This is a genomic window from Anoxybacillus eryuanensis (assembly GCF_051200995.1).
GTDB classification, from domain to species: Bacteria; Bacillota; Bacilli; order Bacillales; family Anoxybacillaceae; genus Anoxybacillus; species Anoxybacillus tengchongensis.
In genome coordinates this window covers 1-85093 of sequence record NZ_JBPODS010000012.1, presented here as the reverse complement: position 1 = coordinate 85093, position 85093 = coordinate 1, and the positions used below count along the sequence as shown (strand labels likewise).

Below are 85093 nucleotides of genomic sequence, written 5' to 3'. Positions count from 1 at the left end.
CCAGCGGAGCAAGCAGAGAAAGTGGTGCGTGCACTTGAGCAGTCGAAGCAACTAGAGACGTCAGGACGCAACATGGAAGCTCGTCAACAGTTGATGCAGGCATTACGTGCGGTGGAGGAAGAAGTGGTTTCGGACGTCGTACGAACAGCAAAAGAAGCTATACGAGCAAATACTTCAGCGACAAAGGTAGAAACAAAAGAAGCCCAGCTGAGACAAGTAGTAGAGGTGCGGAAGCAAGCAGAAAGTGCGCCAAATGTGAAAGCAGTAGAGCCACAAGTGAGAGAGGTCGCTCGTGCATTACCAACAGAGCAAGCAGAGAAAGTCATGCGTACATTAAACCAAGCGAAGTTGTTTGAAACGGTTGGACGTGGTGAGGAAGCCCGACAGCAACTCGTGCAAACGTTAAGTTCAATTGAACAACAGCTTGCGCCTGAACATGTCAATCGCGCAAATATGATTGCTAATCACCTCGAGCGGCAAACAATGACGTTGACAGAAGCAGTTCGTCAGTTGCAAGCTGATGCTACACTTGCGAAACAACCAAATATGGCTCAAATGCTTCAGCAAGCCACACAAATGTTAGACAAACAACGACAACAGTTGTTAACTGCCCTTACGACAACAGAAAGTGAACAACGTGCAACAAATGATGTTCGTGCGACCATCGCTCAAGCGATGAAAACGATGCAAAAGGAGCCAAACGTCAAAGAGGCGCTGCAAATGGCGCGGATGCAACTTGCTCAACATATGGAACCGTCCCTTCATGAAGCGTTTGCTCGCGCGGAGCAGATGGCAGATGAAGGTCGAGAAATTGCCGCAAGACAGACGGTCGTCCAAGCGCTTCAACAACTTGAACAAACGTTGCCAACAAACGACGCTCCATCATCAGTTGATGTGGCATATGAATCTTTGGCTACGCTCGGTTTACAGTCAAAAGATATGATTGTTCAAACGGTGACGAAACGAATGGCAGAAGCGGCGCAGCAGTTTCAACAAACAAAGCGCGATATGATGCGAAATTTAGATGCAATTGATCGTCTCATCACTCAATACAAACAAGCGGCACGACCACAAGCAAAGCAGCTGTTAGAAACGACGATTAAACAGCTTGACCAAACAATTTTAAAAAGCGATGCGATGTTGTTTGCGGATATGACGATGGAGAAAAAATTGCTGCAAGCCAGTTCGCAATTGGCGGAAGCGAAAAAGCTGCTAGATAAAGGACAAATGGCAGAAGCACAAAAAATTGTGAAACAAGTAAAAGATACGCTTGCGCAAATGCAATTTAAGCCATCGGATGTGAAAGTGAAACATTTCGTTGAAGCGCAGTCACTAAAACAGCAAGCGCCAGAGCAGGCGTTACTGACGCAATGGAACGAGATCGTTCAACCCGAGCCGTCCGCACGCCATATGCTGCAAACCATTCGTCGCCTCGGTTTCATGCATGAAACGGATGTTGCCAATGCGCTCGTGTTTAACGGCGAAAGTGAACAGGCTGAAGAAACGATGAAAGGGCTGCTTATGAAATTAGCACAGGCGGGCGGCGAAGCAGCGAAACAAGCTGAACAAGCATTGACGAATATGACAGGGCAACAGCTGCTAAATAAAAACGATCAAGGAAGCGCGATGCAAACGCTCTTTTTCACGATTCCGTTGCTGCTGCAAAAGGAAGTGAAAGATGTAAAAGTATACGTCAATGCACGAAACGATGGGAAACGAGTTGACTGGGAAAACTGCAGCTTATACTTTTTATTCGAAACGAAAAAGCTCGGCGACGTCGGCGTATTATTAAGCGCAAACGAACGAACGATTTCCGTGACGTTTCGCAACGATCGCGAAGATTTCGCTGAACGTATGCGTCCGCTTATTGAGACTGCCACAGAGCGTCTTGAAGAAATCGGCTACCGCATCGGTAACGTGCAATTTACAACGTTTGCAAAACATGAAGAAAAGTCAAACGAGACAAAACGAGCGACATGGACGGAGAAAGGATATGATTTTACAATATGATGTACTTTAACCAAAAGCGAAAGCGAGAAATAAACGGTCCATCGGCGGCGGTCATTCGTTACGAAGAAGGGGATAAAGCGCCGACCGTCGTCGCCCACGGGCGCGGTTACGTCGCTGAAAAAATTATCGAACTCGCGAAACAAAACGGAGTGCCGATCGAACAAGATGCCGCGCTCGTCCAACATTTGCTTGACCTTGACCTTGGTGATACGATTCCGCCGCAATTGTATGCAGTTATCGCAGAAATTTTAATTTTAATTGAAAAAATGGAACGAAACTATTAAACAATAAAAAATCGTGACGATAAATAAAGTAGGTGAACGATGAAAGGGAGAGTGAGCGCGTGGAGTTTTTAACGGAAGAAGTGGTGTACAAAAAAACGCCGCAACAATTAACAGCGCTACTTTACGAAGGATTAATCGAAAGTGTAGAAGAAGCGATCGTAAGCACAAAAAAGGGCGACTATATTCATGCCAACAAAAGACTACAAAAAGCAAATGATATTTTACGCCGTCTTGGCGTTGGCTTGAAGTACGACGCTGGCATTATCGCCCATCAATTAGATGCGCTATACAACTATATGGCGGAGCGTCTTATCGATGCAAATATGAAAAAAGACGTAGAGATGATGCAAGAAGTGCTCACGATCACAAAAGAAATTGCAACTGCATGGAATGAGGCGTTGAAAAAACAACCGACAACGAATGTCGCAGCGAAAAAAGCAGCGGCATACGAACAATTTATTATGACGGAGTAAAGGAGAGAAAAACATGAGAATTAATCACAATATTCAAGCATTAAACGCTTATCGTAACTTGGCAGTAAACCAATCAAACACAGCGAAAAACTTAGAAAAACTTTCTTCCGGTTTACGTATTAACCGCGCGGCAGACGACGCCGCAGGTCTAGCGATTTCCGAAAAAATGCGCTCGCAAATTCGCGGTTTAGAAGTTGCAGAACGCAATGCGTTAGATGCGATTTCGCTAATTCAAACAGCGGAGGGGGCGCTAAGCTCTGTTCATAGCATGCTTCAGCGGATGCGCGAGTTAGCGGTGCAAGCTGCAAACGGTACGAACACAGATGATGATCGAAAAGCGCTTAACAGCGAGTTTGAACAGCTTAAAAATGAAATTAATCGGATTGCTGAAAAAACTGAATTCAATACGAAGAAACTGCTGAACGGGGAGTTGTCAGGCAACCAGCTCGGTGGAAAAGGAAGCCCGATCGGTACAGCTACTGCAGCATATGTTAAAGTGGATAACTTTGATCCAACTTCTAACATAACATCAAATATTTCGCAGAATGTACAAGTAAACGTTGATGGTGTAGTTTTTAACTTAACAGGCGTAACGGGTTCGGATCAGTTTCAATGGTTCCAAAGTCTCAAATCATCATTAGAGGCAGCTATCGATGCGTATAATACGGCAAATCCTAATGCTCAAGTTACTAAGCCAAAGTTTGAGATTACGGATGTACAAAGTACGACAAGTATGGATTTTGTCATTACTAGCGGCATAACGGGAACGAACTCAAAAATCGAAATTCGTCTTTTGGATGACGCAACTCATACAGCCAGCCCGGCAACCACCGACCTTGTTTCGAAATTAATAGATAATAATAATTGGAAATCTGGTTCTGATGGCAAATTGACGGCAGTGGCGGCAGCGGCGCTAAATAGCTTAGTAGTAGCTGATAAATTAACGCTTTCAGTAAATGGATATAATATTGATGTAGATCTTTCTACAATTGCTAGTGATACCTATGTAGCTGATGAGGAAATGAAGGGATCAGGTAATCTTGCTGATCAACTTCAAACGGCTATTAATGATGCTTTATCCGACTATAAGACACTAACAGGCATTGATTTCGGTACGGTATCTGTAGATGTTAAAAATGGATCTCTTGTTCTTAACAGTAGCAATCCTGATACGGTGAAGATTGAAGTTGCTAAAGGAAAAGCAGCAGATGCATTAGGTCTCTCAGGCGTCGGAACATACGCTACTGGTGGAATTGATTTTCATGTTGGTGCCAATGAAGGGCAAACTTTAAAGTTACAGATTAATAATATGAGTGCCGCAGCACTAAATATTGCTGATGTAGATGTTTCTACTCCTGTTGGTGCTAATAATGCCCTCGTGAAGCTAGATGAAGCAATTAAAAAAGTATCCGAAGAACGTGGTAAACTCGGTGCAATCCAAAACCGTCTTGAGCACACGATCAACAACTTAAAAACAGCGCATGAGAACTTAACGTCTGCGGAGTCACGTATTCGCGATACAGATATGGCGATGGAGATGACGAACTTTACGAAAAACAACATTTTAAACCAAGCAGCGCAGGCGATGCTCGCGCAGTCGAACCAGTTGCCGCAAGGAATTTTACAATTGTTAAAAAGCTAATGGGTAAAAAGGGTAGGTCGATGCGACCTCGCCCTTTTTTTGTAACTGTGGCATAATAAAAAGAAAAAGGTGTGAACGTTGATGGAAGTGCAAAAAGTGTCGCGGGCGTCGTTGAATCGTGTTGAGAAAAAAGATGATGCACCGATGGAATCGGTGTCGTTTACGGAAGTGATGCATAAGAAAAAAAACGATGTGTTATTTGAACGTTTTCAAACGATGGCGCAACAAATTGAAGCGCAAGGAAAAAAGTTAGCGGAGTCGCAAACGGTTGAAGATTTAAAAAAATATAAAAGGTTGGTAAAGCAATTTTTAGACGATGCGGTGAAAAATAGTTTGCAGCTTGAAGAACAGCGCGGATTTAGCCGGGGGGGACGGTCGAAAATTTATAAGCTTGTAAAAGAAGTCGATCAAAAGTTAGTGGAGCTCACAAACGCTGTATTAGAAAAAGAGAAAAAAGGGCTTGATTTGCTCGGGCTTGTTGGTGAAATTCAAGGGTTAATTATTAATATTTACACGTAAGGGGGAGCGACATGTTAGATAACTGCCCAAAATGCGGAAGTTTGTTTGTTCGCACGCAATTTCGCGACGTATGTGACGCATGTTATAAAGAAGAGGAAAAATTGTTTGAAAAAGTGTATGCATTTATTCGAAAACGAGAAAATCGCACGGCGACAATGTCCCAAGTTGTTGATGCGACAGGGGTAGAAGAAGCGTTAATTATTAAATGGATTAAAAAAGGGCGATTACAGCTCGTTCATTTTCCAAACCTCGGTTATCCGTGCGAAAAGTGTGGGGCAACGATTCGTGAAGGCAGGTTATGTGCTAAGTGTATCGGTGGCATTCAAAAAGAGATGACAAAAATTCAACAAGAAGAGGAGCGACAAAGACAAGCGAAACGCCAGACGACATACTTTACAGAACGCCGAAAAGATGACTAAACATTTTTTTCTTTTAGCCGATAATAAGCATAGGAGAAGAACGGAAAAAGTGAGGTGGGAACATGAAAATTAATCGCATTCAACCGATGAACGTCAATCCGTATGAGCGGACGTCACGTGTCGAAAAGCCGACAAAAGCAACGAAAAAGATGGATCAAGTTGAAATTTCTAGCGCGGCGAAAGAACTGCAAGAAGCTGCGAAATTTTCCTCGGAACGGTTAGAAAAAGTGGAACGGCTAAAATCAGAAGTTGAAGCAGGCACGTACACGATCGATGCACGAGCGATTGCGGAAAGCGTATTGCGCTATTATAAACGGTAATGGAGCGAGCGAACATGATTGATTTGATGCAAAAGTTGCTGACGTTTCATCGTGGCTTATTGCAGCTAGCAGAACAAAAAACAGAAGCGATTAAAAAAAGCGACATCGGTACGTTGCAACAAATGATGGTAAAAGAACAAAAATATGTGATGGCCATTCGGCAGCTAGAAAGCGAACGAATGAGCCTTCTTTCACATATGTCTGAAGAAGAACGAACGGTGAGTCGATATGCTGAACAGTTGGAAGAAAAAGAACGAACAAAGCTACTCCAACTAGCTAATGAACTAAGTCAAACGATTGCACGGCTAAAAGCGCAAAATGAACTGAATATGCAGCTGCTGCAACAGTCGCTCCAATTTATTCATTTTACATTAGATTTGATGATACCGAACGAACAAGATGTGACGTATGACCCGAAGCGAGCGGATGAATTGCCGCCAAGGTCGTCATTTGAAGCGAAAACGTAAGGGGGGCTTTTTGTGCTTTCAACATTTCATGGGTTAGAAACAGTACGGCGCGGGATGACTGCCCAGCAACAAGCATTATACGTCACCGGTCATAATATCGCAAACGCCAACACGCCAGGCTATTCGCGCCAGCGCGTCAACTTCGAACAAACGCCGCCGTATCCGTTTGCGTCGAAAAACCGTCCCGTCATGCCAGGACAAATGGGAACAGGTGTGGAAGGCGGCACGGTGCAACGCATGCGGGAAGAATTTTTAGATGTCCAATATCGCGGAGAAAACATGAAATACGGCTATTGGAATACGCGTGCGGAAGCACTGTATAAAATGGAAGAAATTATGAACGAACCATCAGATGAAGGACTAGCAAAAACACTAGATCGCTTCTGGCAAGCGCTGCAAGATTTAGCGGTAAATCCATCGAACGCCGGTGCTCGCTCGGTCGTCCGTCAGCGCGGCATTGCGGTCGCAGAGACGTTTCATTATTTATCTAGTTCACTCAAATCGATTCGCGATGATTTAAAAAATGAGTTGGATGTCACAGTAAAAGCAGTAAACTCTTTAGCTCGTCAGCTGAATGATATAAACAGACAAATTAGCGAAGTCGAAGTGCACGGATATTTGCCGAACGATTTATATGATGAGCGCAATCGGCTTTTAGATGAGTTGTCGCAATATGTAAATGTGAAAGTTACGCCTGTGTCCAGTGGTGGAAGCTCCTTAAAAATTGCGGAAGGACGTTTTACGGTAGAACTAGTGGATCGAACAGGGAGCACGGTGATTGGCACGCTTGTTGATGGACGATTAGGACAAGTAAATGAGCTCCAACTGAGCTATCAAGACAATGTGACAAAAACAGGACCAATTGTTAGTTTTTCACTCGGAAATACATCGTTTTCAACATTTGAACGTTTGAAAGAAAACGGAAAAGTAGGATCGCTTCTTTATTCGTATGGATATAGCGACGATGGGGGTACAACGACGAAAGGATTATATCCTGAAATGTTAAGTAATTTAAACGCCATGGCAAAAGCATTTGCGGATCAGTTTAATGCAGTTCATTCTAATGGATGGAGTGTAACGGAGATAAAAAATAAAACAAAGGATGGGAAAACATTTTTTACTTACGATCCAAGTGATCCGGCTGGAACGTTAGATGTCGCACAAATTATTAAAGATTCGCTCGATAACATTGCCGCGTCAGCAACAGGTCAAATCGGTGATGGAAGTAACGCCCAAGCGCTAGCTGAAGTGAAAAACGGAACGATGAATATTGCAGGAAACACAACAACGATTCAAAACTTTTACGAAAGTTTAATTGGACAAATGGCGGTCAACGCACAAGAAGCGAAACGGTTATCTGAAAATAGCGAGGTGCTTCGCCAATCGGTTGATGAACGTCGCCAGTCGGTCAGCTCCGTATCGCTTGATGAAGAGATGATGAACATGATGAAATTCCAGCATGCTTATAACGCCTCTGCGCGTATGATTACAATGATCGATCAAATGTTGGATAAAATTATTAATAATATGGGCATCGTCGGAAGGTAGGTGAGTAATCGATGCGCGTGACACAAATGATGTTAGCGAACAATACGCTTCGCAATGTGAGTAAAAGCTATGACAAACTCGGTACGTACCAACAACAACTAGCAACAGGGAAAAAAATTCATCGTCCGTCTGAAGATCCAGTCGTGGCGATGAAAGGGATGCATTACCGTACGAGTTTAACGGAAATCGAACAATTCCAGCGCAATTTGTCGGAGGCGTATACGTGGATGGAAAACTCGGAATCGGCGCTTAACCATACGACAAACGTGTTGCAGCGCGCCCGTGAGCTTGTCGTTCAGGCGAAAAACGGTACGCTCGGTCTAGAAGACCGCCAAGCGATCGCCCGCGAAATTGAACAGCTGAAAAAAGACTTAGTACAAGTCGCTAACACGAAAGTAGCAGGCAAATACATTTTCAACGGGACAAACATTGAACAAGCACCTGTGACGGACGGAACACCGCCAACTGTCAGCAATAACAACGATGATTTTATGGTCGAAGTAGCAAAAGGCGTTAAACTAAAAATTAATGTCACGCCAAATAATGTATTTAATCAAGGGTTGTTCGATACGTTACAGCAAATTGAAAACGAATTAGCCAATCCAACAAGTAGTTTAGACAACTTACTTTCCCAATTAGACACACATATAAACGACGTACTCGCAGAGCGTGCAGAGCTCGGTGCGCGCGTCAACCGTTTAGAGCTTGTTGAACAGCGTTTATTCGAGCAACAACTCATCGCGAAACGAATGATTTCTGATAACGAAGATGCGGACATTGAAAAAATTATTACCGAGCTGAAGTCGCAAGAAAGTGTACATCGCGCGGCACTCTCTGTCGGTGCGCGCATCATTCAACCGACGCTCGTTGATTTTTTACGTTAAGGGGATGAGTTGAAATGAAAATCCCACAACTGACGATGCAAGCGACGTTTCCACAACTGTCGATAACGATTGAGCGCGGGTCGATGCATATGCGCCAGCCGCAAGCGGACATGTCGATCGAACAGCCGCAGCCGCAAGTGGAGATGAAAACGACGCCTCCTCGCCTGACGATTGATCAAACGGAGGCTCGTGCGGATGTCGATTTAAAACATATTTTTCGTCGCATTGAAGAGGCGGCGCAAGAAGGGTATGCGAGCTGGCTATCGTATTTAGAAACGGCAGCGATGCAAGGCGATGAATTAATGCGCATCGAACAAGGTGGTGATGTGCTTGCGATGCAAGCGCAAGCAAATAGCGAGCGTCCACCTTTTGAGTATAACGTTGGGCTTATTCCACGCCCATTTAGTGTGAAAATTGGCTTTGAACCGGGACGCATCGATATGAATTGGCAAACGTCAGGCGCTCGCATTCATATCGAGCCACGCCCTGTGCAAATCGATTATAAACCAAACGTTGTGCATATTGACTTAGTGCGTCACAACAACTTGCGCATTGACGTGACTGTATAAATGAGGGATGAAAATGAACATTGAAACGAAATATCACGGAACGGTTCAACTTTCCGACATGGCGATCGTTTCGTTTGAAAACGGGCTACCGGGCTTTGAACATGAAAAACAATTTGCATTGTTGCCGATTCACGATTCGCCATTTACGATTTTACAATCGGTGCAAAATAAAGACGTAGCGTTTGTCATGATTGAGCCGTTTTCGTACTTCCCAACGTACGAAATCGAATTGGACGATACGACGTGTGACCAATTAAAAATAAAAAAAGAAAACGATGTGGCGCTATACGTCATTTTAACGGTCGCAGAACCGTTTACAAATACGACAGCGAACTTACAAGCGCCTGTCGTCATTAACGTTCACGAACGAATCGGCAAGCAAGTCATTTTAACAAATACACCGTATAAAACGAAACATCGACTTTTTCCAGAAACGGTTGAGGCGAAATAAGGAGGCGAGAACATGCTTGTATTAACGCGCAAATTAAAAGAAGCGATTCAAATTGGTGATGACATCGAAGTCGTCGTTCTCGCCATCGATGGCGATCAAGTAAAACTTGGCATTCGCGCACCGAAGCACGTGGATGTGCATCGAAAAGAAATATATCTCGCCATTCAACAAGAAAACAACGCAGCATCACTTGCCTCTGCCAATTCGCTTCAACAACTATCTGATCAATTAAAGAAAGGAGGGAAGAAACAATGAGCGTTAGCATCGGCGGTGTTCACGTCCCTGGCGTTATCGCACGCATCGTTCAAGACAATAAAGCGATCGCCGAACAAGCATTAAATGAAATTGTTAACAAACATAAAGACGATCCAGCTCGCATCGTTAAAGAAATTCAACAACCATCGCCGTTTTCACAATTTCTTGACATTAAAGTATAAAATTTTTTTCTCAACCTATTAAACTTTGAAAAAACGAGCCGATAATAAATGTGAGGGCAAGAAAGAAGGGCGGCCGACTTCCATCTTGCCAAATAAAATACCACAAGGACGTGGACAAACATTCAAGGAGGAATGAACGATGAGAATTAACCACAACATTGCGGCGTTAAATACGTACCGTCAATTGACAATTGGCAACTCAAATGCGGCGAAAAACATGGAAAAACTTTCTTCTGGTCTTCGCATTAATCGTGCAGGTGATGACGCAGCAGGTCTTGCTATTTCAGAAAAAATGCGTGGTCAAATTCGTGGATTAGAGCAAGCGTCACGAAATGCGCAGGATGGTATTTCTTTAATTCAAACAGCTGAAGGTGGATTAAACGAGGTTCATGCTATTCTGCAGCGTATGCGTGAGCTTACAGTTCAAGCTCAAAACGATACAAACACAGACGATGATCGAGCTGCGTTAAACAAAGAATATCAACAATTATCTACTGAAATCACTCGAATTGGTAATACAACGGAATTTAACACGCAGAAATTGCTCAATGGATCGTTAAGCTCAAGCATCGCTAACGTCGGTTCTAACTTGACAACAGCAAATGGTATCGTCAACATTAAATCAAACGGCGCAGAAGTGTTGAATGGTTATAGTATTACTGTTGATACGGGAGCAGGAACGATCACTGTAAACAACGGAGCAGGAAAATCCGAAACAATTAACTACGGTGGGGCACCTACGGGATTTGAAACAAAAGAAATTAACTTTGGCTCATTAGGTATCAGTGTAGAAATTAACAGTAGCATCACTGATATTAACGCAAATAATACTTTTGATGTAACTTCAACTGGGTCAATTGATTTGCAAATTGGTGCTAACAGCGGTCAAAAAATGAACATATCAATCTCTGACATGCGCGCAACAGCGCTTGGCGGTGCTACAAAAGTGAGCGCTACAAGCATTGATACAAAAGCGAATGCAAACGCAGCGCTTGATGTGCTTGATAATGCTATTAAACAAGTTTCAGACGAGCGTGCTCAATTAGGTTCTTACCAAAACCGCCTAGAGCACACAATCAATAACTTAGGTACAGCTGCAGAGAACTTAACAGCTGCAGAATCACGTATTCGCGACGTAGATATGGCGAAAGAAATGATGGAGTTTACGAAAAACAATATTCTTTCCCAAGCAGCACAAGCGATGTTGGCTCAATCCAATCAAATGCCACAAGGTGTATTGCAACTACTTCGGTAATTTGATTGGAAGGGCGTCTTAGCTGGAAACGGCTAAGAGAATGACTGGGTGAATTGCTGGGAAGCCCTAAAGCTTTCCTTGCCACAACGGAGCTGGAAACGGCAGACGTGACGGCGTGAAAAAAGGAAGATGCTACAATGGGCAATCAGCAGCCAAGCTCCTGTGAGGAAACTCTGGAGAAGGTTCAACGACTAGGACATACCACCTAAGGCGAGAGCTATGGTGATGAAGTCCGTAGGGGAAATACCCGAAGTGCCCAGCCCTTCGCTAGCTAATAGCTAGAAAGGTGAAGATATAGTCTACACAACGATCGAAAGACGTTGCGGCATGGCAAGCCAATCAACAACCACAAGGAGTATTACAATTACTCCGTTAATGAAACAACAAGAGGCCTTAGGTTTTCTAAGGTCTCTTGTTTATTTCTCTTCATATAGTTTTTTCCCCTTCAAATTTCCCTTCTCCATCCGATATAAATAGTAGGAACGTATATGTAAAGGAGCGAACGGTGATGATTGAACGTATTTCTTCTTCTCTTTCTTCCACGTATATGTATGAAAAAACGACAGAGCGTCCAGCAGAACAGCAAAAGCAAGAGCAAACCACTCTACAACAAACGATGACGGCAAAACAAGAAGAAGAGCGCATTTCAAAAGAAAAGCTTGAAGAAATCGTGAAAGGTATGAACGAGTTTTTACAGCCGAGCCATACGTCGTTAAAGTTTAACGTGCATGAAGATTTGAAAGAGTATTACGTCCAGCTCATTGATGAACGGACGAAAGAAGTTGTGCGTGAAATTCCGCCGAAAAAACTATTAGATATGTATGCGGCAATGATGAAGTTTGTCGGTTTAATTGTCGATCGAAAAATTTGAGAGGATGGTGAAGAAAGATGAGTTTAATGCGAATTGGTGGATTGGCGAGTGGAATGGATATTGATAAAATCGTCAGCGATTTAATGAAAGTCGAACGTGCGCCGATCGATAAATTAAAACAAAAAAAGCAATTGCTTGAGTGGCAGCGCGATGCGTATCGCGATATGAATCGTTTGTTAAATGATTTAGACCGCATGATTTTCGACGGCGTCATGCGCCAAAGCACGTTTTTACAGAAAAAAGTGACGAGCTCAAACGAAAATGTCGTCACCGCCACAAGCACGCCGAGCGCGTCGAATCAAACAGTTGAGATTAGCAACATTACGCAACTTGCAACTGCGGCAAGATGGACATCACAAAATACGATTAATATAAGTGCAAATGACCAGTTGAGCACATTATTTTCAGGTACAGAGGTAATGCCAACTTCTTTACAGTTTAAAGTGAAGAATCCAGATAGCAGTGTTGAAGAAACTGTTACTATCTCACTTGACCCGAGTAAGGACACATTGAGCACGTTGATTTCAAAATTGAATCAAGATACTAAATTAGGCGTTCGTGCGTTTTACGATGATTTTACACAGAAAATGGTTATTACTAAAAATCAAACGGGTAGCGGATCTTCTATTGAAGTTACAAGCGGTGCAGAACTTTTCACTAAATTAGGATTTAACCTAGATATACAGGTTGATTCAAGTGATCCATTAAATGTAATCACAAAAACGTTTTTAAAACAAGATGCGGGAACAGGGCAAAACGCTAAATTCACAATCAACGGTCTTGAAACAGAACGAACATCAAACACATTTACAATTAGCGGTATGACATACACATTGAAAAACACGCATGCAGGAACGGTGACGATTACATCAACGACAAACACCGATGCGATTTTTAACTCGATTAAATCGTTTGTCGATAAATACAACGAAACAATTGATGAAATTAATAAAAAGCTAAAAGAAACGCGCTACCGTGACTACCAACCGCTGACAGATGAGCAACGTGAACAGTTAACCGAAAAACAGGCAGAGAAGTGGGAGGAAAAAGCGAAAAGCGGTATTTTGCGCAGCGATTCGATTTTATCGAATGCGCTCTCTAACATGCGGCAAGCGCTTTATCGCAAAGTCGAAGCAGCGCCGGAAGGGTTTCAACAGCTTGCCCAAATCGGTATTACGACAACGCCAAACTACTTAGATGGCGGGAAGTTAATTATTGACGAAGCAAAATTGCGACAAAAAATTGAAGAAAATCCAGATGCGATTTATCGCCTGTTCAGTAACAATGGCTCTGGAAGCGATAAAGGTATCGTCCTCCAACTTCGCGATGAAATAAAAAAGACAATGAAAAGCATTGAAGACAAAGCAGGAAATACGTTAAAAGCTACGAATCAATATATCATTGGAAAAAGCTTACTTGATCTTGACACACGTATTAGCGCAGCGGAAGACCGATTAAAACGAGTGGAAGACCGCTATTGGAAGCAGTTTTCAGCGATGGAAAAGGCGGTACAACGTGCGAACTCGCAAAGCATGTATTTAATGAATGCTTTTGGTGGAGGAGCACAGTAATTTAGGAGGTTGAACGATGAACCCATATCAATCATACCAAACGAACGCGGTGCAAACGGCGTCGCCAGGGGAATTAACGCTTATGCTTTACAACGGTTGTTTAAAGTTTATTGCGCAAGCGAAAAAGGCGATCGAGGAGAAAGATATTGAAGCACGCAACACGAACTTATTAAAAGCACAAAAAATTATTCAAGAGCTTATGGTGACGCTCAATATGGAATATGAAGTGGCAAAATCGATGATGACGATGTATGACTATATATATCGGCGTCTTGTTGAAGCGAACATTAAAAGCGACATAACGATTTTAGAAGAAGTCGAAGGATATGTAAAAGAATTTCGTGATACGTGGAAGCAAGTTATTCAAATGAATCGTCAGCGTCAATATGCGCAAGGCGGTCACGTGTAATGAGCGTTGTTTCAGAGCTTTTTGAGGCGACGGTGGCGATTGTGACGTTGCTTCGTGAGCCGATCGAAAGAGAGAAGCGTGAAGCTGTCATCGAACAAATCGAACAACTGCTTGAAAAGCGTGAGCAGCTTCTTCAGCTACTTCCGACAATGTTAACCGACGAAGAAAAACAAATAGGAAAACAGCTGCTTGCGCTTGATCGGGAGGCGAACGCTCTTCTCCAACAATTCAAACAACAAATTCAGCAAGATTTAAAACAAACGAAGCAAACGAAAGTAGCTGTCGAACGGTATGATGACTTATACGATTCGTTATCGATTGACGGTATGTTTTATGATAAACGAAGGTAGGTAGAATATATGGTACATTTAACTCCAGAACAATTAACAGTCGTTCGTCAATATGCGGCGTTATTAGACACCATTGAAGAAGGTTTTCGCTACGTCATTGAAAGTTTTGCGAATTACGAGCGCACGCAAGGGGATGTCGTGCTCGCTGATATTTTTACAGCGTTCGGTCAAATTGATACGACAAATGAGCGATCGCTTGCGCATTTTTTTGCCGATGATATCGCGCTATTGAACGAGCTTCAACGTTTTTCTTCTGTCATAGAAGAGGCGTGGAAATTAGACGGAAAGCTGCATGATCCAAATGCGAAGCAACAAATTGTCGAAAAACATTTAGCGCCAGCGTTTGAGGCGTGGAAAGTAAGCGTGATGCAACATCTTCGTCCGTATGTTGAGCAATAATATAAAGGTGCGAGTGGATCGCACCTTTTGTTATTCAAAACGCTTCGACAATCGTGACGTTTACTTCTTTACGCAAGTCGATTTCAAACGGTGATTTGAGCATCTCGCCGCTTGGATTTTGTAAAATACGAACGACAGGACGAAGCGGATATTCAGGGAAAATGTTTGAGACGACGCCTCGGTATCCTGTGTTTAATACGACGTTTGTGCCGAGTGGGTAAATGGCGACATATTTTAAAAACGTTTTAATGAGTTCGTAGTCAAACAACGTATTACCGGCCGCGCATAAATATTCAGCTGCTTCGTGCGGTGAGTGTTGTTTCCGATGGTCACGCGGAGAAGTGAGCGCGTCGAACACGTCTGCGATGGCGATAATGCGCGCGAACTCATGAATGTATTTACCGGCTGCTTGATGTGGATAGCCGCTCCCATCAAACCGTTCGTGATGTTGGAGTGCACAGTAAGCGGATGACGGTGAGACGTTGTTTTGTTTTTTCAATAATTCAAACCCAAATTCAGTATGGTGGGAAACGATTCGACGTTCTTCAGGGCTAAGCGGCCCCTTTTTCCCCCAAAGGGCACTTGGAATTTGTGTCATGCCAATGTCAAATAAAAGTGCTCCGACGCCTAAATCAAGCAATTGTTGGGATGAATATCCTTTCGCTAATCCGATAACGCCTGCGATTGTTGCCACGTTAACCGAGTGGTGAAAGAAATACCCTTTTGAAATAACAAGGTCAGATAAGTTAATGAGCAAATTTTCTCGACTTAATAAATAGTCTAAAATCTCTTTGAATATTTTTTGATATTCTTGTCCGAGGTCAAGCGAGGACACGCGCTGGACAGCTTTTTGTTCCTCGATCAGTTCTGTCATCGTTTCGTACACTTTTTTTACCGCTTGTTGTCGCACAACGGGACTAATCATTGGCTTTTCTTCAATATCAAATGTAAAAATATCGTGAATATAAATATGACGAATGCCATTTTCACGCAATCCGCGAATGTATGAGTCGGTCAGTTTAACCCCCTTAGCGAGCAAAACTGCACCGTTTGGTCCGTAAATATCAACGGCGAGCACATCGCCACTTTTTGCTTCAAATATGTGCACTTTACGCATGCGATAACACCTCAGTAGAAAAATACGAACACTTTTCATCATCTATAAATTATAGCATAATTATCCATTGTTTTGTTCATCATTTTTTCACAAAAAATGTGACGATTGAGAAGGAGTTTTGTAGGGAATTGTAGAAATAAGTAAACAACCTTTCATAAAAGGAGGAACAGCGTATGAAATACAACATTCGCGGAGAAAACATCGAGGTTACACAAGCCATTCGAGAGTATGTCGAGAAAAAAATCGGAAAATTAGAACGCTATTTTGAATCGACGGAAGGAGTAACGGTTCACGTTAACTTAAAAGTATATAATGATAAACAGGCAAAAATTGAAGTGACAATCCCAATGCCACAAATTGTGTTGCGTGCGGAAGAGCGCCATGATGATATGTATGCGGCTATTGATTTGGTCGTCGATAAACTCGAACGCCAAATTCGTAAGCATAAAACGAAAGTGAATCGAAAAATGCGTGAAAAAGAAGCAAATGGTGTAACATTAACAGCAACTGCTCCTGTGGCAACAGAAGAGCATGAGGAAGAGGAATTCGAAGTTGTTCGTACGAAGCGATTTAGCTTAAAACCGATGGATAGCGAAGAAGCAATTTTACAAATGAATATGCTTGGTCATAACTTTTACGTCTTTATTAACGCAGAAACAAACCGTACAAACGTCGTTTACAAACGAAAAGACGGCAAATATGGCTTAATTGAAGCAAACTAATCCTACCACCCTCTGTCGAATGAAGACAGAGGGTGGTATACTGTGAAAGGAGGTGAAAAAGGATGGAAGCGATTTTACGCGAAATTTTAGCGAAGCTGACGAATATCGAAAGTAATTTTCTACAGTTTCAACAAGAAGTGCGTAATCAATTTGCCCGAATTGACGAGCGTTTTGCACAAATTGATGAACGGTTCGCACAAATTGATGAACGGTTCGCACAGATTGACGAACGGTTCGCACAGATTGACGAACGGTTCGCACAGATTGACGAACGGTTCGCACAGATTGACGAACGGTTCGCGCAAATTGACGAACGGTTCGCGCAAATTGACGAACGATTTGCGCAAATTGATGAGCGATTTGCACAAATCGAAGCGCGATTTGCTAACATGGAAGCTCGTTTAACCGCGCTTGAACAAGAGATGAAAGAGACAAACATGCGCATCAGTCGTCTCGAGGGAGAAATGTGCGATGTAAAGAAGCGTCTTGAACATGTCGAAATACAACTAAGCGACGTAAAAGAAACAGTGCACCGTTTAGAAATTCAACTAGCCAACGATGTACAAACATTATTGCAACATATTTATAAAAAGATTGATGAAAAAGGATTTGAAATCTATGCTCTCAACAAACGACTCCACCACGTCGAAGCAACGATCGAACAACTCCAATCGCCTCAACGATAACATCTCCCCAGCGTCTCCTGCGCTGGTTTTTTCTTTTCTTTCGTATGAGTTGTCACCTTTTCCTGTAAGTGATATGATGGTAATTAGCGACTATATAAGCAAGGAGCGTTTTTGTATGCTTGGAATGTTCAAAAAAGTGTTTGATCCGAATAAACGGCAAATTGCACGACTGGAAAAAATAGCGAATGAGATTGATGCGCTCGGTCCACAAATGGCGCAGCTTTCTGATGACGAGTTGCGTCAAAAAACGGAAGAGTTTAAGGCGCGTCTCGAAAAAGGCGAAACGCTTGATGATTTGCTTGTGGAAGCCTTTGCAGTCGTTCGCGAAGCAGCGAAGCGCGTGCTTGGCATGTATCCGTATAAAGTACAATTGATGGGAGGCATCGCACTTCATGAAGGCAATATTGCTGAAATGAAGACAGGGGAAGGAAAAACGTTAACTGCAACGATGCCGGTATATTTAAATGCGTTAACTGGAAAAGGTGTTCATGTCGTCACGGTAAACGAATATTTAGCGAGCCGTGACGCGACAGAAATGGGTAAGTTATATCAATTTTTAGGATTATCTGTCGGATTGAACTTAACGAATATGTCGCGTGAAGAAAAGCAAGCGGCTTACAATGCAGATATTACATACGGAACGAACAACGAATTTGGCTTCGACTATTTGCGCGATAACATGGTGCTATATAAAGAACATATGGTGCAACGCCCACTTCATTATGCAATCATTGACGAAGTCGACTCGATTTTAATTGACGAAGCGCGTACCCCGCTCATTATTTCAGGCACAGCACAAAAATCTACGAAGCTGTACATTCAAGCGAACGCGTTTGTTCGTACATTAAAGCGCGATGTCGATTATACGTATGATGAAAAAACGAAGAGCGTTCAGCTGACGGAAGAAGGAATGAACAAAGCGGAGCGCGCGTTTGGTATCGATAACTTATTTGATTTAAAACATGTGACGTTAAACCACCATATTAACCAAGCGTTGCGCGCACATGTTGTCATGCAGCGTGACGTTGATTACGTTGTGGAAGATGGGAAAATCGTTATCGTCGACCCGTTTACAGGTCGTCTTATGCGCGGACGTCGATATAGCGATGGACTCCATCAGGCGATTGAAGCAAAAGAAGGGCTTGAAATTCAAAATGAATCGATGACGCTTGCGACAATTACGTTCCAAAACTATTTCCGCATGTATGAAAAGCTTGCGGGAATGACGGGAACGGCGAAAACAGAAGAAGAAGAGTTTCGCAACATTTACAATATGCAAGTCGTTGTCATTCCGACAAATAAACCAGTCATTCGCGATGACCGTCCAGATTTAATTTATCGTACGATGGAAGGAAAGTTTCGCGCGGTTGTCGAAGACATTGCGGAACGTCATGCGAAAGGACAACCTGTCCTTGTCGGTACGGTATCCATTGAAACGTCTGAATTATTGTCGAGCATGTTAACGAAGCGCGGCATTCGCCATAACGTATTAAACGCGAAAAACCATGCGAAAGAAGCAGAAATTATTGCGCAAGCTGGTCAAAAAGGGGCAGTAACGATTGCGACAAACATGGCAGGACGCGGAACGGATATTAAACTCGGTGAAGGTGTGCGCGAGCTTGGTGGTTTAGCCGTTATCGGTACAGAGCGTCATGAAAGCCGCCGCATCGACAACCAATTGCGCGGTCGTTCTGGTCGTCAAGGAGACCCTGGGGTATCGCAATTTTACTTGTCGCTTGAAGATGAGCTCATGCGTCGCTTCGGTTCAGAAAATATGATGGCCATGATGGATCGTTTAGGCATGGACGATTCACAGCCAATTCAAAGTAAAATCGTATCGAAAGCGGTCGAATCTGCGCAAAAACGCGTGGAAGGAAACAACTTTGATGCACGGAAACAACTGTTGCAGTACGACGATGTATTGCGCGAACAACGTGAAATTATTTATCGTCAACGTTTCCAAGTGCTCGATTCTGAAAACTTACGCGACATCGTTGAAAAAATGATTCAATCCGTGATTGAGCGCGTTGTGCGTATGCATACGCCAGATGAAGAGATGCCGGAAGAATGGAATGTGCAAGCGATCGTTGATTATGTGCAGGCGAATCTTCTTCCTGAAGGAGACGTGACGATCAACGATTTGCGCGGCAAAGATCCAGAAGAAATGATTGAATTCATCTGGAACAAAGTGCGCACGCGTTACGATGAAAAAGAAAACCGCATTCCAGCGGAACAAATGCGCGAGTTTGAACGCGTCATCGTTTTACGTGCGGTCGATATGAAATGGATGGAACATATCGATGCGATGGAACAGCTTCGCCAAGGCATTCATTTACGAGCATACGGTCAAATTGATCCGTTGCGTGAATATCAAATGGAAGGGTATGCGATGTTTGAGGCAATGATCGCTTCTATTGAAGAAGAAGTCGCCCGCTATATCATGAAAGCGGAAATCGAAAGCAATCTTGAACGACAAGAAGTAGCCAAAGGAGAAGCGGTTCATCCGAAAGAAGGCGAGGAAGTGAAACGCAAGCCGGTGAAAAAAGCGGTGGAAGTCGGCCGAAATGATCCGTGCCCGTGCGGAAGCGGAAAAAAATATAAACATTGTTGCGGACGATAAGTGAGGGATGTTCCCTCGCTTTCGTTATGTTGCGTCCGCCGAGACGTTTGCATACAATAATGGTTGAGGTGAAGGACATGATTGATTTAGTAGAAATTAAGCAAGAGCTTGAAAAAATGGCTAAGCGATTAGCGGATATTAGGGGGTCTCTTTGACCTCGAAACGAAAGAAGCGCGCATTGAACAACTAGAAGCTCAAATGGCCGCGCCTCATTTTTGGGACGATCAAAAAGCAGCTCAAGCGGTAATTAGTGAGGCAAATGCGCTCAAAGATTTAGTCGGTGAGTTTCGCTCACTAGAAGAGCGGTTCGAAAATTTAGAAGTGACATACGAGCTCGTGAAAGAAGAACCAGACGAAGATTTACAAAAAGAGCTCGTAGCTGAAGCGAAAAAACTATCGAAAGACTTTAGCGAATTTGAACTGCAGCTTCTATTGAATGAGCCGTACGATAAAAATAATGCTATTTTAGAGCTTCATCCTGGCGCCGGTGGAACAGAGTCGCAAGATTGGGCGTCGATGTTGTTGCGTATGTACACGCGCTGGGCGGAGAAAAAAGGATACAAAGTGGAAACGCTCGATTATTTACCGGGTGAAGAAGCCGGAATTAAAAGCGTCACGTTGTTAATTAAAGGGCATAATGCATACGGATATTTAAAAGCGGAAAAAGGGGTTCACCGCCTCGTCCGTATTTCACCGTTCGACGCTTCCGGTCGCCGTCATACGTCGTTCGTTTCGTGCGAAGTTGTGCCTGAATTTGACGAAAACATCGAAGTCGACATCCGTCCGGACGAAATAAAAGTCGATACGTATCGCTCAAGCGGTGCCGGCGGTCAGCACGTCAATACGACAGATTCGGCTGTACGTATTACACATATCCCGACAGGTATTGTCGTCACATGCCAATCCGAACGTTCGCAAATTAAAAACCGCGAAAAAGCGATGAACATGTTAAAGGCGAAATTGTATCAAAAGAAATTGGAGGAACAACAAGCGGAACTTGCTGAAATTCGCGGTGAACAAAAAGAAATTGGCTGGGGAAGCCAAATTCGTTCTTATGTGTTTCATCCGTATTCGCTTGTAAAAGATCATCGAACAAACACGGAAGTTGGAAACGTACAAGCGGTGATGGACGGAGAAATTGATGTCTTTATTGACGCCTATTTACGCTCAAAATTAAAACAAGGGTGAGGTGTCCGGCACGGGCACCTTTTGTTGTATATTATTGACATCTAAAAAAAGAGCGTGATAATCTGGACATAACGAAAGGGGGGAATAACATGGCAGTAGACAAAAAAGTGCTCCATGAGATGATTGAACAGTTAAGCGAATCCGACCAAAAATCAGCCTACGAATTTTTATTGTATTTACTGCAAAGATCAAAAAAAGATCATAAATGGTGGGATGAAATGGAGGAAGTAAGTGAAGAAGAAGCGTTGTTAACAGAAGAGGAAAACCGCCAGTTACAAGGAGACGAAGGATACATGACCGGTGGTGATGCAAAACGTGAATTTGGCTTACAGGTTGATTTACCGTAAGGAAGCAGTAAAATTTCTTGCTAATCAAGAGAAAGAAGTACAAGAACGGATAGCTATAGCATTAAAAGGATTGCTTTACAGTCCCCCTCAAGGAGACATTAAAAAAATGAGAGGACAACAAAGTTTGTACCGTTTACGTGTTGGCACATACCGCATTCTTTTCCGCATTGATCACCACGAGCAAATGATTTACATCGAGGCGATTGGCAATCGAGGAGACTTATATTAACTTCACTATATTAAATCATTATTGCGTTAATTCGATGTCATTTACTTCCTATGTCGGGCATGCTATACTCACGAGGGAAGGTGAGAAGCATGCGTAAACGAAACAACATAACAAATCCAGTCGTTGAAAAAATATTGGAATACGTATACATTCTTGTTGGCTCGGCCGTTGTGGCTGTTGCATTCAATTTATTTTTACTTCCGAATCGCGTTGCCTCAGGTGGTGTGAGCGGTATTAGTACCATTTTGCATGCGACGCTCGGTTGGCAGCCTGCTTATGTACAATGGGCGCTTAACATTCCGCTATTTATTGCAGGCGTGTTGCTGCTTGGAAAACAGTTTGGCGTCAAAACATTGGTCGGTACTGCTTTTTTGCCGTTTGTCGTTTATTTGACGCATGACATGGCGCCAGCAACGAACGATCCATTGCTTGGGGCATTATTTGGCGGCATTGGCGTCGGTGTAGGATTAGGTATCGTTTTTCGTGGTCGCGCATCGACAGGGGGCACCGATTTAGCTGCTCAAATTATTCATAAATATACAGGGTTATCGTTAGGGACGTGCGTCATTTTAATTGACGGTTTAATTGTACTAACAGCAGCATTTGTGTTTGACTTAGAGCGGGCGTTATATGCATTAATTGCGTTATTCGTCACAAGTAAAACGATCGACTTTGTTCAAATCGGATTTGGTAACTCGAAAATGGCAATGATTATTACGAACAAAGAAGAAGAAGTGCGTGAAGCGATTTTGCATAAAATTGACCGCGGTGTGACAAAACTACATGCATACGGTGGATACACAGAACAAGAACGTACGATGCTTATGTGCGTTGTGGCACAAAGCGAGTTCACAAAATTGAAACAATTAGTGAAAACCATTGATCCATCTGCATTTGTCGTTGTTATGGATGCGGCAGAAGTGCTTGGGGAAGGATTTAAACGTGCCTAACGTAAAAACGATGCGATATAATAGAAATGTATGAAAATGTTTACAAGGGGGATTTGTGTATGAAGAAAAAACTACTTAGTTTATTTGCTGGTACAGCGATTGTGTTAGCAGCCTGTGGCGGAGGGGATAGCGCGGGCGAAAAAACAACAAATGGCGGCGGGGACACAACTTCAGCTGCAGAAGCCGTTTACAAAAAATCATGCGCAAGCTGTCACGGACAAAACTTAGAAGGTGGCGTTGGTCCAGCGCTTGATAAAGTGGGTGGAAAATATTCGCAAGAAGAAATTAAAAACATTATCGCAAACGGTCGTGGTGGTATGCCAGGTGGCTTACTCCAAGGAGACGATGTTGATAAAGTAGCTGAATGGCTAGCGACGAAAAAGTAAGAGGATGCACATTGACGCATCCTCTTTTCATTTGTAACAGTCCTGAAATATAACTGTAAATAAAATTCGCCCCTTTTCCGTCGGAAATGATGATATAATGAACAAGGTAAGAATTTTGCAGGAATATGTAGAAAAAGATCGAATAATTAGGTGGTTGCTTATGATCGAAATGCAAGATGTATATAAAACATACCCGAACGGGGTCATTGCGTTAAATGGAATTTCTATTCGTATTAAACAAGGCGAATTTGTGTATGTCGTCGGTCCGAGCGGTGCTGGGAAATCGACGTTTATTAAAATGATGTATCGCGAAGAAAAGCCGACAAGCGGAAAAATTATGATTAACGGCGTGAACTTAGCGAATATAAAAGATAGCAAAGTGCCTTTGCTTCGTCGAAATATCGGAATCGTCTTTCAAGACTTCAAGCTTCTTCCCAAGTTAACGGTATATGAAAACGTCGCGTTTGCTTTGGAAGTGATTGAAGAATCGCCAAAAAATATTCGTAAACGTGTTATGGAAGTGCTTGACTTAGTCAGATTAAAACATAAAGCGCGCTTTTATCCTGATGAATTGTCTGGTGGGGAACAACAACGCGTGTCAATTGCGCGTTCGATTGTCAATAACCCAACGATTGTCATTGCGGACGAGCCGACAGGAAATTTAGATCCGGATACATCGTGGGAAATAATGGATATTTTCGAGCGTATTAATGATCGTGGAACGACGATTGTTATGGCGACGCATAACCGCGAAATTGTCAATACGATTCGCAAGCGCGCTATTGCGATTGAGCGTGGAAAAATTGTACGCGATGAAGTGAAGGGGGAGTACGGTTATGAGGCTTAACACCCTTCGTCGTCATTTTCGTGAAAGTTTCAAAAGTCTCGGACGAAATGGTTGGATGACGTTTGCATCCATTAGTGCGGTGACGGTGACGCTCTTGCTTGTTGGCGTGTTTCTCGTCATTATGCTCAATATCCAACACATCACAAAACAAATTGAGCGTGACGTTGAAATTCGTGTACATGTTGATTTAAGTGCGACAGACGCAGACAAAGACGCGCTTCGAGCCAAGCTTGAAGCTCTTTCTGGCGTCGAAAAAGTAACGTATTCATCAAAAGACGAAGAATTGCAAAAGTTGATTGAAAGTTTCGGAGAAGACGGAAAGTCATTCCGCTTATTTGAACAAGATAACCCGTTAAGTGATGTATTTATCGTGAAAGCGAAAAATCCGCTTGATACAGAAAAAATCGCAAAACAAATTGAAACGTTGCCATCTGTCGGTAAAGTAAAATATGGAAAAGGGCAAATTGAAAAGCTATTTGCCGCTACGAAAACGATTCGTAATGTCGGATTAGCGCTTATTGTTGGGTTGTTATTTACAGCGATGTTTCTCATCTCGAATACGATTAAAATTACGATTTTTGCTCGTCGTCGCGAAATTGAGATTATGAGATTAGTAGGTGCGACAAACGGGTTTATTCGTTGGCCGTTTTTCCTCGAAGGGCTATGGCTTGGCGTTTTCGGAGCGATTGTTCCAATTGCGATCGTTCTTTCCGCTTACTCGTACGTATTTGACTTATTATATCCAAAGTTAAAAGACACGTTTTTTCAACTTCTTCCGTTTTATCCATTCGCATGGCAATTGGCGGCTGTGCTCGTCTTATTAGGTGCATGCATCGGCATGTGGGGAAGCATGATGTCCGTCAGACGATTTTTAAAAGTATAGAAAGAGAGAGGGGTTTATGGTGCGAAAAAGATGGGGAACGATTGTGGTAGCTTTGACGCTGCTTGTTTCAACTGTTGCTTCGCCCGCGTATGCGGTAACGAAACGCGATATTCAACAAAAGAAACAACAAATTCAAAATGTGCAACAAAAGCAGTCATCAATTGAAAGCAAACTAGAACAGTCACAACAAGAAATTGCTCGGTTAAAAGCTGAACAAGAAAAAGTGAATGCGGAAATCAAAAAACTTGATTTAGCTGTGGAAGAAACGAGCGCTAACATTCGTGCAAAACAACAAAATATTGAAGAAACAAAACAACAAATTGTTGCGCTTCGAAAAGAAATCGAGGAAGTGACAGCGCGCATTGAACAGCGTAACGAATTGTTGAAAGAGCGGGCGCGTTCTCTACAAGAAAGCGGCGGTGTCGTGAGTTATTTAGATGTATTGCTCGGAGCGAAAAGTTTTAGCGATTTTATTGATCGCATGAGTGCGGTGGCGACCATTTTTGAGGCGGATCGTCAAATTATTAAAGAACAAGAAGCGGATAAGACGTTAAAAGAAGCGAAAGAAAAGCAATTAAATGACAAATTAGTCAGCTTACAAGAACAGCTCAATGAGCTACAAAAATTAAAACAAACGTTAAACGAACAAATTGCAGCGAAAGAAAAATTAATGGCACAGTTAAAAGAAGAACAAAAACATGAAGAAGAAAAACAGCTCGCGTTAGAAGAAGAAAAAGAGTTGCTTGAAAAACAAGAAGCGGCGATGAAAAACCAATTACAAGAAATGATTCGTCGCCAGAAGGAACAAGAAGAAGCACGGAAGCGCGCGTTATCTAGCCGTGGTTCGTCTGAAAGCAGTGAGGGCAGTTTGCCACCTGTGTCAGATGGGGCGTTTATGCGTCCAGCAAACGGTCCAATTACATCGACATTTGGGCCACGTTGGGGTGAATTCCATTACGGTGTAGACATCGGCAAACGAGGCTCTAGCGTTCCTGTCGTTGCAGCAGCTGACGGTTATGTGTATCGTTCGTACTACTCATCAAGCTATGGCAACGTCATTTTTATCATGCATTATGTTAATGGACAAGTATATACGACGGTATATGCTCACCTAGAATCACGCCTCGTTGGTGAAGGACAAAACGTAAGCAAAGGACAAATGATTGGCTATATGGGCAATACAGGACGTTCATTCGGTGCACACTTGCATTTTGAATTGCATCGCGGACCTTGGAATGCGTCGAAATCAAATGCGGTAGACCCAATGCAATACGTTCCGTTTTAAAGCACAGCTTATTTGCTGTGCTTTTGCGCATTAGTTGAGAAAATCAGACGTTCGGTGTAAAATAAATACATCTTTATAAGTTATGAACGGTACAAGCTATTCATATAATGAAAGCAAACAGGCATCGCACACGGTGTGATGCCTTTCATGTATCGAAGGGTGAGGAGGCACAATATGAACAAAAAAACAATCGCAGCACTCATGGCTTTATCGATGTTGTTCGGCTCAGGCGTAACGTATGTTGGAATGCATTCGCTTTCTTCCGAAACATCGACCATTACGATCGATATGCCAACGACAACGGAGAAGCCGTCGAATGAGGAATTAAAAAAAATTGAACAAGCATACAGCATGATTAAACAAAAATACGTTCAAAACGTAGATGAAAAGCAACTCATTGATGGTGCGATTCAAGGAATGATTGCAACACTAAAAGACCCATATTCTGTTTATATGGATAAAGAAACAGCGGAGCGGTTTAACGAGTCGCTCGATTCCTCGTTTGAAGGCATCGGAGCGGAAGTCAGCATGGTTGACGGCAAAGTGACGATCGTTGCCCCATTTAAAGGGTCGCCAGCGGAAAAAGCAGGGCTTCGTCCAAACGATCAAATTATTAAAGTGAACGGCGAAAGTTTAGAAGGGCTTGATTTATATGAAGCGGTATTAAAAATTCGTGGAAAAAAAGGAACGGTCGCTCGTTTAGAAATCGTCCGTCCAGGAGTAAGTGGCGTATTAACGATTGAAGTCGTTCGCGATGAAATTCCGATTGAAACGGTATATGCGTCAATAAAAGAAGTAAACGGAAAACAAATTGGCTATATTGAAATTACATCATTTGCAGAAAAAACGGCTGAAGATTTTAAAAAGAAGTTATCTGAATTTGAGAAAAAAGGAATGGCTGGGCTCATCATCGACGTGCGTGGCAATCCGGGCGGCTACTTACAAAGTGTTGAAGACATTTTGAAAGAGCTTGTGCCAAAAGATAAACCGTACGTGCAAATTGAAGAACGCGACGGGGATAAACAACAGTTCTTTTCAAATATGACGGAGAAAAAAGATTATCCAATTGTCGTGCTTATTGACAACGGAAGTGCTTCAGCATCAGAAATTTTAGCGGCAGCGTTAAAAGAAGCAGGCGGCTATATGCTCATCGGTGAAAAAACATTCGGAAAAGGAACGGTTCAACAAGCGTTGCCAATGGATGACGGCAGCCATATTAAATTAACGTTATATAAATGGCTGACTCCAAATGGGAACTGGATTCATAAAAAAGGAATTGAGCCAGATGTCAAAGTAAAACAGCCGGACTTTTTCTATGCTCATCCGCTTCAAATCGATCAGCCTTTAGTATATGACATGAATAATGAACAAATTAAGAGTGCACAACAAATGTTAAAAGGTCTCGGCTTTGATCCGGGGCGTGAAGACGGATATTTTAGCAAACAAACCGAACAAGCTGTCCAATCGTTCCAAAAGGCAAACGGCTTACAAGTGACAGGAAAAATTGATAAACAAACGGCGGACGTATTGCAAACAAAAGTGATGGAAGCAGTTCGTGACGAACGATATGACGAGCAATTGAAAAAAGCATTACAGCTTATTGCGAAATAAAACATCCCCCTGTCCATTTGAAGACAGGGGGATACTTTTATAAGAAGAAGCTAATCATACCGCGTCTCTTTTGTTTTGGTTGCTCATGAACAATTGTCGTTTGTTGTTGATGTTCGAGGTGAGCAATTCGTTGCTCGAGCTGGTGAATATATTGAAGCATTTCCTCTATTTCGCGGCGATGTTGTAGCAATTGAAAAGAGACAACGTCATCTGCTTTTTGATCAATTTTTCGTTCCAGTTCGTTTAATCGTTGTTCAACTTCCTCCCATTCTGCATGTTCTTTTTCTTCTTCATCGATGCCAAGAAACTTATATTTTTCTAATTGCTCGATCGCTTCGTTCGTAAATACGTAATGCCCTGCTTCATTTTTTGTGCATGGAATGTTGTATTTTTTCACCCAGCGTTGCACCGTCTTTGTCGATACTCCAAGTCGTTTCGCGACCGCGCTTGTTTTTAACTCCATTGTTCCACGCTCCTTCCGAATGATATGTTGAAAAAAGTTAGACATTTTTTATGAAACTCCTTGCATGTTGACAAAACTAGTGCTTATTCGGCAAAGAAAGTGAATTTTCGTCAACCATAAACGCTTGAATTTTGTTACAATGAGAAATAGACGATCCGAAAAAATGGAGTTGATGGAAATGGAAGCATGGGGATTTGCGTGGTTGAAAGCGCTCGGAACGTTTTGGTTACAACCGTTGTTATATTATGCAATCATATTTGCGTGGTTTATTGGCTGGCTGCGCGTGCAACGTGAAAGACGAGATTTTCATACGCGCGTCTATCGAACATCGCGTGAATGGCGTGCGCTCATTCGTTCACGCAGCTGGTTCGCACTCATCTTTTCGATCGTAACCGTTGGGGCTGGGGTTGTGCTCCCGAACGACACGCTCGTCTTTTGGGCTTTGGTTACAGTCGTGTGCAGTTTTTTTATGCAGCTTCGGTTGTTATCACCTGCATATGTAGGAAGTATTATTATATTTATCGTTAGTTTTTTTGCGCAAATGGAATGGGCAAAGCCGTTTTTTGTGCGCTTTTTCCCGAACATCACAGAAACGAACGTGACTGCATTAGCGTTTCTTATGGGCTTGCTTTTATTTATAGAGACGTGGCTCGTTTACCGTGAAGGAGCAGAGCTCAGTTCCCCTCGCCTTGTGACAAGTAAGCGCGGGCTTATGATTGGTGAGCAAGTCGTTCAGCGGCTTTGGCTTGTTCCATTGATGATTCCTGTACCAGGAGATGACGTGCAATCGTTTGCGTCATGGTGGCCGATCATTCCAGGTGGTGAGACGTATTCGTTCGTTCTCGTCCCGTTTTTACTTGGATTTTCCCAACGCGTGCAAACAGGAATGCCTGTTCATTTAACGAAATGGACAGCGAAACGCATCGGTTGGTTGGCATCGGTTGTTAGCTTATTGGCTATCGGTAGCTATTGGTTGAAGCCGCTTGCGATCGTTGCTGCAGTAGTAGCTATTTTATGGAGAGAATGGATTGCTTTATCAGCAAAATTATATGAACAAAAGCGTCCGCCGTATTTTACGAAACGGGCGAATGGTCTTGTTATTTTAGGAGTGTTACCGAATACGCCAGCACATAAAATGGCGCTTTCAGTTGGAGAAGTGATTGCGAAGGTGAACGGAACGCCTGTTGTGACGGAAGACGAATTTTATGCAGCGTTGCAGCAAAATCGTGCGTTTTGTAAACTAGAAGTATTGAACGAGAACGGGGAAGTTCGCTTTGCGCAAACGGCTTTATTTGAAGGGGAACATCATGAACTCGGACTGTTATTCGTAAGAGATGAGGGATAAACATGTGGTTTGTGTTAGCGTTAATTGTACCAGCGTTGTTAGTTATTTTATTTACGAGAGTGACGTATAACCATTATGTCGGTACATTGCTTACTGTCGCATTGTTAGTGGCATCATATGTGAAAGGATATACCGACCAGTTGTATGAAATTGTCGCTGATTTAGCATCGCTTATTGTCGGATTTTTATATGCGAAACAAATGGTAGAGAAACAAAAACAATCGTAAACCTGTCCAAATGGGCAGGTTTTTTCATAGAATATTTGTTCGTATTTTTCGCTTTTCGCTTTCGTTATGTGGTACAATACGAGGTAGAAATGAAGTGGAGGGACGATTGTGGACACATTTCAATTAGTATCCGCTTATAAGCCGCAGGGCGATCAGCCGAAAGCGATCGCGAAGCTTGTCGAAGGTATTCAGCAAGGAAAAAAGCATCAAACGTTGCTTGGAGCAACAGGAACAGGAAAAACATTTACGATTTCAAACGTGATTCAACAAGTAAATAAACCGACGTTAGTCATCGCTCATAATAAAACGTTAGCGGGGCAGCTATATAGCGAGTTTAAACAATTTTTTCCGCATAACGCCGTCGAATATTTTGTTAGTTATTACGATTATTATCAGCCGGAAGCGTATGTGCCGCAAACAGATACGTACATTGAAAAAGATGCAAGCATCAACGACGAAATTGATAAATTGCGACATTCCGCAACGTCTGCGTTATTTGAGCGACGCGACGTCATTATTATTGCCAGCGTTTCGTGTATTTATGGTTTAGGTTCGCCTGAGGAATACCGCGAACTTGTCGTTTCGCTTCGCGTCGGCATGGAAATCGAGCGCGATCATTTGCTTCGTCGCCTTGTCGACATTCAATACGAACGAAACGATATTGACTTCCGCCGGGGAACGTTTCGGGTGCGCGGAGATGTTGTCGAAATCTTCCCCGCCTCACGGGATGAACATTGTATTCGCATTGAGTTTTTTGGTGATGAAATTGAGCGTATTCGCGAAGTAGATGCACTCACAGGACATGTGATGGCAGAGCGAGAACATGTGGCGATTTTCCCAGCCTCTCACTTCGTCACGCGTGAAGAGAAAATGAGGATCGCCATTGAAAATATTGAAAAGGAATTAGAAGAACGGCTTCGCGAGCTGCGTGAGCAAGGAAAATTACTTGAAGCGCAACGTTTAGAACAGCGGACGCGCTACGATATTGAAATGATGAAAGAAATGGGCTTTTGTTCAGGAATCGAAAACTATTCGCGCCATTTAACGTTGCGTCCACCAGGTTCAACGCCTTATACGTTGCTAGATTATTTTCCTGACGACTTTTTAATTGTCATCGACGAATCGCATGTGACATTGCCGCAAATTCGTGGCATGTATAACGGTGACAAGGCGAGAAAAGAAGTGCTTGTTGAACACGGCTTTCGTTTGCCGTCGGCACTTGATAACCGTCCACTCATGTTTGAAGAATTTGAACAAAAAGTGAATCAAGTCATTTACGTATCTGCGACACCGGGTCCGTATGAACTGGAACATTGTCCAGAAGTTGTCGAACAAATTATTCGTCCGACAGGATTGTTAGACCCGACGATTGATGTGCGACCAATTGCGGGACAAATTGACGATTTAGTTGATGAAATTCAAAAGCGCATAGAGCGCAAAGAACGAACCCTTGTGACGACGTTGACGAAAAAAATGGCGGAAGATCTAACCGATTATTTAAAAGATATCGGTATTCAAGTGGCGTATTTGCATTCGGAAATTAAGACGCTAGAACGCATTGAAATTATTCGCGATTTACGATTAGGCAAATACGATGTGCTCGTCGGCATTAACTTATTGCGAGAAGGGCTCGATATTCCAGAAGTGTCGCTTGTCGCGATTTTAGATGCCGATAAAGAAGGGTTTTTACGTTCTGAACGTTCACTCATTCAAACGATTGGGCGTGCAGCGCGCAATGCGAACGGTCACGTCATTATGTATGCTGATACGATCACGAAATCAATGGAAATTGCGATCAATGAAACGAAGCGACGACGCGCCATTCAAGAAGCGTATAACCGCGAGCATGGCATCGTGCCAAAAACGATTCAAAAAGACATTCCAGATGTCATTCGTGCCACATTTGCTGCGGAAGAAAAAGAAACGTACGAAACGAAAGATGTCCGTCATTTACCAAAAGAAGAACGCCTTGCGCTCATTGCCAAACTCGAACACGAAATGAAAGAAGCAGCAAAAGCGCTTCATTTTGAACGTGCTGCGGAACTGCGCGATCTCATTTTAGAATTGAAAGCTGAGGTGTAATCGATGGATCATATTGTCGTCAAAGGCGCACGAGCGCACAATTTAAAAAATATTGACGTCGTTATTCCGCGCAACAAACTCGTTGTGCTTACCGGTTTGTCTGGCTCAGGAAAATCATCGCTTGCATTTGACACGATTTATGCAGAAGGACAGCGTCGATATGTCGAATCGCTTTCGGCATACGCGCGTCAATTTTTAGGGCAAATGGATAAGCCTGATGTCGATTCGATTGAAGGGTTGTCGCCCGCCATTTCCATTGACCAAAAAACGACGAGCCGCAACCCGCGATCAACAGTCGGAACAGTGACGGAAATTTACGATTATTTGCGTTTACTGTTTGCACGCATTGGTCGACCTGTTTGCCCGACTCATGGTATTGAAATTACATCGCAAACGATTGAACAAATGGTTGACCACTTAATGCAATATCCCGAACGGACGAAAATGCAAATTTTAGCCCCGATCGTCTCTGGTCGGAAAGGGACGCATGTCAAAACGTTAGAGGAGATTAAAAAACAAGGGTACGTGCGTGTGCGAGTTGACGGGGAATTGCGTGATGTATCGGAAGACATCGTGCTTGAAAAAAATAAAAAACATTCCATTGAAGTCGTCATCGATCGCATCATGATGAAAGAAGGCATTCAATCGCGCCTTGCCGATTCCCTTGAAACAGCTTTAAAGCTCGCTGACGGCAAAGTACTCGTCGATGTCATCGGACAAGAAGAGCTGTTGTTTAGTGAACATCACGCTTGCCCACATTGTGGGTTTTCGATCGGTGAATTAGAGCCGCGTTTATTTTCATTTAACAGTCCGTACGGTGCGTGTCCATCGTGCGACGGATTAGGGGCGAAACTAGAAGTCGATCTTGATTTAGTCATTCCAAATAAAGAGTTGACGCTTCGTGAGCACGCGCTTGCGCCATGGGAGCCGCAAAGCTCGCAATATTATCCACAATTGCTAGAAACGGTATGCCGTCATTACGGTATTGATATGGATATACCTGTAAAACAATTGTCGAAACAGCAGCTCGATCTTTTATTGTACGGATCAAACGGGGAAAAAATATATTTTCGCTATGAAAACGATTTTGGGCATGTGCGTGAAACGTATGTGGAATTTGAAGGTGTCGTGCGCAATGTCGAACGTCGTTATCGCGAAACGACGTCCGATTACGTACGTGAACAAATGGAAAAATATATGACTGAACAGCCATGTCCAACGTGTCATGGCAATCGATTGAAAAAAGAAAGTTTAGCTGTTTTCGTTGGCGGCAAACATATCGGCGAAGTGACGGCGATGTCGGTCAACGAGGCGCTTACGTTTTTTGAAACGCTTCAGCTAACGGAAAAAGAACAAAAAATCGCCCATCTCATTTTACGTGAAATTGTCGAGAGACTCGGCTTTTTAAAAAACGTTGGGCTCGATTATTTAACGTTAAATCGCGCGGCAGGAACGCTTTCAGGTGGAGAGGCGCAACGCATTCGCCTAGCAACGCAAATCGGATCGCGCTTAACGGGTGTATTATACGTGTTAGACGAACCGTCTATTGGGCTTCATCAGCGCGATAATGATCGGTTAATTGCGACGTTGCAAAACATGCGCGACTTAGGCAATACGCTTATTGTTGTTGAGCACGATGAAGATACGATGCTTGCGGCAGATTATTTAATTGACATCGGACCGGGAGCAGGGGCGCACGGCGGACAAGTAGTATCCGCAGGAACACCTGAACAAGTGATGAACGATCCACATTCGTTAACCGGTCAATATTTATCGGGGAAAAAATTTATTCCGCTTCCTGTTGAACGAAGAACGCCAGACGGCCGTTGGCTTGAAGTCATTGGGGCGCGCGAAAACAACTTAAAAAACGTCGATGTAAGCATTCCGCTCGGATTGTTTGTTGCAGTAACAGGTGTATCCGGTTCAGGAAAAAGTACGCTTATTAATGAAATTTTGCATAAGGCGTTAGCACAAAAGCTACACAACGCAAAAGTAAAACCGGGAGAGCATACGGACATTCGTGGTATTCATTATTTAGATAAAGTCATTGACATCGACCAGTCGCCAATCGGTCGGACCCCGCGCTCGAATCCTGCGACATATACGGGCGTCTTTGACGATATTCGCGATTTATTTGCGACGACGAACGAAGCGAAAATGCGCGGATATCAAAAAGGACGGTTTAGTTTTAACGTCAAAGGCGGTCGTTGTGAAGCATGTCGCGGCGACGGCATTATTAAGATCGAAATGCACTTTTTGCCTGACGTATACGTCCCTTGTGAAGTGTGTCACGGTAAACGGTATAATCGCGAAACGTTGGAAGTGAAATATAAAGATAAAAATATCGCTGAAGTGCTCGATATGACAGTGGAAGAAGCGCTCGCGTTTTTTGAAAACATTCCAAAAATTAAGCGGAAATTGCAAACGTTATACGATGTCGGGCTCGGTTATATGCAGCTCGGACAGCCAGCTACGACGCTTTCCGGTGGCGAGGCGCAACGGGTGAAGTTAGCATCTGAATTGCATCGTCGCTCAACTGGAAGAACGTTATACATTTTAGACGAACCGACAACGGGCTTGCATGTTGATGATATTGCCCGTTTGTTACATGTTCTACAACGGCTTGTGGAACAAGGAGATACGGTGCTTGTCATTGAGCACAATTTAGATGTCATTAAAACGGCAGACTATATTATTGATCTTGGACCAGAAGGCGGCGATGGGGGCGGACAAATCGTTGCGACAGGTACGCCGGAGGAAGTCGCTCAAATCGAGCAGTCATATACAGGACGATATTTACAACCGATTTTAGCGCGCGATCGCGAACGCATGCGTCAGCGTATACCGAGCGTCTAGCACGCTCGGTTTTTTTTGTACGAAACTTTTCTTTCAAACAATCGTATGTATTAAGTAAAGGAAAAAGGAGTTGATTTCGATGGAAGGAAATAAGTTGCTTGCGGCGTTATGTTATTTCAGCGTATTTTTTGCCCCGTTTTTATTTCCAATCATCGTTTATTTTGTCACGAAACATGAACGAGTAAAGGAGCATGCGAAAAAATCATTTTTGTCCCATCTTATTCCTCTTGCCATTGTGGTTGCTACGGGTGGGTTATTTATGATTTTCGCCATCGCAGGTGTGGACGGATGGCTCGGTCTTCCATTCATCGGACTGGTGATCGGGGGCATCGTGCATGTCGTTGTTATTGTTTGGAATATTATTAAAGGGATTCAAGTGTTACAACAGCCGGGAGGGATGTATGAATGAAAAAGCTTGTACGGCTTCGCCACGATCGCATGCTTGCGGGCGTGTTAAGCGGATTATCAGCTTATATGAATATGGACGCCACTGTGGTACGTTTATTGTTTGTCGCGTTATTATTGATTACGGGCATCATGCCGTTTGCGATTTTATACGTGCTTGCGATATTTATTATTCCGAGTGAGGAGACCGTCATATGAGATGGCTAGTACGTATAGTCATCAACGCTGTTTTATTACTGGCGCTAGCTGGATATTTTGATTCCATTTATTTATCAAGCGTTTGGGCAGCGCTCGTTGCAAGTATTCTTTTGTCTTTTCTCAATACGTTCGTTCGACCGTTACTTATTTTATTGACGCTTCCTGTTACTGTATTGACATTCGGTTTGTTTTTATTTGTCATTAACGCAATCACACTTGCCATGACGGCATGGGTTATGGGAAGTTCGTTTCAAATCGGCGGCTTTACCACTGCATTATTTGCATCGCTTGCGATTTCGCTCTTTCACTTAATCATTGAGTCGGTCAAAAAAGAAAAGTAAAACGTTCCGCTTTTGTGCGTGAACGTTTTTATTTTGACATGAAAGTGTTACAATGAGAAAAGGAAGAAGGAGGGATTGATGTGCCAAAAGTACGGACAAAAGATTTAATTGACGAGTTTCAATTTGAGCTTGTAAGCGGGGCAGAGGGGATTCATCGCCCGATTACAACGAGCGACTTATCCCGTCCCGGCATTGAAATGGCCGGTTATTTTGCATATTATCCAGCTGAGCGCGTACAATTGCTCGGTATGACAGAGCTGTCTTTTTTTGAACGATTAACGCCTGTAGAAAAACGATTACGCATGGAAAAGTTATGTACGGATATTACACCTGCGATTATCGTCTCACGCGGATTAGAAGTGCCAAAAGAATTGATTGAAGCATCGGAAAAAAAAGAAGTACCTGTCATGCGTTCAACGATGAAAACGACGAGGCTGGCTAGCCGTTTAACGAACTATTTAGAAAGTAAACTCGCGCCGACGACCGCTGTACACGGTGTGCTCGTTGATGTGTACGGTGTCGGTGTGCTAATTACAGGAAAAAGTGGCGTTGGAAAAAGTGAAACAGCGCTTGAGCTTGTGAAGCGCGGACATCGTCTCGTTGCAGATGATTGTGTCGAAATTCGCCAAGAGGATGAAAATTTGCTTATTGGTAGCGCACCGGAGCTTATTGAACATTTGCTTGAAATTCGTGGACTCGGCATTATTAACGTCATGACGCTATTCGGTGCAGGAGCGGTGCGTCCGCATAAACGCATTTCGCTTATCATCGATTTAGAATTATGGGATCCAAATAAACAATACGATCGTCTCGGGCTTGAAGAGGAAAAAGTAAAAATTATTGATACCGAAGTGACAAAGCTAACGATTCCTGTTCGTCCAGGACGAAATTTAGCCGTCATCATTGAAGTGGCAGCGATGAATTTCCGTTTGAAGCGCATGGGTGTGAATGCAGCGGAAGAATTTTCTGCCCGATTGGCAGATGCGATTGGCGATGCAGAGCACGATTATGAATGAGAGGATGGGTATTCATGTTGTTACATATTGAACCGCTTGATCGCGTCTTTCTTCAACTCGGACCAATTACAATTTATTGGTACGGTGTCATTATTGCGACAGGCGTATTGCTCGGACTTTGGCTAGCTACGCGAGAAAGCGAACGGCTAGGGATAAGAAAAGAAACGTTTGTTGATCTTGTATTAATTGCTGTGCCCATTGCGATTGTATGTGCACGCGCGTATTACGTCATTTTTCAATGGGACTACTATTCACAGCACATAAGCGAAATTCCACAAATTTGGCATGGTGGATTGGCGATTCACGGCGGTTTAATTGGTGCCATTGTGACAGGTGTCATTTTTGCGAAAAAACGGCGATTGTCGTTTTGGAAACTCGCAGATATTGCAGCACCAAGCATTATTTTAGGTCAGGCGATTGGACGTTGGGGCAATTTTATGAATCAAGAAGCGCACGGAGGACCTGTATCACGAACATTTTTAGAAAGTTTGCATTTGCCAGATTGGATCATTAATCAAATGTACATACAAGGACAATATTATCACCCGACGTTTTTATATGAATCATTATGGAACATGCTCGGTTTTCTCGTTTTACTTGCGCTCCGGAGACGAAATTTACGACGAGGAGAATTATTTTTCACGTACATCATTTGGTATTCGATCGGGCGCTTTTTTATTGAAGGATTGCGGACAGACAGTTTAATGTTAACCGAGACGATTCGTATGGCTCAGTTCATTTCGCTTTTGCTTATTGTGTTTGCGGTCATGATGATCATTGTACGTCGCATGCGCGGTTTAGCGAATGAGCGGTACAACGATTAAATGAGAGGGGGAGGAAACGTGCTTCAAAGGGGTTTGTTTGTTGGATTGAAAACGACATGGACACTCGGAAAAGTCATTTTTCCGATTACGGTCATTGTAACACTTTTACAATACTCCCCCGTTTTGCCGTGGGTGACAAATGTTTTAACGCCGATGATGCGGTGGATCGGTTTGCCGGGAGATGCCGCGCTCGTTTTAGTGCTTGGCAATTTTTTAAATTTATATGCCGGCATTGGTGCGATGTTGACGATGGACTTGACGGTGAAAGAAGTGTTTATTTTAGCGGTGATGTTGTCGTTTTCACACAATATGCTTGTTGAGTCTGCGGTTGCTGCACAAGTAGGTGTTCGTGTTTGGTGGACGGTTGCCGTCCGCGTCGGTTTAGCGTTCGTTTCCGCATGGCTCATTCACGTCTTATGGGACGGCGGACAACAAATGGCGAAATATGGACTTGTACCGCAGGCTTCAACAGTGCCTCATACGTGGGGAGAAATCATCTGGAACGGCATGGAAAAGGCCATATACGGAATCGGGCAACTTGCACTAATCATCATTCCGCTTATGATTGCGATTCAAGTGTTAAAAGAATTGAAGTGGCTCGATACGTTTTCAAAGTGGCTATCGCCATTTGCACGGTTGCTTGGCATTCGTGAAAACGCCTCGCTTACGATGGCGGCTGGTTTATTGTTCGGACTCGCTTACGGTGCAGGCGTCATGATTCAGGCGGTGAAAGAAGACGGGGTGTCTAAAAAAGATTTAACGTTGACGTTTTTATTTTTAGTTGCATGTCATGCGGTAGTGGAAGATACGTTATTGTTCGTGCCACTCGGCATTCCGGTATGGCCGTTGCTTGTCATACGGCTTGTTACCGCTGTTTTATTGACTGTTGCATTAAGCTTTATTTGGAATCGAATGGAACATCGGAAAAGAAAGGAAGCAACGTATGAATATTAATACGATTTTATTTGACTTAGATGGTACGCTTATTAATACGAACGATTTAATTATTGAATCGTTTTTGCATACGCTCAATCATTACTACCCAAATCAATATACGCGCGAAGATGTGCTCGCCTTTATTGGTCCGCCGTTACGAGATACGTTTGAAGCGATCGATCCAAATCGGGTCGATGAAATGATTGAAACGTATCGAGCATTTAACCATGCTCATCATGATGCATTAGTGAAAGAATATGAAACGGTGTATGATACCGTACAAACGCTACATGAAAAAGGCTTTAAACTCGGTATTGTGACAACGAAAATTCGTCATACAGTAAACATGGGATTGAAGTTAACGAAGTTAGATTCGTTTTTCCAATGCATCATTACGCTCGATGATGTCGAACATGCGAAACCGCATCCTGAGCCAATTGAAAAAGCACTCGCGTGTTTACAGGCAAAGCCGGAAGAAACATTAATGGTTGGCGATAACCATCATGACATTTTAGCTGGGAAACACGCAGGGACAAAAACAGCAGGAGTCGCTTGGACGATTAAAGGACGAGAACATTTAGCGAAATACGAACCTGATTTTATGCTTGAAAAAATGAGCGATTTGTTAAGTATTTTAGGGGTGACGCCGCATTGAGAAAAACTGAACGTCATGTTGTCGAAGGAACGAACTCCTTATGGCAACTATATCGAACCGTTTCGTTTTGGAAAGTATTAAAAAATGTCATTGTCATTTTGATCGGGCGCTATACCCCGTTTTTCCCATTAAAAAACTGGTTATATCGCACGTTTTTGCGCATGGAAATCGGCAAACATACGGCGTTAGCGTTTATGGTCATGCCAGATATTTTGTTTCCAGAGAAAATTCATATCGGTCATAACACAATTATTGGTTACAATACGACGATTTTAGCGCATGAATATTTAGTAAATGAGTATCGGCTCGGAGACGTCATTATTGGCAACGATGTCATGATTGGAGCTAACACAACCATTTTGCCGGGTGTCACGATCGGGGATCGTGCTGTTGTTTCCGCAGGTACGCTCGTGCATCGCGATGTACCAGCTGGTGCATTCGTTGGCGGCAACCCGATGCAAATCATTCGTCTTAGCGAACGCTAAGGCGTTTTTTTATGAATAAAAAAGGAATTAAGTCGAAAAAAATCGAATGAGTTTGTAGTTGACGAAACGAAAAACGAGGAGTAAACTACAAATAACAAACTTTAATTTGCTAATATATTAGCGAACTAAAGTAAAAGAAGGACGGGAAGAAAATGAGAGTATTTATGTTTGAAAAACCGCTCGGCATGCGAGATACGTTGCCAGATGTATATAAAACAAAACGTGCATTACGGGAAGCAATGATGAAAGAAATTGAAACGTGGGGATATTCGTTTATTGAAACACCGACGTTAGAATATGATGAAACGGTTGGCGCTGCATCGGCCATTTTAGATCAGCAGTTGTTTAAGTTGCTCGATCGGGAAGGGCATACGCTCGTGTTGCGTCCAGATATGACTGCTCCCATTGCTCGCCTAGCAGCATCGAAATTATATAAGGAAGGGTGTCCACTCCGTTTAGCGTATGCGGCGAATGTGTTCCGTGCTCAGCAACGTGAAGGAGGAAGACCGGCAGAGTTTGAGCAAGTGGGAGTGGAATACATTGGCGACGGCACGATGTATGCTGATGCAGAAGTAATCAGTTTAATGATTTTTGCTTTAAAGCGGGCAGGGTTGCGCGATTTCACTGTGACGATCGGTCATATCGGCTATGTGGATGCGTTGTTTTTCGATATTTTGCGTCACGAACAACGTGTAGAAACGTTGCGTCGTTTTTTATATGAAAAAAATTATGTCGGCTATCGAGAGCACGTCAAATCGTTGCCGCTCTCCTCGATTGACCGTGATCGCCTTTTACGTCTTTTAACGTTGAGAGGAGGAGGGGAGGTCGTTGCGGAAGCAAAAACATTTGCGACAACAGGAGTGGAGCGACGGGCAGTTGATGAATTAGAACTACTATGGGCGCATATTGACCAATATGGCGTTACGGATATGGTGAAATTAGACATGAGTTTAGTGAGTCATATGAGCTACTATACTGGCGTCCTGTTTGAAGTGTATGCGAAAAACGTTGGGTTTTTACTTGGGAACGGCGGGCGATATGATGAATTACTAGCAAAATTTCACCGCCCCTCGCCTGCGACAGGATTTAGCGTCCGGTTAGATCGCTTAATGGAAGCGCTTGGCGAAGGGCGAAATGATGAAAAAACGACGTGCATGATTTTTAGTCAAGAACGTTTTGCGGAGGCGTATGCGAAAGCAGCAGAAATGAGGAGAAAAGGGGAAAAAGTCGTATTGCAACAAGTGGCAGGTATTCAAGATATGGATCAATTTACTGCATCATTTGACGATGTAGTGTACGTATTAGGGAAACGCGGAAAGGATGAACGATGATGCTAACGGTTGCGATGCCAAAAGGACGTATTTTTACGGAGGCGCTTGCATTGTTAAAACAAGCAGGTTATGAAATTCCTGATGATTTGGAACATTCCCGAAAACTAATGATTGACGTCCCAAATGAACAGCTACGCTTCATTTTAGCGAAGCCGATGGACGTTGTGACATATGTTGAACATGGGGTTGCTGATGTCGGTATTGCTGGTAAAGATGTGCTCCTTGAGGAAGAGCGAGATGTGTATGAAATGTTAGATTTGCGCATTAGCCCTTGTTATTTGGCGGTGGCAGGGCTCCCAAATACGCGCGTTCATCCGATTGCGCCTAGAGTGGCTACAAAATATCCAAATATTGCATCGACCTATTTTCGTGAACAAGGGGAGCAAGTAGAAATTATTAAATTAAACGGGTCTGTTGAATTAGCTCCGCTCATTGGCTTAGCTGAACGAATTGTTGATATTGTTTCGACAGGGCGAACGTTAAAAGAAAATGGGCTTGTTGAATTAGAACGGATTGTTGATGTAACATCGCGTTTTATTGTCAATCCAGTGAGTTATCGCATGCAAGATCGGGCGATTGAACAAATGGTTGACCGTTTAACATACGCGATTGAGAAAGCGGGGGAATGCAATGAAAATTGAGCGTGTAGAAGGGACAGTTTCGCTTCGACGGACGATCGAAAGCGGCACAGAAGAGCAAAGACGAGCAGTACAACAAATTATTGATGATGTGCGAAACAACGGAGATCGCGCATTAAAAAAATATACGGAGATGTTTGATGGCATTTCCTTTGATACGTTTGCTGTTACACAAGAAGAAATTGAGGAGGCGTATTGGCTCATTGATGAAGCCATGATACAAATCATTCGTGAAGCGGCGCAAAATATTCGCGAATATCATGAACGTCAACGTGCGACGTCATGGTTTATGACGCGTGACGATGGAACGATTCTCGGACAAAAAGTAACACCGCTTGATGCAGTCGGGTTATATGTGCCGGGTGGAACAGCCGCTTATCCATCATCGGTGCTTATGAATGTCATTCCCGCGCAAGTAGCTGGAGTGAAGCGTATTGTCATCGTTTCCCCGCCAAATGAACGTGGAACGTTGCCTGCGGCTGTTCTTGTTGCGGCATGTGAACTCGGTGTTCAAGAGATATATAAAGTTGGCGGCGCCCAAGCGATTGCAGCACTAGCATACGGTACGGAGACGATCGAGCCGGTCGATAAAATTTTTGGGCCTGGAAACATTTACGTCGCACTTGCTAAAAGGGAAGTGTTCGGTCAAGTCGACATTGATATGATTGCAGGGCCGAGTGAAATTGTCGTACTCGCTGATGAAACAGCAAAGCCGAACGAAATTGCAGCCGATTTATTATCGCAAGCAGAACATGATGAACGAGCGGTTAGTATATTGGTGACACCGTCTTTACAACTTGCTTTAAAAGTAGAAGAAGAGGTGGAAAAACAGCTTGCCACCCTTCCACGAAAAGAAATTGCCCAAAAAGCAATGAATGAATATGGTGTCATTTATGTGACCGATACGATGAAACAGGCGATTGATGTTGTAAATGAATTAGCACCAGAACATTTAGAAGTGATGACGGCTGAACCGTTTGAAATATTAAGTGACATTCGACACGCGGGTGCCATCTTTTTAGGTCCGTACAGTTCTGAACCTATAGGAGATTATTTTGCGGGGACGAATCATGTGTTGCCGACAAATGGGACCGCCCGTTTTTCGTCTGGGCTAACTGTTGAGGCATTTATGAAAAAATCAAGCATCATTTTTTATAGTCAACAAGCATGGCAGCAACATGCGGCAAAAATTGCGGCGTTTGCACGATTAGAAGGGCTTGAAGCACATGCACGAGCAGTAGAGGAACGATTAAAAAGGGGAGACAAATGATGCGGACAGCAACCATTCAACGAGCGACAAATGAAACACAAATTGAGCTTACGTTTACAATTGATGGGGAAGGAAAAGCGGAGTTAGAAACAGGTGTCCCATTTTTAACACATATGCTTGATTTATTTACAAAGCATGGCCATTTTAATTTATTTGTTCATGCAAAGGGAGACACACATATTGACGATCATCATACGACAGAAGATATTGGTATTTGTTTAGGGCAAGCGATTCGCCAAGCACTCGGTGATAAAAAAGGAATTAGACGATACGGAAATGCGTTCGTTCCGATGGACGATGCGCTTGCGCAAGTCGTTATTGATGTGAGCAATCGCCCGCATCTTGAGTTTCGTGGGGAGTTTCCAAGTCAAAAGGTCGGGGCGTTTGACGTCGAGCTAGTGCATGAATTTTTATGGAAACTAGCATTAGAAGCGAGAATGAACGTACATGTCATTGTTCATTATGGACGTAATACACATCATATGATTGAGGCGGTATTTAAAGCACTTGCACGCGCGCTAGATGAAGCCACGATGATTGATCCACGCGTTACGTCTGTACCGTCAACGAAAGGAATGTTGTAAATGATCGGCATTATTGATTATGGCATGGGCAATTTATATAGCGTCAGTAAAGCACTAGAGCGATTAAACGTGCCGTATATCGTTGCAGGTGATCCAAGCAAATTGCGTCAAGCAGATGGTTTCATTTTGCCTGGTGTTGGTTCATTTAAAGATGCGATGCATATTTTAACGGAAACGAAGCTTGACTCTTTCATTCGCGAACAAGTCGCGACAGGGAAACCGCTTCTTGGTATTTGTTTAGGCATGCAATTGTTGTTTGAAGAAAGCGAAGAAAATGGTTTGACGTCGGGATTGCAGTTACTCCCAGGCCGCGTCGTTCGCTTTGCGGGGATGACAAAAGAAGGAAAGCGATATAAAGTACCGCATATGGGATGGAACGAACTCGTTTTCCATCAGCCGTCACCGCTTTTTGATCACGTTGAGCGAGGACACGTATATTTCGTGCACTCGTATTATGTGCAAGCGGATGACCCAACCGTTGTGTTAGCAAGTGCCCAATATGATGTAGAAGTTCCTGCGGTCGTTGGACGTGGGACGATATTTGGCACGCAATTTCACCCAGAGAAAAGCGGAAAACTCGGGATGCGTCTATTGCAAAATTATGCGAGGGTTGTAGAAAGGAAGAGGGACTAATGTTTACGATTTATCCAGCGATCGACATGCGCGATGGGAAATGTGTTCGCCTCGTGCAAGGAGATTACAATCAAGAAACAGTATATGGACACTCGCCAGTAGAGATGGCTCGCTCGTTTGTTTCACAAGGAGCAACATGGATTCATATGGTCGATTTAGATGGGGCGAAAGAAGGAAGGCGTGTAAATGACGCATTTGTCGTTGAAGTGGCACAAACGCTTGCGGTGAACGTTCAAATTGGTGGTGGCATTCGTACAGAAGAAGATGTGGCGTATTATTTAGAACAAGGTGTGGCACGCGTCATTTTAGGGAGCGCTGCGATTTCGAATCCTTCGTTTGTGAAAGCGATGCTTCGCACGTATGGTGAGCGAATTGTGATCGGTATTGATGCAAAAAACGGGTTTGTTGCGACAGAAGGGTGGACGCATACATCGACGGTCGAAGCTGTTGAACTTGGCAAACAGCTCGCGGACGCTGGAGCAGAAACGTTTATTTTTACAGATATTGCGACAGATGGAATGTTATCAGGACCAAATATCGAGGCAGTCGTTCGGTTAGCCAAAGCGACGAATAAACGTGTCATCGCCTCAGGGGGGATTCGTTCGCTCGATGATTTACGTGCCTTAAAGCAATTCGAAACAGAAGGAGTGGCTGGAGCGATTGTCGGTAAAGCGCTATATACAGGAAAGTTTACAGTCGCTGAGGCGTTAAAGGCGGTGGGGCAATGATCACAAAGCGAATTATTCCTTGTTTAGACGTGAAAGATGGGCGCGTTGTCAAAGGTGTGCAATTTGTTTCGTTGCGCGATGCGGGTGATCCGGTAGAGCTTGCTCGCGTGTACGATGAACAAGGAGCTGACGAACTTGTTTTTTTAGATATTTCTGCGTCACACGAAGGTCGAAAAACGATGGTGGACGTCGTTCAACGTGTTGCTGCGCAGCTTGCCATTCCGTTTACTGTCGGCGGTGGCATTAGTACGTTAGAAGATATGAAAACGATTTTGCGTGCTGGAGCGGACAAGGTGTCGGTCAATACCGCGGCACTGTTGCGTCCAGAGTTGATTACAGAAGGAGCGAATTTTTTTGGTTCGCAATGTATCGTCGTGGCAATTGATGCGAAGTACGATCCAACGATGCAGTCGTGGCGCGTGTATACGCACGGTGGCCGCCGTCCGACAGATTGGGAAGTTGTCGCATGGGCGAAAGAGGCTGTCAAGCGCGGAGCAGGAGAAATTTTATTAACGAGCATGGATTGCGATGGTGGAAAAGATGGTTTTGATTTGGCGTTAACGAAACAAGTGAGTGAAGCGGTGTCTGTTCCTGTCATTGCATCAGGAGGGGCAGGATGCGCGCAACATTTTGTTGATGTGTTTCAAGTCGCTCAAGCGGATGCAGCGCTAGCGGCCTCCATTTTTCATTATAAAGAAACGTCTGTCCAACAAGTGAAACAGTACGTGCGTAAACAGGGGGTAAATGTTCGATGAATGTCAAAGCGGTGCGATTTAATGAACAAGGACTTGTTCCAGCGATTGTCCAAGATGCGCACAGTAAAGAAGTGCTGACGTTAGCATATATGAACGAGCAGTCGCTACAAAAAACGTTACAAACGAAAGAAACGTGGTTTTATAGTCGCTCCCGTCAAACGTTATGGCATAAAGGGGAAACATCAGGAAACGTGCAAAAAGTTGTTGATATTCGCTACGACTGCGATGCGGACGCACTCCTGATCCTTGTTGAACCAAAAGGGCCAGCTTGTCATACAGGGGAGTATTCTTGTTTTCATCATCGTTTAAGCGATGAAAAACCTATAGCGAAGCCAGATCGCTTTGCCATTTTAAACGTGTTAGAGTCGGTCATTGCGGAGCGTGAGGCCAAACGTCCTGAAGGATCGTATACGACATATTTATTTGATAAAGGAATTGATAAAATCGCTAAAAAAGTTGGAGAAGAAGCGGCTGAAGTCATTATTGCCGCTAAAAATCGCTCAAAAGAAGAACTGCGATGGGAAGCGGCGGATTTATTGTATCATTTGCTCGTTTTGCTGCGCGAACAGCGCGTGTCGCTCGATGATGTTCTTTCCGTATTAGCTGAGCGTCATCGGTGACGCTTTTTCACGTATGAGTAAAATGTTTGTGGGAGAAAAAAAGACAGGTTCCTGATTTGGTATAATCAGGAACCTGTCTGATATGTAAGCAAAATAGATGAAAAATGGGCTCTCCTCCTGTAAGGTAGTAAGTGCGAAAAAAACAACCAAAGAAAGGAGTGGAGCCCATGCAGGATTATATCACAGATGGAGTCACATGGAAAGACATTGAACAGTTATTGTTTCGGCATATGCAAAAAGAATATGGTCAACTGCTTCAACAGTTGTTGGAGGACATCGATCACACATTAGCGGAAAAACGAGATAAAAAACGATACGCGCTCAAAGATAAACGAGGGATACGGATGCAGACGATGTTTGGAGAAGTGGAAGTCAAGCGGAACTATTACTTCGATCGGGAAAAACAGAGGTATGTCTGTCTGTTGGATGCTTTTCTTCAGTTTGAGGGGGCACATGGAGTCAGTCCGTTGTTAGAAGAAACAGCGATTCATCTGGCAGTGACAGGTTCATCGTATCGACAAGCTGCCCAGTCCTTAGAAAAACTGGTGGGATATGCGTGCATGAGCCACGAAACGATTCGTCAGTTGATTGTCGAGGCAGAAGTCGATGGACACCGCAAGATGGAGAAAAAAGGTCGGGTGTTTTTCATTGAAGCGGACGGGTTGTACGTCAAACGGCAACGAAGCCGCATGAAAGGAAAAGAAGAGAAAATTGTGACGATTCACCAAGGATGGGAGAAAAACGGCAAACGAGTTTCTTTGGTGAACCGACGCTACTATGTTCATCAAACGAATGAGCCAATCTGGGAAGCCGTCGAGAGCTTCTTAGTGAAAGAATATAGGTATGATCCACTAGAAGATTGGGTCGTCATCAATGGAGATGGTGCCCCATGGATCACGGGTTGTCGTGAATATTTCGGAGATAGAGGGTACGTTCAGCTCGATCGGTTCCATGTAGCGAGAGAGATTCGGCAATTGTTCCGAGGTCATGCGAGATATCGGGCGATTCGAAAAACATTCGCGTCATGGGATGAAGAGGGGGTGTTACGAGAACTCACAAGTGCCATCGGTACGCTAGAACATGGGGAGAAGGAAAAGCAACTCGAGGCGCTTGTTCGTCGAATCGAGGAGATGCCAGGATGTTTGCGTGACTATCGCATATGGCTGAAGGAAAAAGGGATCGACACGACAAACATGAGGGCGATGGGGAGTGCGGAAGGAACGATGCAGGTGTTTGCGAAACGAAGTAAAAACGGTCGAAGTTGGAAGGACACAGGGATTGAGCGATGTTGCGAGCGATCGTCGCCATAAAAGATACGTTACTTATTCGGACACGCCGTGGGGTGATGTATGGCGTGGAAGAACGAGAAGAAACGAAACGAGAAACGATCGTGAAAAAGGCACTGAAGCGCGTGCAAACGCAAATGGCAGAAAAAGAAGTTATTCAACGTTTTTCTCACATTACACCTTTATATAATCTTGAAAGACCTGAATGGACGCCTAACCCTACCTTTCATGGTATTGTTACAATGCCGATCAAATACTAACTTCCTATACTGAGGGGGAGCGCGACACCCCCTCTATCTTTAATTATAAGGATAAGGAGTTTGTCATATCATGTTAAAACACTGTAATTATTCTGATGTTGCTGTCATCCTGATACATGAAATCTATGGGATTAACGATCATATGAAACACGTAGCTCAAATGATTGCCGCTAAAGGGTATGACGTATACTGCCCCAATTTATTAAATCGAGATCATTTTCATTATGATGATGAGGCAGATGCTTACCAATATTTCAAAAATGAAATTGGATTTGGAAAAGCGAAAAAACAAGTTTTAAATTTAGTAGATTCCTTAAAGTCTCGATACAAAACCATTGTGTTCTGGGGGTATAGCGTCGGTGCAACCGTAGCTTGGTTATGTTGCGAACATTATGGCATAGGAGATGCGGCCATAGGTTACTATGGATCACGGATTAGAGACTATCTCAATTTATTCCCAAAACTACCCGTACTATTACTGTTTTCTGAGCACGAAAAGTCATTTAATGTTAACTGGCTCGTCGAGCAATTATCCTGTAAATCAGGGATAAAAGTCGAGTTGTTTAAAGGACAGCACGGGTTCGCTAATCCCTTCTCCGATAACTATCATCCGGATTCAGAAAGAAAGGCTTTTGAACTGTCCCTACAACTTATTGAAACCATTCAGAAAACGAAAAAAAATGTATTGACATAAGGGGAAGTGTTATGAAACAAACATGGTTATCCACAAACTTTTTTGTATTTTTCTTCACCTGGGGGATTTTCTTACCGTACTGGACCGTTTGGCTGATTACAAAAGGGTTAACTGCTCAACAAGCAGGGATCGTGATATCCATCGGATTACTAGTAAGAGCTTTTTCAACTTCGTACATTTTTCCTGCCTTGTGCAAAAGGTATTGGTTATCACACGTTTCGCTTATAGTCGCTTTTTTATCTCTAATCATCCTAGTATGTTTTTTGCCTTTTAATAATTTGGCAGGGCTTATGTTAGTAATGGTCTTTTTCAGCCTCATCTATCCCATGTTGTTACCTATCAACGAGACAAAGGCCTCCATTCTATCAAAAGAAGAAAATGGGATTGACTATGGAAAATGCAGATTATGGGGATCGTTCGGTTTTATTCTCTCATCAGTGTTAACAGGATGGGTAGCCTCAAAAAATGCGAACAATATTATCTATTTGTTTTTACTCGGTAATCTATTCATTTTAATCCTATCATTAATTCGATCTCCATCAAGCTTAAGAGTTAAGCTTTCTCAACGGTCAGGAGGTTCCTTTGAATTACTGAAATCAAAATCATTTTTAATATGTTTACTCCTGAGTATGGTTTTACAAGGTACCCATGCTGCCTATTATAATTACGGAGTTATTTATCTTAAACACATAGGAATCAATAGTGTTTATATTGGTGGAATCCTTGTTTTGGCTGTCTTAGCTGAAATCGGGTTCTTTTACATTTCAAATCGAGTATTCACTAAGTTCGATGTAGCGACTATGTTTCTATTGGCCGGGATTGCATCAATTATCCGTTGGTCAAGTGTCTATTTTTTTGAGAATCCACTGGTTTTTGTGTTTTCTCAACCGTTGCACGCTTTAACATTTGGTCTCACGCACTTTGCATTCATGACTTTTGTTAATCAATATATTAGTAAGGACAAAATTCCTTCAGCTCATGGACTCTACGCATCACTTGCCATGAGTTTAACCACTGGGGTTTTAACACTTGTCAGTGGATACTTGTACTTGTATTCACCTGCATTCCCATTTATTGGAATGGCATTGGTCGTGGCACCTAGTTTATTCCTATGCCCGATGCTTAAAAAGCTTACCCGTCAATCCAGCACATTTCAGGTATGAGTAAAATGTTTGTGGGAGAAAAAAAGACAGGTTCCTGATTTGGTATAATCAGGAACCTGTCCGATATGTAAGCAAAATAGATGAAAAATGGGCTCTCCTCCTGTAAGGTAGTAAGTGCGAAAAAAACAACCAAAGAAAGGAGTGGAGCCCATGCAGGATTATATCACAGATGGAGTCACATGGAAAGACATTGAACAGTTATTGTTTCGGCATATGCAAAAAGAATATGGTCAACTGCTTCAACAGTTGTTGGAGGACATCGATCACACATTGGCGGAAAAACGAGATAAAAAACGATACGCGCTCAAAGATAAACGAGGGATACGGATGCAGACGATGTTTGGAGAAGTGGAAGTCAAGCGGAACTATTACTTCGATCGAGAAAAACGGAGGTATGTCTGTCTATTGGATGCTTTTCTTCAGTTTGAGGGGGCACATGGAGTCAGTCCGTTGTTAGAAGAAACAGCGATTCATCTGGCAGTGACAGGTTCATCGTATCGACAAGCTGCCCAGTCCTTAGCAAAACTGGTGGGATACGCATGTATGAGCCACGAAACGATTCGCCAATCCATCACCGAGGCAGAGGTGAAGGGGCACCGTACGATGGTGAAAAAAGGGCGTGTGTTTTTTATCGAAGCGGACGGGTTGTACGTGAAACGTCAACGAAGCCGCATCAAAGGAAAAGAAGAAAAGATCATCACGATTCACCAAGGATGGGAGAAAAACGGGAAGCGCGTATCCTTAGTGAATCGACGGTATATGGTTCATCAAACGAATGAACCGGTTTGGGAGGCTGTAGAGAATTTTCTGACGAAGGAATATGGCTATGATCCGCTTGATGATTGGGTGGTCATCAATGGAGATGGTGCCCCATGGATCACAGCGTGTCGAGAATATTTCGGGGACAGAGGGTACGTTCAACTCGATCGGTTCCATGTGGCGAGAGAGATTCGTCAATTGTTCCGAGGTCATGCAAGATATCGGGTGATTCGAAAGAAATTAGCATCATGGGATGAAGAAGGCGTGTTACGAGAACTCACAAGTGCCATCGGTACGCTAGAACATGAGGAGAAGGAAAAGCAACTCGAGGCGCTTGTTCGTCGAATCGAGGAGATGCCAGGATGTTTGCGTGACTATCGCATATGGCTGAAGGAAAAAGGGATCGACACGACAAACATGAGGGCGATGGGGAGTGCGGAAGGAACGATGCAGGTGTTTGCGAAACGAAGTAAAAACGGTCGAAGTTGGAAGGACACAGGGATTGAGCGATGTTGCGAGCGATCGTCGCGATAAAAGATACGTTACTCATTCGGACACGCCATGGAGTGATGTGTTGCGTGGAAGAACGAGAAGAAACGAAACGAGAAACGATCGTGAAAAAGGCACTGAAGCGCGTGCAAACGCAAATGGCAGAAGTGGTACGAGATAACATCCCATACCTTCGCCAATCTTCAGGGGCACCGATTTAAGAGGTATTGCAAGCATTGAAAGGTTTTTAAAAACACAGATATAGGCACATACCTACAGGATAAGAGTAGATAAAAGCGCTTACATGAAACAAGTCCATAAAACCATATATAACCAATAAAATCGGTCGAGAAAAAAATCTCCCACAAAGTCTTGACTCAAACCTTTTTCACCTATCCATGTTGTTCTAAAGCGAAAATGTGGTATACTTTCTTTCGGTGAAAGAAATCAACATGGAGGGTTCGATGGAAAAACATTTGCAAAAACGTGTCGGAAAAGTCATCCCGTTTATTCAAGACGGTACGTACTTTTTTAATAAAGGTGTCACATGTTATCGCCGCCGCGATTTACGTAAAGCGAAAGCGTATTTGCAACGTGCGGTGCAACTCGAGCCAGAACAAAGTACATTTGCTTGCCAACTGGCGATTGTATTGTCAGAATTGGGGGAATATGCGCAATCGAATGAATGGCTATTGCGCGTTATTGAACATAATGATGATTTAACGGAATGTTTTTATTTTTTGGCTAACAATTATGCCCATCTAGGATTATTTGGCGAGGCGACGAAATATGCCGAACAGTATATGGAGCGCGAGCCGGATGGGGAGTTTGCCGAGTATACGCTCGATCTATTAGACATTTTAACGATTGAGCAAGACGATGATGAGTGGCTGAATTACGATGATATGTTAATGAAGCAAGAACAAGCTCGTGCGTTGCTTGAAAAAGGTGAGTTTCAAGAAGCGATTACTTTGTTTGAAGAAATGATCAAACAACATCCAGAGCATTGGGCAGCTTACAACAATTTAGCACTAGCTTATTTTTATCAAGGAAACGTCGGGAAAGCGAGACAAACGATCGAATACATTTTGAAGCAAAATCCAGGCAATTTGCATGCTCTTTGCAACGATGCGGTGTTCTCGTATTATTTACAAGAACAAGAGCGGTTATTTTCACTTACTCAGTCGTTACAGCGCGTATATCCGATTTCATTTGAACATCGGTATAAGCTCGGGGTGACATTTGCAATTGTCGGGCGCTACGATTTAGCGTTCCAATGGTTGCGGCAATTACAACGCCGTGGTTTCGAAGGGGATGCCCCATTTTATTATTGGTACGCATATGCGGCATATCATATGGGATATCGCATGTTGGCGGAGTCGATGTGGAACAAATTCATTGCGCTTCATCCAGATAAAAAAGGGAGCGAACCGTGGCGTTATCGGGAACAGACGATCGAACACATTCAGTCGTTATTTGCAAAGCAAGATGTCGCTTCTTCCTTATATGCTTTATATTTAATCAGCAAATCGTTTATGACAAATGATTGTCCGTTTCCAAAACAGTCATGGTCTCATCCACTTCTACAGCAATGGAACGACTACGTATATGGCCATGACCAACAAGTGCCGACATATATTGTCGATGCCCATCGTATTGTGACGTTGCTTATTCAACATAATGGGTTTGAATATGAACCGTTATACATTGCTTGGTTTTCTTTTTTTGTCGAGGCGATGAAGGGGATCGATTCATTTTCTAATCATCAAGCGTGGGCGGCGGCGTTTGAATATATGTTTCGCAGACAGCGCGGTCAACGTGTGACACAGCGCATGCTTGCGGAGCGTTACGGTGTATCTGTTGCGACGGTTGGAAAGTATGTAAAAATCATCAAACAACAGTGGCACGAATGAGCAAGTTAATGGACGCCTTTTCTTTTGTTGTATTACGATAGAAATATGGAAACGATAAAATGGAGAGCTATGTATAAAGAAAGGGTGGAAGAAACGTGTCACAAGAAAAAATTTATGACGTCATTATTATTGGCGCAGGACCTGCAGGAATGACGGCGGCAGTATATACTTCTCGGGCGAATTTGTCGACACTCATGCTTGAACGCGGGGTTCCCGGCGGTCAAATGGCAAATACAGAAGAAGTAGAAAACTATCCAGGTTATGACCATATTCTTGGGCCTGAATTAGCAACAAAAATGTTTGAACATGCGAAAAAATTTGGTGCTGAATATGCATATGGTGATGTAAAAGAAGTAATTGATGGCGAGGAATATAAAACAGTCGTAACAAGTAATCAACAATATAAAGCTCGTGCCATTATTATTGCAACAGGAGCGGAGTATAAAAAGCTTGGCGTTCCTGGTGAGAAAGAATTAGGGGGACGTGGTGTTTCATATTGTGCGGTATGTGACGGAGCGTTTTTTAAAGGGAAAGAACTTGTCGTTGTAGGCGGTGGAGATTCTGCCGTTGAAGAAGGTGTATATTTAACGCGTTTTGCAAGTAAAGTGACGATCGTTCACCGTCGCGACCAGTTGCGTGCGCAAAAAATTTTACAGCAACGAGCGTTTGCGAATGAAAAAATCGATTTTATTTGGAACCATACAGTCAAGCAAATTAACGAAAAAGATGGTCGAGTCGGTAGTGTCACGCTCGTTCATACACAAACAGGGGAAGAGCGCGAGTTTCCGTGTGATGGTGTGTTCATTTATATCGGGATGGTGCCGTTGACAAAGCCGTTTGCTTCACTTGGCATTACGAATGAAAATGGCTACATTGAAACGAATGAACTAATGGAAACAAAAGTACCGGGCATTTTTGCTGCGGGGGATGTTCGTGAAAAGTCGCTTCGTCAAATTGTTACAGCAACAGGTGATGGTAGCATTGCGGCACAAAGCGCCCAACATTACGTGGAAGAACTAAAGGAAAAGCTTAACATTCAGTAACGAAAACGTAATGTTGCTTTAATTGAACTGTAACACGCTTGAAATAATAAAAGAGTATGATAAAAGTAAGTAATTGACCCCCTTTTTATATACACTTGTTGGCACGGGCTTTCGTCCCGTGCTTTCTTTTTTGCTCATGGTCATGAAAACGTTTCAAAATTTATACTTTGTGACCTTTTGTAAGAAATAGTATAATGGAAAAAACATATTCATTATTGAGGTGAACGGACGTTGCAACGAGTGACGAACTGTGTATTAGTAAAAGACGGACACGTTCTTTTGTTAAAAAAACCTCGGCGCGGTTGGTGGGTAGCGCCCGGTGGGAAGATGGAACAAGGAGAATCGATACGTGAAGCTTGTGTGCGAGAATATCGTGAAGAAACAGGCGTTTATTTGAAAAAACCTCAATTAAAAGGGGTATTTACGTTTGTGATGAAACGAGGGGAAGAAGTCGTTTCCGAATGGATGATGTTTACGTTTTTTGCGGAACATTTTGACGGCGAAAACGTATTACAATGTGAAGAAGGGGAGCTCGCTTGGCATCCAATTGAACAGATTCCAACGTTGCCGATGGCGCCAGGCGATTATCATATTATTGATTATGTCATTAAGGGAACAGGAATCATGTATGGCACGTTTACGTATACGGAGGAATTTGAGTTGTTGTCTTACCGGCTTGATCCGAGTTGAAGAAAGGAGAAAGGGCGATGAGCACAGGTTCAGCACATGTTCAAATGGTTATTATTACAGGGATGTCGGGGGCAGGAAAAACGGTCGCCATTCAAAGCTTTGAAGATTTAGGTTATTTTTGTGTCGACAATTTACCGCCGACGTTGTTACCGAAGTTTCTTGAATTAATTCGGGAATCAGGCAATAAAATGAATAAAATTGCGCTTGTCATGGATTTACGGAGCCGTGACTTTTTTGACCGTCTTTTTGCCGCACTTGATGATTTGGCAGAAACGTCATGGGTAACCCCACAAATTTTATTTTTAGATGCAAGTGATGCTACGCTTGTGAGTCGTTATAAAGAAACGCGTCGCTCACATCCCCTTGCGCCTAGCGGATTGCCACTTGAAGGCATTCGGCTAGAGCGCCAATTGCTTGAAGAATTAAAAGGGCGTGCTCAAATGATTATTGATACGTCCAACTTAAAGCCGCGTGAACTTCGTGAAAAAATTGTGCAAACATTTGCGACGCCTGCAACGACAACTTTTTCTGTCAATGTCGTTTCATTCGGTTTTAAATACGGTCTGCCGATTGATGCGGATCTCGTTTTTGATGTTCGCTTTTTACCGAATCCTCATTATATTGAGCATATGCGCCCGAAAACGGGTTTGGATGAAGAAGTATCATCTTACGTATTAAAGTGGACAGAAACGCAAAAATTTATTGAAAAAGTAACGGATTTGCTTTCGTTTATGCTCCCACATTATAAACGGGAAGGAAAAAGTCAAGTTGTCATTGCGATAGGATGCACAGGTGGACAGCATCGTTCCGTTACGTTAGCGGAGTATATTGGACGTTATTTTGCTGACGAGTATACAACGCACGTATCACATCGAGATATTGCAAAAAGAAAGGATACGCATCGATGAAAAAAATTGTTGTCATCGGTGGGGGGACGGGTCTTCCTGTATTACTTCGAGGGCTCAAACAATACGATGTCGATTTAACAGCCATTGTTACCGTTGCAGATGACGGTGGAAGCTCAGGAAGATTGCGCGATGAACTCGATATGCCCCCACCTGGAGATATTCGTAATGTGCTTGCAGCTCTTTCTGACGTAGAACCGCTTATTATCGAATTGTTTCAACATCGATTTGAAAACGGAAACGGGTTATCAGGTCATTCGCTTGGCAATTTAATTTTAGCAGCGATGACGTCGATTACTGGCGATTTTGTACGTGCCGTCCGTGAAATGGGGAAAGTGTTGAATGTACGTGGAAAAGTGTTACCAGCAGCCAATGAAAGTGTTGTTTTGCATGCTGAAATGGAAGACGGGACGATCGTATCAGGTGAGTCAAAAATTCCGTATTCCGGGAAACAAATTAAACGTGTATTTTTAACCCCGGAAAATATAGAACCGCTTGACGAAACGATTACAGAATTACGGACGGCAGACTTAATTGTTATTGGACCCGGCAGTTTATACACGAGCATTTTACCGAACTTACTTGTTCCTAAAATTGGCGAAGAGGTATGTAAATCGAAGGCGAAAAAAGTATATATATGCAACGTCATGACCCAAGCAGGGGAAACATTAAACTATACAGCAAGCGATCATGTGCAAGCGCTTTATGATCATATGGCGTGTGCATTTTTAGATGCAGTCATTGTTAATAATGCCCCGATTTTGCCAGAAACAAAAGAGCGATATGCGAAAGAATTTGCCGCACCGGTCGTTTGTGATATACGAGAGTTAGAGGCGCTCGGTTTACAAGTCATTTGTGATGCGCTCATTGATGAACGAGATGGAACGGTGCGTCATGATACGAAAAAAATAGCGGCGTTGCTCGTTTCGCTTCTTGCACCTCCTTCGCACGACACACATGTATAGGAGGTGGAATCGTTGTCGTTTGCATCAGAAACAAAGAAGGAATTAACGGGTATCGAAGTGAAGTCTTGTTGTTTAAAAGCAGAGTTATCTGCTTTAATTCGAATGAACGGTTCCATTTCATTTTCAAACCGACGTTTATTGTTAAATATTCAAACAGAAAATGCTGCAATCGCAAGGCGTATTTATACGTTATTAAAAAAAGGATACAACGTAGCAGTCGAGTTACTTGTGCGTAAAAAGATGCGCTTAAAGAAAAATAATGTATATATCGTACGTGTTGTCGAAGGAACATCTGAATTGTTATCGGATTTAAAAATTATGGAAGAAGGATTTTCGTTTGTCCATTCCATTTCACCGGAACTTGTCCAAAAAAAATGTTGCAAGCGTTCGTATTTGCGCGGGGCTTTTTTGGCAGGGGGATCTATCAACAATCCAGAAACATCGTCTTATCATTTAGAAATCTTCTCTCTATATCGTGAACATAACGAATCGCTTTGTGAACTGATGAACACGGCTTTTTATTTACATGCTCGCACGTTAGAAAGAAAAAAAGGGTTTATTACGTATTTAAAAGAAGCAGAGAAAATTGCCGAGTTTTTAAGCATTATCGGAGCGCATCAAGCGCTACTCCGCTTTGAAGATGTGCGCATCGTGCGGGATATGCGCAACTCCGTGAATCGGCTTGTTAATTGCGAAACGGCGAACTTAAACAAAACAATTGGAGCAGCTTTACGCCAAGTGGAAAATATTCGTTATATTGATGAGACGATTGGACTTGATCAACTCCCGGAAAAACTTCGTGAAATTGCAAAATTGCGCATTGAATATCAAGATGTGACGCTAAAAGAGCTTGGGGAGATGGTTTCTGGCGGGAAAATTAGCAAATCTGGCATTAACCATCGTCTGCGCAAACTAGATGAAATTGCCGAGCGACTTCGGGCCGGTCAGCCTATTGATTTTCATAAATCTTTATAAACTATGGGAGGAATGCATGATGGTAGAAAAACAAGTGGAAGTACGGTTAAAAACAGGATTGCAAGCGCGTCCAGCTGCGTTGTTTGTTCAAGAAGCAAACCGCTTTTCAGCTGATATTTATATTGAAAAAGACGGTAAAAAAGTGAATGCGAAAAGCATTATGGGATTGATGAGTTTAGCGATCCATTCAGGAGCCGTCATTACCATTTATGCAAACGGATCCGATGAGCAAGAAGCGTTAAATAAGCTTGTTCAATATGTTGAACAAGAATCATAATAAAACAAGGCGGGGGAACCGCCTTGTTTTATTTTTCATCAACGCGCGTTAATACGCGGTCAATTAAACCGTATTCTTTTGCTTTTTCTGCTGTCATAAAGTTATCGCGATCTGTATCGCGCTCGATCACTTCGATCGGTTGCCCTGTATTTTCAGATAAGATGCGGTTTAATTTGTCGCGCAAGAATAAAATACGTTTCGCTGCAATTTCAATTTCTGTTGCTTGACCTTGCACACCACCGAGCGGTTGGTGAATCATGATCTCACTATTTGGCAATGCGAAACGTTTTCCTTTAGCGCCAGCTGCAAGTAAAAATGCTCCCATAGAAGCTGCCATACCGATACAAATCGTTGATACGTCTGGCTTAATAAATTGCATTGTATCGTAAATCGCCATGCCTGCTGTAATCGAACCACCAGGGCTGTTAATGTAAAGGGAAATGTCTTTTTCAGGATCTTCGGCTGCTAAAAATAAAAGCTGAGATACGATTGAGTTTGCTACATGATCGTCAATTGGACTTCCTAAAATAATAATGCGGTCTTTTAATAAGCGAGAGTAAATGTCATATGCGCGTTCTCCACGGCTCGTTTGTTCAATGACTGTAGGAATTAAGTTCATGCTCTTCCTCCTCCGATAGATCGTTTTTTATGTACTTTTATCATACAAAAAAGGTCAATAAAGGTCAAATGAAATACCTTTTATTTATATGTATTCGCTTTTTTTCTTCTGCATCCCTTCTTTCATCGTTTCCGCTTTTTGAAATTTTAAACGTCACCGCTATTGCATTTTTTTTTCTTCTTCACTATAATGGTAAGTGCATTTATCATTATGCCCTCGTAGTGTAGTGGATAGCACGAGAGATTCCGGTTCTCTTAGCGTGGGTTCGAATCCTGCCGAGGGCGTCAGTCACCCCCTGCTTACATAGCAAGCAGGGGGTTTTTACTTTTTACATAAAAAAATAAAGTCCGGTGAGCCACACCGGACGAATGGATGAATTTTGCGAGGCTTGCTCGCTTGTTCTATAAGAATGATAACATGCCGTCGGTGCATATGCATAGTAGAAAAAACATCCAATATGTTTTTATCGTCTCTCCCTAAAAGAGATGATAAAATGAGGATGAAGGGAGATGGCATGAATGGAGATGCAATTAACGCAAAGGCAAGAGCTAAAAGTTGCGTTGACAAAAGAGCTTGTACAGGCGATTGAATTGTTGCAATATTCGACGCTAGAGTTACAATCGCTTTTACATGAGCAGGCGCTTGAAAATCCATTTATCGAGCTACGCGAACGAAAACGAACGGTTAATAAGCGACGAGAACGAACGGATCAGAAGCATTATATCGAAAATGTAAGCGCTTTTAATCGTTCACTCGCTTCTCATTTGCATGCTCAACTTGTCGGAATGTATATATGTGACAAAGAGAGAAGAGCACTTGATTATTTAATTGCGTCACTTGATGAATATGGTTATTTGCATACAACAATTGCAGAGGCGGCTTGCCATCTTCAAATAGAAGAAACGATTGTGTCGCGGGCACTTCATATTTTACGTTCACTTGATCCTGCGGGGGTAGGAGCGGAAAATTTGCCGCATTGTCTATATTTACAACTCATTCGTCTTCCTCAAAGGAATGAGCTAGCAGAGACGATTGTGACGGAGTATTTCGAGCCATTTGTTCATAAAAAATGGAAAGAAATGAAAGCAAAACTAGGTGTGGAGTTAGCAGACTTACAGCGAGTGTGGGAGCTTATTCGTACGCTTCATCCACGCCCAGGAAGTTTGTATAACGATGAACAAATGACGTACATTGTGCCCGATGTCATCGTGTCATATAGTAATGGGGCATGGAGTGTAACGATAAATGAAGACATCATTCCAACAATCGTATGGAATGAATCGTACGAACGAAAAGTACAGACGGATGATCCGCGTGTTCAAAAATATATTGAAGAAAAAAGACAACAGTTTCTTTGGATTCAACGTTGTTTAACTCAGCGAGCCACGACGATTGAGCAAATTGCATGTGAGCTCGTTTATCGACAACGCGATTATTTTGAGAAAGGTTCGCTCCATATGAAGCCACTTACGATGCGCGAAGTTGCAACGGCGCTAAACATTCATGAATCGACTGTCAGTCGCGCAGTGAAGAATAAATATATGCAAACCCCCCACGGTTTAATTGACATGCGTCGCTTTTTTACAAGCGGTGTGGATGAACATGCGTCTCAAGAAAAAGTAAAAAGCTTAATTGCGGAATTAATTAAGCAAGAAAATGGGCAAAAACCTCTTTCTGATCAAAACATTGCTGATTTACTCGAGCAACGCTACAATATTTGTGTAGCGCGGCGAACGGTTGCGAAATATCGTGAACAACTTCATATTCCGCCAGCTTCGAAACGAAAGCAATATGCATGAAGGGGACAAAACATGAAAGTCGTCGTATATTCGAAACAAAACTGCTGTCTTTGCGATGAAGCCAAATCTATCCTTCGCGAGTTACAAGTGGAGTGGGAAGAAGTCGATATTTATAAAGATGAGCGATTACTCGAACAGTACCATCTTATGATTCCTGTCATTGAAATCGATGGACATATCGTTGCGTACGGTCGCATTCACAAAGATGTCATAAGAAAGCGATTACAACAAATGCGAAGCAGTTGAATAACGTTTCACTTCCTGTTACAATAAAGTTGTAGCAGGGGTGAATTTTTTTGGACCAAGTGGGACACAATATGACGTAGTGGGACTTAAAACGTCCAGATAGAGAAAAAAGTGAGTAAAAAGGAAGAATAAGTCATGCGACAATGGATTGATGTTCAACGAAAATTGTTGCCTGATCTTCTCGCTATTATGCAAAAACGTTATGAAATTTTGCAGCACATTCGCTTAATGCAACCGATCGGACGGCGGACGCTTTCGCTAAACTTAGGAATTAGCGAGCGTGTCTTGCGGTCGGAAGTGCAGTTTTTAAAGGAACAAAACTTGCTTGATATAACAGCTGCAGGCATGAGCGTGACGTCGGAAGGAAATGATGTGCTCATGCAACTTGAAGACATGATGCGAGAAGTGTTAGGGCTAAAAGAGTTGGAAAGAAAAATAAAAAAGAAACTTCCTGTCGAAGATGTCATTGTCGTTGCTGGTGATAGTGATCAGTCTCCTTGGGTGAAAAGAGAGATGGGAAGAGCTTGTGTCTCACGTATAAAGCACTCACTAAAAGGAAATGACATTGTGGCAGTAACTGGTGGAACAACCCTTGCTGCGGTTGCTGAAATGATGACACCTGATGTCAAATACCGCGATGTACTATTTGTTCCAGCGCGCGGTGGACTTGGAGAAGATGTAACAAATCAAGCAAACACGATCTGTGCGCGCATGGCTGAAAAAGCAATGGGACATTATCGTTTGCTACATGTTCCTGATCAATTAAGTGCTGAAACGTATCAATCAATTATTGAAGAGCCTGCCATTAAAGAAGTGCTTGAATTAATTAAGTCATCAACGATCGTCATTCACGGTATAGGTGACGCGAAAACGATGGCGGAGCGAAGAAAAACCCCTCCAGAAGAGATGGCAAAAATTGAGCAAAATAAAGCGGTGGCGGAGGCGTTTGGATATTACTTTAATCAATATGGAGAAGTTGTTCATAAAGTAAATACAGTTGGTATTCAACTCGAAGATGTACGCCACGTTCCTTGTGTCATTGCAGTCGCAGGAGGCGCTTCGAAAGCAAAAGCAATTCAAGCGTATATGAAACAGGCAAATCGGTGCATCTTAATTACAGATGAAGGTGCAGCAAAACAGTTAGTACGGGATGATTCATCCCTCTAAAATATATTCCTACAATTCCAAAGGAGGACAAAAACGATGGCAGTAAAAATTGGTATTAACGGTTTTGGTCGTATCGGCCGTAACGTATTTCGCGCAGCATTAAAAAATCCTGAAATTGAAGTAGTTGCAGTTAACGACTTAACAGATGCAAAAACGTTAGCACATCTTTTGAAATATGACTCTGTTCACGGCACTTTAGATGCAGAAGTTACAGTAAATGGTAATAACATCGTTGTCAACGGCAAAGAAATTATTGTAAAAGCAGAGCGCGACCCAGCAAACTTAGGATGGGGCGAGCTTGGTGTCGATATCGTTGTTGAATCAACAGGACGTTTCACAAAACGCGAAGACGCAGCGAAACATTTAGAAGCAGGTGCGAAGAAAGTGATCATTTCTGCACCAGCGACAAATGAAGACATTACAATCGTCATGGGCGTAAACCAAGACAAATATGATCCAGCAAACCATCATGTCATTTCAAACGCATCTTGTACAACAAACTGCTTAGCGCCATTTGCAAAAGTATTACATGAAAAATTCGGCATCATCCGTGGTATGATGACAACTGTTCACGCGTATACAAACGACCAACAAATTCTTGACTTACCACACAAAGATTTACGTCGTGCACGCGCAGCAGCAGAATCGATCATCCCAACATCAACAGGTGCAGCAAAAGCGGTAGCACTTGTATTGCCTGAATTAAAAGGAAAATTAAATGGTATGGCGATGCGCGTACCAACACCAAACGTATCTGTTGTTGACCTTGTTGCTGAACTTGAAAAAGAAGTCACTGTTGAAGAAGTAAACGCAGCGTTAAAAGCAGCGGCAGAAGGTGAATTAAAAGGCATTCTTGCTTACAGCGAAGAGCCGCTTGTTTCTCGTGACTACAACGGTTCAACAGCTTCTTCGACAATCGATGCGCTTTCAACAATGGTCATGGAAGGTCGCATGGTGAAAGTTCTTTCTTGGTACGACAACGAAACAGGATATTCTCATCGTGTTGTTGACCTTGCTGCATACATTGCATCAAAAGGTTTATAATTTTTTGGATTGTTTGCCCAAAACGGTTTATAATAAATAGTTGGACATACCGAGAAGGGGAGCGGGGATCATCCCCACTCCCTTTCTATGTATCACACGAATAAGGAGGCCTTTCCATGAACAAAAAAACAGTTCGTGACATTGATGTGAAAGGAAAACGTGTATTTTGCCGCGTCGATTTCAACGTGCCAATGCAAAACGGTGTCGTAACTGACGATACGCGTATTCGCGCCGCGCTCCCAACGATTCAATATTTAATGGAGCAAGGAGCAAAAGTCATTTTAGCGAGCCATCTTGGTCGCCCGAAAGGAAAAGTCGTTGAAGAGATGCGCTTAAATGCTGTGGCAGAACGTCTGAGCGAACTGCTCGGCAAACGTGTTGTGAAAACAGATGAAGCGTATGGCGATGCGGTGAAAGCTGCGATTGCCGAAATGAATGAAGGCGATGTGTTGTTGCTTGAAAACGTACGCTTCTATCCTGGCGAAGAGAAAAACGATCCAGAGTTAGCAAAAGCATTTGCAGAACTTGCTGATATATACGTAAACGATGCGTTCGGTGCAGCACATCGCGCACATGCATCGACAGAAGGAATTGCCCATCACTTGCCTGCTGTCGCTGGATTTTTAATGGAAAAAGAAATCGAAGTGTTAGGAAAGGCGTTATCAAACCCGGACCGTCCGTTTACGGCAATTATTGGTGGCGCAAAAGTAAAAGATAAAATTGGTGTCATCGAAAACTTACTAGACAAAGTCGATAATTTAATTATTGGTGGCGGATTAGCGTACACATTTGTAAAAGCGCTCGGTCATGAAATTGGAAAATCGTTACTAGAAGAGGATAAAATTGAATTAGCGAAATCGTTCATGGAAAAAGCGAAAGAAAAAGGCGTAAACTTCTACATGCCTGTGGATGCAGTCGTAGCTGACGATTTTTCAAACGACGCGAACAAAAAAGTAGTCAATATCGACGAAATTCCAAGTGATTGGGAAGGACTTGACATCGGTCCGAAAACACGCGAATTGTATCGCGACGTCATTTTGAAATCGAAACTTGTTATTTGGAACGGTCCGATGGGTGTGTTCGAAATGGACGCGTTCGCTGAAGGAACAAAAGCTGTCGCACAAGCGCTTGCTGACGCGCAAGATACGTATACAGTCATCGGCGGCGGGGATTCAGCAGCGGCAGTTGAAAAATTTGGACTTGCAGACAAAATGGATCACATTTCAACAGGTGGCGGGGCGTCGCTTGAATTTATGGAAGGTAAACAACTTCCAGGTGTCGTAGCTTTAAATGATAAGTAAGAAAGGAGCTAAAAGCGATGCGGAAGCCGATTATTGCAGGAAACTGGAAAATGCATAAAACGTTAAACGAAGCGCTTCAATTTGTGGAAGAAGTAAAACATGCCGTTCCTTCAAACGAGCAAGTGGACACGGTCGTATGTGCCCCAGCGTTATTTTTAGCCCATTTAGTTGAGGCAACAAAGGGAACAAATGTGAAAATTGGTGCGCAAAACATGCATTTTGAAGAGCAAGGTGCTTTTACAGGGGAAATTAGTCCTGTTGCGTTAAAAGATCTCGGAGTTGAGTATGTCATCATTGGGCACTCCGAACGCCGTGAAATGTTTGCTGAAACAGATGAAACAGTCAACAAAAAAGTAGTTGCTGCGTTTAAACATGGACTTGTACCGATTGTTTGTTGCGGAGAGACGTTAGCAGAGCGCGAAAGCAACCGCACAAACGAAGTCGTTGGTGCACAAGTTGAAAAAGCGCTTGAAGGCTTAACAGAAGAACAAGTAAAGCAAGTCGTCATCGCCTATGAGCCAATTTGGGCGATTGGAACAGGAAAATCGTCCACAGCAGACGATGCCAACAACGTATGCGGCTACATTCGACAAGTCATTGCGAACAAATTTTCACAAGAAGCGGCTAATGCGGTACGCATTCAATACGGTGGTAGCGTAAAACCGGAAAATATCGGTGCGTTTTTAGCGGAAGAACATATTGACGGTGCGCTTGTTGGCGGTGCGAGCTTACAACCACAATCGTTTTTACAACTCGTGGAGGCAGGAAAATGAGCAAAAAACCAGTAGCATTAATTATTTTAGACGGCTTTGCTCTTCGTGAAGAAACGTTTGGCAACGCGGTCGCCCAAGCGAAAAAGCCAAACTTTGATCGCTATTGGAATGAATACCCACATGCAACGTTAACCGCATGCGGGGAAGCCGTTGGCTTACCTGAAGGGCAAATGGGAAACTCTGAAGTTGGTCATTTGAACATCGGTGCTGGGCGTATTGTATACCAAAGTTTAACGCGTGTGAATATCGCTATTCGCGAAGGGGAGTTTGAGCGCAACGAAACGTTTTTAGCAGCGATGGACCATGTGAAAAAACACGGAACAAATTTACACATCTTTGGTCTTCTTTCGGACGGTGGCGTGCATAGCCACATTAATCATTTGTTTGCCCTCTTGAAGCTCGCGGCAAAAGAAGGCGTAAAAAACGTGTATATTCACGGCTTTTTAGACGGACGTGACGTCGGTCCGCAAACAGCGAAAACGTACATTCAACAGTTAAATGAACAAATCGCACAAATCGGTGTCGGTGAAATCGCGACATTATCGGGTCGTTATTACTCGATGGACCGCGATAAACGTTGGGAGCGTGTCGAAAAAGCATATCGTGCGATGGTATACGGCGAAGGTCCATCATACCGTGATCCGCTTGCGTGCATCGATGATTCGTACGCAAACGGCATTTACGATGAGTTCGTCTTGCCGTCTGTGATCGTCCGTGAAGACGGAACGCCAGTCGCAACGATTCAAGATAATGATGCGGTCATTTTTTACAATTTCCGTCCTGACCGTGCGATTCAAATTTCAAACACGTTTACGAATGACGACTTCCGTTCATTCGATCGTGGACCGAAACATCCGAAAAACTTATTTTTCGTATGCTTAACGCACTTTAGTGAAACAGTAAAAGGGTACGTGGCATTTAAGCCGACGAACCTTGATAATACGCTCGGTGAAGTATTGTCACAAAATGGGTTAAAACAATTGCGTATTGCCGAAACAGAAAAATATCCGCACGTTACATTCTTTATGAGCGGCGGACGTGAAGAAAAGTTCCCTGGCGAAGAGCGTATTTTAATTGACTCGCCAAAAGTAGCAACATACGACTTAAAGCCAGAAATGAGCGCATACGAAGTAACAGAAGCGCTATTAAAAGAAATTGACGCAGATAAATTCGATGCGATTATTTTAAACTACGCCAATCCGGACATGGTCGGTCACTCTGGAAAATTAGAACCAACGATTAAAGCGGTCGAAGCAGTCGATGAATGTTTAGGAAAAGTTGTCGATGCGATTCTTGCAAAAGGCGGTATTGCGATTATTACTGCAGACCACGGAAATGCCGACGAAGTGTTAAATCCAGACGGCAGTCCGAATACGGCGCATACGACAAATCCGGTGCCTGTGATCGTGACGAAAAAAGGCATTACGCTTCGACAAGATGGCATTTTAGGCGATTTAGCGCCAACGATGCTTCATTTACTCGGGTTACAACAACCAAAAGAAATGACAGGAAAAACATTAATTCAAAACTAACATTGTAAAAGGAGAGATGAACGATGCCAACAATTATCGACATTTATGCTCGTGAAGTATTAGACTCTCGCGGCAATCCGACAGTAGAAGTAGAAGTATACACAGAATCCGGTGCGTTCGGACGTGCGCTCGTACCGAGCGGAGCTTCAACTGGTGAATACGAAGCGGTTGAATTGCGTGATGGTGACAAAGGCCGTTACCTTGGTAAAGGTGTATTACAAGCAGTGAAAAACGTAAATGAAGTCATTGCACCAGCATTAATTGGTAGCTACGATGTGACAGAGCAAGTTGCCATCGACCGTGCATTAATTGCACTAGACGGTACAGAAAATAAAGGGAAATTAGGTGCTAACGCTATTCTTGGCGTATCGATGGCTGTTGCACGCGCAGCTGCTGACTACTTAGGCATTCCTCTATATCAATATTTAGGCGGATTTAACGCAAAAACATTGCCAGTGCCAATGATGAACATTTTAAACGGCGGTGCGCATGCAGATAACAACGTTGACATTCAAGAATTTATGATTATGCCAGTGGGCGCACCAAACTTCCGTGAAGCGCTCCGTATGGGTGCGGAAATTTTCCATAGCTTAAAATCAGTGTTAAAAGCAAAAGGCTACAATACAGCTGTTGGTGATGAAGGCGGCTTTGCGCCAAACTTAAAATCAAACGAAGAAGCGCTTGAAACAATTATTGAAGCGATTGAAAAAGCAGGCTACAAACCAGGCACAGAAGTGATGCTTGCGATGGACGTGGCATCTTCTGAGCTATATAACAAAGAAACAGGCAAATACCATTTAGAAGGCGAAGGTGTTGTGAAAACGTCGGAAGAAATGGTTGCTTGGTATGAAGAGCTTGTCAACAAATATCCGATCATCTCGATCGAAGACGGCTTAGACGAAAACGACTGGGCTGGTCATAAATTATTAACAGAACGCCTTGGCAAAAAAGTACAACTTGTCGGTGACGATTTATTCGTAACAAATACGAAAAAATTAGCACAAGGCATCGAACAAGGTGTCGGCAACTCGATCTTAATTAAAGTAAACCAAATCGGTACGTTAACCGAAACATTTGAAGCGATTGAAATGGCAAAACGCGCAGGCTACACAGCTGTTATTTCTCACCGTTCTGGTGAAACAGAAGATAGCACCATCGCAGACATCGCCGTCGCAACAAACGCGGGTCAAATTAAAACAGGTGCGCCATCACGCACAGACCGCGTCGCGAAATACAACCAATTGCTTCGCATTGAAGATCAACTAGGTGAAACAGCAGTATACGATGGAATAAAAACATTCTACAACTTGAAGAAGTAAAAAATAAGGATGCCTTCGCATGAGGGCATCCTTTCTTTCAAGTTTTTCTTTTCTTTTGGATATATTGCACTACAATGAAAATAAATACAAGAAAGAGTAGCACATCAATAACCCAATCGAGGGAGTATGTTTTTAAAAAATCCTTTGCGGTACTTTTTATGACTAATAATAAAAGACTAACGATTAACCCTATGATAACGCCTGTCATGGTAGTAAATATAATTTTTGCTTTACTCATTTTTGTATCCCTCTGTTGAATTTATATCGTTTTATCAAATAAGGATGTCTTCGTATCAGGATTAATTTTGTTTTTGTGGTTTGTTGAAAGTTCAGACTAGACAAATGAGTGTTTCTCATGGTCAACAAGTTAAGAAAGTAGCAACATTCGTATAATATTAGAATTTATTCCGTGTATTGTCAATTGGCATTCTGTCAAATCAAGTACATCAAAATATGCGAAATTGGAGCCCAATCTAAAAGATTTGTCCTCGGCGGATTCATCAGTAGGCGCGGTTAATGTTTCATTGTACTTTTCTTGAATAAGTATAATCAAATCCTCCAAAAAAATCATTAATTGTTCATCTACTCCTCACATTCCTCATAGCGGGATGATCGTACAAAACAATTGAAAAAAACCGTTATCACTACTGTTTGAAAGGTTAAGTGATAAAATCGATTTCTGTCGAATAATGACGAAAGTTGTTTGTCGAAAAATATTGCGAGTATGTTTTTTATAGCATAAAATCTCCTCATGCAGTTCGAATTAGACAACTTAGGATTGATAGGGAGAGAAAACATGAGGCATCTAAGGACATGGTTTGTTTGGTGGTTAGTATTTTTATTAGTTTTTACGAGTATTCCTATGGAGGGATTGGCGGAGTTCATCTATTCTAAATCTGACAATGCGATGAAACAATCACCTCTTAAAGTACCAGAAGCGCCCAGCATCAACTTGAAGCCGGGAGAGCTGATAGGGGAACGAACAGAGAATACGAAAGTGTATTACAATGGTGATGGTACGTTTACCAGAAAAATTTTCTTTGAACCGATTCATATTAAGAAAAAGAACGAAAAACAATTTGAGGAAGTTTCCACTTTCTTCATCGACCATCCCAATCATGTTCAAGCAGAGAATACGATTTTGGAACCTCGTTTTTACAAGAAAATGGTGGATGGAGAATATGCAAAATTTCTGTATAATGAATATTCCATTTCTTATTCTATTTTAGAAGCATCAGGGAATGGACTGAAGCCGATTCAAGCGAAAGATGTTCCCGCTATTTATAAGAAAAAAGACAATAAGATTGTGCATAAAAATATTTTTCCAAATATAGACTTGCAAAATATCGTATTTAACGAATCAACGAAAGAAGATTTAGTTCTTCACTCTTTTACGGGCTATCACATTTTCAAATTTCGTTTGAAAACCGATTTGCATGCCAATATTCAAGACGATGGATCGATTTTATTTACAAACAAAGAAAATGAAAAAGTATTTGAACTCCCTAAACCATTTATGGTCGATTCGAATATCGACGAACACTCGGGAGAAGCACAGCGCTCGGAACATGTAACATACGAACTTCAACAGGATGATCAAGGGTATATTTTAACGGTTAAAGCTGATCCGCAGTGGTTGAAAGATCCGAAGCGCGTCTATCCGGTTTATATTGACCCTAGCACTTCTGTTGCTATTGCTGCTGATGCATTTGTAATGAGCGCCTATCCGACAACGAACTATAGTTCTGCATCAAGTAAATGGGATGCTGGGCAAGGGCAATATGTGTTAAAAGTCGGTTATTATGATGGAATGACAGGGACTTGTTATGGGTTTTTGAACCCTGACATATCCGACGTTGAAAACATGAACGTAACGAACGCTACTTTTAACGTGTACGTTACACACTCCTATTATGCAACAACCGCAACCGGCTTATGGTTGGATGCGGTCAACGGCTCATGGTCTGCGAGCACTTTAACATGGAATAATAAACCTTCCTCCACCAACATTGGCAAGGTTGATGTCGCAAGAGACCAATGGGCGCAATTTGATGTAACGAATACGGTAAAAGAATGGGCATCCGGGACAAAGCCAAATTACGGATTTAAACTTCATACGAATGGCAATGGACAAACGTATTGGAAAAAGGTTGTCTCCACCACGAATAGCAGTTATAAACCATATTTGTCTGTTACGTATACGATACCAGTTCCAAATACGCCGACAGGAACGGCCTTCAGTAATGGGGATGGCACAGGATATATCAATTTATCATGGGATCCGGTTCCTGGTGCTACGGGTTATAAAGTTTGGATTTATAACGGGAAATCATATGAAGCGTTTGATGTAGGCAATGTCACTTCCTGGAGTACAAAGGGGAAAAAAATCTGGCCGACCCCTTCTGAAATTAGCGCTGGAAGATACGACCTGCACCAAGATCAGTTAGGGACGGAGCTTGCTGTCGATCCTTCCCCGGTCTATCGAAATTCAGGAGGAAGTTATCCGAATAGCAAGAACTACTGGTTCCGAGTCAGTGCGATTTTTCCTCAAGGCGAAAGCGCCATGTCAGGCGCGTATATGCCGACCATTCCGAATTTGGCAAAACCATCTGCTCCGACGGGGGTAAGTTATACAAACGGAAATGGAACAGGATATATCGATTTCAAATGGAATCCTGTGAGTGGAGCGACGGGGTATAAAATTTGGATTTTTAACGGTTCCTACTATGAATCGTTAGATGTCGGGAACGTCACTTCTTGGACAACGAAAAACAAAAAGTATTGGCCAACCTCCACGGAAATTCATGCAGGTAGATATAAGTTGCATGTAAACGATGGTCTTGGCACAGAATTAGCTGTTGACCCGTCCCCGGTCTACGCTAATGCAGGAACAAAATACGCAACGGCTACCAACTACTGGATTCGAGTAAGTGCCTATAACTCTCAAGGGGAAACCGTCTTTTCGGATGCGTATATGCCGAAAATTTCGGAGTTGCTGATACCACCAGCGCCTTCAGGATTTTCCTACAGTAACCAGTTAGGCAGTCACTCTGGTTATGTCATGCTAGATTGGGATAAAATCGAGGGTGCTACGGGGTACAAGGTTTGGATTTTTAATGGGCTTTACTATGAAGCCTTTGATGTAGGAGATGTAGATCATTGGACGACACAAAATAAAGGAATTTGGCCGACCCCTGAAGAAATCGAACAAGGGAATTCTAGTACTTTAACGCTGCATCATGATGGAAAAGGATTAGAACTACCGAGAGATCCTTCGCCAATGTATGCGAAAATGGGAACAAAATACGCAACGAGCACGAGCTATTGGTTCCGTCTCAGTGCCTATGATGCGGACGGTGAGACCATCTTTTCGAGCAATGCATTCACGGTCAAAATTCCTGAGGCGGTTGAATATTTAGGGGAGGAAGATTACTGGTCGATCATTGATGTGCCGTATGGGAGCGTCAATGCCGCTACGGGTAATCTCATGATAGATGAACAAGATGTTTCGATTTCAGGTAGGGGGCTAGGACTTGGTCTATCCAGAACCTACAATAGCTTGTCTCCATGGACCGGTTTATTCGGAAAAGGCTGGCACAGCGATGCGGAAATGAATATCGTCGCGCAAGGAAATGAAGCGCGATTGACGGATGAAGACGGGACGCTTCACATATTTATGAAACGAGCCGACGGAACATACCAAGCGCCAACCGGTGTTTATTTGGAATTAAGTGAAACGACCACTGAGTGGATCGTGAAATCGAAAGATCAAACGAAAATGTATTTTAATAAAAGCGATGGCAAGTTAACCAAAATGGTCGACGGTCATGGGAACGCAACGACGTACGGTTATTTGAATGGAAAGCTTACGTCGATTACGGACGCATCGGGAAGAAAATTAGACATTCAGTATCGTCCAGACGGAAAGATCGAAAAAATCATAGGCCCGATGAATCGGACGGTGACATATGGCTACACGAATGATTTGTTAACGACGGTGACTCAGACGGGCGGAGAAGTGACAAGATATGAATACAATGAGATTGATCGTCTAGTAAAAGTATTCGAGCCGACACATACGGAGGATCAGCCAGTTGTCAATCAGTTCGTGTACGATGGTGACAGGCTCAGTCAAGTACGTGATTCTGAAGACCATGTATACACATTGACCTATGATCCAACGGAACGGCGATTGCTCATACAAAAGCCGAATGGCCGCAAAACTCAATATACTTTCAACGAGGCGGGTAACCCGATTGAGGTTGTGGATGACGTAGGCGGCTTAAATATTACAACGAAATATGTGTATGAAGGCAACAATTTAAAGGAATCATACGATCCGAATGATGTTGGGGCCACTACACCGACGGAATCATATACGTACGATGCGAATGGAAATGTGTTAACAGCGAAGGATAGCTATGGGACCGAAACATACCAGTATAATCCAAATAACGATGTTATCTCCATGACAGATACAGAAGGCGACAAGACAACGGTTGCGTATGATGGCTTAAATCCAGTATCCGAAACCGATCAATCGGGAAAAACGTCTTCTGTAGCGAAGTACGATTCCTATGGAAATGTGATTGAAGAAAGTGACGCATTGGGCAGTGCGACCAATTTACTCTCTAATCACGGCTTTGAACAGGGAACGACCGCTTGGACTGTGCTTCGTTCGTATGATTCCGGGCAGTTACAGGAAGATACGAATGTTTATAATGGGTTGAATGGACGAAAGAAGTTAAAAATCACAGTGAATTCCACGTCGCCTAGTACAGAAGGCGGTTATGTGGCCGCTACTCAAGAAATTGCGGTAAAACCGAATGCGACATACACATTAAGTGGAAAAATCAAAACAAATTTAACGAAAGCCAGTGCGTTCTTTAATGTTGAATTTTTAGATAGCCAAAATCGTCGAATTTCTTGGGCGGACAATCGTTATAGTCAATTGGTAGGCACAAGACCTTGGACAGAGCGGCAAGTGACGTTTACCACTCCTTCGAACGTGGCGAAAGTACGCGTCTATTTAGAGGTCGAGCATCAATCACCAACCGCATCAGGGGAAGCATGGTTTGATAATGTTCAATTAGAGGAAGCCCAAGTTTCTTCCAGCTATAATCCCGTGTTAAACAGCAGCTTCGAAGGAAGCGTGACGAATTGGAGCGGAACGGGCGGAAGCGTCGATCATACGGAATCGTTCGACGGGGCTTACTCTCTCAAAATATCGAGAACCAGCACCACACAATCAGCGAGTGAATATAAGCAGACGGTGATCGTAGGGCAAACTTCAAGTGATACGCCGCTTCGTCTGACACTCACAGGTCTTTCCAAAGCGCAGGATGTCAAAGCCAACGGTACCGTGAGTGCAAGCGATTATTCCATTACCGCGAACGTGTATTTTGTAGACGGAACGACTCAAACGTATACGGCTGATTTTCCGATCGGTACGCAAGATTGGAACCGTGCGGCCATTTCGATCAATCCGTCTAAGCCTATTGACAAAGTGGACGTATCCGCTATGTTCCGCGGAAACTACACAGGAACGGTCTGGTTTGACGCCATTCGCTTGATGGAAGGCAACGTCGTAACGAAAAACAAGTATGACGCCAATGGCAACTATGTAGAGGAAGAAACCGATGAAGCCGGGTATGTCACGAAAAAGAACTATGATGCCGTAGGAAATCTGTTGAGCGAATACGATGAGAAGGGAAATCAAAAACAGTACAAGTATGACCCATCCAATCGTTTAAAACAACTCTTATTGGCGAACGGAACTTCTGTCAACTATGACTATGACTTGAACGGTAACATGACTTCGAAAGTCATTCAAACGAGCAGCGGTCCGTCACAAGGATTTACCTATTCTTATGATAAGACGGGAAAACTTCTGAAAACGGTCGGTCCGCTTAACGATGTGACAACAAATGAATATGATGCGAACGGCAATAAAATTAAAACCGTCTTGCCGAAAGGAAATACAATTCAATGGACGTATGACGGGACGGAACGGGTCGACACGATTTCTTACAATGGAGTTCCGTATTACGAATTCAGTTACGACAAAAACGGAAACGAACTGTCTGTGCAATATGTAAAGGATGGCACGACGAAGACAAGAAAATTTGACTCGGCGAATCGGGTCATCGAACAGTCCGACCGCGGGGGATTGCAAAAATGGACGTATCCGATCACCTCGGATAAATTGCAACAGTTCCTGTTCTCGCATGGATCGTTTAGCCAAACCGTCACCTATCAATACAATGCCTTGGACCAAAATACCATCGTCCAAGACGGAACGTATACGTATCGCTTTGATTATGACGAAAGAGGACACGTTCGCACATTTACGACTGGAAACGGAGCGGGAGCCACCTTCACGTATGATGACCGCGGCTTGGTGAAAAGTCTGTCAGTGGGGACGGCAGATGGAACCGAGTTATTGGCGGAAACGTACCGTTATGACGAAAACGGCAATCGGACGCGAATCGAAACGTCGAACGGGGACGTCACGGTGTACAGCTATGATGAGCTCGATCAGTTGAAGACCGAACAATGGCCAGATGGTACAAAAGTCGAATATGCCTATGACGGATTCGGAAACCGGAAGCAAATCGTGAAAACCAAGGATGGGCAGTCGGCGACGACAACGGCTGATTATAATGCGGCGAATCAGTTGGTTCGTTTCGGTGACGAAACAATCACGTACGATGCGAACGGCAACCGATTGGAAGACGGCCAGTATCAATATGAATGGAACGCAGCCGACCAGCTCGTCTCCATCACAAGAAAAGGCGAAAGCACGCCGTTTGTGACGTACAAATACGATGAAGACGGCCGACGCATCCAAAAGAATGTGAATGGCGTCGTTACGAACTATCATTACCAAGGCGACAGCCTCAACGTTCTGTATGAAACTGATGCGGGTGGAAATGTGGTAAGATCGTATATATACGGAGAAAACGGTCAGCTCCTTGCCATGAAGAAAGGCACAGCAACGTATTTTTACCACTATAACGCCCATGGCGATGTCATCGCCCTAACGGATGCGCAAGGAAACATCGTGGCCCGTTACCAATACGATGCGTGGGGGAACATTCTTTCCCAATCCGGCGCCTTGGCGGACGAAAACCCATACCGATATGCGGGATACCAATATGACCAAGAAACGGGTCTCTATTACTTAATTGCCCGATACTATCATCCAACGCATGGCGTGTTCCTATCTTTAGACCCAGACCCAGGGGATGCGGACGATATCCTCACGCAGAATGGGTATGCGTATGCGAACAACAATCCAGTGATGTTGGTGGATCCAGATGGGCATTGGGTGTGGATGGCAGTAGGAGCGTTAATCGGAGGAGTATCGTCGTATAAGTCTGCAAAAAGTAGAGGTCTCAAAGGTTGGAAGTTGTGGGGTTCTGTTGCAATAGGAGCTGGTTTAGGTGCTATCGGTGGAATAGGCTCAGGTGCTTACCGTGCAGCTAAAGTTGCAAGAAATATTTACAATATTACTAAGGGTCCTGCATATGTTAGAGGGAGAGCCGCGCACCAAGCATGGACAAAAGCTATGAAAAGAGTTGTTCCTGGAGGCAAATATGATAAACCATTAAGAGGTACTAAAAAACGTCCAGACCTTCAATTTTTTAGAGGAAGGGTTGTCGTTGAATTAAAACCAAAAGGTTCTTGGAAAAGAAGCTATGTAAAAAGGCAACTCAAGAATTATAAGAAAGCCGGCGCATGGATTATAATTAAGGCAAGTTATTAAAGATATTTTGGGACACACACTTAGAGTGTGTCCCTCTTTGATAGTTTTAGGGGTGAAAAATATGAATCAATATGAGGAGACGGTTAGAAATTTAGTTAATAATTTTAATGAGCATAATATAGATATAGTTGCTCAAGATTTAGCTAAGATGGGAAGGGACATAATTACTATCTTACAAAAATACTTTTATAAAGTAGATCCTAATGGTAAGATTGGGATATTAGAAACATTGAAATTATTAAATGACAGTAGTGTAATCCCTTTTCTGAAAGCTATTCTTGAAGATGAGACAGAGATATTTTTTGTTAAAGCTTATGCAGAAAGTGTATTGGATTTTTTAGAGGGTAAAGAAACTCAATTAAAAAGAAAAATTCACAATTTATCTAAAAAAAGTGGCACGGATTTAATCGCAGATATAGCTATGATAGGAACAATTGGCGATTACAATGCTATAAGAGAATTAGACAAAATCAAGACGGATAACAAAGAGGTACTGGAACAAATCAAGGTAGCAAAATTACAAATAATGTGTGGAATAGAAGAAATAATCAAGGAGTACAGAAAACCAGATTCCCGTTATTCTCATAAAGCATTAGCAGAGGCTATTTATCATTCATTTGATCATCCAGAAGCATCAAAAGTTATAATAGAAGATCTCTTTAGTGAGGAATTTGAGCGTATTTTTAGTGCCGTTACTCTACTTGCTTTCGCGGAAAAATTTCCTAAGGACAAAGTTACCAGGGATGTAGTAAATAAGTTCTTTGAAATTTTAACGGGTGATTTTAATACAACACTAAAGAATCATGCCATACTTGCAATAGGTAGATATGGAAATACTGATGATGCATCAAGGCTTGAAAGAATTGTTGAGGAAAAAAAGTATTTAACAAAAAAGAAATTTTGGAAATGGCTAAGTGAAAGCGCACTATTAGACGATATCAAAATCACAATAAAGAAATTGAAACGAAAGAAATAGACGATTCACACTCTAAATGAGCAACAAGGAAACATTGTGTTCCGTTACCAATATGATTCGTGGGGGAACATTCTTTCCCAGTTTGGCGCCTTGGCGGATGAAAACCCATACCGATATGCGGGATACCAATATGACCAAGAAACGGGTCTGTATTATCTGATTGCCCGGTACTACCATCCGGTGCATGGCGTGTTCCTTTCTCTAGACCCAGACCCAGGGGATGCGGACGATATCCTCACGCAGAATGGGTATGCGTATGTGAACAACAATCATAAGTAAAAAGTGTGTTTAAAATAGTTTGACAAAAGCGTCTTCCCATTCAATTCTTGATGGAAGACGCTCATTGTCTTAACTTGCACCTATGTTTTAGGAGGGGGAAATTTGCTTATTCGATCATATTTATACACTCAAGATAAAAATGAATCTTTTTCAATTATAGAAAATGTAATAAGTGTATTTAAGGGAAATTTTACAAATTACACCATTTTAAAAAACGAACCATATTGGAAAGATCCCAATTTATTTGTGGTAGAAGTGAAACTAAGCACCTACACAAGTTTTTCGATAGAAGATATAGAAGAAGGGTTGAGAAGCATTGCTGATAAGTGGCTTTATTTTGGAAATCCCGTTGATGAAGCATTGGCTTCAGATACAATGGAAGGTTGTCGGTTTCTAATAACGGGGGTTAAGATGATCAACATTTTTATTTAACATATCCACTGAGAAGTCTCCCACCCCTTAACAGAATGTAGGTGGGAGAAGTACATTTACAATAGATGAGCAAATTAAATAACACAAAATTACATATTAGTAAAAAGAAGTAATTACCTGATTCCTTGGCTGGAACAGTGTAAATTAGTACATTATTAAGTGCCAGGCACATGTTGAACGGGGCGTCCAATAGCGGAACAATCCACTGATTGGACAGCCCCTTTTTTATTGGAGTCATCGACACCTAATCGAGCCGCTACCGTTGATTAACGAGTCATTTCACTTGCTACATGACGAGAGAGGACACGTTCGCACGTTTACGACTGGAAACGGAGCGGGCGCAACCTTCACGTATGATGACCGTGGCTTGGTGAAAAGTCTGTCAGTGGGGACGGCAGATGGAACCGAGTTATTGGCGGAAACGTACCGTTATGACGAAAACGGCAATCGGACCGAAGATGGTGAGTACCAATATGAATGGAACGAAGCCGATCAGCTTGTCGCTATCACTCGAAAAGGAGAAAGCGCGCCGTTTGTGACGTACAAATACGATGAAGACGGCCGACGCATCCAAAAGAATGTGAATGGCGTCGTGACGAACTACCACTACCAAGGCGACAGCCTCAACGTCTTGTATGAAACCAATGCGAGTGGAACTGTGGTACAATCGTATGTATACGGAGAAAACGGCCAGCTGTTGGCAATGAAAAAAGGCGGGGCGACGTATTTCTATCACTATAACGCGCATGGCGATGTCATCGCCCTAACGGATGCGCAAGGAAACATCGTGGCCCGTTATCAATACGATGCATGGGGGAACATTCTTTCCCAATCTGGCGACTTAGAGGACGAAAACCCATATCGATACGCAGGATACCAATATGACAACGAAACGGGTCTCTATTACCTGATTGCCCGGTACTACTATCCGGAGCATGGCGTATTCCTATCTCTAGACCCAGACCCAGGGGATGCGGACGATATTCTCACGGAGAATGGGTATGCGTATGCGAACAACAATCCGGTGATGTTAACCGACCCAGATGGAGAGAATCCTTATATAATTATCTTGGTCTCCGTTGGTGGAAGGATTGTTGCTAAAAAAGTAGCCAAATCCTTAATAAAAAAAGCAGTAAAACGAACCGTTAAGAAAGCTGCTAAACGATATACAAAGTCAAATTTAAAATTAGGACGACAAATGCATAAATCATATAAAGCTAATAAGGTACTTAAAGGGGTAAGAGAAAAGGAATTTCGTTTACCAAGTGGAAAAAGAATTGATTTTATTGATTTCGAGAAGAAAATTATATATGAACTTAAACCAAATAACCCACGAGCAATAAAAAAAGGCCTAAAACAATTAAAAGCTTATAAAAAAGAAGTTGAAAAAATTTATGGTAAAGGCTGGAGAACAGTATTAGAAGTTTATTGAGGAGGTAGAGGCGATGGAAAGGAAAGAGTTTAAAAAGATTGTTAATGACTGTTTATTAGCAAACGGTTTCTTGAAAAAAGGCAAATATTATTATAAGGAAAGTCCTGAGGTAATATGTTGCCTTGGATTGCAGAAATCAAATTACTCTAATTGTTATTATGTAAATGTAGGTATAGTGATTAAGGAAATAAATAAAGGGCTAGAGCTTCCACGAGATGTTGACGGTGATATTAGATGTAGGTTCTATTTCAAAGTTGAAGGTAAGGAAGTTGACTGTCTTGACCTTGATAGAATAAATGAAAGTAGTGTTATTGTTTCATCATTAGAAGCGAACATTTCAGAAATAATAAATCCATCGTTAGAACTCGAAGGTCTTAAAGAACTATTAAAGAAGAAACCCGTTCTCTTATACCAAACAACAATTAATGCGAAACAATATTTAGGTATAGATGAATAAGATTTAGCCATAGGGGAGATCTCCTCTATGGCTATTTTGGTTTGGGAGCGTAGTGCCGAATTGTTTAATGCAAAATAAAACTTTAGCAAAATGCAAGATAAAAATTAAGCACTAAATTGGAAACAAAACAGGTCAGTTTTTCTCAAAAAATATAATTTCACAGACACGGCTTTACATGGAGTGGCGTGCATGGTAGGCTGGTTGCCTCTGCGAATTCCTTTTGTGCTGCGGCCTTCGCAAAATAATCCATGCACGCAGAGGATCCATGTCAAGCCTTATAGGGTAAGATAATTTATATTGGTATATGGATTATATTTACTTTTATGGAACATAGAGTGCTGAACTTTTTCATTGCATTTCGCTTAAATTTTTAGTTGCAGAAAACAATCGTAGTAAACAGGAAAGATATTATCCTGATGAATGGAGGCCATGATAATGAACGACTATGAAATACTTTTTCAAAAATATGTAAAAGAATTAAAAGAGGCAATTGAAGAAGAAAAGGAATTTTTAGATCCGAATCTTGACAAAGAGAGATATGAATACGAATTAAGTATTAGCGGAAGAGTAATTGCTGTATTTAGGAAATATTGGTTTGAGTGTGACAAGTTAAACGATAATGAGGAAAATGAATACTATGTAAATCCAAAAGATTTTTGTGTTGATTGGTTGTCAGGTGAACATGAGGAGCTATTTAGAATTATTGAAAAAATGCCATATTATCCAATAGGAATAGACGAACATGGAAATTATGTTTAAAAAAACAGCTGTAATATGGGCTATCTCATGATTTATGAGATAGTCTTTTTATTTTTATGTGAAAAAAATGAATAGAAAACAAAGAAAAAATTTAGGTATATAGGTTGTAATAAAGAATTTCCGATCTCCATGTCCCGTCTTTATCACCTGACAAGCTGGCACGGTGACAAGAAGAGCGAACAATGCCATGTAAAACAAAATTGCAACTTATATAGTTTCTCATCACAAAAAGGTACTACCATGTATTTTTACCACTATAACGCCCATGGCGATGTCATCGCCCTAACGGATGCGCAAGGAAACATCGTGGCCCGTTACCAATACGATGCGTGGGGGAACATTCTTTCCCAATCCGGCGCCTTGGCGGACGAAAACCCATACCGATATGCGGGATACCAATATGACCAAGAAACGGGTCTCTATTACTTAATTGCCCGATACTATCATCCAACGCATGGTGTGTTCCTTTCTTTGGATCCAGACCCAGGGGATGCGGACGATATTCTCACGCAGAATGGGTATGCGTATGCGAACAATAATCCGGTGATGTTGGTCGATCCGGATGGGCATTATGTTCAGTTTATTATATGGGGTTATAGAGGATATAAGTTATATAAGGGTTATCAAAAATACAAAAAAATAAAAAATATTTCCAAGCTCAATAAAATCAAGAAAGGAACAGGTACTTATGTAATTAAATTCCGTAGTGGCTATAGGTATATTGGTAAAGGCAGTTATAAACGCGCAAAATATTCTGCAAGATCTAAAGCAAAGAAGTACGGAGATAAAGTAATATACAGAGCTTGGAGACCTGCTAGATCAGATGATGAAGCGTTTATCAGAGAGTATAAGCTGATGATGAAATACAAGTTTAAACAAGGGGGAAAGTTATATAATAAAATTCATAGTCCTGGAAGAAAGAAGTATTATAATTATTATGGAGAATATTGAAAAATAAGTAAAAAGTGTGTTTAAAAATAGTTTGACAAAAGCGTCTTCCCATTCAATTCTTGATGGAAGACGCTCATTGTCTTAACTTATACCTATGTTTTAGGAGGAGTTATGTATAAGATGATTGAAATAGACGGAATTAAAATCAAAGAAGAACCGACAGGGAATATAATTACAGTAAAATCTGAAAAATTAGATTTATGTATTGACATCATTAATCGTTATGATATCAAGAGAATAAATATAAGGGATGGCAGTTATCACTACCAAGATATTGATTTTCTAGAAAAATGCCCGAATGTTGAAGAGGTTTATATTCGCCATTATAATCTTCAAGACTACTCGGGGCTCTATTCAATCAAAAATTTAAAAATTTTAGCGTTAGATGAAACCAAGAGTAAGATTGATTTGAATTTTGAAAAACTTTCCACCCTGCAAACCTTATACGTTGATTGGCAGCCGAAAATGAAAGGGCTACGTTTTTTAAAAAACTTGAAGGAATTACAGCTGTTTAGGTTTAGTTCTAAAAATAAAGATCTTGGGGATTTAGCGGGTTTATCTCAATTAGAAACGCTTATTCTTACACATGGAAACATCGAAACTTTGAAAGGAATTGAAGAACTGAAGAGTTTAAAAAATCTTCAGCTAAATTATATCCGCGGATTAGCTGATATAGATAGTATTAAATTTCTTCGCGAGTTAGAGTACTTGGAAATACAGTCTTGTAAAAAAATTAGAAGCTTCGAGTGTATAAAAGAGTTAAGAAAATTAAAAAAGTTGATACTGGACAAAGTTGGCGATATTCCTTCACTCAGTTTTGTTAAAAATTTAAAACATTTAAAACATTTAGCTTTTGTCGAATGTAACGTAGTGGATGGTGATTTAAGTTACTGTCAAGGGATTGAATACGTATATTTTACACAAAAGAAACATTACTCGCATAAATTAAAAGATTTTAATTCAATCATTAGCGAATAACAAGGGAGGAGAGTTTTTGATGAGATTTCCTAAAGACGAAGACGGGCAAACGTTGGAACTATTATATAAAAATGGCGTTGATTTTAATAAAAAGCATCAATTAGATTTTTTTATTGTTTTAGAAAATGAAAAAGATGCTTTTGAGCTAGGTCGTGAGCTTGAAGAGCGAAATTTTATGTTTACCATTGAAGAGGATCCAGAAACTAAAGAATGGGTATGCTGTGTAACGAAAGAGATGTATTTAGATTATGATGAAATTGTAAGTTTTCAAAAGGAGCTCAATAAGTTAAGCAAGCCTTTTAATGGTTATTGTGATGGATGGGGGACATTAGTTGAATGAGTAGCCTTTTTCGAAGGGGATGAAAAAGCGCTATATACGTGCAAGGAAAATGATGTGGACCATTGCAGTGAGCTTCGATTGCTGGGAAGAAGCAAGGACGCTCATACGAGCAATGATTTTAGAATTGCATGCTAAGCTGATGTGCTGATCATAGTAAGCTGCGATGCGAAATGAGCGCCTTGCTATAAAGGACAATAGGATAAGGGCGGATCGCTCCGTACTGGCAGAGGACTGCAGGGGGAGTTGTTAGTAAACTACGAGGAATTAAACCCCGCTTGAAGTTGCTAAATGACGTATTATATAATGGGGATTCCATTTAGAGACATAGTGGATTTACAAATTGATTGAATAAAAGCCCTTCTCATTCGAGAGGGGCTTTAATCTTCCCGTACTTCGTTCATAAGCTCTTCAATTTCTTTTCTTCGTTTATCCGTTTCTTCTTTGTCCACACGAAAATGACCATTTTCCAATATGATGACATCGCCGACATTGACAAGAGTGCCTGTCACGTGTCGAGACGGAACGTATACGTATCGCTTTGATTATGACGAAAGAGGCCACGTTCGCACGTTTACGACTGGAAACGGAGCGGGCGCAACCTTCACGTATGATGACCGCGGCTTGGTGAACAGTCTGTCAGTGGGAACAGCGGACGGAACCGAGTTGTTGGCGGAAACGTACCGTTATGACGAAAACGGCAATCGGACGAAAATCGAGTCCCCAACAGGAGAAGCGATTGTTTACCGTTACGATGAGCTCGATCAACTAGTGGAAGAGCAATGGCCGGATGGAACGACGATCGCGTATACGTACGATGGATTCGGCAATCGCAAGCAAATCGTGAAAACGAAAGACGGACTATCCACGACGATCACGGCCGATTATAATGCAGCGAATCAATTGACTCGTTTCGGCGATGAAACGATCACGTACGATGCGAACGGCAACCGTGTCAAAGACGGACAGTATCGATATGAATGGAACGAAGCCGATCAGCTCGTCTCCATCACCCGAAAAGGCGAAAGCACGCCGTTTGTCACATACAAATATGACGAAGACGGCCGCCGCATTCAAAAGAACGTGAATGGCGTGGTGACGAACTACCATTACCAAGGCGACAGCCTCAACGTCTTGTATGAAACCAATGCGAACGGAATTGTGGTACAATCATATGTATACGGAGAAAACGGCCAGCTGTTGGCAATGAAAAAAGGCGGGGCGACGTACTTCTACCACTATAACGCCCATGGCGATGTCATCGCCCTGACGGATGCGCAAGGAAACATCGTGGCCCGTTACCAATACGATGCGTGGGGGAACATTCTTTCCCAATCCGGTGCCTTGGCGGAGGAAAACCCATACCGATATGCGGGATATCAATATGACAAAGAAACGGGTCTCTATTACTTAATTGCCCGGTACTACCACCCAGAACAAGGTGTGTTCCTATCCTTGGATCCAGACCCGGGGGATGCGGACGATATCCTCACACAAAACGGCTATACGTACGCGAACAACAACCCGGTGATGCTGGTCGATCCGGATGGGCATTTTGTGTGGATGGCGATCAATGCGGGATTCGCGGCGTATGATGGGTATAAAGCCTTTAAAAAAGGCGGTTGGAAAGCGGCGGCGGTTGCTGTAGGTGTAGGGCTTGTTGGTGGTGCTGCTTTTAAAGCGTATAGAATTTATAAAGCGAAAGAAACAGCCAAGATTATGAGGATTTTATTGGCGGCTAAGCACGGAAAAGGTAACACTACTATAGAAGTAGGTAGAGTAAGTAAGAGACTAGCAAAAAAGGCTGGGAAAGCATGGGTTGGATCAGGGGCTAAGCCACTTTACAAAAATGGTAAATGGATAGGATATAGAAGTAAAGATAAATCTAAAGTATTTAGAATGCAGTATAAGAAAACAAGAAGGGTATATCAAGCGAATTATGAGGAATTTTATAAGAGTCCTATCAACAAAAAGACATATAAGTTACGAAATGCACACCTGAATTTTTAGCATGGAGGGAACCATATATAATGATAATTCCTGAATTATTTTGTTTAACGATAATGGATGAAGACTGGGGAGAGGAGGTTGATGATTTTTGGATTGAAATTGAAGCGGATATTGGTATCAAGGGGAACTCAGATTCTGCTGAAGTATTTACTATTTATGTTACAAGTCCAAAAAGGTTAGGGAATATGGTGAAGAAGTCAGGATTGGAGATAGCTAGAGGATTGTTTATAATGAAGGACTTTAATATAAAAAGTGTAGAGGATCGTCTCAAAAAAATACTTGCCCATTGTTCAAGAAAAACATGGCACGAAACCGCTCTAGCCATTAGTCGGTATGCTATTTGGGAGTATGAAAACTAAATCGAAGTATAATTGGAAATTTTTTAGATACTGCAGATGAGCATTTTTTATTACAATAATTTCCATGTTCTAAGAGACAAACAGGGTACCGCTTAGGCGACATGGAGCTGTTTTTTGATCACATCAATGGGAATCTCTTGCTTCGCGGCGTTATAAATGAACTCGACGACGCTGTGGCCTTTCCGCGATCGAAGAAGCTCCAATCCGGCGGAGAGGTCTTGCTGGGATTCGGCGATGCTATACACGCAGGAGGAGAGCACCACCGCCCAATACCGTTTCACCGCCCGAATGTGGGGAACTCGGTATCCATCCAGCTTCAGTTGATCTTTCGCCTGGCGGAAAAAGCATTCAATCGTCCGACGCTGGGCGTAGTAACGCAAGATGTCTTTGTCCCCGAGTTCCCAGTCGGTGCTCAAGACGCAATGGAGATGTTCCGGCGCCATCGGCTGATCTGCTTTCCAAGCTAGCTGTAAATTATATACATGCAACATGAAAAGTTAACTTCTCAGTCATCTTGCACACCCTAAGCGCTGCAACACTTCCTCCGGACGTTCGTGGATGTAGTCCACAAACCCAGCAGTGGCCTTTATTAAGTGCCAGATACATGTCCGAACGGGGCGTCCAATAGCCGAACAATCCACTGATTGGACAGTCCCTTTTTTATTAGAGTCATCGACACCTAATGGAGCCGCTACCGTTGATTAACGAGTCATTTCACTTACTACATGACGAAAGAGGACACGTTCGCACATTTACGACTGGAAACGGAGCGGGCGCAACCTTCACGTATGATGACCGCGGCCTCGTGGAAAGCGTTTCGGTCGGTACGGCGGATGGAAAAGAAATTGTATCGGAAACGTACCGTTACGATGAAAATGGCAACCGGACGAAAGTGGAATCTGTAAATTATCATTTTATCCCCGAATAAAACGCCTTCTTTTTTGCAAATTCCTTCGGGATATACTTCTCCCTCTTTCTGAAATAGTATGCTAAAT

84 protein-coding genes, 1 tRNA gene and 7 pseudogenes are annotated in these 85093 nt (G+C 42.6%); 86 read left to right on the top strand and 6 right to left on the bottom strand.

What is annotated here, in order from left to right; genetic code table 11:
• The 20 genes and pseudogenes from HNQ84_RS11550 to HNQ84_RS11455 all read left to right on the top strand — a co-directional run.
• Positions 1 to 2010: pseudogene (locus HNQ84_RS11550) on the top strand (metal-dependent peptidase); the annotation flags it as partial.
• Positions 2007 to 2294, top strand: a complete 288-nt coding sequence (locus tag HNQ84_RS11545) for an EscU/YscU/HrcU family type III secretion system export apparatus switch protein (RefSeq protein ID WP_237811970.1) — start codon at positions 2007 to 2009, stop codon at positions 2292 to 2294. The pseudogene HNQ84_RS11550 and the gene HNQ84_RS11545, both read left to right, overlap by 4 nt.
• A 59-nt stretch (positions 2295 to 2353) precedes the next feature.
• Complete coding sequence (gene fliS, locus HNQ84_RS11540; RefSeq protein WP_183243733.1) at positions 2354 to 2767, top strand: flagellar export chaperone FliS; 414 nt, start codon at positions 2354 to 2356, stop codon at positions 2765 to 2767.
• Positions 2768 to 2780: 13 nt separating this feature from the next.
• A complete protein-coding gene (locus HNQ84_RS11535) occupies positions 2781 to 4409 on the top strand; it encodes a flagellin N-terminal helical domain-containing protein (RefSeq protein ID WP_435622210.1) in 1629 nt (542 codons plus the stop codon).
• 81 nt (positions 4410 to 4490) lie between these two features.
• Entirely contained in the window at positions 4491 to 4928 is a 438-nt protein-coding gene (locus HNQ84_RS11530; RefSeq protein WP_435622209.1) for a YaaR family protein, read from the top strand.
• An 11-nt stretch (positions 4929 to 4939) separates the two neighbouring features.
• Positions 4940 to 5347: a TIGR03826 family flagellar region protein gene (locus HNQ84_RS11525; RefSeq protein ID WP_435622208.1), complete on the top strand. Its 408-nt coding sequence runs from the start codon at positions 4940 to 4942 to the stop codon at positions 5345 to 5347.
• A gap of 62 nt (positions 5348 to 5409) precedes the next feature.
• Complete coding sequence (gene flgM / locus HNQ84_RS11520; RefSeq protein ID WP_094240435.1) at positions 5410 to 5667, top strand: flagellar biosynthesis anti-sigma factor FlgM; 258 nt, start codon at positions 5410 to 5412, stop codon at positions 5665 to 5667.
• Positions 5667 to 6134, top strand: a complete 468-nt coding sequence (locus HNQ84_RS11515) for a flagellar protein FlgN (protein ID WP_435622207.1) — start codon at positions 5667 to 5669, stop codon at positions 6132 to 6134. Before flgM ends, HNQ84_RS11515 begins: the two co-directional genes overlap by 1 nt.
• Before the next feature lie 12 nt (positions 6135 to 6146).
• The gene (gene flgK, locus HNQ84_RS11510; RefSeq protein ID WP_435622206.1) at positions 6147 to 7682 is read left to right on the top strand and encodes a flagellar hook-associated protein FlgK; all 1536 of its coding nucleotides are present in this window, start codon (positions 6147 to 6149) and stop codon (positions 7680 to 7682) included.
• 11 nt (positions 7683 to 7693) lie between these two features.
• Entirely contained in the window at positions 7694 to 8566 is an 873-nt protein-coding gene (gene flgL, locus HNQ84_RS11505) for a flagellar hook-associated protein FlgL (RefSeq protein ID WP_435622205.1), read from the top strand.
• A 14-nt stretch (positions 8567 to 8580) separates the two neighbouring features.
• Positions 8581 to 9135 (top strand): DUF6470 family protein, encoded by a 555-nt coding sequence (locus HNQ84_RS11500; protein WP_435622204.1) that lies wholly within the window; start codon positions 8581 to 8583, stop codon positions 9133 to 9135.
• 13 nt (positions 9136 to 9148) lie between these two features.
• Positions 9149 to 9586, top strand: a complete 438-nt coding sequence (gene fliW, locus HNQ84_RS11495; protein ID WP_435622203.1) for a flagellar assembly protein FliW — start codon at positions 9149 to 9151, stop codon at positions 9584 to 9586.
• A 12-nt stretch (positions 9587 to 9598) separates the two neighbouring features.
• Positions 9599 to 9841 carry a carbon storage regulator CsrA gene (gene csrA, locus HNQ84_RS11490; protein ID WP_183249916.1) on the top strand — a complete coding sequence of 81 codons (243 nt, stop codon included), beginning with the start codon at positions 9599 to 9601 and terminating at the stop codon, positions 9839 to 9841.
• Positions 9838 to 10023, top strand: a complete 186-nt coding sequence (locus HNQ84_RS11485) for a hypothetical protein (RefSeq protein WP_032101229.1) — start codon at positions 9838 to 9840, stop codon at positions 10021 to 10023. Before csrA ends, HNQ84_RS11485 begins: the two co-directional genes overlap by 4 nt.
• Before the next feature lie 139 nt (positions 10024 to 10162).
• Positions 10163 to 11278, top strand: a complete 1116-nt coding sequence (locus HNQ84_RS11480) for a flagellin N-terminal helical domain-containing protein (protein WP_435622202.1) — start codon at positions 10163 to 10165, stop codon at positions 11276 to 11278.
• A gap of 508 nt (positions 11279 to 11786) precedes the next feature.
• Positions 11787 to 12149: a flagellar protein FlaG gene (gene flaG, locus HNQ84_RS11475; RefSeq protein ID WP_435622201.1), complete on the top strand. Its 363-nt coding sequence runs from the start codon at positions 11787 to 11789 to the stop codon at positions 12147 to 12149.
• Positions 12150 to 12166: 17 nt separating this feature from the next.
• On the top strand, positions 12167 to 13720 hold the full coding sequence (locus tag HNQ84_RS11470; RefSeq protein ID WP_435622200.1) for a flagellar hook-associated protein 2: 1554 nt from the start codon (positions 12167 to 12169) through the stop codon (positions 13718 to 13720).
• A gap of 16 nt (positions 13721 to 13736) precedes the next feature.
• On the top strand, positions 13737 to 14129 hold the full coding sequence (fliS, locus tag HNQ84_RS11465) for a flagellar export chaperone FliS (protein ID WP_435622199.1): 393 nt from the start codon (positions 13737 to 13739) through the stop codon (positions 14127 to 14129).
• Positions 14129 to 14479 carry a flagellar protein FliT gene (gene fliT, locus HNQ84_RS11460; RefSeq protein WP_435622198.1) on the top strand — a complete coding sequence of 117 codons (351 nt, stop codon included), beginning with the start codon at positions 14129 to 14131 and terminating at the stop codon, positions 14477 to 14479. Before fliS (HNQ84_RS11465) ends, fliT begins: the two co-directional genes overlap by 1 nt.
• A 9-nt stretch (positions 14480 to 14488) precedes the next feature.
• Complete coding sequence (locus HNQ84_RS11455; protein ID WP_435622197.1) at positions 14489 to 14878, top strand: DUF8042 domain-containing protein; 390 nt, start codon at positions 14489 to 14491, stop codon at positions 14876 to 14878.
• A gap of 34 nt (positions 14879 to 14912) precedes the next feature.
• Here HNQ84_RS11455 and HNQ84_RS11450 read toward each other — a convergent pair whose 3' ends face one another.
• Positions 14913 to 15995, bottom strand: a complete 1083-nt coding sequence (locus HNQ84_RS11450) for an HD-GYP domain-containing protein (RefSeq protein ID WP_435622196.1) — start codon at positions 15993 to 15995, stop codon at positions 14913 to 14915.
• A gap of 173 nt (positions 15996 to 16168) precedes the next feature.
• Between HNQ84_RS11450 and hpf the strand changes: the two genes are divergently transcribed.
• The 12 genes from hpf (at position 16169) to HNQ84_RS11390 (ending at position 27749) form a co-directional block, all read left to right on the top strand.
• Positions 16169 to 16717, top strand: a complete 549-nt coding sequence (hpf, locus tag HNQ84_RS11445) for a ribosome hibernation-promoting factor, HPF/YfiA family (RefSeq protein ID WP_032101209.1) — start codon at positions 16169 to 16171, stop codon at positions 16715 to 16717.
• Positions 16718 to 16779: 62 nt separating this feature from the next.
• A complete protein-coding gene (locus HNQ84_RS11440; protein WP_435622195.1) occupies positions 16780 to 17403 on the top strand; it encodes a hypothetical protein in 624 nt (207 codons plus the stop codon).
• Between the two features lie 115 nt (positions 17404 to 17518).
• Entirely contained in the window at positions 17519 to 20023 is a 2505-nt protein-coding gene (secA, locus tag HNQ84_RS11435) for a preprotein translocase subunit SecA (protein ID WP_435622194.1), read from the top strand.
• 80 nt (positions 20024 to 20103) lie between these two features.
• A protein-coding gene (gene prfB / locus HNQ84_RS11430; RefSeq protein WP_435622212.1) for a peptide chain release factor 2 occupies positions 20104 to 21211 on the top strand; the annotation gives its coding sequence in 2 pieces (ribosomal slippage) (positions 20104 to 20175 and positions 20177 to 21211; 1107 coding nt in all).
• An 89-nt stretch (positions 21212 to 21300) separates the two neighbouring features.
• Positions 21301 to 21558, top strand: coding sequence for a hypothetical protein (locus HNQ84_RS11425; RefSeq protein ID WP_032101205.1), 258 nt, complete (start codon positions 21301 to 21303; stop codon positions 21556 to 21558).
• Positions 21527 to 21787 (top strand): type II toxin-antitoxin system RelE family toxin, encoded by a 261-nt coding sequence (locus tag HNQ84_RS11420; RefSeq protein ID WP_435622193.1) that lies wholly within the window; start codon positions 21527 to 21529, stop codon positions 21785 to 21787. Before HNQ84_RS11425 ends, HNQ84_RS11420 begins: the two co-directional genes overlap by 32 nt.
• Positions 21788 to 21876: 89 nt before the next feature.
• Positions 21877 to 22737, top strand: a complete 861-nt coding sequence (locus HNQ84_RS11415; protein ID WP_435622192.1) for a YitT family protein — start codon at positions 21877 to 21879, stop codon at positions 22735 to 22737.
• Between the two features lie 59 nt (positions 22738 to 22796).
• Positions 22797 to 23123, top strand: a complete 327-nt coding sequence (cccB, locus tag HNQ84_RS11410; RefSeq protein ID WP_435622191.1) for a cytochrome c551 — start codon at positions 22797 to 22799, stop codon at positions 23121 to 23123.
• Positions 23124 to 23283: 160 nt separating this feature from the next.
• Entirely contained in the window at positions 23284 to 23970 is a 687-nt protein-coding gene (ftsE, locus tag HNQ84_RS11405; protein WP_435622190.1) for a cell division ATP-binding protein FtsE, read from the top strand.
• A complete protein-coding gene (gene ftsX, locus HNQ84_RS11400) occupies positions 23960 to 24853 on the top strand; it encodes a permease-like cell division protein FtsX (protein ID WP_435622189.1) in 894 nt (297 codons plus the stop codon). The genes ftsE and ftsX overlap by 11 nt, the downstream gene beginning before the upstream one ends.
• Before the next feature lie 16 nt (positions 24854 to 24869).
• Positions 24870 to 26138 carry a murein hydrolase activator EnvC family protein gene (locus HNQ84_RS11395; protein WP_435622188.1) on the top strand — a complete coding sequence of 423 codons (1269 nt, stop codon included), beginning with the start codon at positions 24870 to 24872 and terminating at the stop codon, positions 26136 to 26138.
• Between the two features lie 174 nt (positions 26139 to 26312).
• Positions 26313 to 27749, top strand: a complete 1437-nt coding sequence (locus HNQ84_RS11390) for a S41 family peptidase (RefSeq protein ID WP_435622187.1) — start codon at positions 26313 to 26315, stop codon at positions 27747 to 27749.
• Positions 27750 to 27786: 37 nt separating this feature from the next.
• On the opposite strand, the gene HNQ84_RS11385 is transcribed toward HNQ84_RS11390, so the two are convergent.
• Positions 27787 to 28212, bottom strand: coding sequence for a MerR family transcriptional regulator (locus tag HNQ84_RS11385; protein WP_435622186.1), 426 nt, complete (start codon positions 28210 to 28212; stop codon positions 27787 to 27789).
• A gap of 178 nt (positions 28213 to 28390) precedes the next feature.
• Between HNQ84_RS11385 and HNQ84_RS11380 the strand changes: the two genes are divergently transcribed.
• The 32 genes and pseudogenes from HNQ84_RS11380 to HNQ84_RS11225 all read left to right on the top strand — a co-directional run bounded on the left by HNQ84_RS11380 (position 28391) and on the right by HNQ84_RS11225 (position 57560).
• Positions 28391 to 29557, top strand: coding sequence for a PDZ domain-containing protein (locus tag HNQ84_RS11380; RefSeq protein WP_435622185.1), 1167 nt, complete (start codon positions 28391 to 28393; stop codon positions 29555 to 29557).
• A gap of 2 nt (positions 29558 to 29559) precedes the next feature.
• The gene (locus HNQ84_RS11375; protein WP_021093720.1) at positions 29560 to 29784 is read left to right on the top strand and encodes a CsbA family protein; all 225 of its coding nucleotides are present in this window, start codon (positions 29560 to 29562) and stop codon (positions 29782 to 29784) included.
• A 108-nt stretch (positions 29785 to 29892) separates the two neighbouring features.
• Positions 29893 to 31866, top strand: coding sequence for an excinuclease ABC subunit UvrB (gene uvrB, locus HNQ84_RS11370; protein WP_435622184.1), 1974 nt, complete (start codon positions 29893 to 29895; stop codon positions 31864 to 31866).
• Between the two features lie 3 nt (positions 31867 to 31869).
• Positions 31870 to 34722, top strand: a complete 2853-nt coding sequence (gene uvrA, locus HNQ84_RS11365; protein WP_435622183.1) for an excinuclease ABC subunit UvrA — start codon at positions 31870 to 31872, stop codon at positions 34720 to 34722.
• 79 nt (positions 34723 to 34801) lie between these two features.
• Positions 34802 to 35131, top strand: coding sequence for a magnetosome magnetite crystal formation protein family (locus tag HNQ84_RS11360; RefSeq protein WP_435622182.1), 330 nt, complete (start codon positions 34802 to 34804; stop codon positions 35129 to 35131).
• On the top strand, positions 35128 to 35325 hold the full coding sequence (locus HNQ84_RS11355) for a PspC domain-containing protein (RefSeq protein WP_435622181.1): 198 nt from the start codon (positions 35128 to 35130) through the stop codon (positions 35323 to 35325). The genes HNQ84_RS11360 and HNQ84_RS11355 overlap by 4 nt, the downstream gene beginning before the upstream one ends.
• Positions 35322 to 35666: a phage holin family protein gene (locus HNQ84_RS11350; protein ID WP_435622180.1), complete on the top strand. Its 345-nt coding sequence runs from the start codon at positions 35322 to 35324 to the stop codon at positions 35664 to 35666. The genes HNQ84_RS11355 and HNQ84_RS11350 overlap by 4 nt, the downstream gene beginning before the upstream one ends.
• Positions 35667 to 35746: 80 nt before the next feature.
• A complete protein-coding gene (gene hprK, locus HNQ84_RS11345) occupies positions 35747 to 36682 on the top strand; it encodes an HPr(Ser) kinase/phosphatase (RefSeq protein WP_021093714.1) in 936 nt (311 codons plus the stop codon).
• Positions 36683 to 36696: 14 nt separating this feature from the next.
• Entirely contained in the window at positions 36697 to 37506 is an 810-nt protein-coding gene (gene lgt / locus HNQ84_RS11340) for a prolipoprotein diacylglyceryl transferase (RefSeq protein WP_435622179.1), read from the top strand.
• A gap of 18 nt (positions 37507 to 37524) precedes the next feature.
• Positions 37525 to 38460, top strand: a complete 936-nt coding sequence (locus HNQ84_RS11335; RefSeq protein ID WP_435622178.1) for a nucleoside recognition domain-containing protein — start codon at positions 37525 to 37527, stop codon at positions 38458 to 38460.
• Positions 38450 to 39097 (top strand): pyrophosphatase PpaX, encoded by a 648-nt coding sequence (gene ppaX / locus HNQ84_RS11330; protein WP_004892553.1) that lies wholly within the window; start codon positions 38450 to 38452, stop codon positions 39095 to 39097. The genes HNQ84_RS11335 and ppaX overlap by 11 nt, the downstream gene beginning before the upstream one ends.
• Complete coding sequence (locus HNQ84_RS11325) at positions 39094 to 39582, top strand: acyltransferase (protein WP_435622177.1); 489 nt, start codon at positions 39094 to 39096, stop codon at positions 39580 to 39582. The genes ppaX and HNQ84_RS11325 overlap by 4 nt, the downstream gene beginning before the upstream one ends.
• Before the next feature lie 152 nt (positions 39583 to 39734).
• Positions 39735 to 40913 (top strand): ATP phosphoribosyltransferase regulatory subunit, encoded by a 1179-nt coding sequence (locus tag HNQ84_RS11320; RefSeq protein WP_435622176.1) that lies wholly within the window; start codon positions 39735 to 39737, stop codon positions 40911 to 40913.
• A complete protein-coding gene (hisG, locus tag HNQ84_RS11315; protein ID WP_055441748.1) occupies positions 40913 to 41554 on the top strand; it encodes an ATP phosphoribosyltransferase in 642 nt (213 codons plus the stop codon). The genes HNQ84_RS11320 and hisG overlap by 1 nt, the downstream gene beginning before the upstream one ends.
• Entirely contained in the window at positions 41544 to 42821 is a 1278-nt protein-coding gene (gene hisD, locus HNQ84_RS11310; RefSeq protein ID WP_435622175.1) for a histidinol dehydrogenase, read from the top strand. Before hisG ends, hisD begins: the two co-directional genes overlap by 11 nt.
• Entirely contained in the window at positions 42818 to 43405 is a 588-nt protein-coding gene (gene hisB, locus HNQ84_RS11305; protein ID WP_032101185.1) for an imidazoleglycerol-phosphate dehydratase HisB, read from the top strand. The genes hisD and hisB overlap by 4 nt, the downstream gene beginning before the upstream one ends.
• The gene (gene hisH / locus HNQ84_RS11300; RefSeq protein ID WP_435622174.1) at positions 43406 to 44038 is read left to right on the top strand and encodes an imidazole glycerol phosphate synthase subunit HisH; all 633 of its coding nucleotides are present in this window, start codon (positions 43406 to 43408) and stop codon (positions 44036 to 44038) included. It begins immediately after the preceding gene.
• Entirely contained in the window at positions 44038 to 44766 is a 729-nt protein-coding gene (gene hisA, locus HNQ84_RS11295; RefSeq protein ID WP_435622173.1) for a 1-(5-phosphoribosyl)-5-[(5-phosphoribosylamino)methylideneamino]imidazole-4-carboxamide isomerase, read from the top strand. Before hisH ends, hisA begins: the two co-directional genes overlap by 1 nt.
• On the top strand, positions 44763 to 45521 hold the full coding sequence (gene hisF / locus HNQ84_RS11290) for an imidazole glycerol phosphate synthase subunit HisF (RefSeq protein WP_435622172.1): 759 nt from the start codon (positions 44763 to 44765) through the stop codon (positions 45519 to 45521). The genes hisA and hisF overlap by 4 nt, the downstream gene beginning before the upstream one ends.
• Complete coding sequence (gene hisIE, locus HNQ84_RS11285) at positions 45518 to 46141, top strand: bifunctional phosphoribosyl-AMP cyclohydrolase/phosphoribosyl-ATP diphosphatase HisIE (protein WP_032101181.1); 624 nt, start codon at positions 45518 to 45520, stop codon at positions 46139 to 46141. Before hisF ends, hisIE begins: the two co-directional genes overlap by 4 nt.
• Positions 46142 to 46308: 167 nt before the next feature.
• A complete protein-coding gene (locus tag HNQ84_RS11280) occupies positions 46309 to 47451 on the top strand; it encodes an ISLre2 family transposase (RefSeq protein WP_435622171.1) in 1143 nt (380 codons plus the stop codon).
• Entirely contained in the window at positions 47427 to 47687 is a 261-nt protein-coding gene (locus HNQ84_RS11275; protein WP_435622170.1) for a hypothetical protein, read from the top strand. Before HNQ84_RS11280 ends, HNQ84_RS11275 begins: the two co-directional genes overlap by 25 nt.
• Positions 47688 to 47757: 70 nt before the next feature.
• The gene (locus tag HNQ84_RS11270; protein WP_435622169.1) at positions 47758 to 48381 is read left to right on the top strand and encodes a dienelactone hydrolase family protein; all 624 of its coding nucleotides are present in this window, start codon (positions 47758 to 47760) and stop codon (positions 48379 to 48381) included.
• An 11-nt stretch (positions 48382 to 48392) separates the two neighbouring features.
• Entirely contained in the window at positions 48393 to 49544 is a 1152-nt protein-coding gene (locus tag HNQ84_RS11265) for a 3-phenylpropionate MFS transporter (RefSeq protein WP_435622168.1), read from the top strand.
• Between the two features lie 150 nt (positions 49545 to 49694).
• Positions 49695 to 51013: pseudogene (locus tag HNQ84_RS11260) on the top strand (ISLre2 family transposase).
• 243 nt (positions 51014 to 51256) lie between these two features.
• The gene (locus HNQ84_RS11255) at positions 51257 to 52705 is read left to right on the top strand and encodes a tetratricopeptide repeat protein (protein ID WP_435622167.1); all 1449 of its coding nucleotides are present in this window, start codon (positions 51257 to 51259) and stop codon (positions 52703 to 52705) included.
• Positions 52706 to 52800: 95 nt separating this feature from the next.
• Positions 52801 to 53748 (top strand): thioredoxin-disulfide reductase, encoded by a 948-nt coding sequence (gene trxB, locus HNQ84_RS11250; RefSeq protein ID WP_435622166.1) that lies wholly within the window; start codon positions 52801 to 52803, stop codon positions 53746 to 53748.
• Positions 53749 to 53979: 231 nt separating this feature from the next.
• Entirely contained in the window at positions 53980 to 54438 is a 459-nt protein-coding gene (locus tag HNQ84_RS11245) for an NUDIX hydrolase (protein WP_032101178.1), read from the top strand.
• Between the two features lie 17 nt (positions 54439 to 54455).
• Positions 54456 to 55346, top strand: a complete 891-nt coding sequence (gene rapZ / locus HNQ84_RS11240) for an RNase adapter RapZ (protein WP_435622165.1) — start codon at positions 54456 to 54458, stop codon at positions 55344 to 55346.
• Positions 55343 to 56308, top strand: a complete 966-nt coding sequence (locus HNQ84_RS11235; protein WP_435622164.1) for a gluconeogenesis factor YvcK family protein — start codon at positions 55343 to 55345, stop codon at positions 56306 to 56308. The genes rapZ and HNQ84_RS11235 overlap by 4 nt, the downstream gene beginning before the upstream one ends.
• Before the next feature lie 12 nt (positions 56309 to 56320).
• On the top strand, positions 56321 to 57283 hold the full coding sequence (gene whiA, locus HNQ84_RS11230) for a DNA-binding protein WhiA (protein ID WP_435622163.1): 963 nt from the start codon (positions 56321 to 56323) through the stop codon (positions 57281 to 57283).
• Positions 57284 to 57302: 19 nt separating this feature from the next.
• Positions 57303 to 57560, top strand: coding sequence for an HPr family phosphocarrier protein (locus tag HNQ84_RS11225; RefSeq protein WP_183243824.1), 258 nt, complete (start codon positions 57303 to 57305; stop codon positions 57558 to 57560).
• Positions 57561 to 57588: 28 nt separating this feature from the next.
• Here HNQ84_RS11225 and clpP read toward each other — a convergent pair whose 3' ends face one another.
• Positions 57589 to 58179, bottom strand: coding sequence for an ATP-dependent Clp endopeptidase proteolytic subunit ClpP (gene clpP, locus HNQ84_RS11220; RefSeq protein WP_004892507.1), 591 nt, complete (start codon positions 58177 to 58179; stop codon positions 57589 to 57591).
• A 212-nt stretch (positions 58180 to 58391) separates the two neighbouring features.
• Between clpP and HNQ84_RS11215 the strand changes: the two genes are divergently transcribed.
• From HNQ84_RS11215 to eno, 9 genes are all read left to right on the top strand, one after another.
• Positions 58392 to 58463 (top strand) — tRNA-Arg (locus HNQ84_RS11215).
• Positions 58464 to 58697: 234 nt separating this feature from the next.
• The gene (gene rpoN / locus HNQ84_RS11210) at positions 58698 to 59978 is read left to right on the top strand and encodes an RNA polymerase factor sigma-54 (RefSeq protein WP_435622162.1); all 1281 of its coding nucleotides are present in this window, start codon (positions 58698 to 58700) and stop codon (positions 59976 to 59978) included.
• Positions 59979 to 59990: 12 nt separating this feature from the next.
• Positions 59991 to 60224, top strand: coding sequence for a glutaredoxin family protein (locus tag HNQ84_RS11205; RefSeq protein ID WP_435622161.1), 234 nt, complete (start codon positions 59991 to 59993; stop codon positions 60222 to 60224).
• A 135-nt stretch (positions 60225 to 60359) separates the two neighbouring features.
• Positions 60360 to 61391, top strand: a complete 1032-nt coding sequence (locus tag HNQ84_RS11200) for a sugar-binding transcriptional regulator (RefSeq protein WP_435622160.1) — start codon at positions 60360 to 60362, stop codon at positions 61389 to 61391.
• A gap of 36 nt (positions 61392 to 61427) precedes the next feature.
• Positions 61428 to 62435 (top strand): type I glyceraldehyde-3-phosphate dehydrogenase, encoded by a 1008-nt coding sequence (gap, locus tag HNQ84_RS11195; RefSeq protein WP_032101170.1) that lies wholly within the window; start codon positions 61428 to 61430, stop codon positions 62433 to 62435.
• 116 nt (positions 62436 to 62551) lie between these two features.
• Complete coding sequence (locus HNQ84_RS11190) at positions 62552 to 63736, top strand: phosphoglycerate kinase (RefSeq protein WP_435622159.1); 1185 nt, start codon at positions 62552 to 62554, stop codon at positions 63734 to 63736.
• A 17-nt stretch (positions 63737 to 63753) separates the two neighbouring features.
• Positions 63754 to 64509 (top strand): triose-phosphate isomerase, encoded by a 756-nt coding sequence (gene tpiA, locus HNQ84_RS11185; RefSeq protein WP_435622158.1) that lies wholly within the window; start codon positions 63754 to 63756, stop codon positions 64507 to 64509.
• Positions 64506 to 66041, top strand: coding sequence for a 2,3-bisphosphoglycerate-independent phosphoglycerate mutase (gene gpmI / locus HNQ84_RS11180; RefSeq protein ID WP_435622157.1), 1536 nt, complete (start codon positions 64506 to 64508; stop codon positions 66039 to 66041). The genes tpiA and gpmI overlap by 4 nt, the downstream gene beginning before the upstream one ends.
• Positions 66042 to 66064: 23 nt before the next feature.
• Positions 66065 to 67360, top strand: a complete 1296-nt coding sequence (eno, locus tag HNQ84_RS11175) for a phosphopyruvate hydratase (RefSeq protein WP_004892483.1) — start codon at positions 66065 to 66067, stop codon at positions 67358 to 67360.
• 37 nt (positions 67361 to 67397) lie between these two features.
• Here eno and HNQ84_RS11170 read toward each other — a convergent pair whose 3' ends face one another.
• Positions 67398 to 67598, bottom strand: coding sequence for a hypothetical protein (locus tag HNQ84_RS11170; protein WP_042894412.1), 201 nt, complete (start codon positions 67596 to 67598; stop codon positions 67398 to 67400).
• Positions 67599 to 68156: 558 nt separating this feature from the next.
• Here HNQ84_RS11170 and HNQ84_RS11165 point away from each other — a divergent pair.
• The 10 genes and pseudogenes from HNQ84_RS11165 to HNQ84_RS11120 all read left to right on the top strand — a co-directional run bounded on the left by HNQ84_RS11165 (position 68157) and on the right by HNQ84_RS11120 (position 81732).
• Positions 68157 to 75128, top strand: coding sequence for a DNRLRE domain-containing protein (locus tag HNQ84_RS11165; RefSeq protein ID WP_435622156.1), 6972 nt, complete (start codon positions 68157 to 68159; stop codon positions 75126 to 75128).
• 61 nt (positions 75129 to 75189) lie between these two features.
• The gene (locus HNQ84_RS11160) at positions 75190 to 76104 is read left to right on the top strand and encodes a hypothetical protein (protein ID WP_043968325.1); all 915 of its coding nucleotides are present in this window, start codon (positions 75190 to 75192) and stop codon (positions 76102 to 76104) included.
• A gap of 12 nt (positions 76105 to 76116) precedes the next feature.
• A pseudogene (locus tag HNQ84_RS11155) lies at positions 76117 to 76374 on the top strand (RHS repeat-associated core domain-containing protein); the annotation flags it as partial.
• 111 nt (positions 76375 to 76485) lie between these two features.
• The gene (locus HNQ84_RS11150) at positions 76486 to 76815 is read left to right on the top strand and encodes a hypothetical protein (RefSeq protein ID WP_035021241.1); all 330 of its coding nucleotides are present in this window, start codon (positions 76486 to 76488) and stop codon (positions 76813 to 76815) included.
• Positions 76816 to 77104: 289 nt separating this feature from the next.
• Positions 77105 to 78247, top strand: a pseudogene (locus tag HNQ84_RS11145) (RHS repeat-associated core domain-containing protein); the annotation flags it as partial.
• Between the two features lie 13 nt (positions 78248 to 78260).
• Positions 78261 to 78704, top strand: a complete 444-nt coding sequence (locus HNQ84_RS11140; RefSeq protein WP_012575999.1) for a DUF4304 domain-containing protein — start codon at positions 78261 to 78263, stop codon at positions 78702 to 78704.
• 435 nt (positions 78705 to 79139) lie between these two features.
• Positions 79140 to 79463 (top strand): hypothetical protein, encoded by a 324-nt coding sequence (locus HNQ84_RS11135; protein WP_006324135.1) that lies wholly within the window; start codon positions 79140 to 79142, stop codon positions 79461 to 79463.
• A 225-nt stretch (positions 79464 to 79688) separates the two neighbouring features.
• Positions 79689 to 80414, top strand: a pseudogene (locus HNQ84_RS11130) (RHS repeat-associated core domain-containing protein); the annotation flags it as partial.
• 120 nt (positions 80415 to 80534) lie between these two features.
• Positions 80535 to 81392 (top strand): leucine-rich repeat domain-containing protein, encoded by an 858-nt coding sequence (locus HNQ84_RS11125; RefSeq protein WP_435622155.1) that lies wholly within the window; start codon positions 80535 to 80537, stop codon positions 81390 to 81392.
• Between the two features lie 19 nt (positions 81393 to 81411).
• Entirely contained in the window at positions 81412 to 81732 is a 321-nt protein-coding gene (locus tag HNQ84_RS11120; RefSeq protein WP_006322705.1) for a ribonuclease E inhibitor RraB, read from the top strand.
• A 377-nt stretch (positions 81733 to 82109) separates the two neighbouring features.
• Here HNQ84_RS11120 and HNQ84_RS11115 read toward each other — a convergent pair whose 3' ends face one another.
• Positions 82110 to 82202, bottom strand: a complete 93-nt coding sequence (locus tag HNQ84_RS11115; protein WP_242401255.1) for a hypothetical protein — start codon at positions 82200 to 82202, stop codon at positions 82110 to 82112.
• 28 nt (positions 82203 to 82230) lie between these two features.
• Here HNQ84_RS11115 and HNQ84_RS11110 point away from each other — a divergent pair, with 28 nt between their 5' ends.
• Positions 82231 to 83739, top strand: coding sequence for an RHS repeat domain-containing protein (locus HNQ84_RS11110; RefSeq protein ID WP_435622211.1), 1509 nt, complete (start codon positions 82231 to 82233; stop codon positions 83737 to 83739).
• A gap of 20 nt (positions 83740 to 83759) precedes the next feature.
• A complete protein-coding gene (locus HNQ84_RS11105) occupies positions 83760 to 84098 on the top strand; it encodes an Imm8 family immunity protein (protein WP_035020810.1) in 339 nt (112 codons plus the stop codon).
• A 92-nt stretch (positions 84099 to 84190) separates the two neighbouring features.
• On the opposite strand, the pseudogene HNQ84_RS11100 reads toward HNQ84_RS11105, so the two are convergent.
• A pseudogene (locus HNQ84_RS11100) lies at positions 84191 to 84565 on the bottom strand (IS701 family transposase); the annotation flags it as partial.
• 230 nt (positions 84566 to 84795) lie between these two features.
• On the opposite strand from HNQ84_RS11100, the pseudogene HNQ84_RS11095 reads away from it, so the two are divergent.
• Positions 84796 to 84999, top strand: a pseudogene (locus HNQ84_RS11095) (RHS repeat domain-containing protein); the annotation flags it as partial.
• Between the last annotated feature and the right edge of the window lie 94 nt (positions 85000 to 85093).

Excerpts from the sequence above, each read along its gene's own strand:
- HNQ84_RS11545 (WP_237811970.1), top strand. The coding sequence starts at position 2,007 with ATGATGTACTTTAACCAAAAGCGAAAGCGAGAAATAAACGGTCCATCG.
- HNQ84_RS11535 (WP_435622210.1), top strand. The coding sequence starts at position 2,781 with ATGAGAATTAATCACAATATTCAAGCATTAAACGCTTATCGTAACTTG.
- HNQ84_RS11530 (WP_435622209.1), top strand. The coding sequence starts at position 4,491 with ATGGAAGTGCAAAAAGTGTCGCGGGCGTCGTTGAATCGTGTTGAGAAA.
- HNQ84_RS11525 (WP_435622208.1), top strand. The coding sequence starts at position 4,940 with ATGTTAGATAACTGCCCAAAATGCGGAAGTTTGTTTGTTCGCACGCAA.
- flgM (WP_094240435.1), top strand. The coding sequence starts at position 5,410 with ATGAAAATTAATCGCATTCAACCGATGAACGTCAATCCGTATGAGCGG.
- HNQ84_RS11515 (WP_435622207.1), top strand. The coding sequence starts at position 5,667 with ATGGAGCGAGCGAACATGATTGATTTGATGCAAAAGTTGCTGACGTTT.
- flgL (WP_435622205.1), top strand. The coding sequence starts at position 7,694 with ATGCGCGTGACACAAATGATGTTAGCGAACAATACGCTTCGCAATGTG.
- HNQ84_RS11500 (WP_435622204.1), top strand. The coding sequence starts at position 8,581 with ATGAAAATCCCACAACTGACGATGCAAGCGACGTTTCCACAACTGTCG.
- fliW (WP_435622203.1), top strand. The coding sequence starts at position 9,149 with ATGAACATTGAAACGAAATATCACGGAACGGTTCAACTTTCCGACATG.
- csrA (WP_183249916.1), top strand. The coding sequence starts at position 9,599 with ATGCTTGTATTAACGCGCAAATTAAAAGAAGCGATTCAAATTGGTGAT.
- HNQ84_RS11485 (WP_032101229.1), top strand. The coding sequence starts at position 9,838 with ATGAGCGTTAGCATCGGCGGTGTTCACGTCCCTGGCGTTATCGCACGC.
- HNQ84_RS11480 (WP_435622202.1), top strand. The coding sequence starts at position 10,163 with ATGAGAATTAACCACAACATTGCGGCGTTAAATACGTACCGTCAATTG.
- flaG (WP_435622201.1), top strand. The coding sequence starts at position 11,787 with ATGATTGAACGTATTTCTTCTTCTCTTTCTTCCACGTATATGTATGAA.
- HNQ84_RS11470 (WP_435622200.1), top strand. The coding sequence starts at position 12,167 with ATGAGTTTAATGCGAATTGGTGGATTGGCGAGTGGAATGGATATTGAT.
- fliS (WP_435622199.1), top strand. The coding sequence starts at position 13,737 with ATGAACCCATATCAATCATACCAAACGAACGCGGTGCAAACGGCGTCG.
- fliT (WP_435622198.1), top strand. The coding sequence starts at position 14,129 with ATGAGCGTTGTTTCAGAGCTTTTTGAGGCGACGGTGGCGATTGTGACG.
- HNQ84_RS11455 (WP_435622197.1), top strand. The coding sequence starts at position 14,489 with ATGGTACATTTAACTCCAGAACAATTAACAGTCGTTCGTCAATATGCG.
- HNQ84_RS11450 (WP_435622196.1), bottom strand. The coding sequence starts at position 15,995 with ATGCGTAAAGTGCACATATTTGAAGCAAAAAGTGGCGATGTGCTCGCC.
- hpf (WP_032101209.1), top strand. The coding sequence starts at position 16,169 with ATGAAATACAACATTCGCGGAGAAAACATCGAGGTTACACAAGCCATT.
- HNQ84_RS11440 (WP_435622195.1), top strand. The coding sequence starts at position 16,780 with ATGGAAGCGATTTTACGCGAAATTTTAGCGAAGCTGACGAATATCGAA.
- secA (WP_435622194.1), top strand. The coding sequence starts at position 17,519 with ATGCTTGGAATGTTCAAAAAAGTGTTTGATCCGAATAAACGGCAAATT.
- HNQ84_RS11425 (WP_032101205.1), top strand. The coding sequence starts at position 21,301 with ATGGCAGTAGACAAAAAAGTGCTCCATGAGATGATTGAACAGTTAAGC.
- HNQ84_RS11415 (WP_435622192.1), top strand. The coding sequence starts at position 21,877 with ATGCGTAAACGAAACAACATAACAAATCCAGTCGTTGAAAAAATATTG.
- cccB (WP_435622191.1), top strand. The coding sequence starts at position 22,797 with ATGAAGAAAAAACTACTTAGTTTATTTGCTGGTACAGCGATTGTGTTA.
- ftsE (WP_435622190.1), top strand. The coding sequence starts at position 23,284 with ATGATCGAAATGCAAGATGTATATAAAACATACCCGAACGGGGTCATT.
- ftsX (WP_435622189.1), top strand. The coding sequence starts at position 23,960 with ATGAGGCTTAACACCCTTCGTCGTCATTTTCGTGAAAGTTTCAAAAGT.
- HNQ84_RS11395 (WP_435622188.1), top strand. The coding sequence starts at position 24,870 with ATGGTGCGAAAAAGATGGGGAACGATTGTGGTAGCTTTGACGCTGCTT.
- HNQ84_RS11390 (WP_435622187.1), top strand. The coding sequence starts at position 26,313 with ATGAACAAAAAAACAATCGCAGCACTCATGGCTTTATCGATGTTGTTC.
- HNQ84_RS11385 (WP_435622186.1), bottom strand. The coding sequence starts at position 28,212 with ATGGAGTTAAAAACAAGCGCGGTCGCGAAACGACTTGGAGTATCGACA.
- HNQ84_RS11380 (WP_435622185.1), top strand. The coding sequence starts at position 28,391 with ATGGAAGCATGGGGATTTGCGTGGTTGAAAGCGCTCGGAACGTTTTGG.
- HNQ84_RS11375 (WP_021093720.1), top strand. The coding sequence starts at position 29,560 with ATGTGGTTTGTGTTAGCGTTAATTGTACCAGCGTTGTTAGTTATTTTA.
- uvrA (WP_435622183.1), top strand. The coding sequence starts at position 31,870 with ATGGATCATATTGTCGTCAAAGGCGCACGAGCGCACAATTTAAAAAAT.
- HNQ84_RS11360 (WP_435622182.1), top strand. The coding sequence starts at position 34,802 with ATGGAAGGAAATAAGTTGCTTGCGGCGTTATGTTATTTCAGCGTATTT.
- HNQ84_RS11355 (WP_435622181.1), top strand. The coding sequence starts at position 35,128 with ATGAAAAAGCTTGTACGGCTTCGCCACGATCGCATGCTTGCGGGCGTG.
- HNQ84_RS11350 (WP_435622180.1), top strand. The coding sequence starts at position 35,322 with ATGAGATGGCTAGTACGTATAGTCATCAACGCTGTTTTATTACTGGCG.
- lgt (WP_435622179.1), top strand. The coding sequence starts at position 36,697 with ATGTTGTTACATATTGAACCGCTTGATCGCGTCTTTCTTCAACTCGGA.
- ppaX (WP_004892553.1), top strand. The coding sequence starts at position 38,450 with ATGAATATTAATACGATTTTATTTGACTTAGATGGTACGCTTATTAAT.
- HNQ84_RS11320 (WP_435622176.1), top strand. The coding sequence starts at position 39,735 with ATGAGAGTATTTATGTTTGAAAAACCGCTCGGCATGCGAGATACGTTG.
- hisG (WP_055441748.1), top strand. The coding sequence starts at position 40,913 with ATGCTAACGGTTGCGATGCCAAAAGGACGTATTTTTACGGAGGCGCTT.
- hisD (WP_435622175.1), top strand. The coding sequence starts at position 41,544 with ATGAAAATTGAGCGTGTAGAAGGGACAGTTTCGCTTCGACGGACGATC.
- hisB (WP_032101185.1), top strand. The coding sequence starts at position 42,818 with ATGATGCGGACAGCAACCATTCAACGAGCGACAAATGAAACACAAATT.
- hisH (WP_435622174.1), top strand. The coding sequence starts at position 43,406 with ATGATCGGCATTATTGATTATGGCATGGGCAATTTATATAGCGTCAGT.
- hisA (WP_435622173.1), top strand. The coding sequence starts at position 44,038 with ATGTTTACGATTTATCCAGCGATCGACATGCGCGATGGGAAATGTGTT.
- hisF (WP_435622172.1), top strand. The coding sequence starts at position 44,763 with ATGATCACAAAGCGAATTATTCCTTGTTTAGACGTGAAAGATGGGCGC.
- hisIE (WP_032101181.1), top strand. The coding sequence starts at position 45,518 with ATGAATGTCAAAGCGGTGCGATTTAATGAACAAGGACTTGTTCCAGCG.
- HNQ84_RS11280 (WP_435622171.1), top strand. The coding sequence starts at position 46,309 with ATGCAGGATTATATCACAGATGGAGTCACATGGAAAGACATTGAACAG.
- HNQ84_RS11275 (WP_435622170.1), top strand. The coding sequence starts at position 47,427 with ATGTTGCGAGCGATCGTCGCCATAAAAGATACGTTACTTATTCGGACA.
- HNQ84_RS11270 (WP_435622169.1), top strand. The coding sequence starts at position 47,758 with ATGTTAAAACACTGTAATTATTCTGATGTTGCTGTCATCCTGATACAT.
- HNQ84_RS11265 (WP_435622168.1), top strand. The coding sequence starts at position 48,393 with ATGAAACAAACATGGTTATCCACAAACTTTTTTGTATTTTTCTTCACC.
- HNQ84_RS11255 (WP_435622167.1), top strand. The coding sequence starts at position 51,257 with ATGGAAAAACATTTGCAAAAACGTGTCGGAAAAGTCATCCCGTTTATT.
- rapZ (WP_435622165.1), top strand. The coding sequence starts at position 54,456 with ATGAGCACAGGTTCAGCACATGTTCAAATGGTTATTATTACAGGGATG.
- HNQ84_RS11235 (WP_435622164.1), top strand. The coding sequence starts at position 55,343 with ATGAAAAAAATTGTTGTCATCGGTGGGGGGACGGGTCTTCCTGTATTA.
- HNQ84_RS11225 (WP_183243824.1), top strand. The coding sequence starts at position 57,303 with ATGGTAGAAAAACAAGTGGAAGTACGGTTAAAAACAGGATTGCAAGCG.
- clpP (WP_004892507.1), bottom strand. The coding sequence starts at position 58,179 with ATGAACTTAATTCCTACAGTCATTGAACAAACGAGCCGTGGAGAACGC.
- rpoN (WP_435622162.1), top strand. The coding sequence starts at position 58,698 with ATGGAGATGCAATTAACGCAAAGGCAAGAGCTAAAAGTTGCGTTGACA.
- HNQ84_RS11205 (WP_435622161.1), top strand. The coding sequence starts at position 59,991 with ATGAAAGTCGTCGTATATTCGAAACAAAACTGCTGTCTTTGCGATGAA.
- HNQ84_RS11200 (WP_435622160.1), top strand. The coding sequence starts at position 60,360 with ATGCGACAATGGATTGATGTTCAACGAAAATTGTTGCCTGATCTTCTC.
- gap (WP_032101170.1), top strand. The coding sequence starts at position 61,428 with ATGGCAGTAAAAATTGGTATTAACGGTTTTGGTCGTATCGGCCGTAAC.
- HNQ84_RS11190 (WP_435622159.1), top strand. The coding sequence starts at position 62,552 with ATGAACAAAAAAACAGTTCGTGACATTGATGTGAAAGGAAAACGTGTA.
- tpiA (WP_435622158.1), top strand. The coding sequence starts at position 63,754 with ATGCGGAAGCCGATTATTGCAGGAAACTGGAAAATGCATAAAACGTTA.
- gpmI (WP_435622157.1), top strand. The coding sequence starts at position 64,506 with ATGAGCAAAAAACCAGTAGCATTAATTATTTTAGACGGCTTTGCTCTT.
- eno (WP_004892483.1), top strand. The coding sequence starts at position 66,065 with ATGCCAACAATTATCGACATTTATGCTCGTGAAGTATTAGACTCTCGC.
- HNQ84_RS11170 (WP_042894412.1), bottom strand. The coding sequence starts at position 67,598 with ATGAGTAAAGCAAAAATTATATTTACTACCATGACAGGCGTTATCATA.
- HNQ84_RS11165 (WP_435622156.1), top strand. The coding sequence starts at position 68,157 with ATGAGGCATCTAAGGACATGGTTTGTTTGGTGGTTAGTATTTTTATTA.
- HNQ84_RS11160 (WP_043968325.1), top strand. The coding sequence starts at position 75,190 with ATGAATCAATATGAGGAGACGGTTAGAAATTTAGTTAATAATTTTAAT.
- HNQ84_RS11140 (WP_012575999.1), top strand. The coding sequence starts at position 78,261 with ATGGAAAGGAAAGAGTTTAAAAAGATTGTTAATGACTGTTTATTAGCA.
- HNQ84_RS11135 (WP_006324135.1), top strand. The coding sequence starts at position 79,140 with ATGAACGACTATGAAATACTTTTTCAAAAATATGTAAAAGAATTAAAA.
- HNQ84_RS11125 (WP_435622155.1), top strand. The coding sequence starts at position 80,535 with ATGATTGAAATAGACGGAATTAAAATCAAAGAAGAACCGACAGGGAAT.
- HNQ84_RS11120 (WP_006322705.1), top strand. The coding sequence starts at position 81,412 with ATGAGATTTCCTAAAGACGAAGACGGGCAAACGTTGGAACTATTATAT.
- HNQ84_RS11105 (WP_035020810.1), top strand. The coding sequence starts at position 83,760 with ATGATAATTCCTGAATTATTTTGTTTAACGATAATGGATGAAGACTGG.